This is a genomic window from Bacillus sp. L_1B0_5 (assembly GCF_000836715.1).
Taxonomy (GTDB): domain Bacteria; phylum Bacillota; class Bacilli; order Bacillales; family Bacillaceae_G; genus Bacillus_A; species Bacillus_A thuringiensis_S.
Genome location: NZ_JXIS01000045.1, coordinates 57,672 through 165,554, shown reverse-complemented (window position 1 = coordinate 165,554; position 107,883 = coordinate 57,672). Strand labels below are relative to the sequence as shown.

Here is a 107,883-nt window from a genome sequence, read left to right as displayed (position 1 = left end):
TTCTTGTTGTTTACGAGCTTGTTCATCGGCCTGACGTTTTTCATCTTCTTGCTTACGAGCTTGTTCCTCGGCTAGACGTTTCTCATCTTCTTGTTTACGAGCTTGTTCCTCGGCTAGACGCTTCTCATCTTCTTGCTTTTGAGTTTTTTCATCCGCCTCTTTCTTTTCTAGTTCTTTTTTCTGTTCGCTATTTTTTTGTTCTTCATTGTTAGAGGCAACTTTTGTACTAGTTGCTGTCGTTTTTTCAGAAGAAGGAGCTGAAATACCTAATAGCGCAACAAAAATGACAAATAATACGGCTGTAATAATAAATTGTTTTTTCGCTACACCTGTCTTCTTAATAACAGATAATATTGCAAGTACAAGGAAGAATATAAATAGAATGAAACTTAAAATAGCAAAAAATTTGATGACTGGATGTTCAGATGTTGTTGTACCGGTCACTATTAATATAATTGAAATCATAAAAAGAATAACGGTAGGACGACCATATTGTTTTGCTTTTCCATTTTTCTTAAAGAATGAAATGATACATAAGATTAAAAGAATAAAAGCAATAAAAAATAAAGCTGCACCAATATTACTCAAAACATCCATTTTCATACCTCCATTTGTAAGATTTTCTTTATTGATTATATAGGAACTTATTGGATATTACACGTATTATATAAATTTAGAAAATTAATATTTTTACTAGACCTATAAACATTTATTTTGTATATAAGGAAAAATAGATATATTTCCTATTACTTTTTGAAAGAGATTTCATAAATTATAGTATATCGATTGAAAGGAGGAGATTTGAATGGAATTTCAATTGTTGGTAACTTGTATATTACAAGAAGGTAATGCTTACTTTTTAGTAACGAAGGTAGACGATGTTATTACGTTAAAAGTACCGATTACTGCGGGAGTAGCAGGTTTATTTTTAGCTTTAGGTGTACCAAGATGTTCTTAATTTAAATCTCTATAGTAGAAGAGGAAGGGACATGCCTTTCTTTTCTACTATTACATAATGTAATTATGTAAACTTAAATATCATATTTGTGATAGCACGTTTGAAATGGACATGCATATACTATAATGTTTCATTGGATGTTAGCGGTGAAAGGTAGTTTTAATAAGTGCATCCAGTGATGTTTTTAAGTTATGAAAATAAAAGAGGTGCTATTATATATGAAAAGAAAAACATTGGATATTCCAGTTACATTGCGAAGAGAGTGGTTTTTAATAGAGTTAGCTCATTTAACGAAAAAATATGGAATTGAAATTGCAACTAGCAAAATGGATGCTGCACCGTTTTTAAGAGATCAAGTTACGGAGTCAAAGATAGGGGAAGGGCTACAATACGATAAATATGATGATGAGTATATAATTGAAAATTAAAGGGTAACAACAAAATTAAATTAATTTATAACAAAATATAAAATAAAGCAGATTCTAAATATAGAATCTGCTTTATTATGAAATACTTGTAGTCAACTAGCCTCTTTCTAGTGTTTTTCCTACATATTTCTCTTGCGTTATTCCAAAAGAGTCACGAAGAATGCGAGCATAATCTTTAGATTCTATTGGTCGTTTATTTTTGGTGCCTTTAAAGGTTTCTGTATAATTTTTATTTGTTAATGATATGTGACCATAAGTAGTTAATTTACAAGTGATAGCTCCTTTATTAAAAGGAGATTCTTTATGTTCTACAATCACTTTTTGAATGTTATTCACTTTTTTCTCATCTATTGGATCTAAAGTGAAAGCATAGCCTATTTTCCATGCATTTGAAGGTTCAGATTGTAAGAAACTTGTAGATTCTCCGTTAGCTCCTTTTCTCATTTCTAAAATATGCGTACCTTTTCGAGTATTTCGCTTACGAATTCGATATTCTCCTGTTTGAGAGGAGATGACATCTCCGTTAAAAGGGAGTGGATGTAAAGGGAGATGAGATGCAAAACCTGCATCCACAACATAATCTTTATCCTCATGACTTAATATGATAATGACATGACCATCATCGGGTTTCCATTTATTATCGTACAGATCATAAACAGTACCGGCTACTTTGTATACTTGAAACCCACAATCAATTAAAAAATAATACAATAAGGAGTTTAATTCATAACAAAGTCCACCTCGTTTTTGAATAAGTAACTTTTCTATTAAGTTATCTTTTGAAATATTTTTAATAGTACCAGCCATAATATCAAGATTTTCATAGGGGAGAATCATTCCCATTTTTAATAAGATTTCATCTAAATCATCAAATGTTATTACTTTTGCAGGAATTTTTAATCGTTTAAAAAACTCCTTTTGTAAATTGGTCATCATAAAGCATTCTCCTTTCTTTTTACAGAATTTTCTTCTGCTCACCGATAGGTTAGTACTTCTAAAAAGTTAATTCAAGTGCGCGAAAATTATCATAATATATGTTTCTGGAAATGTGATTTTCTATTCGGAAATTTCAGTTTAATTTTTAATCGTAGGAAAGTCTTATAATATAAGCTCCTTTAAAATTAGTTTGTATTTAATGAAAAGAAAATACATATCTTTATTATATTTTTAAATAACTAACTAGTAATAAAGTGTTTTTTCACTAAAATTTTTTCAAGATTTGTATGCTTTATATAAACAATAATGATTTAAAAAATATCTGGATGTAACGAAGTTAACAATTATTGAGAAACTTTTTTGTCGTATTCTATCAAAAGGAAGAGGTAGAAACAAAGAGAATAACGAGAGTTAAGGAAGAGGGTATACAACTAGTAACCTTCTAAAAATAGGGCTAACATCTTTTTAAAATAAAAGATTAGCTATTATTAAGGAAGGGAAAATATAAAATATTATAAAGAACACCTTCTTTCAAAAAAATAGGGGGAGTAATATGCGACTGATGAGAAGATTTGTGGCCTTACTAATTGTATTTTTTATCATGGCTCCAACGATTAGCACAAATGTACAGGCAGAAGTTGTAAAAGAGCTTGGAAAGGGGTTTCCTGATACAGAAGTATTCACACCTGGAGAATGGTTTTTAGGCCAAACACCTGCTAATTATGATGAGAATAAACCACCAATTCTCTTTGTACAAGGAAGAAATGGTAATGCTGATAGTTGGTATGGAAAGACAGTATATCATGATATAAATGATATGTATGATTATGCTTTGAAAGCAGGCTATCAAACAGTGTTTATACAATTATATGATGCTGCTGGGAAAGGTTCGGCTAGTCAGTGGGATAACGGAAAATTGTTAGCACAAAAACTTGAAGAAATATATAATCATTTCGGTAAAAAAGTTAATATTGTAGCACATAGTAAAGGTGGTATTGATACACAAGCCGCATTAGTTGAATATGGTGCGAATCGATTTGTTGGAAATGTTATTACACTTGCTACACCGCATCACGGCTCAAATTTAGCAGATTTATCATATAGTTGGTGGGCAGGGTGGCTTGCTTCTATATTAGGTCAAAAAGATGATGGTACGTATTCGTTACAAATAGGTGAAATGGCAAAGTTTCGTTCAACAATAGATAACAACCCAGCAGCTAAATTAAACCGTTACTATACGGCTACTGGGACTAGCTGGGGGCCAACATTTTCTGCATTATCTATGGGTGGGTTATATTTATCATCGTACGGTTCAAATGATGGACTAGTAAATGAATGGAGTGCGAAGCTATCGTACGGTACACATTTATTTACAGATTCAAGATTTGATCATGACAATATAAGAAAAGGATCAGCTGTTTTTGCACGAATTGAACCATATTTACGTACGACAAATGTGGGGTTACCAGATTTAGTAGCATCCAGCACTAGTTCAAATGAAAATCTAGAACAATTAAATACAACTTCAAATCAAAATATTTTAGGAGGGGAATTACCACAAAATCAGTGGATAGAGCAAAGTATTTCTGTTGATAAAAAGGCTGAAGGAATAGTTTCTGTACTAACAGCTTCTTCTGATGTAGAAGTACAAATGGTATCTCCAAAAGGAAAAATCTATGCAAACAAAGATAGCGCTATAACTACTGGTGAAGGCGAATCTTTCTTTAATGGGGCGACAATTAGAACATTTAAGTTTGATAAATTGGAAGTAGGCGAATGGAAAATCAAAATGATGGCGAAGCAGTCGAAAGATGCATATTTAGTTGTAAGCGATTACAAGAATGACGCGCCATTTGTTCTTCAAATGCCTACAAAAGTTAAAGTAAATAAACCTGAGTATAAACTGAAAAAATCACCAGTGGCACCTGAAATGAAAGGGGATCTTTCCATAACCGTAAGAGTCGTTAATAAAGATGGTAACTTAGTCTCTGAATTTAATGAATTACAAAATGTTAATACGAATACATTTACAGGTGCTTTAAAAGATATAAAACAACCGGGAGTATATAACGTTACGATGGATATAAAAGGGATGAATAAAGAAGGGAAACCATATAATCGTACGATTGTTAAGTCGGTTTATGTAGAGAAATAAGGAAGAATAAATAAGCATAATATAAAAGTGCAGAAATCTTGTGTTAGAAAGAATTCTGCACTTTTTTTGCGTGATGAGAGATAATAAAAGTCGAAGAAAACTGTTATTCAATAAAAAAAGATGCTGAAATAGCATCTGAATGTGAAGAAATAATATTAACTTAGTTTTGTAACTGTTAATTCAACTGAATTTATACCATTGTCACAAGTTACAATACTTTGACGATTAAAGCCACTATTATTTCTAAGTTGAAGAGTTGAATTAGCTGGCACTGTAACAATCGTTTCGCCAACGAGTTGAAGACATTCGTTATTTGATGAAGTATTCATTTGAATAGCGAAGTCACCTTGACTATTAGCAAGTGGATTGTTATTTAAAAATATAGTTATGACTGGGATATGTGGAAATACAGGATTTAAAGTAGTATTAATACTGGAAATGAACGAAACTCTATAATCACCAGCTTGTCTAAATTGTATAGTAGTAGGGTTTAGTAAGGAAACGCCTCCTGCTAAAGGTCCAACGTGATTAAATGGAAAAGGGTTTCCAAAAGGAACAGTTATAAATTCAGTTTGCCAAAAAGTTCCGTATGCAGGACAGATTCGTTTATGTGAATGGTCACATGAACATTTTTTATTTGAACTGGAAGAAGATTTGCATGAGCATTTTTTATACGAGTTTGAAGAATGATAGTATGAACCCAATATATTACCTCCTATTCTTAATAAATGTAAAACACATAATAGTTTATGAAAATGAATCACAATTGGCGTGTATGCTTGTACTATAAAAGGAGATAGATTTGAAATATAAAGTGCTCAAATGATGAAATATAGTATTGGGGTATTACCTGTAACACTTTTTGAAGATGATAAGGTTCATAATTTGATAGAAAAATGAATGGGATTTCTAAATGGATTGAAGTAACGAGGAAACGTTTATCCCGCTATTTTCCGGGCAGTAAGACCCTCATCTCAAAGTTTAGCGAAAGCAAAGAAGTTAGGTGGGGGATGAACAAAACCCCCACTCATTAAAGTTTCACTTTACTATATTAATTTCGTCTGACAAACAGTAATATTATCTTTTGCTGAATGGATGTTATCGTTTGGTGAAGTTATGATATTTAATCGTATGTATATTAGATTATTTAGTTTATTTTTTTTATTTTATTTGTGTAGCTGGGCAGGAAGAAGTCAGAAAATATAGAATAAATGTACATATGAAGCATCGTTTGTTTTTGGTGTGAATAGTAATTAAAGATACGCTAAAATATTTAAAATTGTAACGAAAGAGAGATTAAATAATAGAGGGAGCAACTTACATGGAAAATATATTAAAGGTATCTTCAAAATCAAGCCCAAATTCAGTCGCGGGTGCAATAGCGGGTGTACTAAGAACAAGTGGTAATGTGGAAATTCAAGCGATTGGGGCTGGAGCTATAAATCAAGCGATTAAAGCAATTGCGATTGCGAGAGGGTTCGTCGCTCCAAGTGGTATTGACTTAGCTTTTGTTCCAGCGTTTCAAGAGATTTCTATCAATAATGAAGAAAGAACAGCGATTAAATTAATTGTAGGCCCTAGAAAGAAAAGGTCTTAGTAGAAGAGAGTGTTACTATAAGGGGAAAAGACCAATAGACTTCCCAGGTTAGATACGTTATTTTATGTAACCGATCCTTGGGTGTGGACACGGCATTATACCGGACGCATGTCTGTTAATTTTTCCTTAAATTTAGCGCGTGTTCTAGATACTTAAAAATGCCAAATCCTTTGTAATATAAGGGATTTGGCATTTTTGATGTTTTTAAAAATAAACATCCCTAAAACTGCTCATTCTTCTCCCAAGATTCTACGATATAATGAGCAATCGTCGGATTGAAGCCTTTACCAACTAAAAACATAATCGCAGCAACTTCTGTTAATGCGTGTTCGTGTGATGTATGTTTTGCTTCATTTAAACCGTAATCTACCCATGGTTTTACGAAATCTAGTACGGGTTTCTTGAAAGGTAAAAACTGTGTACCGACAACTTGTTGAATTTGTTGTTGTGTTGGTTCAGTAATTGGTCCAGGTGGTAAGATTTGTGGTTGTGTAATGTCTAATGTTGGTCCAGGCGGTAAAATTTGTGGCTGCGTTGGATCTATTGTTGGTGGTTTAGGTGGTGAGACACGTGCGTCGTAGTTTGGTTGATACATTTGTTGTTGGTATTGCGGTTGTTGTGGTTGAGTTGTGTATGGGTTTTGTGGTGCTGCATATGGATTTTGTTGATATGGTTGTTCTTGGTTTTGTGGTGCTGCATATGGATTTTGTTGATATGGTTGTTCTTGGCTTTGTGGTGCTGCATATGGATTTTGCTGATATGGTTGTTCTTGGTTTTGTGGTACCGCATATGGATTTTGAGGATATTCATAATTTGGACGTGTTTCATATGGATTTTGTGGAAATTCAGTTTCTTGATTTTGCGTTGTTGCATATGGGTTTTCGTCATATTGTTGTTCTTGCTGTTGTAACTCTTGTTCTTCGTATTGTTCTGTGTATCTTTGTTCTTGTTGTTGAGGGTAAAATGGTTGCCTTGGATAAGGCGGTTGATTATTATAGAACATATTTATTCCTCCTTCATGATGATGCTTACCACTCAGTGTATGGGCGGACAAGAAAATATGTGATGAAAAAATGCGGGCGTGTTACAATAAGTAACTGGGTGAAGATAAAATGACAAAACAAGAAAAGATTCAAAAAACAATTACTTTTGTAAAACATATTTTAGAAAAAGATGCGAGTGGGCATGATTGGTATCATATTGAACGCGTACATAAACTGGCGATTTCTTTATCCGAGCAAGAAGGTGGAAATCGTTTTATAATTGAAATGGCAGCATTACTTCACGATGTGGCAGATGAGAAGTTAAATGAAAGTGAAGAAGAAGGAATGAAAAAAGTTTCTGATTGGTTAGAAGAGTTACATGTGGAAGAAAAGGAAAGTAAACATGTTCTTCATATCATCGCCAATATGTCTTATAAAGGTGGTCATGGCGGTAAAGTGGATTCACTTGAAGGGAAGCTTGTTCAAGATGCGGATCGCTTAGACGCCCTTGGAGCAATTGGAATAGCTCGCACATTTGCGTATGGTGGAGCGAAAGGGAGATTAATGTATGATCCAACTATTCCTCCGCGTGAAGTGATGACGAAAGATGAATATAGAAAAAATAACGATCCATCTTTAAATCATTTTTATGAAAAACTTTTGAAATTAAAAGATTTAATGAATACGAATGCAGCAAAACAAGAGGCTGAAATTCGTCATCGTTATATGGAACAGTTTATTGAACAATTTATGAAAGAGTGGAATGCACAAATATGAAAATGTTAACTGTGGAGAACTTATCAAAATCATATGGAGAAAAGCCGTTATTTAATGGATTATCATGTAGTATTACAGAAGGACAACGTGTTGGAATTATCGGTGTAAACGGAACGGGTAAATCGACATTATTAAAAATAATTGCAGGATTAGAAACCCCTGATACAGGTGATATGACGCATTCACGTGGGTATACAATTAGTTATTTATCACAGCAACCAGAGTTTGATGAAAAACTAACAGTATTAGAGCAAGTGTTCCATGGTGATACACCTTTAATTCGTCTTCTTCGTGATTATGAAAAAGCACTATTACATATCGAAAAAGATCCAAGTAATGAAAAAGTACAGGAACAATTATTTGCAGTGCAGCAACGTATGGATGCAATGAGTGCGTGGGAAGCAAATGCAAGTGCGAAATCTCTTTTAACGAAATTAGGAATTACAGATTTCACTGCAATTGTTGGGAATTTATCTGGTGGACAGAAAAAACGTATCGCAATGGCACAATGTTTTATTGAAACCCCTGATTTATTAATTTTAGACGAGCCTACGAACCATCTTGACCATGAGACAGTTGAATGGTTAGAAGAATATTTAGCAAGATATACAGGTGCGGTATTACTTGTAACCCATGATCGTTATTTCTTAGATCGTGTGACGAACCGTATTTTTGAATTAGATAATGGTAAACTATATAGCTACGAAGGAAACTATAGTACATTTTTAGAAGCGAAAGCACTTCGTGAAGAACAAGAATTGGCACAAGAATCGAAACGCCAAAATTTATATCGTCGTGAACTTGCTTGGATTCGTCGTGGTGCAAAAGCCCGTTCTACGAAACAAAAGGCGCGTATTCAGCGTTTTGATGAGCTAAAGGAACAAGAAGGACCAGCTGCAAAACAGTCAGTTGATATTGCACTAAGTGGAAGCCGTCTAGGAAAGAAAGTACTTGAGTTAAAAGATGTAACGAAAAAATTTGGCGATAAGACGGTATTACATAATTTTAATCATATTGTGAAACCGGGTGATCGTATTGGAATTATTGGAGCGAATGGAAGCGGGAAATCTTCCCTATTGAATATGCTTGCAGGTAAGTTATCTCCTGATAGTGGTGAAGTTGAAGTAGGACAAACTGTAAAAGTTGCTTATTATACGCAAGAAAATGAAGAGATGAATTTAAATCAGCGTATGATTGAATACATTAAAGAGATTGCAGAAGTTATTCATACAACAGATGGAAAAGTAATTGGTGCATCTCAAATGTTAGAACGTTTCTTATTCCCGACTCATTCACATGGTACACCGCTTGGTAAACTATCTGGTGGTGAAAGAAGACGTTTATATTTATTACGTATTTTAATGGGAGAACCAAACGTACTTTTACTTGATGAACCTACGAATGATCTAGATACACAAACATTAACAGTACTAGAAGATTATTTAGAAGATTTCCCAGGTGTCGTTTTAACTGTATCGCATGACCGTTACTTCTTAGATAAAGTAGTAGATGAACTGTTCATCTTTACTGGCGGAGGCGAAGTGCGTGAGTTCCTAGGTAGTTATACAGATTATTTAGAAATGGAAAAAACGAGAGAACTTATGGAGAAAGCGGAAGTTCAAAAAGAGAAAAAAGTAGTAGAAGAAGCTCCAAAACAACAACGTAAACGTAAACTTTCATACAATGAGCAGCGTGAATGGGAAACGATTGAAGATACAATTGCCGAACTTGAAGAAAAAATTGAGTCAATTGGAGAAGAACTTGCGAAAGTTGGATCTGACTTCACAAAGGCACAAGAATTATCTGAAGCACAGCAGAAAACAGAAGAAGAGCTAGAAAAAAAGATGGAAAGATGGAGTGAACTATCAGACATCGTTGAAGGATTAAAATAAAAACAAGCTGCATATATTGAAAAGTAAAGAGAAAAACTTTACACTATTGGTAGAACCTATTTTAGGAGGGAAAAAATGAGAACATCTAATCCAATGTTGAAAAAAGAGGCATTCCGTAAAGAGGGAGCAAGCGCTTCTGCGATGACGATTGGCGGAACAGTAGGCAAAACGTTCATTATGCTTATCTTGCTACTTGCAACGTCTGTCTATTCATACATACAGATGATGCAGGGGACGATGAAGATGCCAGTATTAATTGGTGCTTTAATCGTTGCGGCAATCATCGCATTTGCGTCTATGTTCTTCCCGCGTATTTCACCTTTTGGTGCACCAATCTATGCGGCGGTAGAAGGGGTTGTGTTAGGAAGTATTTCAGCAGTTTATACAATGAAATTTGGCGATTCTATCGTTTTAAATGCTGTATTACTAACAATCTCAATTCTATTTGCAATGTTAGTGTTATATGCAACACGCGTAGTAAAAGTAACGGATAAATTCCGTACAGGCGTTATGGCAGCAACACTCGGAATTATGGTTATGTATTTAGTCGTATTCCTACTAAATATGTTTGGTGTAACTGTTCCATACATTCACCAAGGTGGTACAATCGGTATTATTATTAGTGCAGTTGTTATTGTAGTTGCTGCATTAAACTTATTACTAGATTTCGATTTAATCGAAAATGGTGTACGTAGTCAAGCTCCGAAATATATGGAGTGGTACACTGCAATGGGACTAATGCTTACATTAGTTTGGTTATACTTAGAAATTCTTCGTTTCGTTTCTTACTTTACGAAAAATGACTAATAAAAAAAACCTGCATGAAAAATGCAGGTTTTTTTTATTTTCAAAGATATATTGAACGTATGGTATAATATGGATGTTATCAACTTGAATTGAAGGAGATGGAATATGATGAAAGAGAAGAAGGGGATTATGAAAAAACTATTTTCTAAAAGTTTTTTCATAGAACTAGATGAAGCTTTAACGTATCCATCATCTGAAGTTATTACTTCAGCGATTGAAGGATATGCAACTGAATGCAATGAAAGACTAAAATTTGAGAGTAAAGTTAAACCGATTACTTTTTACTTAGAAAATGTAATGTACCGTGCTGAAATAAAGATGGCTCGCGGAGGATATTACATATCTTGTACTGAAGTGTAATAAATTTTGAAACCATACATGTTTGAACTATGTATGGTTTCTTTTTTTGTTTTGTAAGGTCTAAAATAATACTTTTTACTTACGGATATATCATTTTGTGCTTTTTACTATTCAAATACTTCTCCTTACAATGAAGAAAAATATGTGAGGTGGTATAACTTATGATGAATCGAGTTGTATTAATCGGTAGATTGACAAAGGAGCCAGAATTATACTACACAAAACAAGGCGTTGCTTATGCAAGAATATGTATTGCGGTGAATAGAGGATTTCGAAATAGTTTAGGTGAACAACAAGTCGATTTTATTAATTGTGTCGTTTGGCGAAAATCGGCTGAGAATGTAACTGAATATTGTAAGAAGGGATCACTTGTTGGGATTACAGGGCGTATTCAGACGAGTAATTACGATGATGAACAAGGCAAGAGAATATATAGAACTGAAGTTGTGATTGAGAGTATTACCTTTTTGGAGAGAAGGCGGGAGGGGGCATCGTAATAAAAGGTGATTTTAAGTAATAGCTATGGAAAAAATTGTGGAAAGTATTTTAATAAACTTAAAGAAGGAGTACCGCCAGCTTTTTTTTGGAAAACAAGTAAAGAGTATACAAAATTTTATTACGTTTTTCGGCTAATCCAGTAACAATCGAGAACCGTAAAACCCATCACAGTATAGGAATGTATAAAAAGATGCATCGAGTGATAGAAAATAAAAAAGGATTCCTTCTGAGAGTAAGGAATCCTCCTTTTTATTGTTTCTTGCAAGTGAATTATTTAAATTCTTGTCTATATAATTTAAACGAATAAATAGCTCCAACGAAGAATACAAAGGCTTCAAATAATATAAAGATTTGACGGAAATTCTCAATATCTTTACCAACTAAAGAAATGAATATGCAATTCATTAGAATTTGAGTAGTAAACATACAAGAAATAATTTTAAAATAAATAGGAGTTGTTCTTTCATCAGGTTTACCAATTTTTTTGTAAATAATAATAAATGCAATTACTGAACCCAAAAATAGAAGTGCTGTAAGTCCTACAACGATATTGAAATTTCCTGTACTTTCTAACATCCATTTATTTAATAAATCAATCATTATTATCTTCCTTTCCTACATAAGAGAATATTTCGTTCTTCTTTTTCACTATAATAAAAAAAGAAAAAGGAAAACATCGAACTTTCTTACAAATACTCGTGTATTCTTACAGTTTTGTCATTTTGCAAATGTATTCATCGCCTTGTCTTTCACTATTTTCTTTGGAAAACATAGTGAATTACGAGAAAGAGCGCTACAAGATCAACTTCCGAGAACGAAAAATATGTAAATAAGCTGTCTATATGGACAGCTTATTATATTTTTTTGCTTAGCGTGTGTTTTTTTAATACTGGCGGTACCTCAAGAAATGGATAAAAAATAAAAAGCATCGGAAACGAAAGCTTTTAAAACCTCATTCCTAATTTGAAATGTAAAAAGAATGAAATAGTATGGTAATGGGAAGAAAGTAGTAAAATTAAGCATCCGAGTAGGAGTATAGAGTGATAACATGTTACAATACAGCTAAGAACACGCAATAAAGGAGAGTTTTTTACGTGAAGATTAAAGCAATTGAACCGACGCCAAGTCCAAATACAATGAAAGTTATTTTGAATGAAGTATTACCATCAGGAGCGCGTAATAATTATACAAATGAAAATAAAGAACAAGCACCAATGCAAGTGCAAGAAATTTTGAAAATTGAAGGCATTAAAGGTGTGTATCATGTAGCTGACTTTTTAGCAGTCGAGCGAAATGCAAAGTATGACTGGAAAGTATTATTACAAAAAGTTCGTGCTGTTTTTGGCGAAGAAGTAGTGGAAGAAAGTGAAGAACAACAACTGTCTCATTTTGGAGAAGTGAAAGTGTTTGTTCAAATGTTCTTTACAATTCCAATGCAAGTAAAGTTAACAGATGGAACATCGGAAGAACGCGTTGGCTTACCAGATCGTTTCAAAGAATCAATTATGAAAGTACAAATGTCTGCACCAAACGTTGTAAAAGAGCGTAAATGGGTAGAACAAAGTACACGTTACGGTAATTTTGAAGAAATCGGGAAAGAAGTAGTAGAAGAGATTGTTGCTGCTTATTCAGAAGAACGTGTAAATGAAACGGTTAAAGAATTATTAAATCAAGCAGGTGCTGTTGAAGTAACGATTCAAAAGCGTGAGCCATATAAAGTAACAGAAGAGATGATGAAAGATTCTGACTGGAAAAACCGTTTTGCAGCATTAGAACAAATGGATCCTACTGAAGAAGATATTCCAGTGTTGAAGATGGCGTTAGATGATGAAAAAGTTTCAATACGCCGTTTAGCAACAGCGTATTTAGGTATGGTAAAAGGTGATGAAGTATTACCGTTATTATATAAAGCGTTGTTAGATCGCTCTGTAAGTGTTCGTCGTACTGCAGGAGATTGTTTATCAGATGTAGGTGATCCGGCAGCGATGTTCGTTATGATTAAATCTCTGAAAGATCCAAGTAAATTAGTACGCTGGCGTGCAGCGATGTTCTTATTTGAACTTGGAGATGAAAGTGCGATTCCACCATTAAAAGCAGCGCAAGATGATCCAGAGTTTGAAGTAGCGATGCAAGCACGTCTAGCATTAGAGCGTATTGAAGGCGGAGAAGAAGCAAAAGGTTCTGTATGGAAACAAATGACGGAGTCTCGTAAAGGGGAATAATGTATGATTGTTTTCTATGATAGTTGGTGTCCGATGTGTACGGCCGTTGCAGAACGTACGAAAAAATTAGATAAAAAGGGTAAGATGAAATTTGTTTCATTTCGAAATGAAGATGTAGTTGAGAAATATAAGCTTTCTCAAGAACTACAAAGTAAGATGGAACAAAGACTGTATATTTTTAAAAATAATAAGTGGTATGACGGCATTCAGAGCATAGATGTATTAGCAAAGGCCGTTCCATCTTATTGGTTTGCCGTTCCTTTTATAAAGCTATCCATCGTACTTGGTTTTGGAAGTAAAGTATACGATTATATCGCTAATAATAGAAAACTTGTTCCAGTGGGACATTGCCGCGGTGGGGTTTGTGAAATCCCTACAAAAAAATGAAATCATCGTTATCTTTCTTTTGCACCTATTAATAGAGCGTGATATGATGAATTTGGAATGAAAGTTGAAGGAGAGATTACAAGATGTCAAATGCTTATGAAGAATACATGCGCCAAATGGTAATCCCAATGCGCCAAGAGTTAGTGCGTTCTGGGTTTGAAGAGTTAACTACAGAAGAAGCTGTAACAGAATTTATGGAAAATACATCAGGTACAACTTTAGTAGTTGTAAACTCTGTTTGTGGTTGTGCAGCTGGTTTAGCACGTCCATCAGCAGGTCAAGCGGTTGTTCGTGCTGAAAAACAACCTGATCATCTTGTAACTGTATTCGCAGGTCAAGATAAAGATGCTACTGCAAAAATGCGTGAATACTTCGGAGAAATTCCTCCATCTTCACCATCTATGGCATTATTAAAAGGAAAAGAAGTTGTTCACTTCATTCACCGTCATGAAATTGAAGGTGCAACTATGGACGAAATTATTACGAACTTAGAGCAAGCTTTCGAAAAGAATTGCTAAAAGAAGGGGGAGAGTAAATCTCCCTCTTTTCTTTATATAGAGGTGAAAGAATGATAGTAACAACAGCAGGAAGAACGAACAAAGAAATGACAGATTATGCAAACAAGGTAGCAGCAGAATTAAATGCTTCTTTCGTTAAACGTAATGACATACCAGTACATAAGCTGCATGAACAGTATGAACAAGATGTACTTGTCGTAGGAAAGAACCGATTAGCTATTTATCCGAAAGGTACGGAAGAATCATTTTTCTTTCATCCGAACTCAGCGATGTTTCGTGTGAAAAGGTTAATGCGTGGAGAGCACGATCCGTTTGTACAAGCTGCTAAATTAGAGAGCGGAATGAGAGTGTTAGATTGTACGCTTGGTATGGCATCAGATAGTGTTGTAGCTAGTTATGTTGTTGGTGAAAGTGGAACAGTAACAGGACTTGAAGGCAATGAATATATGGCTTATATTATGGAAAATGGTTTGAAAACATGGTCTTCATCTGTTTCTGAAATCGATGAAGCAATGCAAAGAATCCAAGTAAAGCAAACGGAGCATTTTTCATTTTTAGCGCAATGTGAAGACAATAGTTATGATGTCGTTTACCTTGATCCGATGTTTGAAGAAACTGTCATAGAATCCGATGGAATTAAAGGATTAAAACACTTCGCTTTGTATCATGATATTACTGACGAAACAATTGCGGAGGCAAAACGAGTGGCGAGAAAACGTGTTGTTTTAAAAGATCATTTTCGTAGTTCTAGATTTGAAAAACACAATTTTCATGTATACAAAAGAAAAAGTGCTAAGTTTCACTTTGGTGTAATTGACCCTTGCTAATTGTTTGAAAAGATGTATAATAAGCAATAATTAATTAAATATACTGTCTGTGATGAAGAGAGTAGTCTTTTTTAGAAGGAAAGCGAGCTAGGGATGGTGTGAGCCTAGTACGGAAGAAAAAGATGAAGCGCACTTCGGAGATGCTTCTTGAACGAATAGTAGAGAAAGCCGAGGCCCCCTGTCCTCGTTATAAACGGGAAAGTGGTTCGTAACGAACAACAAGGGTGGTACCACGGGTTAAAACTCGTCTCTTTTTTAGAGACGAGTTTTTTGTGTTTTAAAAAATAAGGAGGTTGTATCATGGATTATAAAATGCAGTTTGCGGAAAGTTTATCTAATATTTTCACGAATGAATTAACGCAAAAACAAATTTTAGATTTAATTGAAACACCGAAACAAGATGAATTTGGAGATGCAGCGTTCCCATGTTTTTCATTAGCGAAGCAATATAAAAAAGCACCAGCTCTTATCGCAAAGGAAGTTGCTGAGAAATTAAATGATCCGTTTTTTACGAAAGTAGAAGCCGTTGGTCCGTATGTAAATGTATTTTTCAATCGTGAAACTGTAAGTGATGCAGTATTAAAAACAGTTTTAGCGGAGAAAGAAGAGTTCGGTCAAAACCACTTTGGCTGTGAAAAAACAGTAGTTATCGATTATTCTTCTCCTAATATCGCGAAACCTTTTTCAATGGGGCATTTACGTTCTACAATGATTGGAAATTCACTGAGACATATCGCTGAAAAATGTGGCTATGAAGTTGTAGGAATTAATTATATAGGGGATTGGGGAACACAGTTTGGAAAGTTAATTACGGCTTATAAAAAATGGGGAAATGAAGCAGTGGTGAAAGAGGATCCAATACGTGAGCTATTTAAGTTATATGTTCAGTTTCATGTAGAAGTAAAAGAGAATGATGAATTAGAAGAAGAAGGACGTGCTTGGTTTAAGAAATTAGAAGAAGGTGATGAAGAAGCGGTAGAGCTTTGGAATTGGTTCCGTCATGAGTCCCTTAAAGAATTTTCTCGTATTTATGAACTTCTCGGTGTGGAATTTACTAATTTTCAAGGCGAAGCTTTCTATAATGATAAAATGGAAGACTTTATTGGGATTTTAGAAGAGCACGACTTACTGGAAGAATCAGAAGGCGCATTAGTCGTTAATTTAGAAGAAGAAGGTATGCCGCCATGCTTAATTAGAAAGTCAGATGGTGCGACGATTTATGCAACGCGTGACTTAACGGCTGCTTTATATCGTCAAAACACTTATGGATTTGATAAAGCGCTATATGTTGTTGGTCCAGAACAAAGCTTACATTTCAATCAATTTTTCACTGTATTAAAAAAACTTGGCTACACTTGGGTTGATGGTATGGAACACGTACCGTTTGGCTTCATATTAAAAGACGGTAAGAAAATGTCGACACGTAAAGGAAGAGTTATTTTACTTGAAGAAGTACTTGAGGAAGCAATCGAACTTGCAAAACAAAATATTGAAGAGAAAAATCCAAACTTAAAACAAAAAGAAGTAGTAGCAAAGCAAGTCGGTGTAGGGGCAGTTATTTTCCACGATTTAAAAAATGAGCGTATGCACAATATTGAATTCTCATTAGAAAACATGCTGAAATTTGAAGGAGAAACAGGCCCGTACGTACAGTACACACATGCACGTGCTTGCTCTATTTTAAGAAAAGAAAGTGTAGAATTTGAAACATGTACGTTTGCTTTAAAAGACGACCATAGCTGGAGTGTCGTAAAATTACTAAACAAATTCCCACAAGTAATTGAAGCAGCTTTCAATAAAAATGAGCCATCGATTATTTCGAAATATGTATTAGATGTAGCACAATCGTTCAATAAATATTACGGTAATGTTCGTATATTAGAAGAGAACGGAGAGAAAGACAGTAGACTGGCATTAGTGTATGCTGTGACAGTTGTATTAAAAGAAGGATTACGTCTACTTGGGGTGGATGCTCCTGAGGAGATGTAAAACAAATAGGTATACGTATCGTAGTAGATATGTATGCCTATTTATTTTCATAGAAAATGTGAAAGCAGAAGTTTTATTTTATTAAATCTAAACTTTTATAGAGTTGTTTCAGGTGTAGGAATGTCCGTATTAAATGGAGAATTGTAATGTCATATATAAAAAGGAGGCGTTGAACTTGGAAACGTACGATTGGAACAGTAAACTAACGTATTTAAAAAACACAAGAGATTTATATTACAACGACGGTTATGTCCGCTTTTTAGTAAATATGGTTTGGAAGATTACTAAGCCCGTACATATTGTTGATTACGGTTGTGGGTATGGTTATTTAGGCTTATTATTAATGCCTTTACTTCCAGAAGGATCAAAGTATACAGGCATTGATAGTGGAGAAACATTATTAGCTGAAGCGAGAGAGTTGTTTCGTTTACTTCCGTACGAGTCAGAATTTCTGGAGGGAGATGCTATAGAAATTGAATTGAACGATACATACGATATAGCAATTTGTCATGCCTTCTTATTACATATGAGTTCACCAAAAACAATGCTACAAAAAATGATACATTCAGTTAAAAAGGGCGGAAAAATAATCTGTTTTGAACCACATTGGATTTCTAATATGGCTTCTTATTTACTAGATGGGGAGAAACAATCGGAATTTATTCAGCTAGGTGTTTTGCAGAAATTATTTGAAAATGATACGCAAAGAAATGGTAAAGATGGCAATATAGGCATGAAAATACCGATATATTTAAGTGAATTAGGTGTGAAAAATATTGAATGTAGAGTAAGCGATAAAGTGAACTTTTTAGATTCAAATATGCATCACAATGATAAAAACGATTTGTATCAATCATTAAAAGAAGAGGGGATTGCAGGTGATCCGGGTGATAAGCAACAATTTGTAGAACGTTTAATGGCTAAAGGATTAACATATGATGATGCGCTAGCTCAATATGAAGCTGAACTACGATTTTTTAAAATATTTCATGTGCATTCTTCTTTAGTATACGCTCCGAATATGAAAATTACATTTGGTGACATAGTATGTTAAAAGTCATGATATATAAGGATTGTCGTTTAATGTCGATATAATTTGAAAATCGCCGATATATTTGAATTATCGCTGATATAATTTTATGTACTAATTTCAGCTTCTACAAGATTAAAACCGCATGTTACGTTATTCCATATAATTAAACAAAATACGGAGAAAAACAATCATTTTTACTATATTTTGTTATAAATTTGAATAATATTAATTAATACCATCCATTATAAGAGATTTTAGTTGAATACATACTATATGGTGTGTAAAATCTAAGCAAGTGGCAGTATAAATATAAATTCGAGGTGAATGCATGCTAGATTTTAAGCAGTTAGAAACTTGTTTAAAAGACAAGAGATTTGTAGATGGATTACAGGAAATAAATAATGAAATTGCATATATAAAAGAAACGAATACTTTATCCTATGTGAAGAAGTGGCTTGCTAATATTCCTTCGCATAAGGAGTTTGATATATTAATTCGCCTTACTGATGAAGGGCTTATGCACCAATACAGTTCATTCCTCATTCGCTACGCTTATAAAAAATTCCCAAATATGAGAACGCTCTCTTTATATTGTGATGAGTTAATTGATGAGCGGAAAATTCTTGAAGCAGAGCAGCTGTTAAAAGAAACTTTAGAAGAGAGCAATAAAGAAGAAATAGATGCCGATTTTTTAGCGAAAACATATTTTACGTTAGTACGATGTCTTTTAGAAATGAAAAGAAACGAAGAAGCGCTAATGTATATGCAAAAAGCAGAGGAGTACAGTACGCGCGTAGTGTTTGATAAATGGGGCTACGTTTATATGCATACAGGCGAATGGGAGAAAGCGGAAGAACAATTTATTGCTGGCATGCAGCATGAAGATTGTGAAGAGTTATCTACCTATTTATTATCACAATTGTATGCAAATAAAGGAGAACAAAAACGTGCGATACAGTTAATTGATGATGCGATTGTAAAGTTCCCACAAGTACCATATTTTCATTTTGAGAAGGTAAAGTATTTATTAGATTTAGAGCAATATGAAGAGATGTTAGCGGTAATAGATAACATAAATACTCAGCTGCCATATCATGCTTATAACACTTACTTTGTACATTTACGTGCAGAAGCGCTGTACAAAATGAATAAATTTGCAGATTTACAAAAGCTATTAAAAGAAGAAAAGAGTTTAAAAGAATCTTTATATCATAATTTAGAAAAAAATCCGGATGGAAAAAAGGTTCACTTGCCGATAGTTCCTATTGTACAAAAGGATAATTATTGTGTTCCGACAAGTTTAGAGATGATGTTGCGTATATGGGGAGAGATACGTACACAAGATGAAATAGCAGAGTTTATTTTTGATATGACAGGATCGAAGTTTTCAGATACTGTTTCTTATTTAGAAGAATTAGGTTATGAATATCGTTATTTTAAAGGGAATGAAGAGAATTATAAGAGACTGATTGATGAAGGAATTCCTGTTTTATTAAGTATAGATATTGAGCATGCTTCACACGTACAAGTTCTATCTGGATATGATGATACATTGCAAGCTTTCTATGTTCAAGATCCAAACTTTATAGAACCAGTTCTTGTGGAATATAGTAAATTACAAGAAAAATATCGTTATACAGGCTGTTTAGCAATCACGTTTGTTCCGAAAGAAAAGAAGGCGCAACTAGCGTTTCTAAGTGAGGAAGAAAATCGTTATTTTAAATCTATTTTTTCTCTTACGGATCATTTAGATGAACAGGATAAAGAGGGAATTAGTAACTTAGTACAATTTTTAAAAGAAACGAGCGATAATCCAAATACGTGGTTATATACGATAAAGCACTTAGATGTTGAAGTAGATAAAGAATTTATTTTATATTGTATCGATAAGTTAATGGAAAAGTTTCCGAACTCGGACTTTGTTAAATTGCATGGTGCACAGTGTTTTATTCGTCTTCAGGAAGTAGAGAAAGCGGAGCAAATGCTGACAAGCGTTGAGAAGAAAAATAATCGTGCTTTATATCATTTAATAAACGGAAGATATGCTTTTGAGCAGGAAAGTTATATAGAAGCGATTTCAAGCTTTCGTTCATCGTTACAATTAGACGCAGATCAGCCTATTGCTTGGAGTTTTCTTGCTTTATCCTATATGTATATTGATCAATCTGAAAAAGCATTGCAATATTCACAAGTTGCGTTAGAGCGCAGTCCTGAAAGGTTCACTTTAACGAATCACGGTTTAATATTAATAGATTTAGAAAGATATGAAGAAGCATATGAAATCTTTAATGACTTGTTAAAAGAGTATAAATATGAAGCACATGTATGGTATGAACGAGCGAGATGTGCACATCAACTAGGAAAATTATATTTAGCAATAAAAGGGCTTAAAGTAGCGATTCATTTGGATAGTAATGCACCTTACATTTATACGAAACTTTCGGAAATATACGAATATGATTTGAAGGATGAGGAAAGTACGAAAGAAATTTTATTAAACGGTATTGAGAATTGTGATGATAAAGCACCTCTTTACGTAAAATTAGGTGACTATCATTTTCAAAATGATAGCTTGGAAGAAGCAGAAGTATTGTATAAGCGTGCTTTAGAAGAAAACGATGAGGATGTTTATTCTCACTTCGGACTTACACAAGTGTATATGGCAAGAGAACAATACAAGGAAGCAAAAGAATACATTCTTGGTCTTGAGAAGCAAATTGAAAAGAGCCAAGATTTCCTCATGAATGCAGGAATGGTTTTATGGGATGCTGAACTTGAACTTGGTGGAAATGAAGAAGGGTTTAAAGTAGCGCTATCTAAGTTAGAAAATGGTATAAAGAAAAGCGATTATAATGTAGCAAGTGCGTTAGATGAATATGTGAATCGAATTAAAGGAACGGAATTTGTACAACGAGGTATAGCGTTTTTAAGAACTTTACACAAAGAAAGAAATGAAGTAAGTGAGTACGGTTGTTATGCAGGTATTTTATATGAATCTATTGGACAGTACGGCCAAGCGATGAAAAGATATAATAAGGCGATAGAACAAAAGGAAACGGCATTACCGTATTACCGAATTGGTGAAACACTTATGGCATTAGGGCAATTGACGGAAGCAAAACAAGCGTATGAAACATGTTTAGAGCTTGATGGGAATTTCGTAGGTGTACATTTACAGCTTGCGGAAATATACGAAAAAGAAGAAAACCGTTCTAAAGAACAAAGTCATATGGTTCAGGCGATGAAGGAAGAGCCGTTGCATATTAATATGGAATATTTGGCACAGCTTTCAGTAGATATGAATCTTCAGGAAGAATTGCTGACTGAACTAGAACAATTAGAGGAAGAAGTACCTGAAATATGGCGTTTAGATGCGATTGCATATGTGTACGGAGCGATGAATGAAATAGATAAAGAACAAGCACAGATTGAATACGCACTACAATTAGATGGTGAGCATATAGAAGTTCTATATCATTATGCAAAAGTATTAGTGAAAAAAAGAAATGTAAAAGCAATTGAAGTTGCAATGAAAGTAATACAAAAAGATTTTGATAATGAACGTATATTTGATGTTTATGTAAAAGCAGTAGAGCAACATAAAAAATTGTCTAACATACGAGATTTTCTTCATACGTTAAAGGTGAAAAAAGCAGAAAGAAGTACAGCATTCATGTATGCTGCAGCTGCGGTTACGGAAATATGGATTGAACGCCAGCTGCATGAACAGCCGAAACGATCTATCATTACGAGAGCTTTTTATCGTATGAAAAATCGTGCGAAAGAAATTTCAATGGTTACTATGATAATTGATTTATATGAAATCTCTTTAAAGTTAAATCCGAAAAATAGTATGGCAGCACAGCGATTTGCGCTATTTTATGAGAATGTAGAGATGAATAAAGAAGCGATAGAGATTCTGCACACGTCACTAGAAAATAAATGGGATTATGAAGTAGCGAAGCAACTTGTAAATCTTTTCGTTGAGTGCGAGGAAGAAGATATGTTAAGAGATGCTTTGGAATTAACGAAGCAAATGGTTCGAGAACTACCAGATGATTATGATACTCTTCTTCTGCAAGCACAAGTATTCTTTAAAGCAGGGGAAGAAAGAAAAGCAGAAAAGATTACCTTACAATTAACGGAGCAAACACCGTTCGTAAGTAGAGCATTTCTTGCTTTAGGAGAAATGTACCAAAGTCAAGAAAGGTTTGAAGAGGCAATTCAAGTATTAGAAAATGCTTCTATACATCATCGAAATGAAACAGTAATTCTTCTTTCTTTAGCGTCTTCATATCATGGTGCCGGCCAAACACTAAAGGCAGAAAAAATAGCAAATGAAGTATTAACAATGGATGCAAGTGATTTGTTAGCAAGATATGATCGTGCTTGTTATTTAGCACAGTTAAATAGAAATGAAGAGGCGAAGGAAGAGCTTGAAATTGTCCTTCGTGAGGATGAATCGGGATTCTTTGCTGAACTTATTGAGGATGATGAAAATTTAGCAGCATTGCGAGAATTTGAAAAGTAATTGTATAAGAATAGGGGATAAGGATAAGAATATATTTTGAATTAGTTGACAATTAGTTGTCAAATGGCATAAAATAGCTTTTAATAAAGTATACAAATCTGAAGACGAGAAAGAGTAAAATAGTGAACTGTTCTCCAGAGAGCCGGTATATTGCTGAAAGCCGGTGGACAGACGTTATTTGAAAATCATCTCCGAGGAGCCGAGGCTGAAAGTGAGTAAGCCCGGACGGATGTCTACCGTTACAAAGAACACGTATGATAGTACGTTGCTAAGCGCTATTAGTGAAAAGCTAATAGAATTAGGGTGGTAACGCGGGTAAACCCGTCCCTACTTCATAGGGGCGGGTTTTTTGTGTGCTTTTAAAACATTCAAAGGAGTGATTGTAGATGAAGAAAGTAGATGTAAAAGAGTCAGCTGTAGGGAGAGAAACACGTATTCGTAAGCAGTGGAACGAACAAAGCATTTTTGAACAATCAATTCAGAATCGAGAAGGCGCACAATCGTTTGTGTTTTATGAAGGACCACCAACGGCGAACGGTTTACCACACGTCGGTCATGCACTTGGTCGGGCAATTAAAGATTTAGTAGCAAGATATAAAACGATGGCTGGTTATAAAGTAGTAAGAAAAGCAGGATGGGATACACACGGTTTACCTGTAGAACTAGGTGTTGAGAAGCAACTTGGTATTTCTGGTAAACATGAGATCGAAGAATATGGCATTGAACCATTTATTCAAAAGTGTAAAGAGAGTGTTTTCACATATGAAAAGCAGTGGCGTGAATTCACTGAAAGTATTGGTTATTGGGTAGATATGGATGATCCATATGTAACTTTAGAGAATCCATATATTGAAAGTGTATGGCATATTTTGGGGACGATCCATGAAAAAGGATTGTTATATAAGGGACATAGAGTTTCACCATACTGCCCAAGCTGCCAAACTTCATTGAGCTCACATGAGGTTGCACAAGGGTATAAAACAGTAAAAGATTTAAGTGCAACTGTGAAGTTTAAAGTGAAAGATAGTGAAAATGAGTATTTCTTAGGCTGGACAACAACGCCTTGGACACTTCCAGCAAACGTAGCGCTTGCTGTACATCCAAATATGGAATATGTTAAAGCAAAACAAGAAGGTCATGTATACATTGTTGCGAAAGAACGTGTACAAGAAGTATTAAAAGAAAACTATGAAGTATTATCTGTTCATAAAGGCGAAGAATTATTAAACACATCTTATACAGCGCCATTTCCGATGAAAGAAGTTACAAATGGTTACCGCGTTATCGCAGCAGAGTTTGTAACGGCAGATAGTGGTACAGGACTTGTTCATATTGCTCCAGCATATGGAGAGGACGATTATAGAGTTGTTCAAAGTGAAGGATTGTCATTCTTGCACGTTGTAGATGAAAAAGGTGAGTATACAGAAGCGGTACCATTTTTGAAAGGTAAATTTGTAAAAGATTGTGACGTTGACATTGTTCGTTATTTAGCGAAAGAAGGTTTACTATATCATAAAGAAAAATATGAACATAGCTATCCACATTGCTGGCGTTGTGATTCACCACTTCTTTATTATGCAGGAGAAAGTTGGTTAATCCGAACAACTGCAATTAAAGATACATTTTTACAAAATAATGATTCAGTTACTTGGTATCCGGATCATATGAAACATGGACGCTTTGGTAAGTTTTTAGAAAATATGGTGGACTGGAATATTAGCCGAAATAGATATTGGGGAACGCCATTAAACGTATGGGAATGTGAAAGTTGTGATCATCAGTTTGCGCCGAAAAGCATTGCCGAATTAAGAAAGCATAGTACGAAAGAAACACCGGAAGATTTAGAATTGCATAAGCCTTATGTAGATGAAGTTCAAGTCTGCTGCGAAAAATGCGGAGGCACAATGAATCGTACACCAGAAGTAATTGATGTTTGGTTTGATAGTGGTTCCATGCCATTTGCACAATATCATTACCCATTTGAAAATAAAGAGTTATTTGAAGAGCAGTTTCCAGCTGATGTTATTGCAGAAGGAATTGATCAAACACGCGGCTGGTTTTATAGTTTATTAGCAGTCTCAGCACTGTATACAGGAAAAGTACCGTATAAACGAGTGTTATCACTAGGGCATGTTTTAGATGAAGAAGGGCAGAAAATGTCTAAAAGTAAAGGGAATGCACTAGATCCAGTTGATTTAGTAGATAAGTTTGGTGCAGATGCGCTAAGATGGGCTTTACTTGTTGATAGTGCTCCGTGGAACGCGAAGCGTTTTTCTGAAAGAACCGTACTGGAAGCGAAATCTAAATTTGTAGATACATTAGTCAATGTGTATAGCTTCTACGTTTTATATGCAAATTTAGATGAGTATAACCCGAAAGAAACGTATGATGTAAAGCGTACGAAATTGGATGAATGGGTATTATCAAGATTGCATAGTACAACGAAAAAAGTGAGAACAGCACTTGATGATTATCAATTTACGAATGCAGCTCGTGAAATTGCAGCACTTGTAGATGAAGTGAGTAACTGGTATGTAAGACGCTCACGTAATCGTTTCTGGGAATCTGGTATGAACTCTGAAAAAGCTGCTGCGTATGAGACACTTCATGAAGTACTTGTAACAATTAGTAAATTAATTGCACCATTCACACCGTTTGTCGCGGAAGACATTCATCTTAATTTAGAAGGAAGTAGCGTTCATTTAGCTGATTATCCAGTTGTAAATGAATCACTACTTCAGCCGAAATTAGAAGCGGAAATGGATGCTGTTTTACAAGTTGTTGAACTTGGAAGAAGTAACCGTAATCAGCATTCTTTAAAAGTAAAACAGCCGCTAGCAGAACTTGTATTACTTGAGCATAACGAGAATGATATGGATTGGGAATCTTATCGTGATATCGTTATGGATGAGTTAAATGTAAAAGCGTTCCATGTTGAACTCGATGAAACAAAATACACATCATATCAATTGAAGCTCAATTTTAAAACAGCAGGGCCGAAATTCGGTAAAAATGTGAATGCAGTGAATGGTTGGCTAAAACAATTATCACAAGAAGAAGTACAAAACTTTGTATCAACAGAAAGAGCAGTTTACGAAGCAACACCAGGAGAAGAAGTAGTTGTAACTGCTGAAGATGTGTTAGTTGAAAAAGTTGCAAAATCAGGATTCTCTAATACGACTAACGGACAATATACAGTTATGTTAGATACGAATGTAACGGAAGAATTGTTACAAGAAGGAGTAGCGCGTGAATTCATTCGTGCGGTTCAAGAATATCGTAAACAGTTGAATTTACCAGTTAATTTACGAGTCGATGTTATTCTCGATACAGAAGAAGAACTACAACGAACGTTAACGAACCATAAAGATTTATTGGAAGAAAACTTACTCGTTAAACAATTTACATTTGGTCACTTAACGAACGAAGACGATGAACTTTCTTTAGGTGAAACAAAACTTAGAGTTAAATTAAGTGCAGCTAATTAAAGAAAAAAGGAAGTTGGAATGATTCCAACTTCCTTTTTCGTATGGAGGTAAATTAACTAGCTAATTTCCTCATAATCCATTCAATAGGTCCTCTAGAAAATTTCTTTCTCCATAATACGCTAAACAAAATACTGAAAATGAAAAATACAGTAGCAAATAATAAAACGAAAAGTAGTGCTTGATGTTCCATTCTATTGAATAGAATTAATGTCCCAATCCCGATAAATACATGACTTACATAATGAGTTAATGTTAATTGACCTGTTTGTATAATGGAAGTAACAAACCAATTATTTTCATATTTTTCAGTGATATAGAGGCAAAGTATTAATATAGCAATAGCGGATCCTGTAGCAGATAAAATATATAATATATTTGGTAAAATGGGTCCTGTATTAAACAAAAATGTAGCAGCTTCTTTGCCAATGTGTGGAATGAAGTAATGCGTGAGCCCTTTTGATAAAAGTTCTATCAGTATGGTGAATGTAATACCGAGCAAGAGCAACCTATCTCTAATCTTTTTATTATGAAGATCTAATCTGCCAATTATCATACCGATTAAGAAGAACGAAAACCAAGGGAAAAAAGGGTGATAACCATTAAAGAATAGATTGCGAAGAAAACCGTTTACTGTCCAGAAGTCTACATAGTTTATAAATGGAGTAGGACCTCCCCAACCTTCGAAAGTATTGAAAGTAAGCTGAAGAGATTGTGCCAAGAGTAGGATAATAATAGATAACAAGAGTAATGCTTTTTTTCGGACTGTAATGAGTAATGCAGCAACGAAAAGGTAAACACCGTAGTAGTGTAATATATCCCCAGTCCACTCCATTACGTATAAAAATAATCCTAAAATAAATAAGAATAGTGCCCGTTTCCAGATGATTTTTCGGCTATTAGAAATTTTTGTTTTTTCATTGCTAGCAACAGATGATCTAGTCATTAAAGATATGCCAATTCCAGCAAGTATAACAAACAAGGCAGAAGCTCTACCTTCAAAAAGTGACATGAAAGTTATTAAAAATGGGGGACCATTTCCTTCTGCACCTGTTATAACCATAAAATTAACAAGCAGCATACCAAACATCGCCAAAGCTCTAGCAAAGTCTAAGCCGATAATTCGTTTTTTAGTATTCAATTCAATCCCTTCTTTCAAAAATACTGTTTACAGCTTCCATCCATATTTGTCTATAATCTATATCCACATGTAACATCATAAAATTCCCGACATTATCAAGCACTAATGCTAACATATGAGCTTTTGAAACTAGATTTTTATTTTCAATCAATTGAAGCTCATTTGCTTTTGTAAGGAGGGATTCAAATCCTTGTAAATATTCTGTTTGCACAGTTAGTAATCGATCTTTGTACATATCATTTCTTGAAGATAGTAATACATATTCTTGCAACACACGATTAAAATAAGGATCGTTCTGCTGTTCATCAATTATTTTGAATCCAATTTCAATGCATTTCTCAATAAAATTTTCTTTCGTAAACTCTTCTGTATGGAAGAAGGAAGAAAACTGCATCGCAGCACATAATTCTGTGAAAATACATTCAATTAATGCATCTTTAGATTTGAAGTAATAATAAATGGACGGTTTAGCAATTCCGACTTCTTCAGCAATCATTGAATAAGTCGTTTTGGTAATACCATGTCCGGCAAACAGTCGATAGCTTGCTTCCATAATTGAAGAGAGTGTTTCTTCACTTTTGCTCATAATAAAGCCTCCTAAAAAAGGTTATATAAATCGTATCATTCATTAATATTTTTTCAACCTACCGTTAGGTAAAAAGTAGCCTGTTTTTTACAAAGTCATTTAAAAAGTTTAAGAGTTAAGGAATTGCTTTAGAAATATATTTCTAAAGTATTGTGTTCACTTTACACATAAATATTGAGAAAATTTCACTTACCCTAAATGAAAAGGTAATAGAAGTGTTTATAGAGAATTACTCGTAGATTCAATTTTTATCCCCCCATTTTGTGGGGAATGATTGCCTAGTGGTAATGGGATAAGGTTGAGCTACTTTATTAGGGGGAGTGGTTCTATGTTTAATAAAAAAATGGTGGCAATGGCAATGACTGTACCGTTAGTAATGGGGACGATTTCTACGGTTTCGGCATTGGAAAAACAACAGCAAGTAAAGTTAGAAGCTTATTCGCCACAGAAAAAAGCAACTGAATATTTAAAAGAAAATGCTGCGCAGTATGGATTGAAAACAGACCTTTCAGACTTGCAATATATTTCTACAACAGAAACGTCAGTAGCTTCATATGTTAGGTTCCAACAAGTTGTTAACGGTGCGCCTGTATTTTCAAAACAAATTACAGTTACTCTTAATGGAGAGGGAAAGGGAGTACTCGCTGTTTCTGATTATCAGCCTGTTACAGGTGTGAAGGAAGTAACGACAAAAATTAGTGAAAAAGATGCAATACAAAAATCAATGGCGTATGTTGGAGAAGCAAGTGAGCAAAATTTATGGGCTCCTACAGATAAAGAGTTCGGATATATTGTTGAAGAAGGAATTGCTCGTCCAGTATATAAAGTTGTAGTCCATTCTAATAATCCATTTGGTGCATGGGAAACATTTATTGATGCAGAAAATGGAAAGTTAATTAAAAAGGTTGATATAAACCGAAAAGCTGAAGGGTCAGGAAAAGTATTTTTACCTAACCCAGTCGTATCTAGCGGTAGTAAAGTAGGCTTAAAAGATAATAACGATGCAGATTCAACAGCTCTAACGAACCAACTGAAAACTGTTACGTTAAAAGGTTTAGATGGAACAGGATTTTTAATTGGAGAATATGTAACGATTTCTTCAAAAGCGAAAACAAAATCTACGAATTTACAATTTAACTATACACGCGCAAATGATAGCTTTGAAGATGTTATGTCGTACTATCATATCGACACATTGCAACGTTACATTCAAAGTCTAGGTTTTAAAAATATTAATAACCGTTCGATAAAAGTGAATGTTAATGGTACAACTGATGATAACTCATTCTATTCTCCATCAACAAAAGCTTTAACTTTCGGTACTGGCGGTGTTGATGATGCAGAAGATGCTGGTATTATCGCACATGAATATGGGCATTCGATTCAAGATAACCAAGTTCCTGGCTTTGGTAGTTCAGCAGAAGGTGGAGCGATGGGAGAAGGATTTGGCGACTTCTTAGGTGCTACATATGAAGATGCAGTATCGACTACTGGATATGGTAAAGCATGTGTTGGAGAATGGGATGCGACAGCTTATTCTAGTTCAGATCCAACATGCTTACGCCGATTAGATACGAATAAAGTATATCCGAAAGATATAACGAATGAAGTGCATGATGATGGTGAAATTTGGGCTCAAGGTCAATACGAAATGGCACAAGCTTTTGGCCGTGATGTAGCAACAAAAATCATTTTACAATCACACTGGTCATTAACACCAAACTCTAAATTCAGTGATGGAGCAAAAGCGATTAAGCAAGCGGATGCTCTTTTATATGGTGGACAACATGCTGCTGATATCGATCGCATTTGGGCAGCGAGAGGCATTAGTACGAATTAATATAAAAAGTCGTGGCATTAAGCCACGACTTTTTAATTTGCTTACGAACTGGTACTAGTAAATAAAGCTATATCAATGATAGTGTCAATATATCCGTATTCCCTTTACTTTTTAGCTTCTTTAAAAACAAAATGCTCTTTAAATTTTCTAGATTCAACTTTTTGACCATTCCGCATCGAACGGAAAGGGTGTTCTTGCCATGTAATAATAACATCAACCTCATCCGCTTTTGTAGCAACAGGTAAATTAGCGTGTTCAAATCCAGTTTTTCCACTTGCTAAACGACTTTCCTTTAGGGAAAAGAGTTCATATTTCGTTTTCTTATTTGGTTCGTTGCGGAATACTTCGACGTTTACGTTATATACCTCACTATTCCCGACATTTTTTACTGAAAAATGATATGTTTGAAATTCATCTTTTTTAGCTTGAAGCATATTCTTGTTTGTTTTTTTCGGTTTATCAATATTCACTTGCCATTGATCAGAGTTTTGAGAGATTGGTAAAGAGTTTGGTGAATAGGCGTATGTTTCGTTTACTACAATTAGGCAAAACAATAGGAGAAAGAAACTAATTGCTTTTTGCATATACACACCTCGCTATAAAATTTTTTATTAATATGCGTGAAAAATACAACTTTTATGTAATAAAATGGAAAGTGATGACGATTTGATTCAAATACAATTAAATAAATTGGAAGAGATAGTAAATGGTGAAGGATTACAAGAATCATTTCATTATATAGAGATGCAAGGCGTCTGTATTGACTCTAAAAAAATTACGAAAGGGAATTTGTTTGTTCCGATTATTAGGGTGAAAGATGGACACGATTATGTAAAATAAGCGATGGAAAAAGGTGCGGCTGCTTCTTTATGGAAAAAGTCTTACGGTGATCCTCCAAAAGGAATACCGATTATTTTTGTAGATGACACATTACTTGCACTGCAAAAAATAGCGCGATATTACCGAAAGACAAGTAATGTGAAAGTTATCGGAATTACTGGTAGTAATGGAAAGACAATGGTAAAAGATATAATAAGCACGATATTAAGTACAACTTATCGTGTGCATAAAACGAAGGGAAATTTAAATAGTCAAATTGGTTTACCACTAACGATTTTAGAAATGAAACAGGATACAGAGTTTTTAATACTTGAAATGGGAATGAGCGAAACGGGACAAATTCGAAACTTAGCACAAATAGCACAGCCAGATGTAGCGATCATTACAATGATTGGACAGTCACACTTAGAAACGCTTGGATCAAGAGAAGAGATTGCGAAGGCTAAATTTGAAATTGTAGACGGATTAAATGACGGTGGACTGTTCTTATATAATGGTGATGAGCCATTACTTTCTCAAAATATTAATATGCTAGGTATAGAAAGTAAGTCGTTTGGTGGAAAGTATACAAATGATTTGTTTCCAACGAACGTACAATTAGATGAATATGGTGTTCATTTTAAATTAAATCATTCAAAAATACAGTACGATGTTCCCTTACATGGAAAACATAATATTTTTAATACGATTGTCGGAATCGCTGTAGGTCAATTTTACAAAGTCCCTATAGAAAAAATACAAGAAGCATTGCAGCAAATAAACATTACACAAATGCGCTTTCAGTTTTTAACCGCTAAAACAGGTTTTACAATTATTAACGATGCATGGAATGCCAGTCCTTCCTCCATGAAGGTTGCAATTGAAACGTTGCAGAAATTAAATGCCTATAAGAAAAAAATTATAGTGATTGGGGATATGTTGGAGTTAGGCAAGAAAGCTGAAACATATCATAGAGAAATTGGTAAAATGTTAAATGAGGAGAGCATTCAATATGTATTTACGTATGGAGAGTTAGCCGAAATTGTAGCGGAAGAAGCAAGAAAGAACTATCATACAGGAAAAATAAAGTCATTTGATAATAAAGCCAAAATAGCAGAGGAAGTATTGAAAGTTATAACGAAAAAAGATGTTGTTTTACTGAAAGGTTCACGTGGCATGGCTTTAGAGGAGATTGTACAAAAGTGGATGTGAAAAATCAGAATATATTTTAAAAAGGCTTGCATTCTATAAAAAGAAGAGTTAGAATACTCTGTAAATATAAAAAGTGATGATCAGGAAAAGTACATGATGCAAAGGTCTACAGAGAGCAGCCGGTTGCTGGGAAGGTTGCGATACCGCATGATGGAAAGACACCTGTGAGTGTTGCTTTGAACGTGATTATTAGTAAAAGCAAACGGTACCTACCGTTATCAGGGCTAAGATGGTCAGTATGACAATTTGGGTGGTACCGCGGAAAAAAATCCGTCCCTATTTATAGGGGCGGATTTTTGTATTCTTTGAAAGGGGGTGAGTGACCGTGGATGATGACGATGACAACAATAACGTAAATAAATATAAAATTACTGGAGGGAAAAATAATGGATTCAATAATGAAGCGTTCACTCACAAAAGAATGTACAAAGCAAAGTGGAAAGGTTGTATTACTTCAAGGATGGGTAAAAAAAATTCGGCACCTTGGAAATGTTAGTTTTTTATTATTAGGGGACAGAACAGGAGTAATTCAATGTGTATTAGAAAATGAATTGGCCGGATATAAAGTTGATGTAGAAAGTGTTGTCCATGTAATCGGTGAGATAGTCGAGACATCGAAAACAGAATTGGGTGTTGAAGTACTTGCTCATGAAGTGAAAGTAATAAACGGTGCAGAACCACTTCCATTTGAAATAAACAAAAAGAAGTTACAAGTTGGATTAGATCAACTATTGAATGAGCGGGTACTCTCACTAAGACATGAGCGAACCGCATCGATTTTTAAAGTGAAATCTACACTCGTTCAGAGCTTTAGTGAATTTCTTATAGAGAACGATTTCACACGTATATTTACGCCGAAAATTGTTTCGCAAGGGGCAGAAGGAGGAGCAAATGTTTTTAAGCTTCCATACTTCCAAAAAGAAGCTTATTTAGCACAATCACCACAGTTCTACAAACAAATGATGGTAGCGGGTGGGTTAGAACGAGTTTTTGAAATTGCACCTGTATATAGAGCGGAACATCATAACTCTTCCCGTCATTTGAATGAATATATATCGTTAGACGTAGAACTTGGTTTTATTCATGATTTTTATGAAGTGATGCAACTAGAAACTGATGTTTTACGATATATGTTTCAACAAGTAGCGAAAAAATGTGAAATAGAACTACAGCTATTACAAATAGAAGTACCTGTTATTACTGAAATACCTAAAATTACATTGTTAGAAGCACAAGAAATTTTGAAAAGTAAGTATCGTAAAGAATCTCCTGTAGGGGATTTAGATACAGAAGGTGAAAAGTTACTAGGGAAATATGTAAAGGAAACATATAATAGTGAATTTGTTTTCATTACACATTATCCGAAAGAAGCGAGACCGATGTATACGATGCAAAATAAAGAGAATCCAGCTATTACTGATTCATTCGACTTATTATATAAAGGGTTAGAAATAACGTCAGGGGCACAGCGAATTCATAATTATGAAATGTTACTCGCTTCGTTTAAAGAAAAAGGATTACACCCAGAGAAATTTCAATCTTATTTAAATACATTCCGATACGGTTGTCCCCCGCATGGAGGTTTCGGAATTGGGTTAGAAAGGATTGTATATAAACTATTAGAATTAACAAATGTACGAGAGGCGAGTGCTTTTCCGAGAGATTGTACTCGTCTTATACCGTAAAAAGAATCTTCGCGACTATCGCGAAGATTCTTTTTTTATAGTTCGTTTGAAAAGGTGAAAATATAGACTCTTTCTTTTGCTAATAAGCTTAGTGAAAGTGAGTTATCAATATGAACCATTTCGACAAAAAAATTAATATACCCCTTGACAGTTACAAATATAACAGATATACTTCATATTAATTTCAAAAGAAAATATATTCTAAATATTAAAATGTGTTGAATAGGAGTAGTAAGGTCATGTATTTGTACAGAGAGCTATGGGTTGGTGCGACATAGTCAAATGACATCCTGAACTCGCCTAGGAGCAGTAAGGTGGAACGGAATCACATTCTTAGTAAATCTTAACGGTTAACCTTCGATATTAGGTTTGTAATCAAACGATTACTACTAAGGTGGATTCATAATGGAATCAATAAGGGTGGTACCGCGTTAAGTAAATGGCTTAGCGTCTCTTTATATAGAGATGCTAGGCCATTTTTTTATTATATGGAAGAAGAAATGGAGGGTTTATTTGGATAGGTCTATAAAATTTATTTATTTATATAAAAAGATTTAATTAGGAGGAAAATGAGATGAAACAGACGGAGCAATGGACTTCGAAATTAGGTTTTATAATGGCAGCAGCCGGATCAGCAATTGGACTTGGTGCGATATGGAAGTTTCCTTATATCGCTGGGAAGAGTGGGGGAGGAGCGTTCTTTTTAATCTTTATATTATTTACTGTTTTAATTGGACTACCGCTACTTATAGCTGAATTTATGATTGGACGCAGTACGCAGAAACAAGCAGTTGGAGCATTTAAAAGCATCGCACCAAATACAGGATGGCACTGGATCGGACGCCTTGGCGTTGGAACGTGTTTTATACTACTTTCGTTTTATAGTGTTGTAGGTGGATGGGTATTAATTTATTTATTCAGAGGAATAACTGGACAACTGATTACTCCGGGACAAAATTACGGAGCATTATTTACTGAAACAATTGGAAATCCCACTTGGGCGATTATAGGGCATTTCGCTTTTATGTTTATTACGATTTGGGTTGTATCAAAAGGTGTACAAAACGGAATTGAAAAAGCAAGTAAATATATGCTGCCAGCATTGTTCGTTTTATTTGTCGCTCTTATTATTCGTTCGTTAACACTTGATGATGCAATGAAAGGTGTGAAGTTTTTTTTACAACCAGATTTCTCAAAGATTACTTCGGAAAGTATTTTGTTTGCAATGGGGCAATCATTCTTTGCGATTAGCATCGGGATTTCAATTATGGTTACGTATAGTTCCTATTTAAATAAAAAAGAAAGTTTACCAAAATCAGCAATAACAATTGTTGGATTGAATTTATTTGTTTCATTATTTGCAGGTCTTGCTATTTTTCCGGCCGTATTTTCATTAGGAATGGAGCCGACAGAAGGGCCTGGATTACTATTTATCGTATTACCATCTGTATTTAGTCAAATTCCATTCGGTGGGTTGTTCTTAACAGTATTTCTTGCACTATTTACATTTGCGACATTAACATCGGCATTTTCTCTACTAGAGACAGTAGTGTCAGCATTAGCAAATGGTGAACAAGAAAAAAGAACGAAATTATCATGGATGATCGGTTTCGGCATTTTCTTAGTGGGTATCCCATCAGCGTTATCATTTGGAGTATGGAGTGATATTACGATTTTCGGAAAGAATATTTTTGATGCAGTAGACTTCTTATCTAGTAATATATTAATGCCACTTGGAGCACTATTTATTAGTATTTTCGTTTCATTCAAAATGGAGAAGAAGGTGCTAGAAGCAGAGTTTTTTGTAGGTGGAAATTATGGAAAGAAAGTATTTACTTGTTGGGCATTTTTACTTCGATTTGTAGCACCACTTGCAATAATTATCGTCTTCTTAAATGTAATAGGGATTATTTAACATTAAATGTTATAATATTCAGTAAAAAGAGAGGGTGATGATCATAAAGGCAAATTTGATAGAAGTAGGGAAATACATGAATATTAGAGGGAAAAAGCTATACGTTGAAACGCATGGAAATCCTAAAAATAAGCCAGTCTTATACTTGCATGGTGGTCCAGGAGAGAGTTGCTATGATTTTTCATTTCACCAAGCGGAACGTTTAAAAGATTCTTTATATGTAATTATGATAGATCAAAGAGGTGTTTGTCGCTCAGAAGAAATTACTGAGGATGAAGCTTTTGGATTAAATGATTTAATTGAAGACTGTGAGGAACTAAGAAAAGCATTACAAATTGAAAAGTGGTCTGCAATTGGACATTCTTTCGGTGGCTATTTAGCATTGTTATATGCGTCGATATATCCAAGTTCAATAGAGAAAATAATATTTGAAGGGCCAACTTTCGACTTTGCATTAACAAGTAGAGCTTTGTTGCAAAAGACAGGGCATTTATTAAAAAAGCATGGAAAAGAAGAAGTAGCAAAAGAGTGCTTTGCTTATTCATCTAGCAATGCTAGTTCAGAAGAGTTGTTAGAAGCTTATATAAGATTAAGCGCTGAATTAGAAGAAAAAAGAATGGAGATTTACAATTATAAGGAAGATGAAACAGACTATAGTTTATATAGTGATGAAGAGTGGGAAGTATTTTCAAATCGTTCTCAAATTCATTTTGATAGATTAAAATTAGAGGGTGCATGTCATAAATCATTATTATATAAAATAAAAGAAGTACAGAATTCAATGTTATTAATTGTAGGAAAACATGATGTAGTAACGTGTGAAAAACAAATTGAAACAATTAATAAAGATGCTCAAAACGGTAAGTGTATCGTATTTGAAGAGAGTGGTCATTCACCTCACTATGAGGAAGCAGATAGATTCGCAGAAACAATTATTCATTTTTTGAAATGAAGAAAAGGGTGCTTCTATAAATGAGAAGCACCCTTTTTAAATTTCTGGATAAGCGATTGTTATGTTAGGCCATTTAATTTGCCAATTCTTTTTTATAACTCTATTTTTGTACATATGTATACGTTCTTTTGTTTCAAGAAAATGAGCTGTTGGTTTCACTTGTAGTGAAAGTACATCTTCGATTCCGCATGGAGATGCTAATATAATATTGTTTTGGTCATCTAATGTAACTCCTAATGCCGTTGCTGTTTCAGGAAATTTAGAAATAGCATCAACAGAAGAAGAATATGGCGGCATGTTATTCATTACATGCATACGAGCTTGATTTTTTATTGACCAAGGGATAGTGGCATCCATATTCATTAGTTTCGTTTCTAATAACTTTTCATATGTTTCGTCTTTATGTAGACAATCGTAATAAATAACATCTACATCAGGCGTATCTGTTCTTATTTCGTAGTTGTGTAAAGTATCCCAAATTTTAGAACGAACAAAGCCGGCACAAACCCACCAATCAGGTAGCTCTAGTGATTTTGCCATTTGTAATACAGTCATCATCCATTCGTCGTTTTCTATTAAGCGAATGATATCTTGTTCTGTTTGTATAGTCATTTGTTATCTTACCTGCTTTTTTTAGAGTGTGGATTTAATTCATAAGCTTTATAATCCATGTGATCCAGTAAGCACCTGGTATGAATAACAGTTGAGCTAGTAATGTACCAAAAAGTCTAGAAATCATTAGCCAAGCATACATTTTACTCATTGCTTCAGCACCTTCTTCTGATTGAAGAGCTCGCTCTGTTAAAAGAGCAATACGTGGATCTAGTAGCACTGTTAATAAAATAGTAGCAAAACCATTAATAAGACCAGAAGCTGTAGTGGCTTTTGTTGCGAAAGCTGGAATTAAAAAAGAAGCATATAGTGCGGAAAGAACCCCCGCTGTATAAATTGCAGTAGCGAACATGTTAATAAGCATTATACGCTTTGGAATACCGCCGATACGCAATCTATGAATCATTTCTAACTTTGGAAAGCGGACATATTTTTTTGTGTACTTTAATTTTTGAATGTTATTCGTTTTCATCATTCGAATGAAAGAACCGTCTGTTTCAAAGTTTTGAATGACATATCCAAATAGTTTTGTCAAAGTTGGATACAGTATAATCGCAAGCAATGTACCGATAGAAGCAGATAATAGTACAAGACGTATAATATGCTCTAAATCAATAGAAGGATCTTGTTTTGCTTCGTCAACAATCCCGCCAAGTAAAAAGGCTTGTAGTAAGTTTGATGTTCTTGAAATGAGTAATACGATTCCTACGACGGATAATGCGACAGCAATCTTCTTTAAACGAACCCCGGCTAATCGAATACTATAAGAGCTTGTTTCAACTGCGTGGATCACAATTGTGAAAGCCATTATAAAAATTATCGTAATTGACATTTGTTTCACCAGTTTCTATTAAAATAATTGTAACTTTTTTACTGTATCATATCTATCGTATTTTGTAACTGAAAGTATGTGACATATGGAAATTGATTTTTCGAAAAAATAGATAATGATAGTATAATAGGTAGAAGTAGAAGAGATGTTAGCACTTATTTATACAGCAAATTAAGTGGAGGAATGAAACATGTATAAAACATTTCTATTTGATTTAGATGGAACTTTAACGGATCCGAAAGAAGGGATTGTAAACTCGGTTTTATATGCATTAAAAAAAGTAGGAATTGAAGAAGTACATATAAGTGAGTTAGATTCATTTATAGGTCCTCCTATTCAGCAATCATTCATAGAGAGATATAATATGAGTGAAGGGGAGCTTGAACGTGCTGTTTTTTATTTCCGTGAGTATTTAAAGCAGCGTGGATTGTTTGAGAATAATGTATATGAGGGGATTCTGAAGCTCTTGCAACAATTAAAAAGTTCAGGGGATCGCATATTTGTAGCAACTTCAAAGCCCACTGTATTTGCGAAACAAGTTATAGAGCATTTTCAATTGACGAATTATTTCGAAGATATCATTGGAAGTAATTTAGATGGTACGAGAATAAAAAAAGAAGAAATAATTGCTCATATTTTACAGACAAATGAAGAACTAAATAAAGAAGAAATGATAATGATTGGTGATAGAAAGCACGATATAATAGGTGCGAATCAGAATGGAATTGCTTCAATTGGTGTTTTATATGGCTATGGCTGTGAGAAAGAACTGACTGAAGTTAGTGCGACTTACATAGTGAAAGATGTTGAAGAACTGTATCATTTTTGTGTAGAAAAAAGTTTAATAAATTAGTAAATATAGATGCTAGCAATCCCTTTATAACGTTATGATGAGGAATTCGTTTCTGTTTAAAGGGATTTTTCATATGTAATCGAATATTTATAATTAGACATTTTTAGCATGAAAAAATTGTATGAATAAGAGGAGGGGTGTCAGAATTAAAAGATTAGTAGAAATTTATCAATAAATTTTAGAATATTCTGTTTAATGGAGGGGTAAAATTGGAGTTAGTTATTATATTATTAGCACTAAGTTTACTTATGTTCGTAGCATACAGAGGTTTTTCTGTTATTTTATTCGCACCGATATTTGCATTATTTGCAGTATTTTTGACAGAACCTAGTTATGTATTACCTTTCTTTTCTAATATCTTTATGGAGAAAATGGTTGGATTTATAAAGTTATATTTTCCTGTGTTTTTATTAGGAGCAATATTTGGAAAAGTAGTAGAGATGTCAGGAATTGCGGATTCTATTGCAAAAACGATTATTGAGTTAGTTGGTGAAAAACGTACTATATTAGCGATTGTATTAATGGGTGCTATTTTAACGTATAGTGGTGTTAGTGTGTATGTAGTAGTGTTTGCTGTTTATCCGTTCGCAGCTAAGTTGTTTCGACAAGCTAATATTCCAAAACGTTTAATCCCTGGAACGATTGTTCTTGGAGCGGTAACGTTTACAATGGATGCACTACCTGGATCACCACAAATTCAAAATGTAATACCTACAACATTTTTTAAAACGGATATTTATGCTGCACCGATACTTGGGATTGTAGGAGCAATTTTTGTTCTTGCATTAGGTTTACTATATTTAGAGAGTAGACGTAAGAAGGCAAAAGCGGCAGGTGAAGGATATTTTGGTTTTAATGACGGAAATACTGAAATGGCAGCATCTTTGCAATTAGAACAAAAAAATATGCCATTAATTAATAACATTGAAATCACAAGAGCACAACAACTTATTGCATTTATACCACTTATTTTAGTAGGTGTAATGAATAAAGTGTTTACTATTATGATACCGAAGTGGTATCCAAGCGGTTTTGATTTTTCTGCAATTGGTATGAAAGCATTTGGAAAAGTAGAATTAAGTGCAGTAGTAGGAATTTGGTCTGTAGAATTGGCACTTATTATAGGGATCTTAACAACGTTATTATTATATTGGAAGCGAGTAGTAACAGGTTTCCAAGCTGGATTGAATACAAGTATTGGTGGAGCGCTACTTGCAACGATGAATACAGGAGCTGAGTTTGGATTCGGTGGTGTCATTGCAGCACTTCCAGGCTTCGCAATTATGAGAGATGGTATCTCTGCTACTTTCACAAATCCGTTAGTGAATGGTGCAGTAACGACGAATATTTTAGCTGGAATTACAGGCTCTGCATCAGGAGGTATGGGAATAGTTTTAAGCGCAATGGGAGATAAATTTATTGCAGCGGCCAATCAATTTGATATTCCATTAGAAGTTATGCACCGTATCGTATCAATGGCATCAGGAGGAATGGATACACTACCGCATAACGGGGCTATTATTACTATTCTTACAGTAACAGGATTAACACATAAACAGTCCTATAAAGATATATTTGCTATCACAATTTTGAAAACGGTTGCTGTATTTTTAGTTATCGCGTTCTATACTTTAACAGGACTCTATTAAACATTCGAATCGTAAAGATTCATCAAATCGATAATTTATATCATAAAATATTAATTAGGATAAGAAGGGGTGGAGTACTTGCAAGAAGTTTCTGAGTTTCGTATGCCAAAGTCGGTATTATATGGAAGGAATTCGCTTGAAAAACTGGGGGAACAATCAAAAAAGTTAGGGAAAAGAGCTTTTATAGTTACTGATACAATTATGGAGAAATTAGGATATGTTGAAAAGTGTATACAACAACTAAATAAGAAAAGTATTACTGTTAGTACATATAATAAAGTAGATGCTGAGCCTACAAATATACACGTGTTAGAAGCGTTATCTCTTTGTAAAGAGGAAAAGTGTGATTTTATTATCGGTATTGGTGGTGGAAGTTGTATTGATGCTGCGAAAGCAGTAGCGGTTTTATATACAAATGGTGGAGAAGTTGAGGATTATGTCCAAAAGGATATTGATATAGAAAACAATCCACTACCACTTATTGCAATTCCAACAACTTCTGGTACTGGATCGGAAGTTACAAGTGTAGCAGTAATTACGAATAAAAAAACAGATGTAAAAATGATGATGAAGCATCCTAGTTTTATACCGAAAGTAGCAATTATAGATCCAGTTTTGACAAGTTCATTACCACCACAAATTACGGCAGCAACAGGAATAGATGCATTATGTCATGCGATTGAAGCGTATATTTCTAAAGTTTCACAACCACTTACAGATGTACTTGCTCTTTCAGCTATTGAAAGTATTATGAAATATTTACGTATAGCATATGAAGATGGACGTAATATGGAGGCAAGAGAAGCGATGATGATTGCTTCCTTACAAGCTGGAATTGCATTTTCTAATGCATCAGTTACATTAGTTCATGGAATGTCAAGGCCAGTGGGAGCATTATTTCATGTACCGCATGGTATATCAAATGCCATACTATTACCTACAGTGTTAGAGTTTACAAAAACAAGTGCAATGAAAAGGTTAGCAAAAATTGGACGTAGTTTAAATAAGGATTTGTATTCGAATTCTGATGAGGAAGTAGCAGACTACACGCTTGGTGAAATAAAAAAACTTTGCTTTGATCTTCGTATTCCAAATTTAAAAGAATACGGAATCGATGAAATTGAATTTGAAAATGCTATTTCTAAAATGGCATCAGATGCAATTGAAAGTGGTAGCCCAGCTAATAACCCACGTGTTCCATCATATGATGAAATCAAAGAGCTGTATCGAGAGTGTTTTAATTATAAGTATAAAGAATTTATAAAAACATCAGATTATTAATTTCAGAATATTCTATAAAAATTTCCTTGGAAATGAAAGTAGAATTATTCTTTATTATTTCCATATTTCCGTTAAAACAAGACTTTATATTCCAAACTTAAAGTCTTGTTTTATTATATATAATATACATAATAAAATATTGTTATTAGTTTCATAAAAATAGTTTAGGTAGGTGTTTGTATGAAAACGATAGGTCTTATAGGTGGTATGAGTTGGGAATCAACTTCTGAATATTATCGAATTATTAATGAAGAAATAAAAGAGAGATTAGGAGGGCTACATTCAGCAAAATGTTTGATTAATAGTGTGGACTTTGAAGAGATTGAAAGATTCCAGTCTAGAGGAGATTGGAATGGAGCAGGTGAAGTTTTAGCGAATGCGGCGTATTCATTACAGAAGGGAGGAGCAGACTTTATAATCATTTGTACAAATACAATGCATAAGGTAGTTGGAAAAATAAAGGAGAAAATTGATATTCCAGTCTTACATATTGCCGATGCAACTGCAAAAGTAATTAAAAGAAAAGACATTCAAAAGGTTGGTCTGCTTGGAACTAAATATACAATGGAGCAAGATTTCTATAAGTCACGTATTGAAGAGCATGATATAAAAGTAATAGTACCATCAGGAACAAATAGAGAAAAAGTAAACGAAGTAATATATACAGAATTATGTTTAGGAAAAATAGTATTTCAATCTAGAGAGTATTATAAAAGGGTTATAGAAGAATTAGTACAAGAAGGAGCACAAGGAATTATATTAGGTTGTACGGAAATAGGTTTATTAATAAAACAAGAAAACGTATCAGTCCCGATATTTGATACGACCCATATACATGCAATTGAAGCAGTCAAGGTAGCTTTAGATAAATAGATTATAATTATATTATGTAAACTTAATTCATATATCTGGAAAACATTCAGAAAATATTTTATAATGTAAGTGGTTACATTTAAGGGGGAATGCGTATGTTTTCAGTTCAACCAATCGCATTTGTACATAATGAAAGAAAGGAAATAAAAGATGATGAGTGGGGAGAAGTAAGATCCCGTATAACTTTAACTGAAATGTATGCAGAAGAAAGTATACAAGGGATTGAAGATTTTTCCCATATTGAAGTTGTTTTTTATTTTCATAAAGTAATTGACGAGCAAATTCAGTATTTTGCTAGACATCCTAGAAATAATAAAGATTATCCTGAAGTAGGTATTTTTGCACAGCGCGGAAAAAATCGCCCGAATCGCATAGGTGTAACAATTGTAAAGGTGATCAAAAGAGAAGGTAAATCAATTATTGTTGAGGGATTAGATGCTATTAATGGTACTCCTATATTGGATATAAAACCAATAATGAAAGAGTTTATGCCGAAAGAAGAAATACACCAGCCTAAATGGGCAACGGATATAATGAGACAGTATTGGAAGGGGAATGGAGTAAAATGAGAATATATGAGGCAACAATTGCAGATTTAGATGGACTAGCATCAGTTTTTAATAACTATCGCATGTTTTATAGGCAGGATTCTGATTTAGAAGGTGCAAAAGTATTTTTACGAAATCGAATTGAGAAAAAAGAGTCCGTTATTTTCGTAGCAGTTGAAGACGGCGAATATATTGGGTTCACACAACTATATCCATCATTTTCTTCCATTTCAATGAAAGAATTATGGATTTTAAATGATTTATTTGTACAAGCGGCGAAGCGTGGAGCCGGAACAGGTAAAAAATTATTAGAAGCTGCTAAAGAATACGCATTAGAGAATGGAGCAAAAGGTGTAAAATTGCAAACAGAGATTGATAATTTATCAGCACAACGATTATATGCTGAAAATGGTTATTTGAGAGATAATCGTTATTTCCATTACGAATTAACGTTTTAAAAAATTAAGTTGAAAGAGACATTTTCAAGAAAAAGAATTTCTTTGTAATGAGAAATTCTTTTTTATTTTTTCCTAAATTAAACAAATGAAAACGATATTTATTTATCGTTAAACAATAAAAAATGTGATAAAATTATGTTATCATTAAATAAATGAGGTATTGTAAATGAATCTTAAACGAAGTTCAACAACGTTCTTAAAAGTAATTATTTTTCTTGTTGGAATTGCAGTACTTGCTTTATGCATATTTTTAGTGCCGGAAATGGCGAATTTCGCAGCGAATTTGTATCCTAATATTACTCTGATAAAATATCTTGTTTTCATTGTGATGTATGGAGCAGCTGTGCCTTTTTACGTTGCTCTTTATCAGGCTTTCAATCTTTTACAGTATATTGACGAGAACACAGCGTTCTCGGAATTATCTGTAAAGGCGTTAAAGAATATAAAGCGCTGTGCAGTTACAATCAGTGGCTTGTATGTATTGGGTATGCCACTTTTTCATTTTATAGCGAAAAAAATGGACCCTCCTATTGGGTTAGTGGGACTTATTATCGTTTTTGCTTCGCTCGTTATCGCTGTTTTTGCTGCTATTCTTCAACGCCTTCTACAAGAAGCAATTAACATAAAATCAGAAAATGATTTGACGGTCTGAGGTGGCGGATATGACAATTATTATTAATATTGACGTCATGTTAGCAAAACGAAAGATGAGTGTAACGGAACTTTCGGAGAAGGTTGGAATTACGATGGCGAATCTTTCTATTTTGAAAAATGGGAAAGCAAAAGCGGTTCGTTTTTCAACATTGGAAGCGATATGTAAAGCTTTGGAGTGTCAGCCAGGGGATATTTTGGAGTATAAAAACGATGAGAATACTCAATAAAAAAAGATAACAAATGTAAATAATAGAAGTCAATAAAGAAGGGATAGCCACTAAGCTATTCCTTCTTTATGTTAATTGCTGTTAGTAATAAAAAATATAATTTGAATTGCAATGTTTGCGTATCAAAAGGGAACTTGCTACCTTTTGAGGTAATCCGTTTTGTGGAAGAAAATTATTTGCCAAAAAGGATATTTTAACTATGATTTAAATTATTTTGAGTGCATCAAAATCTTCATTTGTATTATAGTTGATTTAAAACCCAGTTTGTTGCATCTTCAAAGTTATCTGCAATGTAGTTTGGTTCAATATGTGCCCATTTGTCTCGGTACGTATGCAAAGCATCATACCCAGCTCCTGTTCGGACTAGAATCGTAGTCGCATTTACTTTTTCTCCTGCAACAATATCAGTCCAGCGATCACCAACTACAGCACATTGTGTTAAATCAAGCCCATGTTTTTTTGCTGCTTTAAGCAGCATGCCTGTACTTGGTTTACGACATTCACAACCATCACCGTGTTTATGAGGACATACATAAATATCATCAAAACCGAAGCCTTCTAATTCTTGTACAAAATCGGCTACAGTTGCTATTCCATCTGCGATACCAGGTTGATTTGTGAAAGAGAAAATTTTTATATTTTTAGCTTTTAGTTTTTGCAAGGATGTTTTTGTGAATGGAAATAATGCAAAAGATCCCGGATAATGTATTGTAGTGTCACCACCAATTGTACCGTCACGATCAATGAAAATTGCTTTAATGTTTGTCATAGTTATAGTCCCTTCAATTATAAGTAGTTTAGAAATGTTTTACAAATCGGTAGCCATTTACTTCATAACCTAATTTTTTGTAAAAAGGATGAGCTTCTACTCTTTTTGTTCCACTAACTAGCCATGTGCCAATGCAATTATGTTTCTTTGCTAATTGCTCTGCATAATCCATCAACACTTGTCCAATGCCTTTCCGTCGTATGTTAGAATCGACGCTAATAATTGAAATCTCTCCATAACGTGTTACATCTTCTAAATTTTCACGTATACGAAATCCAAGTAATCCAAATATAGCTTCTTCTTCTTCGTAAACATATAAAAAATCAAACGGACTCATTTGTACGAATTGTAATCGATTGTTCATATCTTCATAGGAAATAGAGGAACCTTTTAATTCTTTCGTTAAAGAACAAAGTGCGTCTATATCATCTATCGTTGCTTCACGAATTTGAAAAGACATATTATCCACTCCAATAAAATGTAATCAAACATTTAATATTCTGTTAAAAAATGTTTTTTCCTGCTATGAAAATAAATATTTTATAATGATATATAGATAGTTATATGTTATTCTTTTCCTTGATTGTATTGGAAATGGAAAGAGGGGAAAGACATGTTAGAAGTAAATATCCGCTCAGCTGGATATGAAATAGGCGAAGAAACAATTCATGATATAGCTTTTTCTATCGAAAAAGGTGAACTAGTTGCTCTTATTGGAGCAAATGGTGCTGGGAAGAGTACGACGATAAAAACGATGCTCGGATTACTTGTAAATATGGACGGTGAAATATCATTCGGTGAAAAGAAAAATCCGTATGCATATGTGCCAGAACATCCAACATACTATGATTACTTGACGCTCTGGGAACATATTGAATTATTAATGGCTGCTCGTGGAAGTGAAATGGGAAACTGGGAAGAAAGAGCGGAACAATTATTACATACTTTTCGAATGGATAAGCATAAACATGAGTATTTATCAAAGTTTTCAAAAGGTATGAAACAAAAATCGATGCTAATATTGGCGTTTTTAACTGAGCCAGATTTTTATATTATTGATGAACCCTTTATCGGTTTAGATCCAGTAGCTACGAAAGAGTTTTTAACTTATTTATATAAAGAAAAAGAGCGTGGGGCAGGAATTTTACTTTGTACGCACGTATTGGATACGGCTGAAAAAATTTGTGAAAGATTTTTACTCATTTCACAAGGTACATTAGTCGCAGATGGACATTTAGAATCTATTCAAATGTTAGCGGAAATGCCTGGTAGCTCATTACTAGACTGCTTTGATATAATTGTAAGGCGTGAACAACATGATTAAACAACAATTTTATAAAAGATTACGCCATGAGCTCCGGCGGAAGTGGAAGTCTATACGTTCGGTAACAGATTGGACAGTCGCGTTATATATTATTATTCCAATACTTATATTTATGGGAATCTATTATAGGTCACTATGGATAAATGAATTATCAATGGAAGAGACGATTTATTTCGGATTAGGATTACTAGCATTTTATCTAGTAACATATCCGAGAGGAGTTCGTTCATTTTTTGAGCAAGCGGATAGTTTATTTTTAATTTCGTATGCAACACATATGCGAAAATTAGTCCAGTATGGCATGATGTACACATTTATTCGAATAGCGATAACGAATATAATAGTGGTCGTTATTATGTTACCGGTGTTGATGAAAAGTATCGAGGTAACAGAGATACAAGTCCTATTATTTTGGGTATTCTTTACTATATTTCGATTTATGTTGTCGTTGTTAACGAGATTTATTCATGTACATGTGGGGAAACGATGGGTTTTATGGATTATAAAAAATGTAGTATTTTCTATGAGCGTGTCCTTTTTGGGAATTAGTTTATTTTTTATTTATAAAAATCCATTTTATTCAATTCTATTTATCGGTTTAGTAATTTTCTTAAGTAGTGTATTAGTAAAAGAGAAAATGAATTATAAAAAGTTCTTTTTTAAAGAAATCGAGAAAGAAAAGGAGGAAAGCATGCGCTGGACGAGCGGAATTATGCAAGTTGGTGGTCATGCGGCTAAACCGAGTAGTTCGAATAAAAAACCGTGGATGTTTCCGCGCTCTAAAAGACTATTAGGAAAAAAAGCTGATTCTCGTATTGTCGAATCTTTTTTGAAAGAATTTTTCCGTACAAGTACTGCACGAATATTTTATATTCAAATTGTATGTATCAGTACTGCAAGTATAATTATGACTCCAAGGTGGATTACAGCTATTGTTCTCGTATTTGCTGTAGTTGCAATTTCTCGCTATGCACGTGATTATTGGAATGAATTTACGAATAAGATGTTTCTTCATTTATATTGTGATGAAGGGAAATTACTTTTGTTAAGATGGAAGGCAGATCGTTATTTACTACTACCAGCAATACTTTTATATGTAATAGTTATACTTTTCCAGTTTTATTTATTGCCAGCTGTGATCGGTGGCATTATTTTTATTTTATTAATTGTATGGATTGTATTTTTACCATTAAAAAAGAGCCATTGACGGCTCTTTTTCTAGTCTGTAATACATTGATAAATAAAATATACTAAAACGAGTATGCTTGCGGCGGAATACATGACATCTAAAGTCATTCAAGTGCCTCCTCAATATTGTGGTATTAATATTGTATGAAATCTTACAATTTCATATTCAAGTGAAAAATATGTGAACGTTAACAAAATTGTAAAGTGCAAAAATTATAATCATTTTGTATAATAGAAGAAACCACCGTTATATAAAAAAATAATGAGTGAAAGGGGAGGGAACATAAATGCCAAATTGGTTTAGAAAAACCTTAGTCGCATTAATTACCGTATTTACATTTGGTTTAGTGACGCCTCCTTCCATATTGCTTGATAATGCCAAAGCTGCGGACAAGCCTACGAGCACAGCTGGGCAACAAAATTTGGAGAGTACGTCCTATACATATGAAGAAACGAATGACAGGTTAACCACCGATACTTTTATTACTTATGCGATGCAAGAAGCAGAAAAACAGTCGATGCAAAAGTTTGGTACTAAAATTGGCCCAGTAATTGAAGATGAATTTAAAGATGTAATATTACCAAAGATTGAAGAGGCAATTGCTGAACTTGCCAATGATGTACCAGAGAAGTCATTGCAATCATTAGCGATTTCTCAAAGACCAGCTGGTGGAAATAATGAAAAGATTTTTCACGTCTACGATACGAAAACAGGAAATGACTTATTGCGTTTCCATGTAAGAAGAGATCATCCACCGCAAGATGGTTATTATTTTAATTTCCACTATCATCGTTTTGATGATGGATACTCTGGACATCATGAGTTAGGGAATATTTATTGGAATACGAATGTACCGCCAAAATGGCTTTCTTAAAAAGAACAAGAGAAAATCTTGTTCTTTTTTATTTTTATAGAAGGGACAGACAACTATGTTGTTGAATAACATAGGTTTAGAAAAAGAAGCAAAAGGAGTATGGAGATGCAAAAATATATTGTTTTTGACTTTGATGGCACATTAGTAGATTCACAAAATATATTTGTACCGATTTATAATCAACTTGCTGAAAAACATGGGTATAAAGCAGTAAAGGAAGAAGAAATTGAACATTTACGTAAATTAACGATGCCAGAGAGATGTAAACAACTCGATGTACCACTGTATAAATTACCGATATTAGCGTTGGAGTTTTATAAATTATACCAGCCTGCTATAAAAGATCTCGTTTTGTTCCATGGAATGAAGGATGTATTAGATGAACTACATAAAAAAGAATACGGTATTGCGGTTATATCATCTAACTCAGAAGAGCATATTCGAGCATTTTTACAAAAGAATGATATAGAAAATATACAAGAAGTGTATTGTTCTAAAAATTTGTTCGGTAAAGACAAGATGATAAAAAGATTTTTAAAATCGAAAAAAATAACTGAGAAAGATATGTTATATGTCGGTGATGAACAGAGAGACGTAGTAGCATGTAAAAAGGCTGGGGTAAACGTAATTTGGGTATCTTGGGGATATGATGTTATTGAAACAGTGAAAAAAGACGCACCCGATTATATGGTTCATAAGCCGATGGAAATTGTGCAAGTAGTACAAGGAGCGTATTCTTAATATGAATACACTTCGAGCAGGTATTCATCATATTGAATTTTGGGTAGCAAATATAGAGGAATCCATTTCTTTTTATAATAAGCTGTTTTCAATAATTGGATGGAGAAAATTAAATGAAGTAGCATATAGCACGGGAGAAAGTGAAATATACTTTAAAGAAGTAGATGAGGAAATCGTAAGGACGTTAGGGCCTAGACATATTTGTTATCAAGCTATTCATAGAGAAGTAGTTGATGAAGTAGCAGATTTTCTTTCTAGTATGAAAGTGAAGGTAATACGTGGTCCAATTGAAATGAATCATTATTCAGAAGGGTACTATACGATTGATTTTTACGATCCGAATGGATTTATTGTAGAAGTAGCCTATACACCAAATGCAGAAATGTAAGGGGAATAGATATGAAGATAATTACAGCACGGCAAAACAATATACAAATTGTAAAAGATGCAGCGAATATTGAAGAAATTTCTAAAGGTTTCTCTCCAGATAAGAAATATGTAATTACGAATGCAAATAATGAAAAATATTTATTTCGGACAGGAGATATAAAAGAGTATGAAAGAAAGAAAATAGAGTTTCAAATTTTAAATGAAATGGTAAAACGTAACGTACAGGCACAAAGGCCAATTGAAATAGGTATATTGGAAGAAGAAGGTGTATGCTATAGTATTTTTTCATATTTAGAAGGGGAAGATGCGAAGAAGCTATTGCCTACGTATTCACCAAAAGAACAATATGATATTGGCATAGAGGCAGGAAAAGATTTAGCGAAAATGCATACATATGAAGCGCCTAATGATATACTTCCATGGTATGAAAGAGCAATGAAAAAACATAGTAAATATTTAGAAGCATACAAAACATGCGGAATAAAAATAAAAAATGATAATAAAATTATTAAGTTTATAGATGAAAATGAAATGTATGTAAAGGATCGCCCAAATCGATTTCAACACGATGATTTTCATTTAGAAAATATAATTGTACGGGATGGGAATTATGTAGGTGTAGTTGATTTTAATGGTTATGACTGGAGCGATCCACTGCATGATTTCGTGAAAATTGCACTATTTGCAAGGGACATTAGTATTCCGTATTCAATCGGACAAATAGAAGGATACTTTAATAGGAGAATACCAGAAGAGTTCTGGAAATTATATGCGGTGTACGTTGGCATGACAGTTTTCTCATCAGTTGTCTGGACATTAAGAGCAGCACCACATATGTTGGATGATACGTTAGAGCGTCTTCATATTGTATTGGAAGATCATAAAAACTTTGAGTTATTAAAACCAAGTTGGTTTCAACCAGATAAGATTGATATGAAATAGAAAAGGTAGGTGTGATTCGCACCTACCTTTATTTTTTACCATTCTTCATTTTGAAGTAGTTGTAATGCTAATTTTAAATCCACATCTTCTTGTATATGTTCCGGAGTCCATGGGATATGTATATGAGGTTGTATTCCAATTCCGGACATTCCTTTGCCTTTATCTACAATAGAAAGCCGTGAAGTAGGATAGTAAAGAGCGAACGTACCAGCCCATTCCATTACTGCTAAATTAGAATAATCATTTAAACCAGCAGTAGGACGACCTATTACTTTTACTTTCGGTGATTTTTTTGTTGCTTCTACAAAAGAATCACCAGAGCTTCCACATGTAACATCTGTTAATACGGCTACTCTACTTGGTGTTGTTCGTCCGTGTATTTTCAAAGTTTGAAGTTCTTTTGGTACTCCAGATGTATCAAATGTAACAAGGCCCTTTTTATAATTCTCTTTTAAATCGTGAATAAACATATCGGTGACTAACTTTGAAAGGTCGTCTGAAGAATCATAATCTTCTTCGAAGTCTTGCATTCGTAAATAATAATTTCGTTCTGTATGATTTAATTGCATTGTATTTGAAGAGTCGAAAAGAGAAATTTCTTTGTCTTCAAATAAGTAAGGAAGTATGTTGAAAAATGCATCATCACTTCCACCACGATTCAATCGCACATCTATAATTAAGTTTTGAAAAGAATCCAGCTCGTTTTTGTATGAGTCGATTAATTGATTAATAGCTGCAGCATTTGCAAAGTCAGTTAAAGTAATTAAGAGTGTATCTTTATTGTACTTTTTTAATGAATAGATAGGTGTGTATTCGCTTTGTTTATATTTTTGTAAAGAAATGGTTTCGGTTACTCCATCTTTATCTATAAGTGTACAATTTGATGATTTTAATAAAACATAGTCCCATTTTTCACGCTCATATGTATTCTCATTTACATACTTTTTATACTTTATTAATAGCTTAGGAATTTTCATATTATCTAATGCAACGATAGTTTGTCCTTTTTTTACTCTTTTTTCTTGTGAAGTAGATGTAATATATAGGTGATCTTCGTATCTTTTCACTTGGAAGCCAACACTGTTAAGAGGTTGATCGTTAGAGCTCATTTTGAAAAACATATGATTGTCTTTGAAGTCTAATAAGTAATCATTTACAATTTCAGTGAATTGTACTGGTGTTAAATCTCTTTGCTTCTCTAGTTGCTCAATTGTTTGTAAATATGTAGTAGGATCATCCCATCCTTTTTTATCAATACAACCGGAATAATCGTGATGAGTAATCGAAACAACTTCTTTGAAGATTTCTGTGTACAATGCTTTTCCTCCTTATAGTTTAAATAACTAAATAAAAGGATTCCTTGTTCTATACGTAAAATCCTTTATTTGGATGAGAATATAAAAATAGAGGGAAGTGTATCTTCCCTCTATTAAAATAATTATTTAATTTTCTTAAATGTAAGCGGCTGAGTACTTAATGTAGCTGGTACATGTAACTGAAGGGATGGGAATTCACCACTTACATTCATTTCATAAGCGAATAATAAGCTCATTTTCATTTGGAATAAGTCAACTTTTGCAGAGAAGATGTCGTAATGATGATGCCCTAATTGAATATCCATTTCCATAAATTGTACATATAACGAATCATCTCGTTTGTATACTTGTAATGTTCCGTATGCAGGATGTTCAAAAGTACCAGTATAATCCTCTAACTTGTGCGAAGGTGTAGTCCCTTTAATTTGTTCAGGGAGCGATTCAGTTGCTTCTTTCATCATTTCCTTCATTTTTTTAGTATCTTCTACAGCACGTTTATGCCAATCAATGGATTCTAATTCAAGTAGTTCGTCATAAATTTGATTAGCGAGATAAGTAGGAAGTAATGTTCCTCCAGCATTCGTTAAAATGACAAGGCCTATGTTTTCTGTTGGTATGAATGAAACAAGTGCTGAAAATCCATCGATATTACCGCCATGATGAATTACTTTTTTACCACGATAAGCGCTAATAAACCAACCAAGACCGTAACTATTTAATGGAGATTCAGGGAGTGATAAAACGGGTTGGTCTGGAATTGAATTGTGTGGTGTATACATTTGTTGTAATAATTCAGAGGAGATTAATTCATGATCTCCAAATTTTCCTTCGTTTAAGTGGAGAAGTACCCAATTTGCCATATCTTCAATTGTAGAATTAATACACCCAGCAGCGCCAACTGTATCGATGTTACGGAATGGAACTACTTTTATTTCACCGTCATTTTCAATGTAAGGTAAAGCGTAATCATCTGTAGTTTGTGAATCGTTAACAGAGAAGTTTGTATGTCTCATATTTAAAGGTTCTAAAATATGTTCTGTAGTATATTGCTCCCACGTTTGATTTGTAATGTTTTCAACAATGCAGCTAATTGTTGCATACATTAAGTTGTTATATAGAAATGCAGTCCGGAACGGTGTATCAAGTGGTAAATGTTTTATTTTTTCAACGAGATCTTGTCGAGATAAGGAAGAGTTGTACCAAAGAGCATCATGACGACTCACTCCAGTTCGATGAGAAGCTAAATCCCGTCCTGTAACTTGTGAGCTAGCAAGTAGTTCAGATAAAGTAAAGTTAGGTATATAAGAATGGATAGGAGTATCCCAATTAAACTTTTTTTGCTGTGCTAACAAGCTTAATGAAAGTGTGCCAAACGCTTTCGTTGAGGAACCGATTGCGAACCGGGTATTCGCTGTAACAGCCTCTTTTGTTTCTATATTACGATAGCCGAAACCTTCTGAAATAATAACTTCACCGTCTTTTATAACAGCTACAGCAGCACCAGGAACATTTAAATTCTTCATCATTTTTTCAACCGTTGTTTGTAAAGAAGTCATAACAGGCGTTTCAATTTTAGACATACTTCTAACCTCCAAATATAAATTTTGTTCTACCGCACTATACTTTCGGTAATAGAAAATGAAAACCTTTTTAAATTTGGAAAGTTAATAATTTTGTAAGAATTAGCGGAAGAAATTTTATTAATTAGGATTATTAAATTTACCATTTTTCATGTTATGATAAATTGCATATACGATTGAAAGAAGGTTTTCCTACATATGAAACATGCTGAAAATGAATACTTAAATTTATGCCGCCATGTAATGGAACATGGTACGAAGAAAGAAGATCGTACAGGGACAGGAACTGTATCTGTATTTGGATATCAAATGCGTTTTGATTTGAGTAAAGGATTTCCTTTATTAACGACAAAAAGAGTACCATTTCGCCTTGTAGCAAGTGAACTACTTTGGTTTATGAAAGGTGATACAAATATTCGTTATTTATTGCAGCATAATAATAACATTTGGAATGAATGGGCGTTTAAGAGCTGGGTAGAAAGTGATGAGTATACTGGTCCTGACATGACGGATTTTGGTCTTCGCTCACAACAAGATGAAGAATTTAAAGTACAGTACGATGAGCAGATGGAATTGTTTAAAAAGAAAGTTTTAGAAGATGATGATTTCTCAAATAAATATGGTTATTTAGGAGACGTTTACGGTAAACAGTGGCGAGCTTGGAAAACGACAGCTGGTGAGACACTTGATCAATTAAAAGATGTAATTGAAATGATTAAAAAAACACCAGACTCACGTCGTTTAATCGTTTCTGCTTGGAATCCTGAAGACGTACCAAGTATGGCATTACCCCCTTGTCATACATTATTCCAGTTTTATGTAGCGGACGGAAAGCTTTCTTGTCAGCTATATCAAAGAAGTGGTGACATATTCCTTGGAATACCATTTAACATCGCAAGTTATTCACTACTAACACATCTAATTGCACATGAATGTGGTCTTGAAGTAGGGGAATTTGTTCATACAATTGGTGATGCACATATTTATACAAATCATTTTGAACAAGTAGAAAAGCAATTGGCACGTGAACCACGTCCATTCCCGAAACTTACATTAAATCCAGATGTGAAATCTGTTTTCGATTTTGAAATGGAAGATTTAACGATTGAAGGATATGATCCACATCCAGCAATTAAAGCACCGGTTGCAGTATAATTGTAGAGGAGATGAAAAAATGATTGTTTCATTTATGGTCGCAATGGACGAAAATAGAGTAATCGGTAAAGATAATAATTTACCTTGGCGTTTACCGAGTGAATTACAATACGTGAAGAAAACAACGATGGGTCACCCGCTTATTATGGGAAGGAAGAACTATGAAGCGATTGGTAGACCGCTGCCTGGAAGACGTAATATTATTGTAACTCGTAATGAAGGATATCACGTTGAAGGATGTGAAGTTGTTCATTCTGTAGAAGAAGTATTCGAACTATGTAAAAATGAAGAAGAGATTTTTATTTTTGGCGGAGCGCAAATTTACGATCTCTTTTTACCTTATGTAGACAAGTTATATATAACAAAAATCCATCATGCATTTGAAGGAGATACATTCTTCCCAGAAATAGATATGACAAATTGGGAAGAGATTTTTGTAGAAAAAGGTTTAACGGATGAAAAAAACCCGTATACGTATTATTACCACGTATATGAGAAACAACAATAAATAAAAAGATTGATGTGAGAATTCGCATCAATCTTTTTATTTATATTCACCAATATAAGTTTATAGATGAGATTCGATAGTGCTATAATGATAGGTAGCATGTAAAAAATGCTAAAATTTGCAAAAGTACTAATATAGAAAGAGGAGGAGAATGGATTGAGAAAGATATGGGGGATTCTTTTTCTTTGCTTAACATTCATGTTAGTTGGATGCGGTAAAGAAGAAAAACCACAAGAAGCGTTTGATACATATGTAAAAGCATGGAATAAACAAAAATTTGCAGATATGTATGATCAACTATCAAAAAATGCAAAAAAAGATATTTCAAAGAAAGAGTTTACTGAGAAATATGAAAAAATTTATTCTGGTATCGAAGTGAACGACTTAAAGGTAGAAACAGGGGAAGTAAAAGAAGATAAAAAAGATGAAGGCCCTGTTCCTTTTAAAGTAAGCATGGATACAGTTGGTGGTAAAATTACTTTTGGCCATGAAGCAAAAATGGTGAAAGAAAAAGATGGAGATAAAGAATCTTGGAAAATAGATTGGACTCCTGATTTTATTTTCCCTGGCATGACGAAAGATAGTAAAGTGCGTATGCAGACGACACAGCCAAAACGTGGTGAAATATACGATCGTAATGGAAAAGGTCTTGCAACGAATGGGAAAGCTTCTGAAATTGGAATAGTTCCAGAAAAATTAGACGATACTGCTCCGCAAACGAAAGAGACAGTAGCGAAGTTGTTAAATATGACTGTAGAAGAAATTGATCAAAAATTAGCTGCTAAATGGGTAAAACCAGGGTATCTCGTACCAATTGGAATTTTGCCTGAAGGGGCAACGCAAAATACGTATATTGATTTAGCAGGTGTTTCAACAAAACCTGTAAATGTTCGTACATATCCATTAGGGGAAGCGGCAGCTCATCTAACTGGTTATATCGGAAAGGTAAATGCTGAAGATTTAAAAACGCTTCAAAAGAAAGGCTATCAAGCTGATGATCCAGTTGGTAAAGCTGGTTTAGAGCAAGTATTAGAGGAAAAGCTACGCGGTAAAAAAGGTGGCCGTGTCTTTGTAGAAGATGCACAAGGAAAAGAAATTAAAAACTTGGCAAAAACAGATGCTGTTGATGGAGAAAACGTAACTTTAACTATTGATAGTGCTGTTCAAGAAAAAACTTACAATGAAATGAAGGGCGAAGCTGGTTCAAGTGCAGCAATTAATCCGAAAAGTGGAGAAACAATTGCACTAGTAAGTAGTCCAGCATATGATCCTAATTTAATTGCACGAGGAACATCGAAAGCGCAACGCGAAGCTTGGAATAATGATCCGAAAAAACCGATGACGAATCGCTTTACACAATTATCGGTACCAGGTTCTGTATTTAAACCAATTACAGCTGCAATTGGTCTTGAAACGAAAACGATTGATCCAAAAGAAGAGTTAAAAATTGAAGGGTTAAAATGGACAAAAGATTCTTCTTGGGGTAATTATTATGTAACGCGTGTGAAAGATGCAAATCCGATTGATTTTGATAAGGCGATGAAATACTCGGATAATATTTACTTCGCACAAGAAGCGTTGAAAATCGGAAAAGACAAGTTTATGAGTGAAGCGAAAAAATTCGGATTCGATGAGAAACTACCAATTGAATATGGATTCCCTGCTTCTAAAATTGCAAATGACGGTATTAAAAATGATATTCAAATGGCAGATACAGGATATGGACAAGGACAAGTATTAATGACTCCTCTTCATTTAGCTTTAACGTATGCGCCAATTGTAAATGATGGAACGATTCCATCACCGTATATTATTAAAACAGATAAACAACCAAAAGCTTGGAAAGAAAATGTAATTTCTAAAGGAAATCAGGATATATTAAAAACTGCTATGACGAAAGTAATTAATGATCCGGATGGTACAGGGAAAATTGCTAAGATTGATGGAATGACTCTTGCTGGAAAAACAGGTACAGCGGAATTAAAAGTATCTAAAGAAGCCGAAGGAAAAGAACTAGGCTGGTTCGCTGCATTTGATTTGAATTCGCCAGATATGGTCATTACAATGATGATTGAAGATGTAAAAGGTAGAGGCGGAAGTAACATTCCAGCTGAAAAAGTAAAACATGTTTTTCAAAAATAATATGTAATAAAAGGCTACCTCTATAATTTATAGAGGTAGCCTTTTTGTATGAGAATTCTTAATATCTGTATACTAAATTTTAGAGAAACAAAATAAATCATTAACTTACGAAAAAAAAGTAGCTATTTTTTATTGACATTGATTAAAACTTTTTGTATTATACTTACATAAGGTAAGTTATTAACTTTTAAAAAACAAATCTTGAATTAAAGATAAAGAGAGAAAAGGGAGAGAATACAATGACAAAAGTACTATTTATCACAGCAAATCCAAATTCAGCAGAAGGTTCTTTCGGAATGGCAGTAGGGGAAGCTTTCATCGAGGCTTATAAAAACGAGCATCCACAAGACGAAGTTGTAACAATTGATCTATTCAATACTACTGTACCAGCAATCGATGCAGATGTATTTGCTGCTTGGGGTAAATTTGCAGCAGGTGAAGGCTTTGAAACTTTAACGGAAGCTCAACAACAAAAAGTAGCAGCAATGAACACAAACTTAGAAACATTTATGCATGCAGATCGTTATGTATTCGTAACTCCAATGTGGAACTTTAGCTATCCACCAGTAGTAAAAGCATACTTAGATAACGTAGCAATCGCAGGTAAAACATTCAAATATACTGAAAATGGTCCAGTTGGCTTATTAGAAGGTAAAAAAGCACTTCACATTCAAGCAACAGGTGGCGTATATTCTGAAGGAGCATACGCAGCTGTAGACTTCGGACGCAATCACTTAAAAACTGTATTAGGATTTGTCGGTGTAAATGATACTGATTATATTGCAGTTGAAGGTATGAATGCAAACCCTGAAAAAGCACAAGAAATTAAAGAAGCGGCAATTGTTAATGCTCGTGAATTAGCAAAACGTTTCTAATATAGAATGCTTAAAAAGTCCGAACACTTGATGTTTGGACTTTTTTTCTTCTTTTTCCTTCGTTTGTCTAGTATAATGAAGGTCGGAATGATAATAGGTGGGGGTTCTGTATGATTCAAACGTTTTTTAAAATCTTTTATTTAATTTTAATTGTAATTGCGATTACACCGAGAATGTGGCGTCTTAAAAGACAAGTAAATACGATGGCGCCAAAAGAAAAAGATAATGCTGTGTACAAAACGACAAATTGGTTTGGTAAGAAAATGGTACGTGTAGCTGGAGGGACAGTAGAAGTGAAAGGGCTTGAAAATGTTCCGAAAGACAAGCCGGTACTAGTTGTAAGTAATCACCAAAGTAATATGGATATCCCTGTTTTACTAGGTTACTTAAATAAACCAATTGGATTCGTGTCAAAAGCAGAGATTAAAAAGTTCCCAGTTGTACCAACTTGGATGGAACTTATGAATTGTGTATTTATGGATCGTAGCGATCGTCGTCAATCTCTTAAAGCAATTAAAGATGGAATCGAACTATTAAAGAATGGACATTCTATCGTAATTTTCCCAGAAGGAACGAGAAGTAAAGGTGGCGAAGTTGGAGAGTTTAAGGCTGGTAGTTTCCATCTTGCAGTAAAATCAGGTGTAGCAATTTTACCTGTAACGTTAGATGGTACATATAAGATGTTTGAAGCGAATGGAAATCGTATGAAGTCAGCTCATGCAACAGTAACAATTTCTAAGCCGATTACACCTGAAGAGTATGCGAATATGGATATTAAAGAATTAACGAAGCATACACAGGAAGTTATCGCATCACAATTACATAAGTAATAAAAAAGGTTTCAGCTTACTATAAGCTGAAACCTTTTTTATTATGCTGTAGGTAAGACGTAAAAGAGTACACAGAAGAACATCATCGCACTACCACCTAAAACGAACAGGTGCCATATGGCATGGTTGAAAGGTAGCTTTTCCCAAAGGAAGAATATAGCTCCGACAGAATATAAAATTCCACCAGCTAAAAGCAGTGAAAAACCATGTCCAGTTAGATTTTCATAAAGTGGTTTAATGGCAACGATTATGAGCCAGCCCATAATGATGTAACATAAAGTTGATGCCTTTATAAAGCGACGTACAAAGAAGATTTTGAAGACGATACCTCCGATTGCAAGTGTCCAAATTATAGCAAGCAACGTCCATCCTAATGGGCCACGAAGTGTAATAAGTAGAAAAGGAGTATACGTGCCAGCAATCAATAAGTAAATGGCTGAATGATCTAAAATAGTAAATATTTTTTCTACTTTAGGATGATGAATGCTATGTAGCAATGTTGAAAACAAGTACAGTAAGAACATGCTTACACCATAAACAGTAAATGCGACTACAGCTGATGAGGTACCGTGCTTAGAAGCATGAATAATCAATATGATTAAGGCAGGGATGCTTAAAATGGCACCGATACCATGTGTAATTGCATTTGCAATTTCTTCTTTTACAAATTGGGTCATTCGTGTCATTTTTTCAGTCATAATGCAAATCCTTTCTACTATCATAAAATAATATGTCATTTTCCTTACCATATCATACACAAGAGCAATAGAAAATGAAATTTGTATAATTGATTATATTTTTGAATTTTTTTGACAAAAGGCAATGGATTTGTTGACGTTTTCAAACTTTTTTGACAAAATGAAATTATGTAATAGTAGGACAAGGAAACTACTAATAAAGGGGATGGGGAAATGTTTTCAAATATTGGCTTTCCAGGGTTAATTTTAATTTTAGTAGCAGTACTCATTTTATTTGGACCTAAAAAATTGCCGGAAATCGGGAAGGCTTTAGGGGAAACGTTAAAAGAGTTTAAAAAATCAACGAAAGAATTGACAGATGACGCATTTCAAGAAAAGGAAAAGAAAGAAAAACTGTAATGTATTTTCCTTGTAATGGATAAATAAAGTGTGGTGAACGAGATGGAAGATCGGGAAATGAGCGTAGTAGAACATATTGTTGAGCTTCGAAAAAGAGTAATATATACGGTGTTATCCTTTGTACTATTTTTAATTATTGGATTTACTTTTACAAAGGATATTTATTTTTGGCTTGTAAAAGATTTACCAATGAAATTAACTGTTCTCGGTCCAAGTGATGTATTGTGGATTTTTTTCTCGATTGCTACAGTATTTGCTATCGTTTGTACAATTCCTTTTGCTGCTATACAAATTTGGTTATTTGTAAAACCGGGTTTACATCCAAATGAACAAAAGATGACAATAATGTATATACCGGTATTGTCTATATTATTTATCGCAGGTTTATGTTTTGGATACTTTATTGTAATGCCGTTTCTATTTCACTTTTTAACTACAATAGGTAATGAAATGTTTAATACGATGTTTACGACAGAAAAGTATTTTCATTTTGTACTTAATTTAACAGTTCCATTTGCTGTGATTTTTGAATTGCCAGTCGTTGTAATGTTTTTAACTAGTATTGGAATACTTACGGCGGAATTTTTAATAAAAATAAGAAGATATGCATACGTAGCATTGATTATCATTGCATCTTGCATATCACCGCCTGACTTTTTATCTCATAGTTTAGTTGCGGTGCCGCTTATTTGTATTTATGAAGTAAGTATTGCTTTATCAAAGGTTGTTAGTAAGAGAAAAAAGAAAAGAGAAGAAATGCAGTCGAAAAGTGCCTCGTTATAAAGGCACTTTTTTATTTATTTGTTATACTATAGCTATAAACGTATACAATATATAGAAGAAAAAAATTATAGAATCTCCAAAATTTAGACAAACTTTGCGCTTTTATAAGCTTATACTAAATGTATTAAACAATTGATGGATAATGAGATTCCCGTCTCAGGGATATTTAGGACGGGAAGATGGATTAGGTGGAGATGAATAGAGTATAAATCTTCTAGCCATAAGGACTACAGAAATCATATAAGTCTGATTTTACTCCACTTTAAACAACGTCTTACAGCGCAAAGTAGAGGAAGTTCAAAAATCCAATGAAAAAGAGGATTGATATTGTGATTACGAAAAGTTTTTATTTCACTCATTCAACAGGGGATTGTATTAAAATATTCGAAATCCCTGTCCTACAGGCACAGCATCCATTATCGTTTCTAATTCAGTCTCGTCTTCAATTATTTATTGCAAAAATTCAAAAACAAAAACATCCAAGATTTTCATATTCTTTCCGTGAATATTTACAAAATTGTTTGAAGTGGAATGATTATTTAAATGTATATAAAACAAATACTCTTGAAAAAAATGCATGATATAGAGTAGAGACAGGGTTAGGAGCTCTGTCTTTTTCATTTTAGATATAAAAATATAATTAATTTGATGAAATTTCGTTCCAAATTGTTGAAAGCAGTGGGAATACTAGTATAATAACAAGGAGAGCGTATTGGAAAGGGAAGAATATAATATGCAAAAAATTAAAATTGTAACAGATTCAACAGCAGATTTATCACAAGAGGTAATCGAGAAGTATGACATTCATGTTCTACCATTATCAATCTCTGTAAATGGACAAACATATTTAGATCGCGTTGATCTACAACCAGATGAATTTATTGAAGAAATGCTTAAATCAGAGGAACTACCAAAAACATCACAACCAGCAATGGGTACATTTGTAGAAATGTATGACAAGTTAGGTGAAGATGGAAGTGAAGTACTTTCCATTCATATGACAAGTGGAATGAGTGGTACTGTAGCAACTGCAAATAGTGCTGCATCAATGACCGATACAAAAGTAACAGTTGTTGATTCTCAATTTATTACACATGCTTTAGCATATCAAGTAATTGAAGCTGCAAAAATGGCAAATGAAGGACGTTCACTAGAAGAAATTTTAAAACGTGTAGATGAAGTAAGAAAGAATACTCGTTTATATGTAGTAGTAGACACATTAGAAAACTTAGTGAAGGGTGGACGTATCGGTAAAGGAAAAGCGTTTATCGGTTCGCTACTTAATATAAAGCCAATTGCTAGTCTTGAAGATGGTGTTTATAATCCTGTAACGAAAGTTCGTAGCCAAGGCCAAATTGTAAAAACATTAGCTAAGTTATTTGAGCAAGATACAGCTGGAAAAGTTGTAAAGGCTGTTGCAATTCCGCATGCGAAAGCAATTCCTTTAGCTGAAAGTATGAAAGCAGCGGTTGAAAAAGTGAGTGGGTTTGCTCAATCAGAAATTTTCTATACAACGCCTATAATTAGTACTCATACAGGTCCGGGTGCAATCGGGTTTATGTATTTAGCAGAGTAATAAAAAAGCTACTTGAAAATATATTTCAAGTAGCTTTTTTATGTAAATAGAAAGTAAGAAATAAGAAGAGCTATACAGGCACTACCGCTAATGATATAGCGAGTCTGTAAATATTCATTCATAGAAAACACCCTTTATCCCGCTATTTGCGGACAGTAAAACTCCCACCTCAAAATTTAGCTGGAGCAAAGAGGTTAGGTGGCGGGCTGTCCGTAAAAGCCCGATTGGTGAAGGTTAATAATCAGTGGGGATAAAGAAACTCCCACTGATTAAAGTTTCTTTATAGGATTTTCTATATTATATGTTGGATATAGGAAATCAGTCGTTACGTTACACATGTAAAATTTCAATTTTTTCATTTACTTGCTTATCATTTGTTGCGTTACTATAAATAAAAGTTTGGCCTAAAAAGAGTACATGCAGTTGTTCCCATGGTAACATGCGCAAATTCCAATTATTTCGAAGTCTAGTTATTGCTTCACGAGGTGTTTCATCGGCGAGTGCAAAAGCTCCGTAATGCATCGGTATAAAATGCGTAGCGTTTAAATCTAAATAAGCTTGCACAGCCTCTTCAGGTGAAACATGAGATACTTTCATAAACCATTCTGGTTCATAAGCGCCAATGGGCATAAGAGCAATATCAATTAAAAAGCGTTCACCAATTTCTTTGAAACCTTGGAAATAGCCACTGTCACCACAAAAATATATGGTTTCCATAGTCGTTTCATTATCAATAATCCATCCGCCCCAGTGAGACGTATTCATATCAAATAAGAATCTTCTCGTCCAGTGCTGAGCAGGTACGAAGTGAAAAGAAACTTCGTTAATTTTCGTACTTTCCCACCATTTATACTCTTCTACATGTTTAAATTTCTTACGAGTAAATAATTGTTTTAATCCAATAGGTACAAGATATAGAACATCATCATTCAACTGACGAAGAGTTGAAAAATCTAAATGATCATAATGACCATGTGAAATAAGGACAATATCAATTTTAGGTAGTGCTTCTATAGAGAGTCCAGGTTCTGTAAGTCTTGGAACTAGCTTTAATTTATTGGCCCATACTGGATCTGTTAATATATTAAGTCCATTCGTTTGGATTAGAAAAGTAGAATGCCCAATCCATGTGACAGTCGTTTTTTCAACATTACTTTGCAAAAATGCACTTTGTTTAACGGGTGATTGTTCTACTAAGAAAGAAAAATCTTTTTTGTTTTGCTTTCGCTCTTTACGCCAGCGTAAAAAAGAGCGAATTGATTTTTTTGTACTAACATTATCCATATTTTCATAGCGCTTTGCCATGAACATCACCTCATTTAAAATCGTTGTATTTGTATTGTACCGAAATGTTGTTAAGGAATACAGTGTAAAACATGGATTAATGTTTAAGGAATTGTTAAAAAATAGGGAGAGATATTTACAAAAGTAACAATAAAATTAGTTTTATCACTTCGATTTATAGAAATAATAGTAAAAAAATATATTTTGTCTAGTAATTCGCTTGAAATAAAGAAGTAACATACGTAAATTCGTACGATTTCGTGAACAAATGTAGTAAACAATTTTCTCGTAGTGTTAACTTTTGTTATTATAAACATAACCTATTTAAATTTAGGATAGAGAAAAGAGGTTTATAAATGAAGCGTTATCAAAAAATAATTGGTCTTATGGTTGTATTTTGTCTCTTTGTACTTGCTGGATGTAGTGAATCAGGTTCAAAGCTTCGTAAACCATTAAATTGGGATTTAGAAACTTTCCAATTTACAAATCAAGATGGAAAGCAATTTGGTACAAAAGATTTAAAAGGGAAAGTTTGGGTTGCAGATTTTATGTTCACAAATTGTCAAACAGTTTGTCCACCAATGACTGCAAATATGGCCAAGCTGCAAAAGATGGCAAAAGAAGAGAAGATAGACGTTCAGTTTGTTTCATTTAGTGTAGATCCAGACCTTGATAAACCAGAAAATCTGAAAGCTTTTATTCAAAAGTTTACAGAGGATACTAGTAACTGGAATTTATTAACGGGATATTCGTTAGAAGATATTACAAAGTTTTCAAAAGATAATTTCCAATCACTTGTGGATAAGCCGGAGAACGGTCAGGTCATGCATGGTACATCATTTTATTTAATTGATCAAAACGGAAAAGTAATGAAAAAGTATAGTGGCATTAGTAATACGCCATACGAAGACATTATACGTGATATGAAGCGATTAGTGGATTAAAAATAAGGGTGCATAGCACCCTTATTTTTTTTGCATTAGTCTATGGATAAAATGTCATGTTGCTGGGGAAGTTTCGGCGCCCGAATTTCTAATACGCCGTTTTGATAAGAAGCTTTCGCTGCTTTTTTATTAATTGAATACGGCAACTTAATCAATCTTGATGCTTCTGAAATGGAACGTTCTCGGCGATAATAGTTATGGGATGTTTGTTCTTCTTCTTCCTCTTCGAGTATCTCTTCTTTTACAGAGACTTTTAAGTATTCACTTTGTATTTCAATTTGGATTTGTTCTTTTTGTATACCTGGTAGTTCAGCTGTAACGACGAGTTCTTCACCAACTTCATATAAATCTACAGGGAATGTTAATAAACGGTTTCCTTTTTGGAAAAAATGATTTAAATCAGCGATTACATTGCGAAGAGGTGTTTGCTCGAAGAAATCATCAATTTGCTTTAAGTAATTACGAACCGGTGGGCGAGAAGAATCTTTTTTTTCTTCACTCATGGTATTCCCTCCTAGAAATCAATTTGCAATATCATATGACAAAAGCGGAGAAAGGTGAGTGTCTAGTTTTCATGTTTTCATAAAAAATTGTTAAAAATGTGAAATGGAGTGATTTTTTTATAGTTTTTGGTCGCCATATTCAGTTGATTATGCTAGTATAAATAGGGTTGATATAGTAGTATAGAAACAGAATGAAAACCGAAAGAGGGTAAGAAGTATGTGTGGTTTTGTAGGATGTTTATGTGAAAACCCTAGAGAGTTTTCAGAAACAGAAAAACATCAATTTGAAAATATGAACACGATGATTTTCCACCGCGGTCCAGATGACGAAGGATATTTTCGTGATGAACATGTACAATTTGGCTTCCGCCGTTTAAGCATCATTGACTTAGAGGCAGGACATCAGCCGCTAACTTATGAAAATGATCGATATGTAATTATTTTTAATGGTGAAATTTACAACTATGTAGAATTACGTGAAATGTTACTTGAAAAAGGTGCAACGTTTGCAACACAATCTGATACAGAAGTTATCATTGCATTGTATGCACATATGAAAGAAAAATGTGTAGACTATCTTCGTGGTATGTTTGCATTTATGATTTGGGATCGTGAAGAGAAGAAACTTTTCGGTGCACGTGATCACTTCGGTATTAAACCTTTATACGTCGCACAACAAGGTGATACTACATTCTTCGCATCTGAGAAGAAAAGTATTATGCATGTGATGGAAGATAAAGGAGTTAATCCAACGTCACTACAACATTACTTTACGTACCAATATGGTCCAGAGCCAGAAACATTAACAATTGATGTTAATAAAATTGAGCCTGGTCATTATTTCGTAAAAGAAATCGGTAAAGAGATGGAAATCCATCGCTACTGGAAACCTTATTTCAACGCTTCAAGCGCAACGAAAGAGGAGCATATCCAAGCAATTCGTGATGTGTTATACGATTCAGTAAAAGTGCATATGCGCAGTGATGTACCAGTAGGTTCATTCTTATCTGGTGGTATCGATTCATCTATTATCGCTTCTATCGCAAGAGAAATGAATCCAAACCTTTTAACATTCTCTATTGGTTTTGAGCAACGTGGTTTCAGTGAAGTTGATGTTGCCAAAGAAACTGCAGAGAAATTAGGCGTTAAAAACCATAACGTATTCATTTCAGCGAAAGAGTTTATGGATGAGTTCCCAAAAATCATTTGGCATATGGATGATCCTTTAGCAGATCCAGCAGCTGTACCATTGTACTTCGTTGCAAAAGAAGCACGTAAGCATGTAACAGTTGTTCTTTCAGGTGAAGGTGCAGACGAGCTATTTGGTGGTTATAACATTTATCGTGAGCCAAACTCACTAAAAATGTTCTCTTACATTCCTAGCCCAGGTAAGAGCGTTCTAAAAGCATTAAGTGGTGCTCTTAAAGAAGGATTTAAAGGTAAGAGCTTCCTAGAGCGTGGATGTACGCCAATTGAAGAGCGTTACTATGGAAACGCGAAAATCTTCCGTGAAGAAGAGAAAGTTGAATTAATGAAGTATTACAATGAAAGTGTTAACTATATGGATATCACGAAACCATTGTATAACGAGATTAAAGATTATGATGATGTAAGCAAAATGCAGTACATTGACATGTTCACATGGTTACGCGGTGACATTTTATTAAAAGCTGATAAAATGACAATGGCAAACTCATTAGAACTTCGTGTACCGTTCTTAGATAAAGAAGTATTCGATGTTGCATCTAAAATTCCAACTGAATTTAAGATTGCTAACGGAACTACGAAAGCTATTTTACGTGAAGCCGCACGCGGAATCGTTCCAGATCACGTATTAGATCGTAAAAAACTTGGATTCCCAGTACCAATTCGTCACTGGTTAAAAGATGAAATGCATGATTGGGCTATCAATATTATAAACGAGAGTAAAACAGAGCATTTAATCGACAAACAGTATGTATTAAACTTACTGGAAGCACATTGTGCAGATAAAGGCGATTATAGCCGTAAAATTTGGACTGTACTTGCGTTTATGGTATGGCACCAAATTTATGTTGAGCATAAATACGATACGAATAAGTTCCATGAAGAAACAAAACGTGCGTATAGCTTAGTTTAATTAGAAAAACCTTAAGATCGCATACGGTCTTAAGGTTTTTTTCATAAATAGGAAGTATTATTGATACAATAATAGTAAAAGGATGGACAACATATGATTACGTTTGAGAAAGTTTCTGTAGAAAATGAAAGCGTTGTTAAAGAAATGTTTAAATCGCATAGTTTAGGTGAGAAAAAGGTACAGTACTGTGTGAAAGTTGATGATACATATATTGGTGTAATAGATTATAGTGTTCAAGAGGAACGAGCTGTTTTATCACAGCTAATTATTCATTTTGATTACCAAGGTTACAGTTATGGTACAAATACGTATTTTACATTTGAAGAAATGATGAAACAAAGAAATGTGAAAGAAATAAAAGTTCTACAAGAGGGATTAACAGAAAAGGCGAAGTCTTTCATAGAGAGTTTTGGCTTTACTTCAGAAGATGAAGCGTATGTGAAGAAAATATAACGATGATTATTTATGTAATACAATAAATATAAGGCAGGTGGATGTATGACGATGACTGCTGGTCTTGTCTTAATTGGAGGGTGCTTTATAGTAGCAGAACTATGTCATATAATCATTCGAAAAAGAATGATTAAGAAAAGAAAGCCGTATGAATTACAATACGTCCCTGTCTTTTTCATTATATTTTGTATGCTTAGTACATTACAAAATATAATGAACTTTCCACCACTTGTGAATGTTTTTTTAAAGTTTGGTTTACTTTATAGTGGTGTTGGAATAGCACTTTTATTTATTTTATTTTGCATACGTTATATTCACTATCAATCGTATATATTTATTTTAAATTGGTTAAAGCAAGATGATAGAAACCGCCTTACATAAGGCGGTTTTTTAATTTGCGATTGTAACAGAACTTGTACATTTCACATAAAATAGGACGAGTAGCAATGCTAACATATTACAAGAAAGAGGCGGGGTAGTAAAATGAAACTTGTTATAGACGCAGGGCACGGTGGATATGATTCTGGTGCTGTTGGTAATGGCTTAGTAGAAAAAAACTTAACACTTCAAATTGCTAGACGCGTTCGAGACATTTTAACGGTAAATTACCCAATTACAATTAAAATGACACGTGATAGTGACGTGTTTATTTCTTTATCGGAACGTGCTAATATTGCTAATGCTTTTGGTGCGGATTATTTTATTTCATTTCATATTAATAGCGGCGGGGGTACAGGTTTTGAAAGCTATATTTATAATGCGTTATCCAACAGCAGCACTGCATATGCAAAGCAACAAAAGATGCATACAGCAGTAAATCCTGTATTAACAAAATACGGTCTTCGTGATCGAGGAGCAAAAAAAGAAAATTATGCGGTATTAAGAGAAACCGCAATGGATGCAATTTTAACAGAGACTGCCTTTATTGATACAACGTTTGATGCAAATTTATTAAAAAATCCACAATTTATTGAAGATCTAAGTCAAGCGTATGCAAATGGAATAGCAGCTATTTTTGGAGTAGCTCCAAATCCACAACCACCTAACCCACAACCGACACCTCAAACGAAGGGAATCGCTTATATCCTTGGGAAAAATGTAAATTTAAGAAATGGTCCATCAACTTCTTCCTCAGTTATTCGTCAATTAAATTCTCCAGAATCTTACGTTGTATATCAGGAAAGTAACGGATGGTTAGATTTGGGGAATGGACAATGGGTGTATAATGATCCTTCTTACATTAATTTTGTAAAGACAAGCAATAGTGATGGAAGTTCGATTGGGGTTGCATATATACAAGGGATGAATGTAAATTTAAGAAGTGGTCCATCAACTACATCTGCAGTTATCCGTCAATTAAATCCTCCAGAATCTTATTTAGTATATATAAATGAAAATAGTTGGTTAAACCTTGGTGGAAATCAGTGGGTATATAATGATCCATCTTATATTAAATATACTCAATATTAGGAATTAAAACGATAATACAATATGGATGCGTATCTTTGTTATGTATAACTCAGATACGCATTGTAATAACAACATAAATTTTTATACTTATACACAATGTTTTAAAAAGAAACATTAGAAAAGCGGATAGAATCGAAATGGTATATATTAAAAAAGTTTTCTGATATACATTGACAATGTATGTAGTATACATTAATCTTTAATTGTTAATGATAATCAATTTCATCTAGGGAGGACATATGATACATACTAAAAAACTCATTATGTTCTGCATTATGATACTCATGGTTGTAATTGCAGGATGTAGTAAAGAAGAGAAAAAAGAAAATGATATATCAGTGAAAGCAAAAGATTCATATACAGTAAAGCATGCAATGGGCGAAACGACAGTAAATGGTACACCTAAAAAAGTTGTTGTTTTAACAAATGAAGGTGCAGAGGCTCTCCTAGCTGTGGGTGTAACGCCAGTGGGGACTACGAAACCACGTGCTGGTGATGAATGGTATCCTCATGTAGCGAAAGAGTTGAAAAATACGGAAGTTGTAGGAACTGAACGTGATATTAATTTAGAAGCAGTAATGAAGCTTAAGCCAGATTTAATTATCGGAAATAAAATGCGTCACGAAAAAATATATGATCAGCTAAAAGAAATCGCACCAACTGTTTATGCAGAAACATTACGCGGTGATTGGAAAGAAAACTTTACGCTTTATACAAAAGCTGTAAATAAAGAAAAAGAAGGGCAAAAAGCTCTTGATGATTATAAAAAACGTATTGAAGGAATGAAAGAGAAGTTAGGCGATAAATTGAATTCTAAAGTTTCTATTATTCGTTTCGTGCCAGGTGATGTTCGTATTTATCAAAAAAACTCATTCTCGGGAGTTGTTTTAAATGATATTGGATTTAAACGACCACCATTACAAGATAAAGATGATTTTGCGATAAAAGGAATTACAAAAGAGCAAATTCCAAATATGGACGGAGACTACTTATTCTATTTCACGTCTGATAAAGATGCAGATAAGAATAATGAAGGAAATTCGTTAGCAAAGGAATGGATAGAAGATCCACTCTTTAAGCAACTTCAGGCTTCTAAAAATAATAAAGTATTCCAAGTAGATGAGGTAATCTGGAATACAGCAGGCGGTATTAAAGCTGCGAACCTTATGTTAGATGACATTGAAAAATATTTCCTTAAATAAATGATTAAATACATCACTTTTACGAAGTGATGTATTTTTTGTTTGTGAAAATACAGAAAATTCCTTCTTTCAGGGTGACATAAGTTGTACAATAAAATCAATCATGTGATAAAGGAGTGGGGAAGAATGAAAGCTACTCACAAAGATTGGATCTTGTTTAATGGAAGAATAATTAATACGAAGGAAGAACAGCCGATGGTCGCATTAGAAGAGCGTGGTTTCCAATTTGGTGATGGTATTTATGAAGTATTTAGACTATACGATGGAAAGCCTCATTTATTAGATTTACATTTGGAACGATTCTTTAACTCTATGGCAGAAATAAAACTAATTCCACCATTTACGAAGGAAGAATTAGTGGAAGAGTTACATCAAATGATTGAAAAAAATCAATTTCAAGAAGATGGGAATGTATATTTACAAATATCAAGAGGTGCACAACCACGCAATCATGTATATGAATCAGATTTACAACCGACATATTTTGCAAATCTTGTTTCGTTCCCAAGACCAGTGGCTTCAATGGAGGCAGGGATTAAGGTAACAGTAGAAGAGGACATTAGGTGGAAGTTTTGCCATATAAAATCTTTAAATTTGCTTCCTAATATTATGATCAAAAATAAAATAAATGAACAAGGGTATCAAGAAGCAATATTAGTACGGGATGGCATTGTGACTGAAGGGTGTCATTCCAATTTCTTTATCGTGAAAAATAATAAGTTAATTACACATCCAGCGGATCATTTAATTTTACATGGTATTACACGTCACTACGTGATTACATTAGCGAAAGAGTTACATATCGAAGTAGAAGAACGAGAGTTTTCATTACAAGAAGTATATGAAGCTGATGAGTGCTTCTTTACAGCGACGCCACTTGAAATATTCCCAGTCGTTCAAATTGGTGATGAACAGTTTGGAGCTGGTGAAAGAGGACCAATTACGAAAAAATTACAAGTTGCATATGAAGAGAGTATTCGTTTGTTTAAAGTGACAAATTAATCATGAAGAAAAAAGCTGGTATTCTTCCGGCTTTTTTTCATGATATAATTCAAGCGTAGGACAAGTTTTGAAAACGCTGTAAAAAGGGGATTTAATATATGAATTATGAAGATTTTAAAGAAGTAATTCACGGAAGACGAAGTGTTAGAAAGTTTACAGATCAAGAAGTATCTATTAATGATATAAAAGAAATAATTGATTGTGCTCGTTACGCACCGAGTGATACGAATTCACAAACGTGGGAATTCTTGGTTATTATGAATCGAGAGAAGATTAAAGAAATTGAACAAATGACATGGGGTGCATTACATAAACTTGCGACAAAAGCAGCAGAAAATGGAGAAGAGAAAGCAGGGAAATTACTTACACGTTCTTTCGGACCATATGCGACAGCTTTCTCTGAGGCACCAGTATTAATCGTATGTTTGGCAACACCATATGAATCAAAGTTTCGTGAAAAGATATTTGATCCAATTGCTTTTGTTCCAGATTCAGTCTGGGAAGAAGAAGGGATTAAGAGTAGCTGTTTAGCTGCACAAAACTTAATGTTAGCTGCACATGCAAAGGGACTTGGTACTTGTCCAATGACAGGGCCAGTATTGTTAGCTCAAGATGAACTGCGCCAATATTTACAAATTGAGCCTGAAAAACAAATAAATATGGTTATTTCACTCGGATTTCCGAAAGATAAGCCAAAAAAGCTTCCAAGAAAAGAAGTAGAAGAAATCACAACATTTGTTTTTTAAAGTGCTACATAGAAAAGACATTGGACATATCAATGTCTTTTTATTTTTGAGCGGGTATTATATCGATTTGTTGGGCTAAAATGATAAATAAGAAGGAATTACTATTTATTTCATAAAAAAAATTAATGTTCTATTAAGGAAAGTATGATACATTAATCGTGAGCAAGCTTCTATATGTTCATAAAAGTTTTAAATGTTGTCTTAAAATTTAAAAGTTATTTTTGTATAATAAATTATAATCAAATGACAGGGGGGATGGATTTTGAAAAAATTCATAATCACTGGATTGTCTGTATTGTTATTAGTAGGTTGCGGTGCTCCACAGGAAAAAGAGGACGCGCAATCAAAACAGGAAGAACAAGTTGTAAACGCAAGTGATGAGAATATGGTTGTATTTCCTGAAGGTGCAATGTCAATTGGAGAAGGGAAAGTAAAAGTTATTACTCCAGATGGTACTTCTGAAAATGGCAATATACCGACTGTATTCATCAAAAAGGATACTTTAATTCAGCAAGTTGAATTAGAACTTTCTAATTTTCAAAGTGATAAAGAAACATTCATATTTGTAGATCAAATGTATACAGATAAACATCAAGTAACTAGTACAACGCAGACAACAGTACAATTAAAAGAAAAGACGCTAGAAACAGGTAGTCATACAATTACTGCAGTTCAGTATGAAAATAATGATCCGAAAGGAAAAGTTATTAGTTTTAATCAAGCGACGTTTGAAACAAAACCAGCGTCTTAATATGAATAAAAAGTACATTACTCAAAAAGTAATGTGCTTTTTTTGTTTGGACTAGAGTGTGCAAGAGTGACTAACTTGTTTCGTTTTCTAATACGATTAAGAAGGAAGAAATCACTTGTTTCTACTATCACAGAGAAAGAGGTTGAAGATGTGAATCGGTGTGTTCTTTTCTTCGTGATTAGTATAATACTGTAAGTAATGTAGTTTACGATCCAAGAAGTTATTCAAATTATGCTTAATTATCGAGTTTGTGACTTCGTAATAGGAGCTAGTTGTTTTACCATTGTGTATCTATTATATCCCGCATTAATGGGCAGTAAGACCTCGCCTTAAAACTCGGTATATGTGAGGAGATTAGGTGGGAGATCAACTGTCCGATTGGTTTAACTAATAATCATTGGAGATGAACAAACTCTCCAATGATTAAAGTTTCACTTTATGATAAACTCGAATTAAGGTAAGTTTTACAAGGAAAATGTAGGTATTTCATTTGAAATGTCGAATAGTACATACGATGTCGTAATAACAAATTTTCTATTGTTTACTGTGAAACAGAAGAAGGAGAGATAGTAGTTATGAAACGAGCTCTTATTAATATTGATTATACATATGATTTTGTAGCGGAAAAAGGTGCTTTAACTTGCGGAAAACCAGGCCAAGAAATTGAGAAGGAAATTGTACATATAACGACGCAATATATTGAAAATGGAGATTACGTTGTCTTTGCGATTGATAAACATGAAAAAAATGATGTATATCATCCAGAATCAAAATTATTCCCACCCCATAATATAGCTGGTACAAGTGGAAGAGATTTGTTTGGGGAATTACAAGATGTATACGAAACATATAAAAATGCTGAAAATGTATATTACATGGATAAAACACGATATAGTGCATTTGCAGGAACCGACTTAGAAATGAAGTTAAGAGAAAGAGGAATAGAAGAAGTTCATCTTGTAGGTGTTTGTACTGATATTTGTGTTCTTCACACAGCAGTAGACGCTTATAATAAAGGATTTAAAATTGTTGTTTATGAAAAGGCAGTTGCATCTTTTAATGCGCAAGGGCATGAATTTGCACTTGGACATTTTAAATCTTGTTTACATGCAGAAGTGAAATGAAAAAGAGGCCTTTAAAAAGGTCTCTTTTTTGCGTTTAAACTGAGACGATATTTTGCTCAATTAATTTTTTTATGAATGGGCTAATATTTTGTGGTAGCTCATTTAAATTAAAAAATTGTACATGTAATGATTCGACTCCATCAGCTTTTAGCAAGCCACCTGTAATATCTTTGCAAAGGTAAGCGATTGTTATAGGGTAAAATTCATCTCCGTTCGGTAATTTCATAAAAAATTCTTTACCTGAAAATACAGTTGCTAGCTGAAGTGTACCAATTTCAATTCCTGTTTCTTCAAGTACTTCTCGTCTTCCGGCTGCTTCTATAGATTCACCAAGTTCCACAAAACCTCCTGGAACGCCCCACATGCCATGTCGCCTTTGTTGTAGTAGTATTTGTCCTTGTTCATTGAAAACAGCTACCGCAACGCCTGCTAAATTAAGCGGTCTTGATCCAACAACTTCTCTTAGTTCTTCAATATATCCCATTGCTTGTAACCTCCGTGAGTAATAATATTTTCAAATGAACTATTCGATATTATGTAAATGTTTTCCTTTTGTTAGGGTGGGTAGTGTAGTCTTCAAGTAAAGTCATAAAAAAATTCAATTGCTAGCTCCCTTTAGGTTATGAAAAAGGGTATATTTATAGAAGAATGTCTAATGAATTTTAAAAATATAGCAGCTTTGTATAGAATTTTTATTAGTTAAGGAAGTGGATGGATGAGTTTATTAACGTATACTGAAGAATTTTTTAATTATGTAAGGGAGTTTTTACTTTTAAGATTTTTACTATTTGCTTTAGTTTTAATCATTATTTCGTTTGTAATAAACCGTATTATTGATTGGTTTTTTAGGAAATCAAGCTTTTTTGATGAAGAGGTAGAGCAGACGATTCAAAGTGTAATTCGATCTATTTTTAGATATATCATTATCATCAGTCTTATCATATATTTAATTAGCCAATTTGTAGATATAAAAAGTATTATTGCAGGTGCAGGGATAGCTGGAGTTGTCATCGGTTTTGCAGCACAACAGATGCTAAAAGATGTTATATTAGGCTTTGCAAGATTAGCGGACAAAGAGTTTCGAGTTGGTGATTTTGTAACTTTTAACGGAACAAATTCAGGAACTATTGAAGAGATTAGTATTCGTTTTATGCAAATACGTGAATGGTCAGGAAAACTACTTACCATCCCGCACGGAGAGATTAGAACGATACAAAATTTTAATAAAGGATGGATGCGTGTAATTGAACGCATCACGGTAAGTTATCAGGAAGATCCAACAAGAGTGAAGGAATTGTTAGAAGAAGTATGTGTTATATGCAATGAAAAATTGGATCAAACTCTTTATAGAGTAGAGGATGACGCTGTTGAACCATTTAAATACGTCGGTGTTACAGACTTAAATCCTAACCTGAAATATGTTGGCTATGAATTTTGTATTACAGGTTTAATAAAGCCAGAAGATTATTTTGAAACTTCTAGACAAGTAAGATTTGAATTAATGTCTATGTTTCATAAGAATCAAGTGCAAATGCCAGCAGCGAATATGGTTGTTACTACTGAAAGTTTACAGCATATCCATGGTGGACAATCTTTATCGGACAGCTAAAGTAGGATCGTTTGTTAACAAAAATTTTGCTTCCAACATTGGATAGAATAACAATAATAAAATGATTGATATAAAGAAAGGGCTGAAGGGATTCGGTTCTTTTTTTATTTATAGAATTTAGAAATTTCTTAATGTTATAATTGTAGTTGGTGATGAGAATGAACTTTGAAGAAAAAGAGATGCATCGTTTAGAAGCATTAAAAGAAATTGCTGAATTATTAAATGAAGCAACAAACTTACAGGATATGTTAGAAAAAGTATTGCATACATTGTTACAAGTTATGAATTTACAAACAGGGTGGATCTTCTTTATTGATGAAAGTGGAAAGCACCGTATGCTTGTAGACGAAAATTTACCACCAGCTCTTACGTGGCAAGAGAAGAAGCCGATGTGTGAAGGGGACTGTTGGTGTGTAGAACGTTTTGTGAATGGGAGATTGGAAAAAGCGACTAATATTATTGAATGTAAGCGAATAGAAGATGCAATTGAATGTAATTGGGGAGAGACAGAAGATGTTACACATCATGCGACAATTCCACTTAGGTCTGGATCAGAAAAATTTGGTCTACTAAATGTGGCTGCACCTCATAAGACTCATTTTTCAGAGGAAGAGTTAGCGTTATTAGAATCAATTGCATTTCAAATTGGAACGACAATACAACGTATTCAATTAGTTGAGAAAGAACGTAAATATGTAGTGGTAGCGGAAAGAAATCGACTTGCACGTGATTTACATGATTCAGTAAAACAATTGCTATTTTCTATTATGCTAACAGCGAAAGGTACTCTGAATATGACGCAAGATAGAGAATTGCAAGAGATGTTAAGTTATATTGGGGAATTATCACAAGAAGCATTACAAGAGATGACTCTATTAATTTGGCAATTAAGACCTGAAGGATTAGAGAAAGGGTTAGCAGAAGCAATTCAAAATTACGGGAAGTTATTAGGAGTTCAAGTGGAAGTTCGAATTGATGGGATGGTTTCAATTGGGGATGAAATAGAAGAAGTTTTATGGCGTATTAGCCAAGAGGCGCTACATAATTGTAAAAAGCATGCTTCGTGTGAAAAGGTACATGTTCTTTTGAAAATAGAAAATAACCAGTTACATTTTTACATAGAAGATAATGGAATAGGATTTATACAAGAGCAAGTAAGGGAGTCAGCACTTGGCCTGAAAAGTATGAAGGAACGTATTCAGTTAATGAAGGGATCGTTTCAAATTATAACAGAGCTGAGAAAGGGAACAAAAATAGAAATTCAATTGCCGATTTGAAGGGGAGAATAAGATTGAAGATTAAATTGCTACTAGTTGAGGATCATCATATTGTTCGAAGAGGACTTGTATTCTTTTTGAAAACGAGAGAAGAATTTGAAATTATTGGGGAAGCGGAAAATGGCGAAGAGGCATTACATTTCGTGCAAAAAGAAAGACCGGATGTCGTACTAATGGATGTATCGATGCCGAAAATGGATGGAATTGAGGCAACAAAACGTCTAAAGCAATACGATGAGACGATAAAGGTACTTATATTAAGTAGTTTTTCAGAGCAAGATTATGTTATACCAGCACTTGAAGCTGGAGCAGATGGTTATCAATTAAAAGAAGTACAACCTGAGCAACTTGTGGCTTCTATTATTGCAGTACATCAAGGAAATGCGAATTTTCACCCGAAAGTAACACCTGCATTAATGGGGCGTTCTGCAGTAAAGAAGGAAATGGAAAATCCTTTTTCAATGTTAACGAAAAGAGAGCAAGAGGTACTTCGCGAAATTGCGAAAGGAAGAAGCAATAAGGAGATTGCAGCAGAACTTCATATTACAGAACAAACTGTGAAAACACACGTTTCAAATGTTTTAGCTAAATTGGAAGTGGATGATCGTACGCAAGCCGCATTATACGCAGTGAAACATGGGGAGAATTATTCATAAGTATGAATAATTCTGTTATATCGTATGACAGAATACATAGGAGCGATTAAAATTTATAGTAATCCCTAATATAGGTTTTTCTTCTTTTAATAATTAGGTACAATAAAGTGAAACTCTAATCAGTGGGGGATCATCCCCACTGATTATTAGTTAAACTAATCGGTTTTTACAGGATAAAGCTACGATGGAAGAGGAGGATATGCTATGCCTGGTACAAGAAGTGGGATTGGAAAGATTCAGGCTTCGTTAAATGGTTTATCACCGAAATTGCGAAGTATTGCCGAACATATTTTGAAACATCCACAAGATGTTGTACATAAATCTATTACAGAATTAGCTGAAGTTACGAATAGTTCCGAAGCTACGATATTCCGCTTATGTAAACACCTTGGTTTGCAAGGTTTTCAAGATTTAAAGATTACATTAGCTCGTGAAATTGTACATACACCGATGCAAAATATTCATGAAGAGGTATCAGCAGAAGATAGTATGGTAACTGTTGCTAAAAAAGTTTTTCATTCGCATATTACAGGACTGCAAGATACTTTACATTTGCTAAATGAAACAGCACTTGAGCAGGCTGTACGAGCCTTGCAAGAAGCAAGTCGAATTGAGTTTTATGGAAATGGTGGCTCTGGTATTATTGCGATGGATGCGTATCATAAGTTTATGAGAACGGGTGTTTCTTGTATCGCTCATACTGATTCACATTTTCAAATTATGGGAGCAGGTTTACTCTCGGGAAATTCAGTTGTTATTGGCATTTCTCATTCTGGTAGCAATAAAGGATTACTTGAAGCGTTAGAAGTAGCGAAAGCAAGAGGGGCCAAAATTATTGCGATTACGAGCTATAAGAAATCAGCATTAAGTCAACTTGCTGATATAACGTTATATACATCAACACGTGAGACTGAATTCCGCACAGAAGCAAGTTCATCACGATTAGCACAGTTAAGTTTATTAGATACTTTGTATGTAGGGGTGTCGCTGCAGCGACAAGAGGAAACTCTAAAAAATTTACAAAGTATACGTGAAACGATTTCGATGAAGCGAATATAAAAAAGCTCTTCAAATGAAGAGCTTTCAGACTGTAGACCAATTATTTTTGGAGAGTTCAAATGCTAAAAATAGTTTGTCTCTTATTTTATGGATAATTTATCCAATGCTATTTATATGTAGTGCTTTCTATACTATAAGTGAGGAAGGTGTCTTATGAAAATATCCGTTTATGTTGCAAGTGCATTTAGCAAGGATCATAAAGGCGGAAATAAAGCAGGAGTGGTATTTATTGAGAATACAAATACATTGACCACTACTCAAAAAATGACAATAGCCAAACAATTGGGTTATGCGGAAACCGCATTTATATCAGAATCTGAAATTGCTGATTATAAATTTGAGTATTTTACACCAAAAGAAGAAGTTGATTTATGTGGTCATGCCACAATTGGCTCTTTCGCGATACTGATGCATTTAAATAAACTTTTCAGGAATCGCTATACGATTGAAACGAACAGTGGTGTTCTTACTATTACCATAAAAGATGACATCATATTCATGGAACAAAATAAACCGATATTCTATGATGTTGTATCTCCAAACGAGTTCATCGACTGTTTTGACATTAAAGATATAGACAATAAATACCCAATTCAAATTGTCTCCACGGGCTTAAAAGATATTTTAATTCCTATAAAAAGCGAAACACAATTACATGCACTGCAACCTAATTTTGAAAAAATTAAAGAAATCAGCAAGTATTATAATGTTGTCGGGATGCATCTATATACTTTTAATGACAATCGAATTATATGCAGAAATTTTGCTCCACTATACGACATTAATGAAGAAGCAGCGACTGGAACTTCAAACGGTGCATTAGCTTGCTACCTTTATGAACAGCACTATTTGCAAAAAGAAGTCTATGTATTTGAACAAGGTTATTCTTTACACTCGCCTTCCGAAATATTAGTTAAATTAGCAACCAATAGCAAGAATAAAATAGAAAAAGTTTATGTTGGCGGCAAAGGCTATTACTGTGAAACTAAGTGTTTAAATGTAGAAAATGTTGAGTGAAGAGCTTTTTTATCGATGAGAAGTTTGTTAATTTATTTTCTTTTAGAAATGTATGACTTACTTATAAGCAGTGATAAACTCTCATTTTTTAAAATCTAAAATAAAAACCGATTTATGTAATAATTCAAATATTGTTCATAATTTCACAATTTGTTTATGAAGTATCATGTTATGATGAACATGTAATGATGATTGAACACTTAAATTTGGTACGGTAACTAGCCAAAGTAGTGGGGAAAGTAGTTGTGAGATAAACTCATTAAAACGCTAAAACACTAAAGGGGAGATCACATATGAAAGCAGTAGTGGTTAATAAAAACAGCAAAGCAAACATCGAAGTGATTGAAAAAGAATTACGTCCGTTACGCTCAGGTGAAGCGTTAGTAGATGTAGAGTATTGTGGAGTTTGCCACACTGATTTACACGTTGCGAATCATGATTTTGGTAACACTGATGGCCGTATTCTTGGTCATGAGGGTGTAGGTGTTGTTACGAAAATAGCTGATGATGTTACTTCACTAAAGATAGGTGACCGTGTAAGTATCGCATGGATGTTCCAATCTTGTGGACGTTGTGAATATTGCGTAACTGGTAGAGAAACATTTTGCCGTGAAGTTAAAAACGCAGGTTATTCAGTAGATGGTGGTATGGCTGAACAATGTATCGTTACAGCTGATTATGCGGTAAAAGTACCAGAAGGATTAGATCCTGCTCAAGCATCATCAATTACATGTGCTGGTGTAACTACATATAAAGCTATTAAAGTATCAGATATTAAACCTGGTCAACCTATTGTAATCTATGGCTGCGGTGGATTAGGTAACTTAGCTATCCAATATGCCAAAAATGTATTTGGTGCAAAGGTAATCGCAGTAGACATTAATGACGACAAATTAGCCTTAGCAAAAGAAGTTGGTGCTGATATGATTATCAATCCAATTTCTCAAGGTCCTGCTGATAAAATTGTTCAAGAGGAGCTTGGTGGCGCTTATGCTGCTGTAGTAACAGCAGTCTCTAAAGTAGCCTTTAACTCAGCAGTTGATGCAGTACGTGCTTGCGGTAAAGTAGTTGCAGTAGGGCTACCAGTAGAAACTATGGATTTAAATATTCCGCGACTTGTACTAGATGGAATTGAAGTAGTTGGTTCTCTAGTTGGTACTCGTAAGGACTTAGAAGAGGCGTTTATGTTCGGGGCAGAAGGAAAAGTAGTGCCGGTTGTTCAAACCTGTTCTCTAGATAAAGTACAAAATGTATTCGAAGAAATGGAACAAGGTAGAATTCAAGGGCGTATGGTAATTGATTTTAAACAGCATAGTTGCGATTGCAAATAATTCACTTTAAATATAAAAAGCATGAGTCTAGCGAAGGACATGTAAAAAAGTTAGACGGCATAAAAAGATGATCCCTGTATTTAATAGGGATCATCTTCTTTATATTCTACTAATATCAATGCCAATTAATATTTGATTAATGAAAAATGATTAAAGGTTCACTTTATTTGCAAACGAAAAAGAATCTTTATGTTTAACAAATTTTTTATGACTTGGAACGGTTTGAATTGCTACAACTTGCGAATCTCTTGCTTTCAGTGCATCTTGAATCCCGATTGTCATAAGCTTAATAAATAGAATCGTAATAAAGAATGAAACGAGAGTATAAAAAATAATCCACCATGAAAGATTCATTTCATAACGATTTAATCCAATAAGGCCTGCCCAATCATTAGATAGAGAAACAGGTTTGAGCACTCCGTCATAGAGTTCACGCATTTGTATCCCGCCAATTACAATGTCAAGCAACGCCAAATGGATAACGAGTATGAGTGCTTGGACGATATGTTCCATAAATACCACAAATAAGCGATCAAGTAATAAGACTCGTAAGTGTTTTTTGATAATATGAAAACGGCTAGCACCCAGTAATTGTGAACTTAAAATGTAATCTTGTTTCATAAATTCATCGACTTCTGAGGATATATATAAAGAAAGTGTAGGCAGAGCCACGAAAATAAGTACGAGTACTTGATAAAACGCAAATGAAATATTTGGGTCTAATCTATCAGCATTTGATACGATTACAATATTAACGGGCGTGATGAGTATAAATGCGATAAATAAAGTTGGAATATAATAAAAAACTTCTGAGCATGATTGGAAAAATTTCTTGAATTTTGGAGCATATAAACTTAAGAGGATTCCTATACATGTTCCGAATAAAATTCGAAAGAAGCTAATTGCCACGGCTAATAAAATGGTGAATTTTGCTCCTTCAACAATTTGTAAGAAAACAGACTCTCCAAAACGATCAGATCCAAAAGGCGGCATTAACGATGGTGGAAAGGGGGCCTTTCCAAGTAATTCGTTATTGTCATTGTAAAGTAACTGAGGAGGTTTTGGGATGTTATCTTTAAAGAACCAACTATAAATAAAACTAGCTGAAACAAGTATGAATAGATAAGTAAAGCCGATTAAAAAGCGTTTTGATTTCCAAATAGATTTCATAATGATACTCCTTTCAATTGCTTTTTCCATCTATTCATCATAAAAGAGATTATTTGGAAAGTAGCATAAAATGGTAAAATAATCATGACAAGTATGATAAATGCAGCTGGAGGTGAAACAAACGCCTTTTTAAATAAAAATTGAATAATGCCTTCCATATTAAAAACAAATTCTAAAATGAATAAGTTAGAAAGTAAGAAAACGAAAATCGTTTTTAAATGATGGAAGAAATGGATAGATATATTTTTGAATAAATGAATGCATAGTATATAACTTGATGAAAGGCCTTTTCCATATGCAACCTCTACGTAATGTTTTCCTTCTTCTTCTTTTATGTATAACACCATCATCCGAAACATTTGTAATGTAGGTAAGACAGCTAATGATAAAATAGGGAGTAAATAAGCTCGATTTTCATTAAAAGAAATAATAGTGACAGGAGATTCCCCGAATTTCTGAAGTACCCATATGAAAAATATTTGCAAACAAATCATCATCATCATATCAGGGACAGCTTCTAATATGAACACAATTCGGTTTATCCATTTTTTTATATAATCTTTTGCTAAAAAATAAAAAAATGCCATGCTAGATGATAGAAAGAGAGCAAGAAAAAAGGCTAAAAATAATATAGTAAATGAATATAGGTAAGGTTCTAAAACAGTTGGAAATAATGGTGTTTTTTTGAAATGGCCAAACTTCGGGTCTGATCCTATAATCACTAATGATTCAGGGGAGAAGACCTGTTTTAACATGGTAACGATCTGATTAAAAAAATAAATTGGTTGAAAGGTAAACCCTTGTTGAGTGATAAATAAATAAGGTAAATTTAATAATAGTAAGAGTGATAAAAGAATTGATGAAAGCTTAATTGTGAATTGAGATATTTTATTTAACATTAAATCCCTCCGACATCTTTTTACAACATTATACAATAAATTCTATATTATTGTTTTATTTTTCTGAAAAATAAAAATACTATTAAATTTTATAGTATGCAAGATATATTTACAAGATAAAAAAGTGATAGTGGGGGGGCCGCGCTCTATGTTTATCAAGATAAAAGGACTAGTGAATCTAAAATAATAAACAAGAGCAAAATGCACAGAATTCTTATTCTGCGGATAGTTACTTTTCTTGGCTTGATGGTGATGTTACGTGATCCCTAAAAATGAATATTGCTTCTCAACGCTTTTTCATGCAAATGAGTAGAACGTATGGAGTACTATGTATGTGTTGTTAATGAGAGGAAAGAGTGTATTGCGTAACGCAATATAACGTAATTTTACCGCATGGAAAAGCTAAATTTAGTATATAAGTGAAATGGAATGAGGGGATTTACTTTTTGTTATGAAAAAAATTTTCTTTTTATAACTTGATAAATGAAAAAATATTTTATATACTAATTCATGTAAACGGTTTACTAAATCGTATTTTGCTAGAAATGAAGGGAAGATTCGCATGGAAACAAGGGGGAGAGTAATCGGGATTGATATCGGTACCACAAGCACGAAAACGGTTGTTTTTACAGAAAAAGGAAAAGTTATTGCATCACATGCAATCGATTACCCAATTATTCAACCGAACGTAGGATGGGCTGAGCAAGATCCTGATGTAATATGTGCCGCTGTATACAAAAGTGTAAGCGTTGCCATTGAAAAGGGTAATGTATTACCAGAAGATATTTCTTCGATCGGTATTAGTGCAGCTATGCACGCATTAATTGCAGTAGATGAAAATGGTACGCCATTAACGCGTTCTATCATTTGGGCAGATAATCGAAGTACGAAGCAATCAGAAAAATTATTACATCAAATGAATGGGCATGAAATTTATAGACGTACAGGTACACCGATCCATCCAATGTCACCACTTTCTAAATTGTTATGGATGAAAGAAGAGGAACCAGAGTTATATACAAGTGCTTATAAATTTATTTCCATTAAAGAGTATGTGATTTACCAATTATTTTCACGCTACGTAGTTGATTATTCGATTGCTTCTGCTACGGGGTTATTTAATTTAGAAACATTAAATTGGGATGAAGATGTTTTAACGATGTTACATATGTCACCAGAACAATTATCAACCCCTGTACCAACTACATATATTTTATCAGGTATGAAGTCAGAATTAGCACAGAAGATGGGGATAAGTGCAGAGACACCAATTGTCATCGGAGCAAGTGATGGGGTTCTTGCAAATGTAGGAGTTGGGGCGATATCACCGGGTGCGGCTGCAATTACGATTGGAACGAGTGGTGCGGTTCGAACAATCTCATCAAATATAAATACAGATGAGAAAGGGAGAACGTTTTGTTACGCATTAACAGATGAGCACTGGGTAATCGGTGGTCCAACGAATAATGGTGGAATATTACTGAGATGGTTACGTGATGAATTTGGTAGTCCAGAGCAAGAAGTTGCAAGGAAGCTCGGAATTGATCCTTATGATTTATTAATTAAATATGCAGAAAGCGTACCAGCTGGAGCGGATGGGCTATTGTTTTTACCTTTCTTATCTGGAGAACGCGCACCTTACTGGAATGCAAATGCTCGTGGTACATTCTTTGGAATCAATCTTCAACATAAGCGAGAACATTTTATACGTGCAGTGATGGAAGGTGTTTGTATGAGTGTATATTCAGTAGCACTCGCAATCAGGGACTGTACAGGGCCACTTACTGAAATACGAGTTTCAGGAGGGTTTGCGAAATCTGCATTTTGGAGACAAATGTTGTCCGATATGATGGGGAAAGAATTGCTTGTACCTGAAAGTCATGAAGCATCTGCGCTTGGGGCAGCGGCAGTTGCTTTATATGCTGTAGGAAAAATTGATTCTCTTGAAGAGGTAAAGGATTGGATTGATATTGTCCATCATCATGTACCGAATAAAGAAAATACGGCTATATATTTAGAAATGTTTTATATGTATGAACGACTTTACAATCGTTTGAAAGAAGAATTTGATTGTATAGCTGCTTTCCAACGTAAACAATAGGGGGATTGGGAGAAATGGTAGTTGGGATCGTACTAGCGGCAGTTGTCATACTACTTTTACTTATTACGGTAGTAAAATGGCATCCATTTGTCGCATTAATTTTAACAGCAATTGGTGTAGGATTGGCAATGGGAATGCCTTTAATTGGAACTTCACCAAAAGATCCAGGGATTATTGATTCTATTAAACTAGGGCTTGGTAATACGTTAGGCTTTTTAGCAATAGTTTTAGCGCTAGGAACGATGCTTGGAAAAATGATGGCTGAATCTGGCGGTGCTGAACGTATCGCTAACACATTAATTAATCGTTTTGGGAAGAAACGAGTTCACTGGGCGATGATGTTCGTTGCATTTTTAGTAGGGATTCCGGTATTTTTCCAAGTTGGATTTGTCCTATTAATTCCGTTAGTATTTACAATTGCGTTAGAAACTGGGGTATCACTTATTACAATCGGTATTCCGCTAGTAGCAGGACTGTCAGTCGTACACGGACTTGTTCCACCGCATCCAGCGGCAATGGCGGCAGTTGGTATTTTTAAAGCAGATGTAGGGAAGACAATTTTATATGCGTTAATTGTCGGACTTCCAACTGCAATTATTTCAGGTCCACTTTATGGGAAATGGATTGGTGCTCGTATCCATAAGGAAGTACCATTAGATATAGCGGAGCAATTTATTGAAAGAGATAAGAAGAAAGAACTTCCTAGCTTCGGAAATACATTGTTTACTATTTTACTTCCAGTATTTCTTATGCTTGGTGCATCCATTGCTGAAGTAGCGTTACATAAAACGAGTCAACTTGCACAAGTGTTACACTTTATTGGAGATCCAATAGTCGCTTTATTAATTGCAACGATTTATTCTTTCTTTAGCCTTGGTTATGCAAAAGGATTTTCTAAAGATAAAGTATTACAATTTACAAATGATTGCCTTGGGCCAATTGCAAACATACTGTTAGTAATTGGTGCTGGTGGTGCATTTAATAAGGTGTTATTAGATTCTGGAATTGGTACTACAATTGCTGAAATGGCGAAAGAATCACATATTTCACCAATATTACTTGGATGGGGAATTGCTGCACTTATCCGAGTTGCAACAGGATCGGCAACTGTTTCTATGATGACAGCAGCTGGAATTGTAGCACCGATTGCAGCAAGTACACCTGGTGTAAATGTTGAACTACTAGCACTTGCAACAGGCGCAGGGTCATTAATTTTATCACACGTGAATGATTCGGGATTTTGGATGATTAAAGAATATTTCGGAATGACTGTGAAAGAAACATTATTAACATGGACCGCAATGGAGACTATACTATCAGTTGTAGCACTTGGATTAATTTCGATATTAAATATATTTGTATAGAATGGGAGATTGATTAATATGAAACTAGGTTTAATTGGATTAGGAAAAATGGGATTCCCATTAGCTGAACACTTACATGAAGACAAGCATGAAGTAGTTGTATACGATGTAAATAAAGAGCTTGTAGAAAAGGCAGGAAAATTAGGAATTACTGCACGTCATACATTAAAAGAAATGATCGCTGAATTAGAAGCTCCTCGTACGATCTGGGTAATGGTGCCTGCAGGAGAAGTTGTAGAGTCAGTATTAAAAGATGTGTATCCGTTATTAGATGAAGGTGATATCGTTATTGAAGGTGGAAATTCATTCTATAAAGATACGTTACGCCGTGCTGAAGAAGCAAAAAGCTTCGGATTACATTATGTAGATATCGGTACATCTGGCGGTGTAGAAGGAGCTAGATACGGTGCTTGTTTAATGGTTGGTGGAGAAAAAGAAATTTATGACCAATTAGAACCTTTATTTAAAGATTTAGCAGTAGAAAATGGCTATTCTTATGCTGGCCGCGTTGGTAGTGGTCATTTCTTAAAAATGGTTCATAACGGTATTGAGTACGGCATGATGCAAGCAATCGCTGAAGGATTTGAAGTACTAGATAAGAGTGACTTTGATTTCAATTATGAAGATGTTGCAAAAGTATGGGCGAACGGATCAGTAATCCGCGGTTGGTTAATGGACTTAACTGAAAAAGCATTTGCAGATGATCCTAAACTTGATGGCATTAAAGGTGTAATGAACTCTTCAGGAGAAGGGAAATGGACTGTTGAAACTGCGCTTGAGTTACAAGCAGCGGCACCAGTAATCGCGATGTCATTATTTATGCGCTATCGTTCTCAGGAAGATGATACATTCCATGGAAAAGTAGTTTCAGCACTACGTAATCAGTTCGGTGGACATGAAGTTGTAAAAAAATAAGGATGTTTTTGAAAAGAAACTTGTGCATAAGCGCAAGTTTCTTTTTTATAGTTTAAGAAATTACTAATTTACAAATACCAATCAATCATCGTTTTTTTGTCACAAATGACAGCTTCAACATTCATTGATTGAACAATATATTCTATATTTTCTTCTTTAGCTAATAATAAGGTTGTAAAGGAATCGTATATACTCATAAACGCATACTCATTGTCTTCGCCAGTAATAATTAACTCATTATTGCTAATGTCCCAAATATCTAATGGAGTAGTATTATTTACCTGTAATAATCCGTTTGTATCAAGAATTGGTTCAGAGAAATATAGATTTCTTGCACCTCTAGAACCGAGGAGTTTAAGTAATTTGTGTAATAAAAATATAGACGTATAATCTTCTGTTGGATAATAAAAATCTTTTTTTAAGTTTGAATGTAGCTTTTCAGCTAAATCCTCTCTTTTATATTCTTCTGAAAAGGCACTAATGGAAGTCAACATGGCCATTGCTAGGTCTGCGTATGAATGTAATCCACTACAAGACATCATTTCCTTCCAAGAAACGGATTTCCCATTATGAATGATTTCTTCAGCGCTAGGATAGATGTGCTCATATGGTCTTTTTCTCACAGACTTTTCCCATCCTAAAGGCATTTGGACAAAAGGATGTAGCAATATAGCTGCAGATTTAAAGTTTCTTGGTAGTTGTTCTAAAATTGGTGATTTGTCATCTAGCCAAATGTAATCCAACAAAATATAACCTCCTCTTAGACTTTGAAATGTACGGATTCCCGTATTATGTTTTTTTTGTATTGATTGTATCAAATATAAAGCGAAGCATGAAATATGTCCCAACATAAAAGTAAGAATAAATAAAATGAAGTTTTCATAAATAGTAAAAGGGTGCTTATGTCATCAGTATAGCTAAAAAATGTTGTTACATATGAGAAGAGCGTGTTAATAAAATATGAGGTGGTTAAATGGGAAATGAGCAAGTGAAGTCTGTAAAGGAAGAAAAAAAGTTATGTCTTTGTATGATCGTCAAAAATGAGTCTAGAATTATGGAAAGATGTTTAAATGCAACAAAATCAATTGTAGATTATGTTTCTATTTGTGATACTGGATCGACGGATAATACGCCTGAAATTATTGGGAATTGGTGTAAGGAAAATGAGATACCTGGGACAGTTCATCATGAGCCGTTTAAAAACTTTGGTTATAACAGAAGCTTAGCAGTTTCATTAGCGCAAAAAACATATCCAGAAGCGGATTATTTATTAATATTAGATGCGGATATGATTTTAGAGGTTGATCCGAATTTCGATAAAACGAGCTTAACGGAAGATCATTATCTTACATTGCAATATGATGTTCATATTAAATATTGGCTTACACGTCTATTAAAAGCTTCTTTACCATGGAAATCTGTCGGTGTTACTCATGAGTATTGGGATATAGATCGTTCAAAAGTTGGAGCGAATTACAATACGAGGGTAGATCGGTTAGAGACTCTTGTCGTGAATGATCCCGGAGATGGGGGGAGTAAAGCTGATAAATTTGAAAGAGATGAGAGGTTGTTGTTACAGGGGATAAATGACCCAGAAACAACGCCAGATTTGCATATAAGATATTTATTTTATTTAGCCCAGACTTATTTTCATTTAAGTCAATTTGAAGATTCGATTAAATGGTATAAAAAACGAGTGGAAGCAGGGGGATGGGTTGAAGAGGTATTCTATTCGTTATTGCGAATAGGATTTTGTTATGAGCAGTTAGCAAATCGTTCAGCAAATAAACAAAATGAAGTGACAGATGCTGATGAAATAGAAAATGTTAAAGGGCAAGAAGAGCAATATTTAGCATTAGCTGTTTTTTATTTTCAAAAAGCGTGGGAATATAGACCAACTCGGGCTGAGCCATTATATCAACTTGCAAGGTTGTATCGATTACGATCTCAAAACAATATTGCTTTGATGTATGCTCTGCAAGGGAAGGAAATTCCTTTTCCAAAGGATGATCTTCTATTTGTAGATTATCATGTGTATGATTACTTATTTGACTATGAAATTTCTATTAGTGCTTTCTATATACCTCATAAAAAACATTTAGGGGCCGTGTCGCAAAAGTATTTGGAATCGATTAAAGAAGAGATTCCATTTCATATAGCAAATATAGTAGAGAATAATGCGAAATTTTATTAAATACATTTTCGGTTAAAGGAGTAGTGGAGTAATCATGGAATTAATGCGATGGGCGATTGAACTAGGAGAATCGGTGCATGGAAATACGTATGAAGAATTGATGCCACTACTAGACTATTATTATGATCGTGATCATTTAAAAGCGTATTGTATCGCAAATCTTCTTTTAAACATGGATGTATTAGATGAACATCGTGAAAGAATCGAATTAAGAAGATGCATCGCTGCTTATTATGCTGGATTATATAAAGTGGCAAGAAAACATGCAAATGAGTTAGTACTTAAACATCCGGATGTAGATTTATATAAAAATAATTTAAAATTAATGGAAGCTTATTTGAATAAAGAATATGATTATTGTCTTTTTATATGCCCAAAGACATACGGTAGTTTCATAGATGTTGCGCGAGCTTTAAAGTGGCGGTTGGAGCAGGAGGGAAATACAGTAATTATATCAGAAACAATACTGGAAAATGTAAAGAATACAGTTGTTTTTGGAGCACATACATACGCATATAACCCGAATCTTCTTCCGAAAGATGCAATTATTTATAATTTAGAACAGCTATACGAAGGAAGTCCATATGCGCACCCCCTTTATTTAATATTATTAAAAGATAGAGTGATTTGGGATTATAGTAAACAAAATATAGAATGGCTAAAACAAAAAGGGGTAGGAAAAGAAATAAAACATGTAAAAATGAACTATGCTCCAACTTTGGAAATAAAAAAAGATGCATTTGAAGATGACATTACTGAAGATATTGATATTCTGTTTATAGGTGCTCTTAATCCGAGGCGGCAAGCTATTTTTGATCATCTAAAAGCGATTGCCCCAAATTTAAATATAGTTTTTAAAAATAATGCGTGGGGAATTGTTAGAAATGAATTGATTGCTAGAGCTAAAATTATATTAAATATTCATTTTTACTTATCAGGAATTCTTGAAACACCTCGCGTGTCTTATGCAGTCGCAAATAAGAAATTTATTATTTCCGAAAATAGTAATCCAGAAGATGAGGTAGAGTGGCCGGGAATTGTATTTACTCCGTACGAAAAAATAATTGAAAACGTAATGAAATATATAGAATTACCAGAAGAACGGAAAAAATTAGCGGGAAAAGCATATAATCATTTTGAAGCAAATGAAAGTTTAGGTACATTGAGTCTGAGAGATGAAACGAAGTAATTGTGCGAAACTCATACGAAAGTATGAGTTCTTTTTTGTTTATCATACTATTTTATGAAACAAGTTAACTCTTTATATTGTGTTTTGTATAGAAATTTCTGATAATATATAAGTAGAACTTGAAAACAAAGGGGAGAAATAATCATGAAACTAGTCGTTATTAACGGTACACCAAGAAAATTTGGTAGAACTCGCGTGGTGGCAAAATATATTGCGGATCAATTTGAAGGAGAATTATATGATTTAGCAATTGAGGAGTTACCTTTATACAATGGAGAAGAGTCACAACGTGATTTAGAGGCAGTAAAAAAATTGAAAACGTTAGTGAAAGCTGCGGATGGGGTTGTATTATGTACACCAGAATATCATAATGCGATGAGCGGTGCGCTGAAAAACTCTTTAGATTACTTAAGTAGTAGTGAATTTATTCATAAACCAGTTGCGTTGTTAGCGGTTGCTGGTGGCGGTAAAGGTGGAATAAATGCATTAAACAGCATGCGAACGGTCGCTAGAGGTGTTTATGCAAATGCCATTCCAAAACAAGTTGTGCTTGATGGATTACATGTGCAAGATGGTGAACTTGGGGAAGATGCCAAACCATTAATTCATGATGTAGTTAAAGAATTAAAAGCATATATGAGCGTATATAAAGAGGTGAAAAAGCAACTAGGAGTGGAGTGATATGTCCTCACTTTATCATGATTCTCGCTTGTATTACATTCTAGGGGCCAATAGTCTATCTGCTATTGGTTCCGGAATTGTTATGATAACGATTCCGTGGCTGTTAATTAAAGAGAGTGGAGGAGAGACAACGTTTGGTTATGTTTCTATCATTGCAACCCTCATTATGTTTTTATTAACACCATTCATTGGGCAAAGTATTGATCGTTTTTCAAGAAAATCTTTATTGCTATGTAACGAAGGAATCGGAATTGCCGTAATTGGAATAATGGTTATATGGGGATTTGCGGGGCAACCTTATTATTCTATTCACTATATTCTTATTTATATAGCCGGATCATTCTATTATTTATTATTTTATCCTACAATATTTGCGTTCAACCAAGAGATATTTCAAGCGGAACATTATAAAAGTTTAAGTGGAACGATGGAAATACAAGGACAGTTAACACAAGTTATTTCTGGAGCGGCCGCGAGCTTCTTAATTGAAATTGTATCTTTGAAGTGGATTTTGTTAGTAGACATGTTAACTTTTGCTGGAGCATTTTTTCTTTTCTTATGTATACCGTACGTAAAGAAAAAAGAAGTGAAAAGAAAAATAACATTTAAGAAGCAATTGTTTGAAGGAATTCACTTTATGAAAAAACGTCCTAAGCTCTTTTGGTTCTTACTGGCCACTTATATGCCGTTTATAGGTGTTATGATGGCAAATTATTTAATACCAGTTTATATTTCGGATATACTTAAAGCCAATGCCTCTGTATACGCAATAGAGGGGATGATGTACGGTGTTGGAGCGGTTGTTGCAGGAATCTGTATTCCACTCATAATGAAATATGTAAAAACAGAAGTTTCAATCGTTATGACGATGTTCATTTATGTAATTTCAATTACCGTAATGATTATTGAACCTTCCGTAATTTTCTTATATGGACTTGCAATTTTTCATGCAGTTGGAAATGCGGGTACAAGAGTGGCGAGAAATGTATTGATGATGGAGGAAATTCCAAATGAAGTAATGGGACGTGTAGACAGCTTATTTCGCCTAATTGGTACTGGAATACGAATTTTATTATTAATGTTGTTTACAGCGGGTGTATCTAAAGTCGGAGTCATGCTGCCGTTTTACGTATTAAGTTGCATATTGATCTTCTCATTAGGAATCGCTATTTATTATGTACTATCACAACGTAAAGTAGCGGCGCATGTTTCTAATAAATCAATCGTTTGAAAAAACACTTCTGCCTCCCTTTCTTTTTCTATATAATAACAAGAAAGGGAGTGAATACTTATTTATGAACAAATGGATCTTTCTTATGATTTTATTATTACCGCCACTATACATCCTTTATATGACCTTTCGAATGAACAAAGTTACTCGTGAAAAGTTGAGCTATCACTCTCCGTACGTTCTTATACTGGGTGCAAAGTTATTTGGAGATAGACCGTCTTTATCTCTTCAAAATCGTTTGGATGTAGCGTTGGAGTATTTATTTTCCCATCCTGAAGCGAAAGTAATTGTTTCAGGTGGTCAAGGAGAAGATGAAGATATACCGGAAGCTCACAGCATGAGAAATTATTTAATGGTACACGGTATAGATGAGAGTCGTATTTTAATAGAAGATCAATCTACAAATACGTATGAAAACTTAAAATTTAGTATGGATTTATATAATGTGAAACATGCGGTAGTTGTAAGTAATACGTATCATTTATATCGAACAAAAATAATTGCAAAGCGTTTAGGCATGAAGATGGAGGCACTAGCTGCTGAAACGCCAATGCGTTCTAAGAGAAAAATGTATGTTCGCGAATATGCTGCTATTATGAAAACAATATTGTTCGACCGTTAGAGCTCAAATGCGAGCTCTTTTTTAATTTAAAAGCGTATCATTTGAAATGAATGCCATATTCCATCAAAATAAAGGAAACAACAGTAAAGGAGTTGTGTTTGTGATTCAATTTAATCATGTGTCAAAATCGTATGAAGATGGCACGAAAGCAGTGGATTCATTGCATTTAGAAATTAAAAAGGGAGAATTTTTCGTTCTCATCGGTCCGAGTGGTTGTGGGAAAACAACGACAATGAAGATGATTAATCGTTTAATCGAAACGACTGAAGGGTCGATTTTAATCGATGGAAAAGATATTCAACAATATAATATAAACGAATTACGTTGGGATATAGGATACGTGTTGCAACAGATTGCTTTATTTCCTCATATGACAATCGCTGAAAATATTGCAGTTGTTCCTGAAATGAGGCAATGGAGCAAAAAGGACATAAAAGCACGCGTCGATGACTTGTTACATATGGTTGGATTAGATCCGGATATATATCGAGATCGTATGCCTGATGAATTATCAGGAGGACAAAAACAACGTGTCGGTGTCGTGCGAGCATTAGCCGCAAACCCGAAAATCGTTCTTATGGATGAACCATTTAGTGCGCTAGATCCGTTAAGTAGGGAACAGCTTCAGAAGGATATTGTACAGTTGCAAAAAAAGATTCAAAAAACAATCGTGTTCGTAACACATGATATGCAAGAAGCATTATCACTTGGAGATCGCATTTGTATTATGAAAGAAGGAAAAGTTGTTCAACTTGATACACCAGAAGGAATTATACATAATCCGAAAAATGAATTTGTAGAGGAGTTCATTGGAAATCGTGGACGAACTTGGTATGAGGGGAAAAGTGTAGCAGATGTATTGCCGCTTGACGAAAGTGTGCAATTAGAAGGGCAGGCACTATCATTACATGCTTCTTTACAAGAAGCGTTAGTTCGTGTGCGTGATGAGGAGGTCGTTCTAGTTGAAGAAAATGGTCAATATATTGGAGCGTTAACAAGTCGTCATATTGTCAATTACATTGTTGAACAAATGAAGGAAAGAGGCTAAACAGTGACTAATTTTATACAAACGTTCCAAGAACGAAAAATAGAATTACTAACTGCATTAAGTGAGCATTTACAAATATCGCTTATTTCATTATTTTTTGCAGTAATTATAGCGGTGCCACTTGGCATTTTATTAACAAGAAAAGAACGAATGGCTGAATTTATAATAGGAACTTCTGCAGTAATGCAGACAGTGCCATCACTTGCATTACTTGGACTATTAATTCCGTTAGTAGGAATTGGAAAACTTCCAGCGATTATCGCATTAGTTGTGTATGCACTATTACCTATTTTACGTAATACATATACAGGAATAAGGGAATTAGATGAATCACTAATAGAAGCGGCGAGAGCTATGGGGATGAATAGTTGGAGAAGGTTGTGGAAGGTAGAACTTCCTCTTGCATTGCCTATCATTATGGCCGGTATTCGTACAGCGATGGTATTGATTGTTGGAACGGCTACATTAGCAGCTCTCATTGGTGCTGGTGGGCTAGGTAAGCTTATATTATTAGGTATAGATCGAAATGATCATGCACTTATCATTTTAGGGGCCGTACCAGCCGCGTTACTCGCTTTATTCTTTGATATAGTACTTCGCATACTTGAACGACCGAAACGCTCTTCTAAGCGTGTTATATTGACGATATGTATAGTTGTAGTAATGATTGCTTCTCCATTTCTTTGGAGTACAGAAAAGAAAGATATTGTTATTGCGGGCAAACTTGGATCAGAACCTGAAATTTTAATTCAAATGTATAAGCAGCTTATTGAACAAGATACCGATTTACACGTACAATTAAAACCAGGTCTTGGAAAAACAGCATTTGTATTTGAAGCGTTGAAATCAGGGGAAGTAGATATATACCCAGAATTTTCAGGAACAGCATTATCTACTTTCGTGAAAGAAGAACCAAAGAGCACAAATCGTGATGAAGTATATGATCAGGCTCGCGTTGGAATGGAAAAGAAATATAATATGGTTATGTTGAAGCCAATGGAGTATAACAATACATATGCACTAGCTATGCCGAAAAAAATAGCAGATCAAAATAATATAAATACAATTTCTGATTTGGGAAATATTGCACAAAATGCTAAAGTAGGATTTACATTAGAGTTTGCTGATCGTGAAGACGGTTATAAAGGAATGCAAAAATTATATAACTATAAGTTTTCAAATATTAAAACGATGGAGCCGAAGTTGCGTTATAGCGCAATTCAATCTGGAGATGTTAACGTAATCGATGCATATTCAACAGATAGTGAATTGGAGCAATACGGACTAAAAGTGCTAAAAGATGATAAAGGGTTATTCCCACCTTATCAAGGAGCACCATTATTAAGAAAAGAAACGTTAAAGAAATATCCTGAACTTGAAAAGGTATTAAATAAATTATCTGGAAAGATTACAGATGAAGAAATGCGAAAAATGAATTATGAAGTTAACGTAAATGGTAAAAATAGTGAAGAAGTCGCAAAACAATTTTTACAAAAAGAGAAATTACTTCGTTAAATTTACAAGAAATATACAAATTTATATGTTTGAAATGACCGTTCATTACAAAATGAGCGGTTTTTTTGTGCATACTTATACATTTTTTCAAAAAAGTATTCCATTTTTGCTCATTTTCTTTTAGAATAAGTAATGTTTTCCTGAAAAAATATAAGAGAAACGTCTATTAGAGAAAAAGGTGACTTTAATAGTTGAACGAACATAACACCTAGAATGACAGATGGGGTGGTACAAATAGAAAAGAAGTTAGGATTTTTTCCGTTAATCGCATTAGTAGTTGGAACAATGGTTGGTGGCGGTGTTTTTAGTTTACCGCATGATTTAGCAGTAGGAGCAAACAGTGGCGCAATAATAATTGGCTGGTGTATTACAGCGATGGGAATGATTCCACTTGCGCTCGTATATCAAACGTTAGCAAGACAAAAACCGGAACTTGAAGGTGGAATTTATAGTTATGCACGTGCTGGTTTCGGTGAATATATTGGATTTAATAGTGCTTGGGGATATTGGCTAGCAGGAATCTTAGGTAATGTCGCAACAATTATGTTACTGTTTAGTACATTAGGTTATTTCTTTCCAATTTTCAAAGGAGGAAATAATGTTGCGTCTATCGTTGGGGCATCACTTTTATTATGGACACTTCATTTTCTAATTTTATTTGGAATCCGTGAAGCTTCTATTATGAATGTTATTGCAACGATAGGGAAATTGGTTCCAATCGTATTATTTATTGTTGTAATGGTAACAGCCTTTCGCTGGGATACATTTACACATGATTTTTGGGGAGAAGGAACGCTCTCACTTTCCGCTATACTTGGTCAAGTGAAAAATACAATGCTTGTAACACTTTGGGTTTTCATTGGAGTTGAAGGAGCGGTTGTATTATCCGGAAGAGCGAAGAATAGCCGAGATGTTGGTAAGGCAACAGTAATGGGACTTATTTTAGTAATGTCCATTTATATTTTAATTTCTGTTCTGTCAATGGGAGCGATGACAAGAAGCGAACTTTCTGTGTTAGAAACTCCGTCAATGGGACATGTATTAGAGCATGTTGTTGGTCCATGGGGTGCAGTTGCGATTAACATCGGGTTAGTTGCTTCACTTGTCGGTACATTAATTGGCTGGTTTTTACTTGTTTCTGAAATTTCTCATGTAGCAGGAAAAGATGGCGTATTTCCTAAAGTTTTTACGAAAACAAATAAAAAGCAAACACCGCACATGGCATTATGGATTTCAAATGGTGTTGCCCAAATTATATTTATCATCGTTCTGTTTTCAGAATCAACATATCAAATTATGTATTTCATTGCATCAACATCAATTTTATTACCATATTTATTATCAGCGTTATTCCAATTTAAATTAGTCATTACAAACGAGCTAAAAGACGCTAAATTAAAAAACGGAGCGTTAGCTTTAATTGCTTCTATTTACTCTGTATGGCTTCTTTACGCAGCTGGTTTAAAGAATTTACTACTCGTTTCAATTGTGTATGGAATTGGAATTATTGTTTACACGTTTGCAAGAAAAGAACAAGGGAACCGTTGCTTTGCAGGTGCAGAGAAATATGTGATGTGGGCAATTATTATTGCGGCTATCACATCACTGTATATGTTATTAACTGGAAATATAAAAATGTAAAAAGTCCTTTTCATTTAAAGGGCTTTTTTCTTTGTTTAGAGAATATTTACTACATAAGATATTCAGGAGGGATGAGAATGGAAGAAAAAGAACAGTTGTCTAGAATAATTGATTTAGCTAGTGAGTTAAGGAAAGTATTAGTGCAAGAATCTTTTTTTAATCATCATCCTGAACTGAGAGGAGTCATTGAGAATTTAGCTAGTTCTGTTGAAAATTTGGCGGAATTGCAAAAAAGTAAAGATGAAAACGCTGAAGATCGATTACGTTACGTACTTGCTAAAATGAAAATTGCTCATAATGCAATTTTACAAGAGAAAAAAGCATTTCCTTCTCATTAATATACGTTTTAATTTTGAACCTGGCGGATAACGTCAGGTTTTTTATTTCTAGTTTTTCGTTTCTTTCATACACTAAGAATAGTATGAAAAAAGAAGGTGACTAAGGTGAAATTACATAAAGCTCTTCAGCCAAGTTTTATAAAACGAATGTACTATATGAGATTTTTAGGGAAATTTACAAAAGCTGAAAAAGAGAAGAGTGGAGAGAATTTCTTTGTACAATGCTTATCGCCAATACCATTCACTTTACAGGAACAATTTGCAAATGAACCATATGTATTTGAAGGGTTATGTAGCAATAAAAAGAATGAAAAAATCTTTTCGGAATTAAAGAAGAGAAAATTAGAAAAGCAATTAGTGATGTTTCGTCTTTATTATGAAAGAGGAAATGTATACGTGGAGTTAATATGTACAGAAGAACCGAAAGAAATAGCAAGTAGCTATAAAATGATTCCGGCACCTAAAGTTACAAATAATAAAAAAAGAGAGTCTTTAGAACGAAAACTTAGCAACGGTTATTTATCATTCCTAATGCCTAAATTTCCGAAGGACTTTGAGCCTCCTGAATTATTGTGGCACGATGGAAGACTGTATGGAAACATATCCTTAAAGTCATCAATTAGCTCAATCGCATATTTTGAACAGAATCGGGAATGTAAATATATAAACTGCAGTGATTGGACGAAGTATGTAGAAATAGCGGTAGAAGATCAATTGTATTTTGTAAGTGATCATGTGTATGAGCAATTAAAGAAACGAATGCATGAAGAAGGTAAGCTAGTTGAAGTAGAAGATATAAAAGTGCAAAAAGATGAATGGGAATGGGATGAGCGTGAATCGTCCTTTTTACAGTATGTACAAAGTATGGTGCGTAATAAAGGGCTATATTTGGATGAAACGGATATTTATAATTTCCATATAAGTGTAAAAACAAATATGTTAACAATTCTTGGTGGTATACCGGGCGTTGGGAAATCGCGTTTTGTGCAAACTTATGCAGAAGCATTAGGATTACAGTATGGAGAAGAATTGGTTTGGATTCCAATTTCGCCATCGTATCAAGAACCACATGATTTACTTGGTTACCTTCATCCAAATGGTACTTTTATTGAAAGTGAAACGAAGTTAGTTAGGACGTTAATGAAGGCGAAAGAAAATCCAAATCAACTGTATATAATCGTTTTTGATGAAATGAACATGTCTCATATTGAGCATTGGTTTACTCCGTTTCTATCTGTTCTTCAACTTGAAACAAAAAATCGTATTTTAAACTTGTATGAGGGTGTACAGGACATAGAGAATTCAATTCCGTCAACAATTGAAATTGGAGAAAATATTATATTTGTAGGTACTGTGAATTTTGATGAAACAACGAAAGAGCTCTCTGATCGATTATTAGACCGAACGAACCTAATAACGTTACAGAAAATTCCGTTTTGTGAGATGGGCATGGAACAGGGGAAAGTCGTATTACACCCACCTTTGAAAGTAACAGCAGGAGAATTTCGGATAAATTGGATGAGAAATAAAGCGATGATTGAAGTGTTTTCTGAAGAAGAATTAGAGCTATTAGATAAGTTGCATGTCGTATTGTCATCACATGATGCGTCTAAGGGAATTTCTTTCCGATGTGCAAATGCAATTGCGACTTATTTGCAAAACATACCGTTCCAAAATAACCATACCTATATGATCAGTAGAGAAGAGGGGTTTGATTTACAAATAAAGCAGCGTGTATTGACGAAAATTAGAGGGACCGAAATGATGGTTGGTTCTTTACTTTCTGAAGAAGCAAAAAGGGGAGCGATCTTAGTACCTCTTTTGCAATCTGCACTTGCAAACAGAGTATCTACATTTGAACACTCTTTAGCATATATACGAGAAAAACGTAGGGAACTGGAGCTGTATGGATATGCAAAATGAAGGGCGTTACGAAACAAAAATCGTTGATACGAATGAAACGCTCCCTTTTGTATTAAAGTTAATCATTGGAAATGAGGGGAAAGGAGATTATATTTTATTGAATCGTCTTTGTACATCTACTACAGCATTAGTTCAATGTATTTATAAAGTACAAGAATTAAAACCAATTAGATTGCAGTACAATTATGAAATTCCAATGAATATTACTTTTATATGGAATAAAGTATATGAGGGACAGAAAAATATAAAAGAGGCTCAATATGAAATAAATGAAAAAAAACAAAGAGTATTAATATATGAGCATGGGAAAACAGAATTCTTTTATCCATGGCGCTGTGGTTTATACCATTTTGAAGTGCGTATAGAAGATACAACGTATTATGGCGCTTTTCAAATCGTACCGAAAAACTTTTTTGATGATCAATTTGAAATGATTCAAGACTATGTGAAGTCAATTTTAAATGAGTTGATTTTGGATAGAGGTTATTATAAAAAGACTTTCTCTGCACTTAGCGATATTGAGGATTCTTCTTATTTAGTGTTGCTTAGAAAGTTACCCCAAAAAATGAAGATGATAAAGCAAATCTTTAAGAAAATAGAATCAAGCTCAAAATTTATAAATGCATATAAATGGGAAGGAAAAGAGAGAAAGCCAACAAGAAAAGGAACGATAGTGGCAGAAAGAAAACCTTATGCAAAACATTATAATCGTAAGTTTATGGAACAAAAAAATAGTAAGGAAAATGCATTTCTTAAATATAAAGCGATGCAATTTCATCATTATTTAATTGAAGCTAAAAGTTTTTTACGTCAAACAATTGAAATATTAGAAAGAGAGAAAAAGAAAAAATCAGAAGAGTTTCAAGCCGTAAAAACGATTATACAAACAATTGAGCGTAATGGATCAGTAACCGATAGAGAGAAGCAAAAATATAAAAATATACATTTACTAAAAGAAGCTGATTTACGAAAGAGCTCAATGAAAATACAAGAATATAAAATATTGGCGCATATTGTTCATGAAAATGTACAATACTTTCAAATATTAATGCACTCCTCGTTTTGGAGGGAAGTTACTGAAACGAGTAACATGAACTTACATGATTTACCGATACCACATCAACAATTACTACATCATTTAGAAGTACTCCCGCAATATACGGATCAATCTCCATCGTTATTATTTGTTAATAAGCCAACGTTTTTAGTGTATGAATATTACGCTTTTTTTATCGTTATTTCAATTTTAGAGCAAATTGGTTTTGAGGCTAGAAATTCCATTCGTGAACAAATACAAGAACATTTTTATGTAGATGGATTACAAGATGGAACGACAGTAGTTTTACAACGAGATGATATAAAGGTGCATGTCGCATTTAATGACTTAATTGAAACACATCCTCTTATTGCATTAAGTAAAGGGAGTAATTTTTACAATGGTGAGGATACGAAGAAGCCAGATATTCGCTTAGACTGTTATGTAAAAGAAGATGGGAAATACGTATATAAATCTTCTATTATTATTGAAGTGAAGTATAGTCCAATGTACAATATTTTTCAGCACGTTGGAAATACGAAAGCAACTGAGCAAATGTATAAGTATTGGTCTATAAAGTATGTAGAAGAACAGGATGGAAAGCGAGTCTATTATCGAAGGTCAATTTATGAAGTCATTTGTGTATATCCAGGAAGCCATATGCATAGTAAAAAAATTGAGTCTGGATGCGGTGTTTTCTTGCAGTTATATCCATATAAGACGAAACAAGGGGAAGAGAAATTAGCTGGAAAACATGGGATGGTACAAATTTTTGAAAAGTGGTTAAAAAGCATTGAGAAGTAAAAGAAATCCTTTTTCATAAAGGATTTTTTTAGATTAAGAAGAATTATATGCTGTATGGAAAGAAACATATTGTAATTTAGATTTAAAAAGTGATACAAATGTGTTATTAAAAGGAATGTGAGCGCGGGATAAAAGTCGATTAAATTGGAATCTAATTCATTTTGCAGAATATAATAAGTCATAAATATTTTTAGTTGCATACGAAGATTTGTTCTTATATGATAGATAGTGAAAGCGTTATCAAAAACAGAGCGACGATGGGAAAGGCGGTTAAATATGTTCCAGCGTGTTCAAACAAAGGAAGAACATTTTGGGTTCGAGCAACTATGGGGAGATTTTTGTGAAGAAAGAAACTTAATGTTCGTAGAACGTAATTTAAATCCATCACGATTTTTATTAATAGAAGATGAACATCCTATTGGTACAGTAGAATGTATTAAGTATACGGTACCTGAACAATCAAATTCTGAGTTTTTCTATCCGTTTTCTAAAAATGATTTAGTAAAAGATTTGAAGAATGTGTATGAAATAGGCAAGTTAAGTATTTCGAAAACGTCTCGTGGGAGAGGACATTTTAAAAGGCTAACAGCTATTTTATTTATACATGCGTTAGAAACAAAAGCTGAATGGTACATTGCAGCAGTAACAAAAAGAATGTATATGTATTTACTTACACTCGGTTTTCCAATTGAACCGATAGATAATCCATTTCAGTTTCATGATACTTTACAAGGTGTACCAGTAAGAATTCATGCTCGAAAAGGGGTTACGCATTTATATTCTTTAAAAGAATTTCGTGATGTGATTCAAGGGAATGCTCATGCACAGGCATTAATTGCAGAATACAGTAAAAATATTATGTTAACAAAATAAAACGAAGTGAATATGTATAATAAAGAGAATAATATTTTTATAGGATATAACTCTTCATTAAAAAAGACCCTTATTATTTTAATAAGGGTCTAAAAATTATAATCCAAATATACTAAAAATCATTTTGCGGCGCTTAGGTTTCTTTTCTCGTTCGTATGTTGGTTTTGAATCAGGAGTAATATAAATGGGTTCTTCTTTCGTTAGGGCAGCTTCTAACTTTTGAATTCGCTCTAACATTTCCTCCATTTCACGACGGTGTTGTAAAAGTTGGTACGTGACGACATCATTTGCCTTATCTTGCATTTGTTCTTCCATTCGATCGAGTCTTCTCGTAATAGTGTTTAATTGATCAGCTAATTGTTCAAAATCATTCGATGATATGTTTTGAACAATTGTATTGACTTGAGTTTTTAATTCTTCAACCTCATTTGAGGAAGTCTTTTGAGTAGGTTGAGAATTTTGAGACTGCTCTATTTGAAATAGATGGTGTTCTAACATTTGATCGACATCATCTTGTGTGAAAATAAAGTGACCATATTTATTTTTTTCTATCGTAAGATTTAATTGTTGCGCGATCCGGACAACAGCCTTTGGGCTAACACCTAATTTTTTTGCGATAAATGGTGTTTTATATTCCAAAATAATCCCTCCTATATATATCCTGTTGAATGATTTCGAGCTATGAAGTAAGTTCCCTTCTAGTGCGACAAAAGAAGTGTGGAATCGGCAAAGAAAGTGTTTTTTCACGAAATTGAGTTAAGAAGAATAGTTTGTTTAAATAAAAATGTTTTATCGTAACATTTAGAATAATTTGACTAGTGTAAATGAATTAGATTATCATAATGATAAATATCTTTTTTATGTATGCATATAATATATAAAAAGGTGGTTGCTAATGTAGAATTTTGTTAGAGTATTAGAATGCTTACTTCACTTGAATAAAATTAAGTAGGAGGTGGCTTCCTTGCTTACAATGTAAGTAAGGAAAAGTATTTGGACATATATAGTATAAGTATAGTGATTGTTTTAATTGCCTTAACGGCATTTTTCGTTGCAGCAGAATTTGCAATTGTTAAAGTGAGAAGTTCACGAATTGACTATTTAATTGCAGAAGGAAATAATCGTGCAACATCGGTCAAAACAGTCATTACAAACTTAGACGAATATTTATCTGCTTGTCAGCTAGGAATTACTGTTACAGCTTTAGGAATTGGGTGGTTTGGTAAACCTGCGTTAAAGCAAATGTTTGATACGCTTTTTGCAAATTGGAATATCTCTACTCAACTAGCAGACATTTTTGCTGTAACTTTAGTATTTTTGTTAATTACTTTTTTACATGTTGTAATAGGGGAATTGGCCCCAAAAACATTTGCAATTCAAAAATCTGAACAAGTGAGTTTGCTTGTTTCTAAGCCGTTAATTTTCTTTTATCGTATTGCATTCCCATTCATTTGGCTATTAAATGGTTCAGCTCGAATCATTACGAAGCTGCTAGGGCTGAAACCGCCGAAGGGGCATGATGAGGTTCATTCAGAAGAAGAATTACGGTTGTTAGTTTCAGAAAGTTATAAAAATGGTGAGATTAATCAATCTGAATATAAATATGTAAATAAAATTTTTGAATTTGATGATCGGATTGCAAAAGAAATAATGGTACCTCGAACTGAAATGAATATTATAAGTAAAGAAATGCCCGCTGAAGAAGCTTTGCAAAAAATGTCTCGCGAAAAATATACAAGGTATCCAGTTGTTGATGGCGACAAAGACCACGTAATAGGTTTTGTGAATTTTAAAGATATTTTTACTGAGTTTGTACAACATAAAGCTGTTAATAAGAATACAGTAGAGCAATATATGAGACCAATTATTTTAGTTATCGATTCTATTCCAATTCATGATTTGTTTTTAAAAATGCAAAAAGAAAGAACACATATTGCTATATTGATAGATGAATATGGTGGGACATCTGGACTTGTTACTGTTGAAGATATTTTGGAAGAAATTGTTGGAGATATTCAGGATGAGTTTGATACGGATGAGCAGCCAGAAATTCAACAAGTTAGTGAAACGAAGACGATACTAGAGGGAAAAGTACTTGTTAGTGAAGTGAATACGTTATTTGGTTTAGGGATTGATGATGATGGTGTTGATACAATCGGTGGTTGGATTTTAACGAAGAATATAGAGATTGCTGAAGAGGATTTCATTGAAATTGAAAATTATAAGTTTTGTGTGAAAGAATTAGATGGACATTATATAAAAAGATTAGAAGTTACAAAGATAGTAGAATCGATTGTTATTTTAGAAGATGAAAAACAAATTTCGTTACAAGAGCAAATTAGCTCGTAAACTCTGCTATATAGCAGAGTTTTTTTGAGCATAATGTTTTTTGAGGAATAGGGGCTATGATACAATGACATAAGTCAGACCTTTCACTAGGTGAAGTATTGTTGTATACATATATTTGGAAGGAGAAGAAGTATGAAAAAGCATTTATATATAAACGGAGATTGGAAATCTGTAAACACGTATAAACCATTATACGCACCATATTCTGAAGAAACATTAGCAGAAATTGCACAAGGAACGGAAGAAGATGTAAAAGAGGCTGTTACTGCTGCAAAAAATGCAATGACAAAAATGAATAAATTATCTGCATATGATCGAGCGACTATTTTAGAGAAGGTTGCACAAAAAATGGATGAAAGAAGAGAAGAATTTGCAGAGATTATTGCAAAAGAAGCTGCAAAACCAATACGTGCTGCAAGGGGAGAAGTAGATCGTACTGTTCAAACGTACAAATTTGCAGCTGAAGAAGCGAAGCGTATATATGGTGAGACATTGCCATTAGACGCCGCACCTGGTGCGGATGGGCGTATTGCATATACAATCCGAAAGCCGATTGGGGTTATAGGGGCTATTACCCCATTTAATTTCCCATTAAATTTAGTTGCGCATAAAGTTGGACCTGCAATTGCTGCCGGAAATACAGTTGTGTTAAAGCCAGCTGATCAAACGCCATTATCATCTTATGCATTAGTTGAGTTATTTGAAGAGGCAGGATTGCCAAATGGAGCTTTAAATATCATTTCTGGTCCTGGCTCCACGGTTGGTGAGGCAATCGTTAAAAATGATTATGTTGCTTCTATTACTTTTACCGGAAGTCCAAAAGTTGGAATCGGAATAAAACAAAAGGCTGGGTTAAAACGAGTTACGTTAGAACTAGGATCAAATGCTGCTGTTATTATTGATGAAGATGTAGAGTTAACAGATGAAATAGTTGAACGTGTAAAATGGGGAGCATTTGTTAATAATGGGCAAGTTTGTATTTCAGTACAACGTGTTTTTGTACATGAAACGAAAAAGCATGAATTTCATTCGAAGCTAAAGAAAGCGATGGAATCAGTTGTTGTTGGGGATCCACTGCTTGAAGAAACGGATGTATCAGCTTTAATTTCAAAAAAAGATGTAGAGCGAATTGATATGTGGGTTCAAGAAGCAATTGAGGAAGGAGCAACTGTTTTATGCGGTGGTAAGAAGCGGGATGCAAGAATCTTTGAACCGACTGTATTAACAAATGTTCCAGATCATGTATCAGTGCAGTGTCAAGAAGTATTCGGTCCACTCATGACAGTAAATACATTTAAAGAATTTGATGAAGCGATTGAGCAAGTAAATAATTCGCGTTACGGCTTACAGGCAGGAGTATTTACAAATAATTTATTTAAAGCAATGCGTGCAATCGATGAGTTAGAGGTTGGTGGTGTCATGATTAATGATATTCCAACGTTCAGAGTAGATCATATGCCTTATGGTGGTGTGAAAGAAAGTGGCACGGGGCGTGAAGGAATTAAATATGCAATAGAAGAAATGACAGAAATGAAATTAGTATGTATTAAAAAATAAAGCATATAGAACTTAAACATTGCACTAAAAAACGAGTAGGAAAATGTTTACGATTCCATACTCGTTTTTTTAGTGTTTTTTACGTTTCTAGTTACTATTTAATTAAGTGTACCTTTTACTTCATTTCTTGTTTAAAAATAGTATCTTCTACATAAATATGCTCTTTATCTACAGCGGTGCTATGAGATAGTACTAAACCAATTGGTGTTTCTGTTCCTTTATTTTGTACAATTGTAAAGGGAACATTTTTTTCATTTGCTAATTTAATGTATTTTGATAAATGTGAGTAAGCAATGCCACCATTTAGGAATATTTGTAATGATTGAGAAGGGCGCATACTACTTGCCACTTCAGAATATACATTACTTTGCATTACTTGACCGATTGTTAAAGCGATTTCTACACGCTCACGTAATGTAGTTAAATACATATTACGTTCTTCTGGTTTGCTTTGCTTTTGGCCGTAAATGCCTTCTTGGAGATAATCTTCCACATTTTTATTTACCATATTTTTCACACCTTTCATTTTCTATTGTACGCAAGAATTAAAAATGATGCAAAAAAAGTCATTTTGACTACGGAAATAATGAAAATATGTGAAGGAAAAAGGGTATGTGAATACAATTAGTTAAATAAGAAAGAAAAAATTAATTTTATCAACAGAAATTAACAAAATGTGACAAAAATCTATTAACGAATCGTATTTTTTGTGTTAATATTCAAAATATAAAGGGTATTCGTCGTATGGAAATGGAGGGAATGGAGGTTTTTCCAATCGATAAGGATATTAAAGAAATATTTTGTTCACACTTGAAAAACAATAGGCACCAATTCGTAGAGAACTGGAAAAACAAAATGATAATTTCCGAAAAAGATCCATTTAAACTAGAAGTAGTTCAAAATGGAGAGGATTTACTAGAGTTAATTATCGAACTTACTATGGAAGATAAAGATATAACTTATCTTCAACCGTTATGCGAGAAAATTGCTATTGAACGTGCTGGAGCAGATGCGAATATTGGAGATTTTGTCTATAACGCAAACGTGGGAAGAAATGAACTTTTCGAAGCGATGTGTGAATTAGATGTTAGTGCTCGTGAATTGAAACCAATTATGGCAAAAATACATACTTGTTTTGACAAATTAATTTATTATACCGTTTTAAAATACTCGGAAATTATATCGAAGAATTTAGAGGAAAAACAGCAATATATTAACGAAACACATAAAGAAAGGCTGACGATTTTAGGGCAAATGTCAGCTAGTTTTGTACAT

At 33.9% G+C, this 107,883-nt stretch carries 100 protein-coding genes, 2 pseudogenes and 4 other annotated features (1 of these 106 cut by a window edge); of the genes and pseudogenes, 79 read left to right on the top strand and 23 right to left on the bottom strand.

Annotation, left to right across the window (positions count from 1 at the left end; all coding sequences use genetic code 11):
• Window positions 1-597: cell envelope integrity protein TolA (locus RT27_RS15345; protein WP_043936571.1), on the bottom strand; the 597-nt coding region annotated here is incomplete at its 3' end.
• Between the two features lie 208 nt (window positions 598-805).
• Here RT27_RS15345 and exsG point away from each other — a divergent pair.
• The gene (gene exsG / locus RT27_RS15340) at window positions 806-958 is read left to right on the top strand and encodes an exosporium protein ExsG (protein ID WP_000395679.1); all 153 of its coding nucleotides are present in this window, start codon (window positions 806-808) and stop codon (window positions 956-958) included.
• Window positions 959-1,176: 218 nt separating this feature from the next.
• Window positions 1,177-1,386, top strand: a complete 210-nt coding sequence (locus RT27_RS15335; protein WP_000824206.1) for a hypothetical protein — start codon at window positions 1,177-1,179, stop codon at window positions 1,384-1,386.
• 96 nt (window positions 1,387-1,482) lie between these two features.
• Here the strand turns inward: RT27_RS15335 and RT27_RS15330 are convergent, their stop codons facing one another.
• On the bottom strand, window positions 1,483-2,322 hold the full coding sequence (locus RT27_RS15330) for an arylamine N-acetyltransferase (RefSeq protein WP_043936570.1): 840 nt from the start codon (window positions 2,320-2,322) through the stop codon (window positions 1,483-1,485).
• A gap of 553 nt (window positions 2,323-2,875) precedes the next feature.
• Between RT27_RS15330 and RT27_RS15325 the strand changes: the two genes are divergently transcribed.
• Window positions 2,876-4,477 (top strand): hypothetical protein, encoded by a 1,602-nt coding sequence (locus tag RT27_RS15325; RefSeq protein ID WP_043936568.1) that lies wholly within the window; start codon window positions 2,876-2,878, stop codon window positions 4,475-4,477.
• 155 nt (window positions 4,478-4,632) lie between these two features.
• On the opposite strand, the gene RT27_RS15320 is transcribed toward RT27_RS15325, so the two are convergent.
• On the bottom strand, window positions 4,633-5,181 hold the full coding sequence (locus RT27_RS15320) for a hypothetical protein (protein WP_029442184.1): 549 nt from the start codon (window positions 5,179-5,181) through the stop codon (window positions 4,633-4,635).
• A 617-nt stretch (window positions 5,182-5,798) separates the two neighbouring features.
• On the opposite strand from RT27_RS15320, the gene RT27_RS15315 reads away from it, so the two are divergent.
• Window positions 5,799-6,074: a stage V sporulation protein S gene (locus RT27_RS15315; RefSeq protein ID WP_000427801.1), complete on the top strand. Its 276-nt coding sequence runs from the start codon at window positions 5,799-5,801 to the stop codon at window positions 6,072-6,074.
• Window positions 6,075-6,294: 220 nt separating this feature from the next.
• On the opposite strand, the gene RT27_RS15310 is transcribed toward RT27_RS15315, so the two are convergent.
• A complete protein-coding gene (locus RT27_RS15310; RefSeq protein ID WP_043936567.1) occupies window positions 6,295-7,077 on the bottom strand; it encodes a hypothetical protein in 783 nt (260 codons plus the stop codon).
• Between the two features lie 109 nt (window positions 7,078-7,186).
• On the opposite strand from RT27_RS15310, the gene RT27_RS15305 reads away from it, so the two are divergent.
• From RT27_RS15305 to RT27_RS15285, 5 genes are all read left to right on the top strand, one after another.
• Window positions 7,187-7,834, top strand: a complete 648-nt coding sequence (locus RT27_RS15305; RefSeq protein ID WP_016081823.1) for an HD domain-containing protein — start codon at window positions 7,187-7,189, stop codon at window positions 7,832-7,834.
• Entirely contained in the window at window positions 7,831-9,726 is a 1,896-nt protein-coding gene (locus RT27_RS15300; protein WP_016081822.1) for an ABC-F family ATP-binding cassette domain-containing protein, read from the top strand. The genes RT27_RS15305 and RT27_RS15300 overlap by 4 nt, the downstream gene beginning before the upstream one ends.
• A 75-nt stretch (window positions 9,727-9,801) precedes the next feature.
• The gene (locus RT27_RS15295; RefSeq protein WP_001260655.1) at window positions 9,802-10,533 is read left to right on the top strand and encodes a Bax inhibitor-1/YccA family protein; all 732 of its coding nucleotides are present in this window, start codon (window positions 9,802-9,804) and stop codon (window positions 10,531-10,533) included.
• 105 nt (window positions 10,534-10,638) lie between these two features.
• Window positions 10,639-10,893 (top strand): DUF4318 domain-containing protein, encoded by a 255-nt coding sequence (locus RT27_RS15290; protein WP_000975133.1) that lies wholly within the window; start codon window positions 10,639-10,641, stop codon window positions 10,891-10,893.
• A 161-nt stretch (window positions 10,894-11,054) separates the two neighbouring features.
• Window positions 11,055-11,390 (top strand): single-stranded DNA-binding protein, encoded by a 336-nt coding sequence (locus RT27_RS15285; protein WP_000982013.1) that lies wholly within the window; start codon window positions 11,055-11,057, stop codon window positions 11,388-11,390.
• A 271-nt stretch (window positions 11,391-11,661) separates the two neighbouring features.
• On the opposite strand, the gene RT27_RS15280 is transcribed toward RT27_RS15285, so the two are convergent.
• Complete coding sequence (locus RT27_RS15280) at window positions 11,662-11,991, bottom strand: hypothetical protein (RefSeq protein WP_043936566.1); 330 nt, start codon at window positions 11,989-11,991, stop codon at window positions 11,662-11,664.
• Window positions 11,992-12,485: 494 nt separating this feature from the next.
• Between RT27_RS15280 and RT27_RS15275 the strand changes: the two genes are divergently transcribed.
• The 8 genes from RT27_RS15275 (at window position 12,486) to ileS (ending at window position 26,386) form a co-directional block, all read left to right on the top strand.
• Entirely contained in the window at window positions 12,486-13,613 is a 1,128-nt protein-coding gene (locus RT27_RS15275; RefSeq protein WP_043936565.1) for a conserved virulence factor C family protein, read from the top strand.
• A gap of 3 nt (window positions 13,614-13,616) precedes the next feature.
• The gene (locus tag RT27_RS15270; RefSeq protein ID WP_000634891.1) at window positions 13,617-14,000 is read left to right on the top strand and encodes a DCC1-like thiol-disulfide oxidoreductase family protein; all 384 of its coding nucleotides are present in this window, start codon (window positions 13,617-13,619) and stop codon (window positions 13,998-14,000) included.
• Between the two features lie 83 nt (window positions 14,001-14,083).
• Window positions 14,084-14,518 (top strand): BrxA/BrxB family bacilliredoxin, encoded by a 435-nt coding sequence (locus RT27_RS15265; RefSeq protein ID WP_000063706.1) that lies wholly within the window; start codon window positions 14,084-14,086, stop codon window positions 14,516-14,518.
• A 50-nt stretch (window positions 14,519-14,568) separates the two neighbouring features.
• A complete protein-coding gene (locus tag RT27_RS15260) occupies window positions 14,569-15,345 on the top strand; it encodes a class I SAM-dependent methyltransferase (protein WP_000637461.1) in 777 nt (258 codons plus the stop codon).
• Window positions 15,346-15,385: 40 nt separating this feature from the next.
• Window positions 15,386-15,600 (top strand) — a binding site (T-box leader).
• A 45-nt stretch (window positions 15,601-15,645) separates the two neighbouring features.
• Complete coding sequence (gene argS / locus RT27_RS15255) at window positions 15,646-17,334, top strand: arginine--tRNA ligase (protein ID WP_029442191.1); 1,689 nt, start codon at window positions 15,646-15,648, stop codon at window positions 17,332-17,334.
• A 175-nt stretch (window positions 17,335-17,509) separates the two neighbouring features.
• Window positions 17,510-18,388, top strand: coding sequence for a class I SAM-dependent methyltransferase (locus tag RT27_RS15250; protein WP_043936564.1), 879 nt, complete (start codon window positions 17,510-17,512; stop codon window positions 18,386-18,388).
• A gap of 307 nt (window positions 18,389-18,695) precedes the next feature.
• On the top strand, window positions 18,696-22,898 hold the full coding sequence (locus RT27_RS15245) for a bacteriocin-processing peptidase family protein (protein ID WP_043936563.1): 4,203 nt from the start codon (window positions 18,696-18,698) through the stop codon (window positions 22,896-22,898).
• Between the two features lie 92 nt (window positions 22,899-22,990).
• Window positions 22,991-23,230 (top strand) — a binding site (T-box leader).
• A 54-nt stretch (window positions 23,231-23,284) separates the two neighbouring features.
• Window positions 23,285-26,386 (top strand): isoleucine--tRNA ligase, encoded by a 3,102-nt coding sequence (ileS, locus tag RT27_RS15240; RefSeq protein WP_043936562.1) that lies wholly within the window; start codon window positions 23,285-23,287, stop codon window positions 26,384-26,386.
• A 52-nt stretch (window positions 26,387-26,438) separates the two neighbouring features.
• Here ileS and RT27_RS15235 read toward each other — a convergent pair whose 3' ends face one another.
• Together RT27_RS15235 and RT27_RS15230 are read right to left on the bottom strand one after the other, a co-directional pair.
• Window positions 26,439-27,524: a heparan-alpha-glucosaminide N-acetyltransferase domain-containing protein gene (locus RT27_RS15235; RefSeq protein ID WP_043936561.1), complete on the bottom strand. Its 1,086-nt coding sequence runs from the start codon at window positions 27,522-27,524 to the stop codon at window positions 26,439-26,441.
• Window position 27,525: 1 nt separating this feature from the next.
• The gene (locus RT27_RS15230; protein WP_000045218.1) at window positions 27,526-28,110 is read right to left on the bottom strand and encodes a TetR/AcrR family transcriptional regulator; all 585 of its coding nucleotides are present in this window, start codon (window positions 28,108-28,110) and stop codon (window positions 27,526-27,528) included.
• 328 nt (window positions 28,111-28,438) lie between these two features.
• Here RT27_RS15230 and RT27_RS15225 point away from each other — a divergent pair, with 328 nt between their 5' ends.
• Complete coding sequence (locus RT27_RS15225) at window positions 28,439-29,950, top strand: M36 family metallopeptidase (protein WP_000482274.1); 1,512 nt, start codon at window positions 28,439-28,441, stop codon at window positions 29,948-29,950.
• 104 nt (window positions 29,951-30,054) lie between these two features.
• Here RT27_RS15225 and RT27_RS15220 read toward each other — a convergent pair whose 3' ends face one another.
• A complete protein-coding gene (locus RT27_RS15220; protein WP_043936560.1) occupies window positions 30,055-30,534 on the bottom strand; it encodes a hypothetical protein in 480 nt (159 codons plus the stop codon).
• A gap of 64 nt (window positions 30,535-30,598) precedes the next feature.
• Here RT27_RS15220 and murF point away from each other — a divergent pair.
• The 4 genes and pseudogenes from murF to RT27_RS15200 all read left to right on the top strand — a co-directional run bounded on the left by murF (window position 30,599) and on the right by RT27_RS15200 (window position 36,533).
• A pseudogene (gene murF, locus RT27_RS15215) lies at window positions 30,599-31,981 on the top strand (UDP-N-acetylmuramoyl-tripeptide--D-alanyl-D-alanine ligase).
• Between the two features lie 67 nt (window positions 31,982-32,048).
• Window positions 32,049-32,262, top strand: a binding site (T-box leader).
• Window positions 32,263-32,367: 105 nt separating this feature from the next.
• Window positions 32,368-33,666, top strand: a complete 1,299-nt coding sequence (gene aspS / locus RT27_RS15210) for an aspartate--tRNA(Asn) ligase (RefSeq protein WP_043936559.1) — start codon at window positions 32,368-32,370, stop codon at window positions 33,664-33,666.
• 209 nt (window positions 33,667-33,875) lie between these two features.
• Window positions 33,876-34,124 (top strand) — a binding site (T-box leader).
• Between the two features lie 116 nt (window positions 34,125-34,240).
• The gene (locus RT27_RS15205; RefSeq protein ID WP_016081805.1) at window positions 34,241-35,581 is read left to right on the top strand and encodes a sodium-dependent transporter; all 1,341 of its coding nucleotides are present in this window, start codon (window positions 34,241-34,243) and stop codon (window positions 35,579-35,581) included.
• Window positions 35,582-35,657: 76 nt separating this feature from the next.
• Window positions 35,658-36,533, top strand: coding sequence for an alpha/beta hydrolase (locus RT27_RS15200; protein ID WP_029442199.1), 876 nt, complete (start codon window positions 35,658-35,660; stop codon window positions 36,531-36,533).
• 36 nt (window positions 36,534-36,569) lie between these two features.
• On the opposite strand, the gene RT27_RS15195 is transcribed toward RT27_RS15200, so the two are convergent.
• Window positions 36,570-37,145 carry a nucleotidyltransferase family protein gene (locus RT27_RS15195; RefSeq protein ID WP_016081803.1) on the bottom strand — a complete coding sequence of 192 codons (576 nt, stop codon included), beginning with the start codon at window positions 37,143-37,145 and terminating at the stop codon, window positions 36,570-36,572.
• A gap of 34 nt (window positions 37,146-37,179) precedes the next feature.
• A complete protein-coding gene (locus RT27_RS15190) occupies window positions 37,180-37,977 on the bottom strand; it encodes a lipid II flippase Amj family protein (protein WP_043936558.1) in 798 nt (265 codons plus the stop codon).
• Window positions 37,978-38,167: 190 nt separating this feature from the next.
• Here RT27_RS15190 and RT27_RS15185 point away from each other — a divergent pair, with 190 nt between their 5' ends.
• The 8 genes from RT27_RS15185 to RT27_RS15150 all read left to right on the top strand — a co-directional run bounded on the left by RT27_RS15185 (window position 38,168) and on the right by RT27_RS15150 (window position 44,520).
• Window positions 38,168-38,830: an HAD family hydrolase gene (locus tag RT27_RS15185; RefSeq protein ID WP_043936557.1), complete on the top strand. Its 663-nt coding sequence runs from the start codon at window positions 38,168-38,170 to the stop codon at window positions 38,828-38,830.
• A gap of 209 nt (window positions 38,831-39,039) precedes the next feature.
• Entirely contained in the window at window positions 39,040-40,479 is a 1,440-nt protein-coding gene (locus tag RT27_RS15180; RefSeq protein WP_043936556.1) for a GntP family permease, read from the top strand.
• 78 nt (window positions 40,480-40,557) lie between these two features.
• Complete coding sequence (locus RT27_RS15175; protein ID WP_029442201.1) at window positions 40,558-41,760, top strand: iron-containing alcohol dehydrogenase; 1,203 nt, start codon at window positions 40,558-40,560, stop codon at window positions 41,758-41,760.
• A 180-nt stretch (window positions 41,761-41,940) separates the two neighbouring features.
• Entirely contained in the window at window positions 41,941-42,633 is a 693-nt protein-coding gene (locus tag RT27_RS15170; RefSeq protein ID WP_043936555.1) for an aspartate/glutamate racemase family protein, read from the top strand.
• Between the two features lie 95 nt (window positions 42,634-42,728).
• A complete protein-coding gene (locus RT27_RS15165; RefSeq protein ID WP_043936554.1) occupies window positions 42,729-43,202 on the top strand; it encodes an SAM-dependent methyltransferase in 474 nt (157 codons plus the stop codon).
• Window positions 43,199-43,639, top strand: a complete 441-nt coding sequence (locus RT27_RS15160; protein ID WP_001223866.1) for a GNAT family N-acetyltransferase — start codon at window positions 43,199-43,201, stop codon at window positions 43,637-43,639. Before RT27_RS15165 ends, RT27_RS15160 begins: the two co-directional genes overlap by 4 nt.
• A gap of 166 nt (window positions 43,640-43,805) precedes the next feature.
• Entirely contained in the window at window positions 43,806-44,291 is a 486-nt protein-coding gene (locus RT27_RS15155; protein WP_016081797.1) for a DUF2975 domain-containing protein, read from the top strand.
• A gap of 10 nt (window positions 44,292-44,301) precedes the next feature.
• Window positions 44,302-44,520, top strand: coding sequence for a helix-turn-helix transcriptional regulator (locus tag RT27_RS15150; protein WP_000152534.1), 219 nt, complete (start codon window positions 44,302-44,304; stop codon window positions 44,518-44,520).
• 241 nt (window positions 44,521-44,761) lie between these two features.
• Here the strand turns inward: RT27_RS15150 and RT27_RS15145 are convergent, their stop codons facing one another.
• Together RT27_RS15145 and RT27_RS15140 are read right to left on the bottom strand one after the other, a co-directional pair.
• Window positions 44,762-45,289: an HAD-IIIA family hydrolase gene (locus RT27_RS15145; RefSeq protein WP_043936553.1), complete on the bottom strand. Its 528-nt coding sequence runs from the start codon at window positions 45,287-45,289 to the stop codon at window positions 44,762-44,764.
• 28 nt (window positions 45,290-45,317) lie between these two features.
• Window positions 45,318-45,749 (bottom strand): GNAT family N-acetyltransferase, encoded by a 432-nt coding sequence (locus RT27_RS15140; RefSeq protein WP_000009776.1) that lies wholly within the window; start codon window positions 45,747-45,749, stop codon window positions 45,318-45,320.
• A gap of 153 nt (window positions 45,750-45,902) precedes the next feature.
• Here RT27_RS15140 and RT27_RS15135 point away from each other — a divergent pair, with 153 nt between their 5' ends.
• The 6 genes from RT27_RS15135 (at window position 45,903) to RT27_RS15110 (ending at window position 50,749) form a co-directional block, all read left to right on the top strand.
• A complete protein-coding gene (locus tag RT27_RS15135) occupies window positions 45,903-46,613 on the top strand; it encodes an ABC transporter ATP-binding protein (RefSeq protein ID WP_000895232.1) in 711 nt (236 codons plus the stop codon).
• Window positions 46,606-47,820: an ABC transporter permease gene (locus tag RT27_RS15130; protein WP_029442205.1), complete on the top strand. Its 1,215-nt coding sequence runs from the start codon at window positions 46,606-46,608 to the stop codon at window positions 47,818-47,820. Before RT27_RS15135 ends, RT27_RS15130 begins: the two co-directional genes overlap by 8 nt.
• A 268-nt stretch (window positions 47,821-48,088) precedes the next feature.
• On the top strand, window positions 48,089-48,676 hold the full coding sequence (locus tag RT27_RS15125; RefSeq protein WP_016081794.1) for a YpjP family protein: 588 nt from the start codon (window positions 48,089-48,091) through the stop codon (window positions 48,674-48,676).
• A 105-nt stretch (window positions 48,677-48,781) separates the two neighbouring features.
• Window positions 48,782-49,417 carry an HAD family hydrolase gene (locus tag RT27_RS15120; protein WP_016081793.1) on the top strand — a complete coding sequence of 212 codons (636 nt, stop codon included), beginning with the start codon at window positions 48,782-48,784 and terminating at the stop codon, window positions 49,415-49,417.
• A 1-nt stretch (window position 49,418) separates the two neighbouring features.
• The gene (locus tag RT27_RS15115) at window positions 49,419-49,805 is read left to right on the top strand and encodes a VOC family protein (protein WP_043936552.1); all 387 of its coding nucleotides are present in this window, start codon (window positions 49,419-49,421) and stop codon (window positions 49,803-49,805) included.
• 11 nt (window positions 49,806-49,816) lie between these two features.
• Window positions 49,817-50,749, top strand: a complete 933-nt coding sequence (locus RT27_RS15110; RefSeq protein ID WP_043936551.1) for a phosphotransferase — start codon at window positions 49,817-49,819, stop codon at window positions 50,747-50,749.
• Between the two features lie 35 nt (window positions 50,750-50,784).
• Here RT27_RS15110 and RT27_RS15105 read toward each other — a convergent pair whose 3' ends face one another.
• Together RT27_RS15105 and RT27_RS15100 are read right to left on the bottom strand one after the other, a co-directional pair.
• Complete coding sequence (locus RT27_RS15105) at window positions 50,785-52,065, bottom strand: S41 family peptidase (RefSeq protein WP_043936550.1); 1,281 nt, start codon at window positions 52,063-52,065, stop codon at window positions 50,785-50,787.
• Between the two features lie 122 nt (window positions 52,066-52,187).
• Window positions 52,188-53,645: a serine hydrolase gene (locus RT27_RS15100; RefSeq protein WP_029442209.1), complete on the bottom strand. Its 1,458-nt coding sequence runs from the start codon at window positions 53,643-53,645 to the stop codon at window positions 52,188-52,190.
• Window positions 53,646-53,843: 198 nt separating this feature from the next.
• Between RT27_RS15100 and RT27_RS15095 the strand changes: the two genes are divergently transcribed.
• The 5 genes from RT27_RS15095 to RT27_RS15075 all read left to right on the top strand — a co-directional run bounded on the left by RT27_RS15095 (window position 53,844) and on the right by RT27_RS15075 (window position 59,155).
• Window positions 53,844-54,800: a thymidylate synthase gene (locus RT27_RS15095; RefSeq protein WP_029442210.1), complete on the top strand. Its 957-nt coding sequence runs from the start codon at window positions 53,844-53,846 to the stop codon at window positions 54,798-54,800.
• Between the two features lie 19 nt (window positions 54,801-54,819).
• Complete coding sequence (locus RT27_RS15090) at window positions 54,820-55,308, top strand: dihydrofolate reductase (protein WP_016081787.1); 489 nt, start codon at window positions 54,820-54,822, stop codon at window positions 55,306-55,308.
• Between the two features lie 156 nt (window positions 55,309-55,464).
• Complete coding sequence (gene pbpC, locus RT27_RS15085; RefSeq protein ID WP_029442211.1) at window positions 55,465-57,450, top strand: penicillin-binding protein 3; 1,986 nt, start codon at window positions 55,465-55,467, stop codon at window positions 57,448-57,450.
• A gap of 239 nt (window positions 57,451-57,689) precedes the next feature.
• Entirely contained in the window at window positions 57,690-58,325 is a 636-nt protein-coding gene (locus RT27_RS15080) for an FMN-dependent NADH-azoreductase (protein WP_043936549.1), read from the top strand.
• A gap of 110 nt (window positions 58,326-58,435) precedes the next feature.
• Window positions 58,436-59,155, top strand: coding sequence for a lysophospholipid acyltransferase family protein (locus tag RT27_RS15075; RefSeq protein WP_000616582.1), 720 nt, complete (start codon window positions 58,436-58,438; stop codon window positions 59,153-59,155).
• A gap of 41 nt (window positions 59,156-59,196) precedes the next feature.
• On the opposite strand, the gene RT27_RS15070 is transcribed toward RT27_RS15075, so the two are convergent.
• A complete protein-coding gene (locus RT27_RS15070) occupies window positions 59,197-59,853 on the bottom strand; it encodes a hemolysin III family protein (RefSeq protein WP_029442213.1) in 657 nt (218 codons plus the stop codon).
• Between the two features lie 213 nt (window positions 59,854-60,066).
• Here RT27_RS15070 and RT27_RS15065 point away from each other — a divergent pair, with 213 nt between their 5' ends.
• From RT27_RS15065 to RT27_RS15050, 4 genes are all read left to right on the top strand, one after another.
• Window positions 60,067-60,252, top strand: coding sequence for a twin-arginine translocase TatA/TatE family subunit (locus RT27_RS15065; protein ID WP_000492442.1), 186 nt, complete (start codon window positions 60,067-60,069; stop codon window positions 60,250-60,252).
• A 42-nt stretch (window positions 60,253-60,294) separates the two neighbouring features.
• Window positions 60,295-61,035, top strand: coding sequence for a twin-arginine translocase subunit TatC (tatC, locus tag RT27_RS15060; RefSeq protein WP_000390119.1), 741 nt, complete (start codon window positions 60,295-60,297; stop codon window positions 61,033-61,035).
• A gap of 329 nt (window positions 61,036-61,364) precedes the next feature.
• Window positions 61,365-61,616: a DUF2535 family protein gene (locus RT27_RS15055; protein WP_000629012.1), complete on the top strand. Its 252-nt coding sequence runs from the start codon at window positions 61,365-61,367 to the stop codon at window positions 61,614-61,616.
• A 152-nt stretch (window positions 61,617-61,768) separates the two neighbouring features.
• The gene (locus tag RT27_RS15050) at window positions 61,769-62,611 is read left to right on the top strand and encodes a DegV family protein (protein ID WP_021036079.1); all 843 of its coding nucleotides are present in this window, start codon (window positions 61,769-61,771) and stop codon (window positions 62,609-62,611) included.
• Between the two features lie 330 nt (window positions 62,612-62,941).
• Here the strand turns inward: RT27_RS15050 and RT27_RS15045 are convergent, their stop codons facing one another.
• A complete protein-coding gene (locus RT27_RS15045) occupies window positions 62,942-63,916 on the bottom strand; it encodes an MBL fold metallo-hydrolase (RefSeq protein ID WP_043936548.1) in 975 nt (324 codons plus the stop codon).
• Between the two features lie 335 nt (window positions 63,917-64,251).
• Between RT27_RS15045 and RT27_RS15040 the strand changes: the two genes are divergently transcribed.
• The gene (locus tag RT27_RS15040; protein WP_000833332.1) at window positions 64,252-64,839 is read left to right on the top strand and encodes an SCO family protein; all 588 of its coding nucleotides are present in this window, start codon (window positions 64,252-64,254) and stop codon (window positions 64,837-64,839) included.
• Window positions 64,840-64,874: 35 nt separating this feature from the next.
• On the opposite strand, the gene RT27_RS15035 is transcribed toward RT27_RS15040, so the two are convergent.
• Window positions 64,875-65,342: an Hsp20/alpha crystallin family protein gene (locus RT27_RS15035; protein ID WP_016081782.1), complete on the bottom strand. Its 468-nt coding sequence runs from the start codon at window positions 65,340-65,342 to the stop codon at window positions 64,875-64,877.
• Between the two features lie 217 nt (window positions 65,343-65,559).
• On the opposite strand from RT27_RS15035, the gene asnB reads away from it, so the two are divergent.
• From asnB to RT27_RS14990, 9 genes are all read left to right on the top strand, one after another.
• On the top strand, window positions 65,560-67,461 hold the full coding sequence (gene asnB / locus RT27_RS15030; protein WP_000333826.1) for an asparagine synthase (glutamine-hydrolyzing): 1,902 nt from the start codon (window positions 65,560-65,562) through the stop codon (window positions 67,459-67,461).
• 93 nt (window positions 67,462-67,554) lie between these two features.
• Window positions 67,555-67,914 (top strand): GNAT family N-acetyltransferase, encoded by a 360-nt coding sequence (locus RT27_RS15025; protein WP_043936547.1) that lies wholly within the window; start codon window positions 67,555-67,557, stop codon window positions 67,912-67,914.
• Window positions 67,915-67,965: 51 nt separating this feature from the next.
• Complete coding sequence (locus RT27_RS15020) at window positions 67,966-68,295, top strand: hypothetical protein (protein ID WP_029442215.1); 330 nt, start codon at window positions 67,966-67,968, stop codon at window positions 68,293-68,295.
• 102 nt (window positions 68,296-68,397) lie between these two features.
• Window positions 68,398-69,384, top strand: coding sequence for an N-acetylmuramoyl-L-alanine amidase (locus tag RT27_RS15015; protein ID WP_043936546.1), 987 nt, complete (start codon window positions 68,398-68,400; stop codon window positions 69,382-69,384).
• Window positions 69,385-69,623: 239 nt separating this feature from the next.
• Window positions 69,624-70,586 carry an iron-siderophore ABC transporter substrate-binding protein gene (locus tag RT27_RS15010; protein WP_043936545.1) on the top strand — a complete coding sequence of 321 codons (963 nt, stop codon included), beginning with the start codon at window positions 69,624-69,626 and terminating at the stop codon, window positions 70,584-70,586.
• A gap of 126 nt (window positions 70,587-70,712) precedes the next feature.
• Window positions 70,713-71,588 carry a D-amino-acid transaminase gene (gene dat, locus RT27_RS15005; protein ID WP_043936544.1) on the top strand — a complete coding sequence of 292 codons (876 nt, stop codon included), beginning with the start codon at window positions 70,713-70,715 and terminating at the stop codon, window positions 71,586-71,588.
• 98 nt (window positions 71,589-71,686) lie between these two features.
• On the top strand, window positions 71,687-72,334 hold the full coding sequence (locus RT27_RS15000; protein WP_016081776.1) for a nitroreductase family protein: 648 nt from the start codon (window positions 71,687-71,689) through the stop codon (window positions 72,332-72,334).
• A gap of 262 nt (window positions 72,335-72,596) precedes the next feature.
• Window positions 72,597-73,085, top strand: a complete 489-nt coding sequence (locus RT27_RS14995) for a hypothetical protein (RefSeq protein ID WP_000713494.1) — start codon at window positions 72,597-72,599, stop codon at window positions 73,083-73,085.
• A gap of 575 nt (window positions 73,086-73,660) precedes the next feature.
• Window positions 73,661-74,209, top strand: coding sequence for an isochorismatase family cysteine hydrolase (locus RT27_RS14990; protein ID WP_000816771.1), 549 nt, complete (start codon window positions 73,661-73,663; stop codon window positions 74,207-74,209).
• A 34-nt stretch (window positions 74,210-74,243) separates the two neighbouring features.
• On the opposite strand, the gene RT27_RS14985 is transcribed toward RT27_RS14990, so the two are convergent.
• Window positions 74,244-74,693, bottom strand: a complete 450-nt coding sequence (locus RT27_RS14985; protein ID WP_043936543.1) for an NUDIX hydrolase — start codon at window positions 74,691-74,693, stop codon at window positions 74,244-74,246.
• Window positions 74,694-74,924: 231 nt separating this feature from the next.
• Between RT27_RS14985 and RT27_RS14980 the strand changes: the two genes are divergently transcribed.
• The 6 genes from RT27_RS14980 (at window position 74,925) to adhP (ending at window position 81,158) form a co-directional block, all read left to right on the top strand.
• A complete protein-coding gene (locus RT27_RS14980; RefSeq protein WP_016081774.1) occupies window positions 74,925-75,818 on the top strand; it encodes a mechanosensitive ion channel family protein in 894 nt (297 codons plus the stop codon).
• A 179-nt stretch (window positions 75,819-75,997) separates the two neighbouring features.
• Window positions 75,998-77,095 carry a two-component system sensor histidine kinase CasK gene (gene casK, locus RT27_RS14975; RefSeq protein ID WP_172452100.1) on the top strand — a complete coding sequence of 366 codons (1,098 nt, stop codon included), beginning with the start codon at window positions 75,998-76,000 and terminating at the stop codon, window positions 77,093-77,095.
• A gap of 14 nt (window positions 77,096-77,109) precedes the next feature.
• Window positions 77,110-77,751, top strand: coding sequence for a two-component system response regulator CasR (gene casR, locus RT27_RS14970; protein WP_029442221.1), 642 nt, complete (start codon window positions 77,110-77,112; stop codon window positions 77,749-77,751).
• Window positions 77,752-77,955: 204 nt separating this feature from the next.
• On the top strand, window positions 77,956-78,810 hold the full coding sequence (locus RT27_RS14965) for a MurR/RpiR family transcriptional regulator (RefSeq protein ID WP_029442222.1): 855 nt from the start codon (window positions 77,956-77,958) through the stop codon (window positions 78,808-78,810).
• Between the two features lie 153 nt (window positions 78,811-78,963).
• Complete coding sequence (locus tag RT27_RS14960) at window positions 78,964-79,827, top strand: PhzF family phenazine biosynthesis protein (RefSeq protein ID WP_029442223.1); 864 nt, start codon at window positions 78,964-78,966, stop codon at window positions 79,825-79,827.
• Between the two features lie 293 nt (window positions 79,828-80,120).
• On the top strand, window positions 80,121-81,158 hold the full coding sequence (gene adhP / locus RT27_RS14955; RefSeq protein WP_029442224.1) for an alcohol dehydrogenase AdhP: 1,038 nt from the start codon (window positions 80,121-80,123) through the stop codon (window positions 81,156-81,158).
• A 150-nt stretch (window positions 81,159-81,308) separates the two neighbouring features.
• Here adhP and RT27_RS14950 read toward each other — a convergent pair whose 3' ends face one another.
• Both RT27_RS14950 and RT27_RS14945 read right to left on the bottom strand, forming a co-directional pair.
• A complete protein-coding gene (locus tag RT27_RS14950) occupies window positions 81,309-82,328 on the bottom strand; it encodes an ABC transporter permease subunit (protein ID WP_043936542.1) in 1,020 nt (339 codons plus the stop codon).
• A complete protein-coding gene (locus tag RT27_RS14945; protein ID WP_029442226.1) occupies window positions 82,325-83,227 on the bottom strand; it encodes an ABC transporter permease subunit in 903 nt (300 codons plus the stop codon). Before RT27_RS14945 ends, RT27_RS14950 begins: the two co-directional genes overlap by 4 nt.
• Window positions 83,228-83,789: 562 nt before the next feature.
• Here RT27_RS14945 and gntK point away from each other — a divergent pair.
• From gntK to gnd, 3 genes are read left to right on the top strand one after another with little or no spacing between them, the layout of a single operon-like run.
• Entirely contained in the window at window positions 83,790-85,328 is a 1,539-nt protein-coding gene (gntK, locus tag RT27_RS14940; protein ID WP_043936541.1) for a gluconokinase, read from the top strand.
• Window positions 85,329-85,342: 14 nt separating this feature from the next.
• Window positions 85,343-86,692, top strand: a complete 1,350-nt coding sequence (locus tag RT27_RS14935; protein WP_000260205.1) for a GntP family permease — start codon at window positions 85,343-85,345, stop codon at window positions 86,690-86,692.
• A gap of 18 nt (window positions 86,693-86,710) precedes the next feature.
• Window positions 86,711-87,607 (top strand): phosphogluconate dehydrogenase (NAD(+)-dependent, decarboxylating), encoded by an 897-nt coding sequence (gene gnd, locus RT27_RS14930; protein WP_000765981.1) that lies wholly within the window; start codon window positions 86,711-86,713, stop codon window positions 87,605-87,607.
• Between the two features lie 68 nt (window positions 87,608-87,675).
• Here the strand turns inward: gnd and RT27_RS14925 are convergent.
• Window positions 87,676-88,441: pseudogene (locus RT27_RS14925) on the bottom strand (DUF2711 domain-containing protein).
• 139 nt (window positions 88,442-88,580) lie between these two features.
• Between RT27_RS14925 and RT27_RS14920 the strand changes: the two are divergent.
• The 12 genes from RT27_RS14920 to RT27_RS14865 all read left to right on the top strand — a co-directional run bounded on the left by RT27_RS14920 (window position 88,581) and on the right by RT27_RS14865 (window position 102,702).
• Window positions 88,581-89,801, top strand: a complete 1,221-nt coding sequence (locus RT27_RS14920) for a glycosyltransferase (RefSeq protein WP_043936540.1) — start codon at window positions 88,581-88,583, stop codon at window positions 89,799-89,801.
• Between the two features lie 34 nt (window positions 89,802-89,835).
• Window positions 89,836-90,990, top strand: coding sequence for a hypothetical protein (locus RT27_RS14915; protein ID WP_000422334.1), 1,155 nt, complete (start codon window positions 89,836-89,838; stop codon window positions 90,988-90,990).
• 144 nt (window positions 90,991-91,134) lie between these two features.
• Window positions 91,135-91,671: an NADPH-dependent FMN reductase gene (locus tag RT27_RS14910; protein WP_000780355.1), complete on the top strand. Its 537-nt coding sequence runs from the start codon at window positions 91,135-91,137 to the stop codon at window positions 91,669-91,671.
• Window position 91,672: 1 nt separating this feature from the next.
• Window positions 91,673-92,902, top strand: a complete 1,230-nt coding sequence (locus tag RT27_RS14905) for an MFS transporter (protein ID WP_043936539.1) — start codon at window positions 91,673-91,675, stop codon at window positions 92,900-92,902.
• Between the two features lie 64 nt (window positions 92,903-92,966).
• Entirely contained in the window at window positions 92,967-93,524 is a 558-nt protein-coding gene (locus RT27_RS14900) for a YdcF family protein (protein WP_043936538.1), read from the top strand.
• A 100-nt stretch (window positions 93,525-93,624) separates the two neighbouring features.
• On the top strand, window positions 93,625-94,572 hold the full coding sequence (locus tag RT27_RS14895; protein ID WP_043936537.1) for an ABC transporter ATP-binding protein: 948 nt from the start codon (window positions 93,625-93,627) through the stop codon (window positions 94,570-94,572).
• A 3-nt stretch (window positions 94,573-94,575) separates the two neighbouring features.
• Entirely contained in the window at window positions 94,576-96,087 is a 1,512-nt protein-coding gene (locus RT27_RS14890; protein WP_043936536.1) for an ABC transporter permease/substrate-binding protein, read from the top strand.
• A 213-nt stretch (window positions 96,088-96,300) separates the two neighbouring features.
• Window positions 96,301-97,728, top strand: a complete 1,428-nt coding sequence (locus RT27_RS14885; protein ID WP_016081760.1) for a basic amino acid/polyamine antiporter — start codon at window positions 96,301-96,303, stop codon at window positions 97,726-97,728.
• A 77-nt stretch (window positions 97,729-97,805) separates the two neighbouring features.
• Entirely contained in the window at window positions 97,806-98,066 is a 261-nt protein-coding gene (locus RT27_RS14880) for a hypothetical protein (RefSeq protein WP_000391447.1), read from the top strand.
• A 105-nt stretch (window positions 98,067-98,171) separates the two neighbouring features.
• The gene (locus RT27_RS14875) at window positions 98,172-99,989 is read left to right on the top strand and encodes an AAA family ATPase (RefSeq protein WP_016081759.1); all 1,818 of its coding nucleotides are present in this window, start codon (window positions 98,172-98,174) and stop codon (window positions 99,987-99,989) included.
• The gene (locus tag RT27_RS14870; protein WP_029442230.1) at window positions 99,979-101,829 is read left to right on the top strand and encodes a hypothetical protein; all 1,851 of its coding nucleotides are present in this window, start codon (window positions 99,979-99,981) and stop codon (window positions 101,827-101,829) included. Before RT27_RS14875 ends, RT27_RS14870 begins: the two co-directional genes overlap by 11 nt.
• Window positions 101,830-102,105: 276 nt before the next feature.
• On the top strand, window positions 102,106-102,702 hold the full coding sequence (locus RT27_RS14865; RefSeq protein ID WP_000487795.1) for a hypothetical protein: 597 nt from the start codon (window positions 102,106-102,108) through the stop codon (window positions 102,700-102,702).
• A gap of 96 nt (window positions 102,703-102,798) precedes the next feature.
• On the opposite strand, the gene racA is transcribed toward RT27_RS14865, so the two are convergent.
• Window positions 102,799-103,341, bottom strand: a complete 543-nt coding sequence (gene racA / locus RT27_RS14860) for a chromosome-anchoring protein RacA (protein WP_043936535.1) — start codon at window positions 103,339-103,341, stop codon at window positions 102,799-102,801.
• 354 nt (window positions 103,342-103,695) lie between these two features.
• Between racA and RT27_RS14855 the strand changes: the two genes are divergently transcribed.
• Together RT27_RS14855 and RT27_RS14850 are read left to right on the top strand one after the other, a co-directional pair.
• A complete protein-coding gene (locus RT27_RS14855; protein WP_016081756.1) occupies window positions 103,696-105,051 on the top strand; it encodes a hemolysin family protein in 1,356 nt (451 codons plus the stop codon).
• Window positions 105,052-105,183: 132 nt separating this feature from the next.
• Window positions 105,184-106,608: an aldehyde dehydrogenase family protein gene (locus tag RT27_RS14850; RefSeq protein WP_043936534.1), complete on the top strand. Its 1,425-nt coding sequence runs from the start codon at window positions 105,184-105,186 to the stop codon at window positions 106,606-106,608.
• 115 nt (window positions 106,609-106,723) lie between these two features.
• Here the strand turns inward: RT27_RS14850 and RT27_RS14845 are convergent, their stop codons facing one another.
• Window positions 106,724-107,116, bottom strand: a complete 393-nt coding sequence (locus tag RT27_RS14845) for a YueI family protein (RefSeq protein ID WP_043936533.1) — start codon at window positions 107,114-107,116, stop codon at window positions 106,724-106,726.
• Window positions 107,117-107,352: 236 nt separating this feature from the next.
• On the opposite strand from RT27_RS14845, the gene RT27_RS14840 reads away from it, so the two are divergent.
• Window positions 107,353-107,883, top strand: the start of a protein-coding gene (locus RT27_RS14840; RefSeq protein ID WP_080117203.1) for a BA2291 family sporulation histidine kinase. The gene runs 603 nt beyond the window's last position; the window shows 531 of its 1,134 coding nt (coding positions 1-531); its start codon is at window positions 107,353-107,355; its stop codon lies off the right edge, out of view.

What these genes read in the sequence shown, in the direction of transcription:
- RT27_RS15335 (WP_000824206.1), top strand. Translation starts at nt 1,177, where the DNA reads ATGAAAAGAAAAACATTGGATATTCCAGTTACATTGCGAAGAGAGTGG.
- RT27_RS15270 (WP_000634891.1), top strand. Translation starts at nt 13,617, where the DNA reads ATGATTGTTTTCTATGATAGTTGGTGTCCGATGTGTACGGCCGTTGCA.
- RT27_RS15155 (WP_016081797.1), top strand. Translation starts at nt 43,806, where the DNA reads ATGAATCTTAAACGAAGTTCAACAACGTTCTTAAAAGTAATTATTTTT.
- RT27_RS15305 (WP_016081823.1), top strand. Translation starts at nt 7,187, where the DNA reads ATGACAAAACAAGAAAAGATTCAAAAAACAATTACTTTTGTAAAACAT.
- RT27_RS15040 (WP_000833332.1), top strand. Translation starts at nt 64,252, where the DNA reads ATGAAGCGTTATCAAAAAATAATTGGTCTTATGGTTGTATTTTGTCTC.
- RT27_RS15140 (WP_000009776.1), bottom strand. Translation starts at nt 45,749, where the DNA reads ATGTCTTTTCAAATTCGTGAAGCAACGATAGATGATATAGACGCACTT.
- RT27_RS15285 (WP_000982013.1), top strand. Translation starts at nt 11,055, where the DNA reads ATGATGAATCGAGTTGTATTAATCGGTAGATTGACAAAGGAGCCAGAA.
- RT27_RS15315 (WP_000427801.1), top strand. Translation starts at nt 5,799, where the DNA reads ATGGAAAATATATTAAAGGTATCTTCAAAATCAAGCCCAAATTCAGTC.
- RT27_RS14950 (WP_043936542.1), bottom strand. Translation starts at nt 82,328, where the DNA reads ATGAAATCTATTTGGAAATCAAAACGCTTTTTAATCGGCTTTACTTAT.
- RT27_RS15330 (WP_043936570.1), bottom strand. Translation starts at nt 2,322, where the DNA reads ATGATGACCAATTTACAAAAGGAGTTTTTTAAACGATTAAAAATTCCT.
- RT27_RS14885 (WP_016081760.1), top strand. Translation starts at nt 96,301, where the DNA reads ATGACAGATGGGGTGGTACAAATAGAAAAGAAGTTAGGATTTTTTCCG.
- RT27_RS15205 (WP_016081805.1), top strand. Translation starts at nt 34,241, where the DNA reads ATGAAACAGACGGAGCAATGGACTTCGAAATTAGGTTTTATAATGGCA.
- RT27_RS15200 (WP_029442199.1), top strand. Translation starts at nt 35,658, where the DNA reads ATGAATATTAGAGGGAAAAAGCTATACGTTGAAACGCATGGAAATCCT.
- RT27_RS15130 (WP_029442205.1), top strand. Translation starts at nt 46,606, where the DNA reads ATGATTAAACAACAATTTTATAAAAGATTACGCCATGAGCTCCGGCGG.
- ileS (WP_043936562.1), top strand. Translation starts at nt 23,285, where the DNA reads ATGAAGAAAGTAGATGTAAAAGAGTCAGCTGTAGGGAGAGAAACACGT.
- RT27_RS15265 (WP_000063706.1), top strand. Translation starts at nt 14,084, where the DNA reads ATGTCAAATGCTTATGAAGAATACATGCGCCAAATGGTAATCCCAATG.
- RT27_RS15065 (WP_000492442.1), top strand. Translation starts at nt 60,067, where the DNA reads ATGTTTTCAAATATTGGCTTTCCAGGGTTAATTTTAATTTTAGTAGCA.
- RT27_RS14990 (WP_000816771.1), top strand. Translation starts at nt 73,661, where the DNA reads ATGAAACGAGCTCTTATTAATATTGATTATACATATGATTTTGTAGCG.
- RT27_RS14870 (WP_029442230.1), top strand. Translation starts at nt 99,979, where the DNA reads ATGCAAAATGAAGGGCGTTACGAAACAAAAATCGTTGATACGAATGAA.
- RT27_RS15010 (WP_043936545.1), top strand. Translation starts at nt 69,624, where the DNA reads ATGATACATACTAAAAAACTCATTATGTTCTGCATTATGATACTCATG.
- RT27_RS15260 (WP_000637461.1), top strand. Translation starts at nt 14,569, where the DNA reads ATGATAGTAACAACAGCAGGAAGAACGAACAAAGAAATGACAGATTAT.
- RT27_RS15325 (WP_043936568.1), top strand. Translation starts at nt 2,876, where the DNA reads ATGCGACTGATGAGAAGATTTGTGGCCTTACTAATTGTATTTTTTATC.
- RT27_RS14850 (WP_043936534.1), top strand. Translation starts at nt 105,184, where the DNA reads ATGAAAAAGCATTTATATATAAACGGAGATTGGAAATCTGTAAACACG.
- RT27_RS14965 (WP_029442222.1), top strand. Translation starts at nt 77,956, where the DNA reads ATGCCTGGTACAAGAAGTGGGATTGGAAAGATTCAGGCTTCGTTAAAT.
- RT27_RS15050 (WP_021036079.1), top strand. Translation starts at nt 61,769, where the DNA reads ATGCAAAAAATTAAAATTGTAACAGATTCAACAGCAGATTTATCACAA.
- dat (WP_043936544.1), top strand. Translation starts at nt 70,713, where the DNA reads ATGAAAGCTACTCACAAAGATTGGATCTTGTTTAATGGAAGAATAATT.
- casK (WP_172452100.1), top strand. Translation starts at nt 75,998, where the DNA reads ATGCATCGTTTAGAAGCATTAAAAGAAATTGCTGAATTATTAAATGAA.
- adhP (WP_029442224.1), top strand. Translation starts at nt 80,121, where the DNA reads ATGAAAGCAGTAGTGGTTAATAAAAACAGCAAAGCAAACATCGAAGTG.
- RT27_RS14910 (WP_000780355.1), top strand. Translation starts at nt 91,135, where the DNA reads ATGAAACTAGTCGTTATTAACGGTACACCAAGAAAATTTGGTAGAACT.
- RT27_RS15045 (WP_043936548.1), bottom strand. Translation starts at nt 63,916, where the DNA reads ATGGCAAAGCGCTATGAAAATATGGATAATGTTAGTACAAAAAAATCA.
- RT27_RS15300 (WP_016081822.1), top strand. Translation starts at nt 7,831, where the DNA reads ATGAAAATGTTAACTGTGGAGAACTTATCAAAATCATATGGAGAAAAG.
- RT27_RS15310 (WP_043936567.1), bottom strand. Translation starts at nt 7,077, where the DNA reads ATGTTCTATAATAATCAACCGCCTTATCCAAGGCAACCATTTTACCCT.
- RT27_RS15125 (WP_016081794.1), top strand. Translation starts at nt 48,089, where the DNA reads ATGCCAAATTGGTTTAGAAAAACCTTAGTCGCATTAATTACCGTATTT.
- RT27_RS15225 (WP_000482274.1), top strand. Translation starts at nt 28,439, where the DNA reads ATGTTTAATAAAAAAATGGTGGCAATGGCAATGACTGTACCGTTAGTA.
- RT27_RS15120 (WP_016081793.1), top strand. Translation starts at nt 48,782, where the DNA reads ATGCAAAAATATATTGTTTTTGACTTTGATGGCACATTAGTAGATTCA.
- RT27_RS15090 (WP_016081787.1), top strand. Translation starts at nt 54,820, where the DNA reads ATGATTGTTTCATTTATGGTCGCAATGGACGAAAATAGAGTAATCGGT.
- RT27_RS14900 (WP_043936538.1), top strand. Translation starts at nt 92,967, where the DNA reads ATGAACAAATGGATCTTTCTTATGATTTTATTATTACCGCCACTATAC.
- RT27_RS15035 (WP_016081782.1), bottom strand. Translation starts at nt 65,342, where the DNA reads ATGAGTGAAGAAAAAAAAGATTCTTCTCGCCCACCGGTTCGTAATTAC.
- RT27_RS15165 (WP_043936554.1), top strand. Translation starts at nt 42,729, where the DNA reads ATGTTTTCAGTTCAACCAATCGCATTTGTACATAATGAAAGAAAGGAA.
- RT27_RS15280 (WP_043936566.1), bottom strand. Translation starts at nt 11,991, where the DNA reads ATGATTGATTTATTAAATAAATGGATGTTAGAAAGTACAGGAAATTTC.
- RT27_RS15145 (WP_043936553.1), bottom strand. Translation starts at nt 45,289, where the DNA reads ATGACAAACATTAAAGCAATTTTCATTGATCGTGACGGTACAATTGGT.
- gnd (WP_000765981.1), top strand. Translation starts at nt 86,711, where the DNA reads ATGAAACTAGGTTTAATTGGATTAGGAAAAATGGGATTCCCATTAGCT.
- RT27_RS15025 (WP_043936547.1), top strand. Translation starts at nt 67,555, where the DNA reads ATGATTACGTTTGAGAAAGTTTCTGTAGAAAATGAAAGCGTTGTTAAA.
- RT27_RS15080 (WP_043936549.1), top strand. Translation starts at nt 57,690, where the DNA reads ATGACAAAAGTACTATTTATCACAGCAAATCCAAATTCAGCAGAAGGT.
- RT27_RS15115 (WP_043936552.1), top strand. Translation starts at nt 49,419, where the DNA reads ATGAATACACTTCGAGCAGGTATTCATCATATTGAATTTTGGGTAGCA.
- RT27_RS15075 (WP_000616582.1), top strand. Translation starts at nt 58,436, where the DNA reads ATGATTCAAACGTTTTTTAAAATCTTTTATTTAATTTTAATTGTAATT.
- aspS (WP_043936559.1), top strand. Translation starts at nt 32,368, where the DNA reads ATGGATTCAATAATGAAGCGTTCACTCACAAAAGAATGTACAAAGCAA.
- tatC (WP_000390119.1), top strand. Translation starts at nt 60,295, where the DNA reads ATGGAAGATCGGGAAATGAGCGTAGTAGAACATATTGTTGAGCTTCGA.
- RT27_RS15150 (WP_000152534.1), top strand. Translation starts at nt 44,302, where the DNA reads ATGACAATTATTATTAATATTGACGTCATGTTAGCAAAACGAAAGATG.
- RT27_RS15190 (WP_043936558.1), bottom strand. Translation starts at nt 37,977, where the DNA reads ATGTCAATTACGATAATTTTTATAATGGCTTTCACAATTGTGATCCAC.
- RT27_RS15135 (WP_000895232.1), top strand. Translation starts at nt 45,903, where the DNA reads ATGTTAGAAGTAAATATCCGCTCAGCTGGATATGAAATAGGCGAAGAA.
- RT27_RS15220 (WP_043936560.1), bottom strand. Translation starts at nt 30,534, where the DNA reads ATGCAAAAAGCAATTAGTTTCTTTCTCCTATTGTTTTGCCTAATTGTA.
- RT27_RS14865 (WP_000487795.1), top strand. Translation starts at nt 102,106, where the DNA reads ATGTTCCAGCGTGTTCAAACAAAGGAAGAACATTTTGGGTTCGAGCAA.
- RT27_RS15290 (WP_000975133.1), top strand. Translation starts at nt 10,639, where the DNA reads ATGATGAAAGAGAAGAAGGGGATTATGAAAAAACTATTTTCTAAAAGT.
- exsG (WP_000395679.1), top strand. Translation starts at nt 806, where the DNA reads ATGGAATTTCAATTGTTGGTAACTTGTATATTACAAGAAGGTAATGCT.
- RT27_RS15295 (WP_001260655.1), top strand. Translation starts at nt 9,802, where the DNA reads ATGAGAACATCTAATCCAATGTTGAAAAAAGAGGCATTCCGTAAAGAG.
- RT27_RS15110 (WP_043936551.1), top strand. Translation starts at nt 49,817, where the DNA reads ATGAAGATAATTACAGCACGGCAAAACAATATACAAATTGTAAAAGAT.
- RT27_RS15160 (WP_001223866.1), top strand. Translation starts at nt 43,199, where the DNA reads ATGAGAATATATGAGGCAACAATTGCAGATTTAGATGGACTAGCATCA.
- RT27_RS14960 (WP_029442223.1), top strand. Translation starts at nt 78,964, where the DNA reads ATGAAAATATCCGTTTATGTTGCAAGTGCATTTAGCAAGGATCATAAA.
- RT27_RS15230 (WP_000045218.1), bottom strand. Translation starts at nt 28,110, where the DNA reads ATGAGCAAAAGTGAAGAAACACTCTCTTCAATTATGGAAGCAAGCTAT.
- RT27_RS15015 (WP_043936546.1), top strand. Translation starts at nt 68,398, where the DNA reads ATGAAACTTGTTATAGACGCAGGGCACGGTGGATATGATTCTGGTGCT.
- RT27_RS14980 (WP_016081774.1), top strand. Translation starts at nt 74,925, where the DNA reads ATGAGTTTATTAACGTATACTGAAGAATTTTTTAATTATGTAAGGGAG.
- asnB (WP_000333826.1), top strand. Translation starts at nt 65,560, where the DNA reads ATGTGTGGTTTTGTAGGATGTTTATGTGAAAACCCTAGAGAGTTTTCA.
- RT27_RS14935 (WP_000260205.1), top strand. Translation starts at nt 85,343, where the DNA reads ATGGTAGTTGGGATCGTACTAGCGGCAGTTGTCATACTACTTTTACTT.
- RT27_RS15185 (WP_043936557.1), top strand. Translation starts at nt 38,168, where the DNA reads ATGTATAAAACATTTCTATTTGATTTAGATGGAACTTTAACGGATCCG.
- RT27_RS14880 (WP_000391447.1), top strand. Translation starts at nt 97,806, where the DNA reads ATGGAAGAAAAAGAACAGTTGTCTAGAATAATTGATTTAGCTAGTGAG.
- RT27_RS15195 (WP_016081803.1), bottom strand. Translation starts at nt 37,145, where the DNA reads ATGACTATACAAACAGAACAAGATATCATTCGCTTAATAGAAAACGAC.
- RT27_RS15095 (WP_029442210.1), top strand. Translation starts at nt 53,844, where the DNA reads ATGAAACATGCTGAAAATGAATACTTAAATTTATGCCGCCATGTAATG.
- RT27_RS15070 (WP_029442213.1), bottom strand. Translation starts at nt 59,853, where the DNA reads ATGACTGAAAAAATGACACGAATGACCCAATTTGTAAAAGAAGAAATT.
- RT27_RS14905 (WP_043936539.1), top strand. Translation starts at nt 91,673, where the DNA reads ATGTCCTCACTTTATCATGATTCTCGCTTGTATTACATTCTAGGGGCC.
- RT27_RS14985 (WP_043936543.1), bottom strand. Translation starts at nt 74,693, where the DNA reads ATGGGATATATTGAAGAACTAAGAGAAGTTGTTGGATCAAGACCGCTT.
- RT27_RS14920 (WP_043936540.1), top strand. Translation starts at nt 88,581, where the DNA reads ATGGGAAATGAGCAAGTGAAGTCTGTAAAGGAAGAAAAAAAGTTATGT.
- RT27_RS15170 (WP_043936555.1), top strand. Translation starts at nt 41,941, where the DNA reads ATGAAAACGATAGGTCTTATAGGTGGTATGAGTTGGGAATCAACTTCT.
- RT27_RS15020 (WP_029442215.1), top strand. Translation starts at nt 67,966, where the DNA reads ATGACTGCTGGTCTTGTCTTAATTGGAGGGTGCTTTATAGTAGCAGAA.
- RT27_RS15100 (WP_029442209.1), bottom strand. Translation starts at nt 53,645, where the DNA reads ATGTCTAAAATTGAAACGCCTGTTATGACTTCTTTACAAACAACGGTT.
- RT27_RS14845 (WP_043936533.1), bottom strand. Translation starts at nt 107,116, where the DNA reads ATGGTAAATAAAAATGTGGAAGATTATCTCCAAGAAGGCATTTACGGC.
- RT27_RS14945 (WP_029442226.1), bottom strand. Translation starts at nt 83,227, where the DNA reads ATGTTAAATAAAATATCTCAATTCACAATTAAGCTTTCATCAATTCTT.
- gntK (WP_043936541.1), top strand. Translation starts at nt 83,790, where the DNA reads ATGGAAACAAGGGGGAGAGTAATCGGGATTGATATCGGTACCACAAGC.
- RT27_RS14915 (WP_000422334.1), top strand. Translation starts at nt 89,836, where the DNA reads ATGGAATTAATGCGATGGGCGATTGAACTAGGAGAATCGGTGCATGGA.
- RT27_RS15000 (WP_016081776.1), top strand. Translation starts at nt 71,687, where the DNA reads ATGAATTATGAAGATTTTAAAGAAGTAATTCACGGAAGACGAAGTGTT.
- argS (WP_029442191.1), top strand. Translation starts at nt 15,646, where the DNA reads ATGGATTATAAAATGCAGTTTGCGGAAAGTTTATCTAATATTTTCACG.
- RT27_RS15245 (WP_043936563.1), top strand. Translation starts at nt 18,696, where the DNA reads ATGCTAGATTTTAAGCAGTTAGAAACTTGTTTAAAAGACAAGAGATTT.